Raw genomic sequence first — 84,081 nt, 5'->3', positions numbered from 1 at the left:
ACGTGGAACATCTATGGCTTAGCTGGACAAGCAGATGCTATTATTTATATCTTTGACCGTTATGGCAAGCTATTAAAACAACTAAGCCCTTCTGGAAGTGGATGGAATGGTACCTATAATGGCAACCCAATGCCTAATAGCACCTATTGGTTTACTGTACAATACAGAGAACCGAGCACTAATGAAGTGAAAACTTTTAAGGCCCATTTTGCGCTGAAACGATAAAACCGACTTTAACACTTTTTCTATAAAAAATACTGAATCCTTAATTATCTTTGCAGACTAATTGCAATTAATGAGGGGTTCAGTTTTCTTTTTTTTAGTATTCTTTTTTTCTATAGGTTATTCTCAGAATATTTCTGTGGATAGTCAGACGTATACACCTCAACAACTTATTGAAGATATTTTAATAGATAGTAACTGTATTACAAATGTACAGGTTACAAATACCGTTGGAGGAAATTTTAATGGAACAGACCAAAGTTATGGCTTTTTTGATGCTACAGGCACCAATTTTCCTTTTCAAAATGGTATTGTTTTAAGTACAGGTAGATTAACCAATGTACAAGGTCCTAATACTAGTTTAAGTGATGATGATGCTCCTAATTGGATAGGCGATGCTGATTTAGAATTAGCACTTCAAGAAACAAACACAACAAATGCCACCATTTTAGAATTCGATTTTACTTCTATTGCTAGTCAAATTAGTTTCAGGTATTTGTTTGCTTCAGAAGAATATCAAGAAGGAGACCCAAACACTTGTCAATTTTCAGATTTATTTGGTTTTCTCATTCGTCCTATTGGTAATACAGATTACGAAAATATAGCTTTAGTTCCAGGTACTAATACACCTGTAAAAGTAACGACTGTACATCCTGAAATCCCAAATGGATGTGAGGCAGAAAACGAAATCTATTTTGAGAGTTTTAATGGCGATGTTTCTCCAATAAACTTCAACGGTCAAACTAAAGTGCTTACAGCAACTGCTACCATTATACCAAATCAGCAATATCATGTTAAGTTAGTTATTGCAGACGAACAAAATTTTCGTTTCGACTCTGCTGTGTTTTTAGAAGCTGGTAGTTTTGAACTCACTACAGATTTAGGCCCAGATAGATTATTAGCAAACAACAATGCTGCTTGTGAAAATGAAACTATAACATTAGATGCCTCGCAAGCGGGGATGAATAGTTATAAATGGTTTAAAGATTCTGTAGAGTTAACAACAGAAACTAATGCCATGTTTTTAGTTACAGATGCTGGAACTTATAATGTAGAAGTAACATTAGATAATGGTTGTATTTCATACGGAGAAATCATTATCGAGTATGCCCAAAACCCAATAGTATCTAATACCACATTAATTGGTTGCGATACGGATATGGATGGTTTAACAACTTATAATTTATTAAATACTACAGAAGCAATTACAAATAATGATGATACTTTAATTGTTCTTGATTTTTATACATCGTTAAATAATGCAGAGCAAAACATTAATGCAATTACTGATCCTAATGCTTATAATAATACTAGTGCTATGGAAATTGTATATGCTACGGTTAGAAGCCAAGCAACAAACTGTAGTGCTATTGCAGAAATAACTTTAGATATTTCATCAAATACGTTAACATTAGATCCTGTTAATGTTTGCGACGATGGGGATATAGATGGTATTGGGCGTTTCTTTTTAGATACTATTCGTAATAGTATAATCCCTTTAGTTCCTAATAATGCAAACATTAGCTTTTTCACTAACCTAGATGATGCTTTTTCAGAGACTAACAGTATTGATGGAAACTACACTAATAGCACCCCAAATACAGAAATTATTTATGTAAAAGTAACCACAGATACTAATCAATGCTATGCTATTAGTCCTCTAACTCTTAATGTATTACCAAGCCCAGATTTAGAACCCGATGCTTCTGTTTTGTATTGTTTAAATACATTTCCACAAACATTAACTTTATCTGCTGGGGTAATAGATGGTGCTGCTTCAAGTTATTCTTATCAATGGCTTTATAATTCTAATGATTTAAATATAAACGCTAGTTTTATAGATATTAATGCAATAGGAACGTATCAAGTTACAGTAACGCATCCTAATGGTTGTTCTAACACAAGAACAATTACAGTAAACGCTTCTAACATTCCTACTATAGATTCTTTAGATTTTACAGAACTTACTGCTAACAATACCGCTACGATTACGGTTTCTGGCGTAGGAGATTATGAGTTTTCCATAGATAATGAATTTGGACCATATCAAGACCAAAATATTTTTGAAAACCTTGCTCCTGGTGTACATACCATATATGTTAGAGATAGAAATGGTTGTGGTAGCACTTCAATTACATTTTCTATTTTAGGATTCCCACAATATTTCACTCCAAATGGAGATGGTGTGCATGATACTTGGAAGCCTTATGGTACAAGCTCTCAATTTAATTCTAGATTAAAAATTAATATTTTTAATAGATACGGAAAATTAATTAGAAGTATTAACCCTGTTTTAGGATGGAATGGAACACTTAATGGAAAGCTCCTCCCTAGTGATGATTATTGGTTTGTTCTTACTAAAGCCAATGGTAAACAATACAGAGGTCATTTCGCTTTAATTCGTTAACTTTCTATTTTTAGAAATAGGTTCTTTTTTACTTAATTTTGTAAAACTTAGTTTAGAAGTGTTATCTTACTTCTGTTCATAACACAAAATCATATTTAATATACAGAAGACCATAATAATAGTCAATGAAATTCAAAATTGAATCAGAATTTAGTCCAACGGGAGATCAACCTAATGCTATAAAGCAACTTGTTGAAGGGATTAATAGTAATGAAAAATACCAAACACTATTGGGTGTAACTGGTTCGGGAAAAACGTTTACGGTGGCTAATACTATTGAAGCTGTACAACGCCCTACGTTAGTATTAGCTCATAATAAAACATTAGCAGCTCAATTATACTCAGAATTTAAACAGTTTTTTCCTAATAATGCTGTAGAATACTTTGTTTCTTATTATGATTATTACCAACCTGAGGCTTACATTCCTACTTCTGGAACTTATATAGAAAAAGATTTATCTATAAACGAAGAGATAGAAAAAATGCGTTTAAGCACGACCTCTTCTCTACTCTCTGGGCGTAGAGATGTTATTGTTGTTGCTTCTGTATCTTGCTTATATGGTATAGGAAATCCTGTAGAATTTCAAAAAAATGTAATTACACTAACACGAGACCAAGAAATTTCCAGAACAGATTTACTGCATAATTTGGTACAAAGTTTATACTCTCGTACCGAAGCCGACTTTAAGCATGGAAATTTTAGAATTAAAGGTGATACTGTAGATGTTTTTCCTAGTTATGCAGATGATGCTTTTAGAATTCACTTTTTTGGTGATGAAATTGAAGAGATTGAAGCCTTTAACATTCAAACAAATGAAGTTGTAGAAAAATATGATCGTTTAACAATTTATCCTGCAAACATGTTTGTAACATCACCAGATGTTTTACAAAATGCAATACGAAGTATTCAAGACGACTTAGTTACACAACATGATTATTTTAAAGAAATTGGTAAACACTTAGAAGCTAAACGCTTAAAGGAACGCACCGAATTCGATTTAGAAATGATTAGGGAATTAGGCTATTGTTCTGGTATTGAAAATTATTCTCGTTATCTTGATGGGAGGCTTCCTGGTACGAGACCATTCTGTTTATTAGATTATTTTCCAGACGATTTTTTAATGGTGGTAGACGAGAGTCACGTAACCATTTCGCAAGTTCATGCCATGTATGGAGGTGATAGAAGTAGAAAAGAAAATTTAGTGGAATATGGTTTTAGGTTACCTGCTGCTATGGATAACAGGCCTTTAAAGTTTGAAGAGTTCGAAATGCTTCAAAACCAAGTAATATATGTTAGCGCAACGCCTGCTGATTACGAATTGCAAAAAACGGGAGGGGTTTATGTTGAACAGATTATAAGACCTACTGGTTTATTAGACCCTATTATAGAAGTTCGCCCTAGTTTAAACCAAATAGATGATTTAATTGAAGAAATACAACAACGTACAGAAAAAGACGAACGTACTTTAGTTACTACTTTAACCAAACGTATGGCCGAAGAATTAACAAAATACTTAACGCGAATAAATATACGGGTTCGTTATATACACAGTGATGTGGATACGCTTGAACGTGTTGAGATTATGCAGGATTTACGTAAAGGTTTATTTGATGTTTTAGTGGGTGTAAACTTGCTTCGTGAAGGTTTAGATTTACCTGAAGTGTCCTTAGTTGCTATATTAGATGCCGATAAAGAAGGTTTTTTAAGGTCTACCCGCTCGTTAACACAAACTGTTGGTAGAGCTGCAAGAAACTTGAATGGTAAAGCTATTATGTATGCTGATAAGATTACTAAAAGTATGCAAAAAACTATAGATGAAACCGAATATAGGCGTAGTAAGCAAATTGCATACAATACAGCTAACAATATTACACCAAAGGCTCTAAACAAAAGTTTAGACAGTGTGCTTTCTAAAAACTCTGTTAGTACTTATAGTTATGAATTAGAGGCTGCAAAAGCTGCAGAACCTGAAAGTGAGTATTTAACAAAACCAGAGTTAGAGAAAAAAATTAGAGAAACACGTAAACTTATGGAGCAAGCTGCAAAAGCACTAGATTTTATAATTGCTGCTCAATTACGTGATGAAATAAAGGCTTATCAAGAAAAATTAGAAGCATTAAAAGTGTAATTTGTATAAAAGCTTTATAGAGCATTCAACACGAAGCTTATTTATAGTGTAAAATATATTCTATACTTAGTAACTTCTTCTATAGCTCTAAAATACTAGTTAATTATACTGTACTTTAAATATATCTATTAACAAATCGGTAGGCACAATATGTGCAGGAAACTCTTCCATTAAATGCAACACTCTAGTAATAGACTCATGGTTTAATCCCATTCTTAAACCAAAATTATAGAGTTTAACTAATTGTTTTTGTGTATTTTCCTTATCAACAGTCATTAACACAACTAACCTATGAAATTGTAATATGCGTTCGCTATGTGCATTTAAGTGTTTATAATTTATAGGATTTTCTACCAAATAATTAAAGTCTTTTAACGGCACCTCTAACTGTTCAGCAACTATTTTTAAAAAATTATATTCTGCTCGTTTTTCTTCAACATCATGTTTTGACAAGGCAATCATCTCCGACAACAAACTTAGTTTTTCAACTCTACTCATAATATTTACAACCTAGTTTTTAGCACGTTGTAAAATTACAAACAATCTCTACATAATAATCGCATAAAGATGTATCTTGTCGAAAAATGGGTTGTTTTATATCGTGTTTTTAAGACATTTTAACACAAAACCGATTTTATATTTCAACAAAACCAACAATAAAACACTGAATAACAAACAAATAAACATGACAAACAACGATATATTTAAAAAGCTGAGAGTTGCACACCAACTTCGTGATGATGATATTGTTAAGATTTTAGAACTCGTAGATTTTAGAATTTCTAAAAGCGAATTAGGTGCTTTTTTTAGACGAGAAGATCACCCTAAATATATGGAATGTGGCGACCAAATTTTACGTAATTTTTTAAACGGATTAATTATTCATTTACGTGGCCCAATGCCTCCAAAACAAAATAAACCAAAGCCTAAAAAAAAGAGTAACGATTAATGTTACTCTTTTTTTATAAGCTATAATTATTCTTCTATTTTAGTTTATTAATGTAAAAGCACGTAGATATACGTATAGGATATCTCTATAAAATATTAGATATTGTTGCAAATTAAATTTGTTAAATAACATTAAAACGATATGCTACACTGTAGCCTGTATGGTTTTACTCAAAAAAAAATAATTAAATCAATGAATGATACTGCTATTAACATTAAGGCTTTAGTTAAATCCCTACTTCAAAAAAACCTAAGCTCTACAAAGGCAGAAAGTATACTAAATGAAATTCATAAACATTTTCAAGACGCTACCGAAGTTTCTGGTTTCGATTCTAAAATAGAACACCTAGCTGCTGTATCTACAGCTAAAGGTAAAGCCTTAGGGCTTAATCATGCCGCGCAATGTTTACTAGATTATAAACGAACTGTAGCATTTTTAAAGGCTATGGTTTCTGCTATTAAAGACAAACAGGCTAAATATCCTAACGAATTAATAACCATATTCTATGCTGGTTGCGGCCCTTATGCGCCTTTTGTAAATTTAATAGCGCCTTTATTTGGTACAGACGAAGTACAATTTTCAATATTAGAAATTAACGAAAATTCATTGAATTCTGCTAAAAAACTAATAGAAGCTTTAGAGTTAACCCATTACGTAAATGAATATTACTTAGCAGATGCCGTAACATTTAAAGTTCCTAAAGCAGAAACATATCATATTCTTTTTAGCGAAACTTTAGATGCCTTATTATATCGCGAATGTTATGTGCCTATTCTATTTAACATGTTACCTCAATTTAGAGAAGATGTTACACTTATTCCAGAAAATGTTATTGTTAATGTAAGTTTATTAACAGATTCAACAAAAACCTCTAGTTATACTGAGCATAAACTATGTGATGTTGTTGATGCTCGCAAAGCAGTAAAGTCGCATATAGGTGAGGACATTCCTTCTCAATTAGAGGATATAAAAATAGATTTAGAACCTTTAGGAATGGAACAGTATTTATTTATGCTGTTAGACACTAAAGTTCATGTTTATAATGATATTTGGTTAAATAGAAACGAGTCGTCATTAACACTACCTCTAGAAATGCAATTATCTCAGCCCTTTCATAAAAAAGAAATAACATTTACTTACCACATGGAGCCTGAAATAGAGTTAAAATGTGTTTTAAAATAATTATAATCCCTTTTAGTATTTACCTTTTATTGGGTATTTTAAGACACTATGTACTAAGTATATTTGTACTATAAGAACTACATATTAATAAATAATAACTAAACAAATTATGAAAACTATACTTAGCTCCATTTTCTTTTTATGCACTTTATTTTCTTTTTCTCAAGTTAGTATTACAGGCAACTGGACAACCAACCCTAATTTTCCTAATGCAAAAATTATTGTAGGTAATTTAGACGGTAGTTACTTATTTAATGTAAACAGCACATCTGTTAACAATCCAGATAAGGAGGTTCTTGTATATCGTGAAGGTAAGAGTACCGTTAAATTAACTGAAGGTTCTAATGCTATTATGAGTTGTAATACTACAACAAGAATTAATTATAATAATAACGATACGCTTCCTGTTAGTGGAAAATGGATGGTTTTTGATTTAGAAAAAAATGTAAAAGGCATCCCAGCACAATGGAACATTGGCTCTATAGGAAACAAAACATCTACTACTGTTTTAGATGCAGATGTAGAGTTCTTTTTCACTTTAAATATAGGGCAAAATACTGGTTGTAATAATGCTGTTTTAAATGTGAAAATTGACAATACTTTAATTACCATTGATGGTACAACAAATGCTTTTCCTTTTATTCAAGGCAATACTTTTGTAGGTTACGGAAAAAAGGTTGAAGTTAGCCTTGTAAGTGGAACTTGCCCAAACTTAAAAATGGTTAATGGGAGTATTACTATTTATGAATAAATGATTATAGAAAAGACTATCGTATTTTTATTAATAAGGAAACAAAAAGATATAATAACACTCTCAAGATTAAAACAAATAAAAAAGAGCAACAGTTAATGTTGCTCTTTTGGTGTCTATATAAATTTACCGAATTGTTTTGCTTATCAAAACATGTAACGTCGCTACTACTTATACAGACAAAACCAAATCTACTTTTAAAACTTCACTCATTACAGAGTGTTTAAGTATGTACTAGTTTTCTACTATAAGTCTTACAGCTACTTTATACTTTTTATTAGTACTCAGTTTAATTGCTAACTCATTATAGTTTAATCTCGTTTTTATGTAGTTCTCTAATTGTGTACTTTCTGTATCTACTGTTAGTACTACAATTTCATTTTCGGCATTAAGCATAAAGGTTACCTCTGCCAATAAATCTTTTTTAATTTCAAATCCTGGCTTGCTTAATAACACTCCTATTGCTTTGCTAATAGATGTTGTTCCTTCTTTCTCTGCTGGGTTAGTGTTTGCCATACTTAAATTTGTAAATGTAATGGCTAATACAAACATTAATACTTTTACTGTTTTCATTTTTTTTGTGTTTTATCTTTTTCTTTTTATTATTAATTAGCGTAATTATTTTTATGTTTTGCTGCTAATTATTTACATGACAAAATTAGGCACAAAAAAAGAGTAGCGTGTTACACTACTCTTACCAAAACTGTATGTAATCGTTACTTTAAAGTAAACTAAATGTGAAGCTATTTAAGCTAATGTAATAGGGCTGTTTTATGTTATTTTTTTAACGGATTTATTGTTATATTCTTTAGTAAACTAAAATCTAATTACTAAAATAACATCGATTAATTATGAGCATAAAAGCGAAGATTTTAATAATTAATCTTCACTTTTATATTAATAATTTATTTTCCTGCAATAAAAACCGATTTCGGTGCTTCTCTTCCAATAAAAATATATTCCTCTTTTTTTAAATCCTGATGATCTTTACCATATAATTCTTGAGCACGTACTTTATATACAGTCTCAAAACCTTGAAATACTTCAGCTAAATTCGTTAAATAATTTTTAAAATTATCTTCATCATTATACTCTACTCGTATTAAATAGGCTGTAGATTGTCTTGTTATATGACTTTTTACAAAATTATAAACAGCTTCTCTAATATTTTTATCTTCGCTTACATTTACCTTAAGGTATTCAATACCATCAAGTGTAGCAACTGTTCCATTATGCGTTGCATTACTTAAATCTGGTTTTACGGGGATAGAATCGTCATGAGAAGGTTTAGCCCAATGCATTGGAGGCACTATAAATGGTTGAATCATTTGTTTTCCAGAGTCTGTCTCTCCATTATATAACACTTTCCTTCTATCTATTCTTCTCAACTCAGCTTGTACTTCACTTAGCTTTCTCATGTTCTGATTTCCATCTATTTTAAATCTTACTGTAAAATGTCGTCCCATACCAGCTTCTGTAAGAATAGGTTCAATATCTTTAATATCAATAGTTTTTCCATCTACCGATATTATATTATTTGATATGGAAAACACAAGTTCTGCTTGCCTTCTCATTTGTTCTTTTAATTCTTTAGGTATATTCTTATTATTATTGGCCATTAATTTTTTTAGCTCCTCAGGAATATTATCTGTTTTTTCAGAATTACATTGAAATAGTATTAGACTAAATAATACTGTACATATTACTGTTAACCCCATTTTTATTTTACTACTAAATCCAGATTTATTGTTTGTCATCATGATTATTCTTTTTTTTATAAATGATAAATTAAAATTGTGTACCAACCCGTATGAGTTGTTGCTGACTAACTCTCTTAAAAGTAAGGTCTGGTACGCTACTAAGGAATAACCCGTATTAATTATTTTTTGATCTACTATATATTCATGTGTTGTTTTTAAAGATTTAATAAGCTTCCAAATTAGTGGGTTAAACCACAGAAATGTAGCAATAAGTTGTACAAAAATTAAGTCTATAGAATGGCGTTGTTCTATGTGTACTTTCTCATGGGCGATAATTTGATTTATTTCGGCAGTCTTCATTTTTTCTCTATAAATGAAAGCATAACCAAAAAACGAAAATGAAGCAGACGGATCTGGTATATTTACCACCATTACACCATTAATTTTAGTTTTAGGGTATATAGAAATCATCCGTTTTAATCGGCTTAACGTCCATAATAACTTAGACAAACAAACTAAAACACCTAAAATATATACTCCCAGTAAAATCATTATTACAATAGTTTCCCAGTCTACAGGGCTATTTTCCTTTTTATTAGAAACAACTGGTGCTTCCACAGGTGTTGAATTATTAAAAGCCTGAGATTCCCAGGTTTCCATAGCCTCGTAATAAGACATTCTAAAATCGTTAAACTCTTCAATAGAATTATCCACTGCCGCTATTTTACCTTTATTAAAATCGAAACTCATAAAAGGTAATAACAATGAAAACAAGACCACACTTAGAAGGTAAAAACGATTAAAATTAAAGAACGTTTCTTTTTTTAAGAAGACTTCATACAGTAAATAGAATGCAATAAGCACAGCACTAGACTCTAGTAAATAAATTGCAAACTTTATCATTCTTTTTTGTCTTTTAATGCTTCTAACATACGCATAGCTTCGTCCAATTCGCTCTTTTTCAACTGTTTGCTTTCTGTAAAAAAGCTAACCACTTGAGATAGCGAGTTATTATAATAATCGGTAACTAAACGCTTCATTTGCCCTTTACTGTAGTCTTCTTTACTAATTAATGGATAATATTGGTGAGACTTACCATACGCTTTATAGCCTATAATTTCTTTTTGTACCAATACCCTCACAATTGTTGAGACTGAATTATAAGGAGGCTTTGGATTAGGATATTCTTCAATTATATCTTTAATGAATCCTTTTTCTATATCCCAAAGAATCTTCATAATCTTCTCTTCTACCTTAGTTAGTGTTACCATTACTTTATGAGTTTTATTAATCAGCAATACAAACATATAACTTAATCTTAAGTTATACAACTTATTTATAAGTTAATAAACTTAAAACTAAGTTGAATGTAATTATTTAGAAGTAAACGAAATTAAAATTCAGCACAAAAAAAGAGCAGTATAAAAATACTGCTCTCTTGTCTATTATGGTAAAGTAAGTTAGCTTACGCTAAAACTTCTTGTACTTTATCTGCTGCTTCTTGGAATTCTGTAGCACTCATAACATCTAGTCCAGAACTGTCTATTAATTCTTTAGCAATGTCTGCGTTAGTCCCTTGTAAACGTACAATAATTGGCACTTTAATTGCATCTCCCATATTTTTATATGCATCTACTACACCTTGTGCCACACGGTCACAACGTACAATACCACCAAATATGTTAATTAAGATTGCTTTTACTGCTGGATCTTTTAATATAATTCTAAATGCCGCTTCTACACGTGCTGCATCTGCAGTACCACCAACATCTAAAAAGTTAGCTGGCTCTCCACCAGCTTGCTTAATTAAATCCATAGTTGCCATTGCTAAACCAGCACCGTTAACCATACACCCAACGTTTCCGTCTAAGTCTACATAGTTTAAGCCTAAAGCTCCTGCTTCTACTTCAATTGGGCTTTCTTCACGTAAATCACGTAATTCAGCTAAATCTTTGTGTCTGTATAATGCGTTATCGTCTATAGTTACTTTAGCATCTACAGCCATTATTTTGTTATCACTTGTTTTTAAAACTGGGTTAATTTCAAATAATGAAGAATCTGATTCTACGTAAGCTTTATATAAAGACGTTACAAACTTTGTCATTTCTTTAAAAGCTAAACCAGATAATCCTAAGTTAAAGGCTACTTTTCTAGCTTGGAAAGGTAAAATTCCTGTTGCTGGGTCTATTTCTTCTGTAAATATTAAATGTGGTGTTTCTTCAGCAACTGTTTCAATATCCATTCCACCTTCTGTAGAATACATAATCATGTTACGTCCGTTAGCACGATTTAATAATACAGACATGTAAAATTCACTCGTTTCAGTTTCTCCTGGATAGTATACATCTTCTGCTACTAATACTTGGTGTACACGTTTACCTTCTGCAGAAGTTTGAGGTGTTACTAAATCCATCCCGATGATTTGTCCAGCTATAGACTTTACTTCGTCTAAATTTTTAGCTAGTTTTACTCCACCACCTTTTCCACGACCACCAGCGTGAACTTGTGCTTTTATAACGTGCCAACCTGTACCAGTATCTTCAGTTAATTTTTTTGCTGCTTCTACTGCTTCGTCAGCATTTTGTGCAACAATACCACGTTGAATACGTACGCCAAAGCTGCTTAATAATTCTTTTCCTTGATATTCGTGTAAATTCATCTTATTAAAAGTAAAATTTTAGAGTGACAAAAGTAAATAATCACAATTACTTACCCTAATATTTAATTATGAAAATTAGTTATAGAATTTTACATTGTTAAATAATTAACAACTTGTTTAAAATATGTAATAATATGTTTAAAAAATTTTTATAAGCGGCTAATAAAATACCTTTGAAAAAAAATTAAAGTTATGCAACAGCATCATTTACTAAAAATTGCAAAAGACTACGGGAGCCCTCTTTATGTTTATAATACAGAAACTATAGCTGCGCAATACAAACGCTTAACTGCTGCTTTTAGTAAAGTAAAAAAGGTAAAAATACATTATGCTGTTAAAGCGCTATCTAACCTTTCTGTTTTAAAGTACATACATTCACTTGGTGCGGGTTTAGATACCGTTTCTATACAGGAGGTTCAATTAGGCCTAGCTGCTGGTGTTTCGGCTAAACATATAATGTTTACGCCTAATGGCGTCTCTTTAGAGGAAATAGAAACTGTTGCCAAATTAGGTGTACAGGTTAACATTGATAACCTGTCTATACTAGAACAGTTTGGTACTCGAAATCCAGATATACCGGTCTGTATTCGTATTAACCCGCATGTAATGGCCGGCGGAAATACTAATATTTCGGTAGGACATATAGATAGTAAATTTGGAATCTCTATTCATCAAATCCCACATATTTTACGTATTGTAGAAAATACTAATATGACTATTAATGGCATACATATGCATACGGGTAGTGATATTTTAGATATTGATGTGTTTTTATATGCTAGTGAAATCCTTTTTGATACTGCCAAGCATTTTGAAAACTTAGAGTTTATAGATTTTGGGTCTGGTTTTAAAGTGCCATACAAAACAGGAGATATTGAAACTAATATTGAAGAGTTTGGCACCAAACTCACTCAACGTTTTAATACGTTTTGTAAAAATTACGGAAAGCAATTAACACTAGCTTTCGAACCTGGTAAATTTTTGGTTAGTGAGGCTGGGCTGTTTTTAGCAAAAGTGAATGTTGTAAAACAAACAACCTCAACTGTTTTTGCACAAATAGATTCTGGTTTTAATCATTTAATTCGCCCAATGTTATATGGTTCTCAGCATGAAATAGAAAATATTTCTAATCCTAATGGCCGTGAACGGTTTTACTCGGTAGTTGGCTACATCTGCGAGACAGATACTTTTGCTAATAATAGACGAATACCAGAAATTACCGAGGGAGATATTTTAGCTTTTAAAAATGCTGGCGCCTATTGTTATTCTATGGCCAGTAATTATAATTCTCGTTATCGTCCTGCAGAGGTATTGTGGCATAATAACAAGGCACATTTAATTAGACAACGAGAAACCTTTGATGATATTTTAAAAAACCAAATTGAAGTAGATTTAACGCCAAAAATTCTTGAAGCAAGTATATAAACTAACTGTACCTTATCTTGTTTATCACTTGCATTGACCAAAAATAAACGAACCCCTTACGCACATTAAAAACGTGTCTTTGCAAGTGGTTTTTATAAAGAAGACGATTTTAAACTTAGTTTAAAATCGTTTTTTTACTTATAGTTCTTGATAAAAAGTAAGGCCATTACTATACAAATCGTAAAATGCAAATTCTCTGGTTCCCCAATCTGTATCTCGTACTTTTGTGTTTTCATGGTAGACGTTTTTATCTTTATACTCTTCATATAAAACGTCTATATTTTGGGTTACTATACGAAGCATAGGTGTATTAAAACCTGCCTGCCACTCTTTAGCATCGTGCCATTGTAAATGTATTTCTATATGGTCTCGACGTATTCCAGCATAGGTTGGTTTTTTAGAATCGTTAGCAAAAGCAATTTTAAATCCTAGTCTGTTTACATAAAACGACAAAGCTTCTACAACATCTTTTACTGGTAGTATGGGATGGATTTGAAAGAGGTGTGTTTGTTTCATGTTTTCTATTTTATATGTCGTTTATTTTTCTTCCATACCAGAATAAGTGGCAAATGTAAGTGGCATTTTTTTTACACAATCTGGTATTTTTATATGTTTGTAATTCAATAGTGTACGGTCTTTAAAGGCTTTCATTTGTTTTAACAATGCTTCTCTTTTTTTATGTTCTTCTATAGCATAGCGCTCAAGCTCTTTATCTTCAGTTGCTCTAATACTTTCTAATGTAGTATTAAAACTGGTTACTTCTGCTTCAATAGTATAGTTGAACTTTTTTCTTTCTGGATCTAAAACAAATATGGTGTCCAGCGTTTTAAGTTCGCAAAAACAGTTTGGAATTTGTTTTACCTCCATTATATTTTTAATTTCTAAATATTGTAGTCCTTTTATTTTAGAAACGTTTTCTATACCTTCTTGTCCATTTGCAACTGCTTTTCGTAAATGCTTTAGTTTCCCGTAATCGAAAGTGCCTTTACTTATATTATGTTCTAAAAACTCATATCCTGTGTAGGTGTTATGGTAGCTTTGTAATGTGTCTACATTTGTAAATTCTTCTATTGGAAAATAGCTTTTGTAGGTTACCGCTCTAGTATCGTATTGTATTATTTTAAAAAAGTTTAATGGGTCTATATTGTACGTTTCTATAACGTTTAGATAGTATTCTAGAGTATTAATGTCTTTATTGGAAAATGCGCGGTACTTCTCTGCGTAATTATTAGAGTTTTTAAAAGAGACCGTTCTATAAGTTCCTCTATTTTTAATAGCTTTAAATACGCCTTCTTTTTTTAAAGCTTTCCTATCTAAACTAACGTATTTTTTTAACCTATATATTTTATTAATTACTGTTGCTTGATCTTTTCGTTTTTTAGGATTAAACGGAATGCTTCTTATTTTAAACAGAGTATCTAATTCTATTTTCTCCTCTGGTGTTTCTGCGAGTTGCCCGTTAGGGTAAATTAGTGTGTTGTATTGTGTTCTTTTTTGGTATGGAATATTATTAATATCGTAAGAGAAAGAGCTTGCTGCTTTTGCCATATCTAAAACTGCATCAATTTCTTCTAACTTATTATTGTCTAAATTAACGACCTTGGGTCTTGTTTTATTTAATTTTTCGGGGACTTTTTTTATATTACTATAACGCCAAACTAATGTTTTTAAATGCGATTGATTCCCTATAAAATTAGGCATTGTATCTACATCTTTTTTACCTATATAAACTAGTTCTTCCAAACTTTTATTTTTTAATAAGTTAGGAAATCCATTGGACAGTTTTACATCTATTAAAAATAGCTTTTTCAACTTATTAAAGCCTTTAATATTCTTTTTAAAGTGAATAGCAGATGGTGTTTTTGCTATTTTTAGCATTTCTAATTCTGGTACTTTACCTATACTTTCTGGTACGTATGTTAGGTAACTTTTAAGTATAGATAGTTTTTTTAGGTTTTTATTATGCTTTATTGCTTCTGGAATACTATCTATAAAAGCATTTTTAAGTGTTATTTCTTCGGCTGTTTGTACTTGTAATAGTTTTTTTATAAAGTTACTGTGTTGGTCAACGGCTTCGCCTACTCTTTTATTTAGGTATAATGTAGCGACTGTATCGAATATTTTTAATGTTCTTTTCTCGCTTAAATAGTAGCCATCACTATTAATAATTTCTAGTTTTTTCTTATTGTTTAGCTTATTGTAGTTTTTATGTAATATAAATTGCTCGAAATTTGGCTTGAAGTTATTATACTTTTTCCTTGATTTTTGGTGTTCTTTTTTAAAGACTTCGTTTTGTTCGTATACTATTTTTGAAGCTTTTAACGATTTTACACACTCTGGTAAATTAATGCTTCCGTAATACGGTATTTTACGACTAAATTGGTTTGTATGTATACGTCCATATTTTCCATGAAATTTTAATGTTTCTATATTTAATTCACAAAAATTATCTGGTATTTGATACAGTTCATCTAGGCTTTTTGCTTCATCCCATTTTAATCGCGTGTGCTGCTCTAATTTTATAGTTAATAATTGCAATTTGGGCAATTGGGCTATTTTATTTATAAGCGCTTGAAGTGTTTTATAATTATAACCTTGTATTGTTATTGCTTTTAATTTTTTAAATTTTAATAGGTCTAGTTTTTTAACATTTTCTACTACTAAAGCTTCTTCTAGAATTGGGTTAAACGTAATTAAATTATGATTGTTTAAATTAAATTTTAAGTGTAATACATTGGGAAACATTTTATACGAGTTAATAAACTCTAATGTGTGTTTTCCATTAAAGTTACCTTGCAATAAAAAAATAGAGTCTGTTTTTATCTTTGTTTTATCGTATAATTCGCCTTTGTTGTATGTAAAATTAACTGATTGTGAATTTGGTATGTTTTCTAATCTTTCTATACTTATGGTATCATTAAGTATAGAGTTATCAGCTTTACAGCTCATAAAGCTTATAAGTATAAGAAAGTAATACAGTGGTTTCACAACTACTCTAATATAAAAAATTAGTCTTTTACGGTTCCTGAAAAATGATTAACCTTAGCATTTATAGGGTTTCCAGTAGTTCGCCTAAAGGATGCTATTTGTCCAGAATGCCATATTGCGTCTGCTATGGGCCCGTTAATGTTATTCCAAAACGGAATTTCATTGGTTCCAAAAATAATTTTGAATTTAGAGAGGTCTTCACTAGTTCTTAAAATATCTGCTGCTTGTTTCAGGTTTCTTAGTGTTTGGTCTCGCATGTCTTTAAAAGATAGTTTTTCTTTTTCTTCTCTTTTATTGGCTTTATTTAATGTAGAGTTAACTACTATTACAGATAAATCGTAAATATGTTTTATTGTTTCTTCTGTTGTACGTACATCTTCTCCTGGCTTATATGCTAAATCTTTTTCTGTTAAGCCTTCTGTAGCCCAATAAAAACGGAAGCCTAATCCATCAACTTGTCTTGCGGCTACTGTTCCTGCGGTGTAGGTTTCTGAGTTTTCTGGTATTTCGTAATATGGTAATGGGGTTTCTTCTGTTTGTGCTATTACTGTTATTGAAACTAAAAGAGCGATACTTAAAATGTATTGTTTCATTGTTTTCTTTTTAATTAAATTGTTTATTCTCAAAGGTAGTATATTGATTTTTTGTAAAAATCCTGAGACTGTTAAATTTTAACTTTGCTTGTACTTATGTATAACTACTAAAGTTTTTGATACCATATCTCCTATTCTTCTATTTTTCTTATCTATTATTGCAATAATTAACCCTAATGCAAAAATATAATCTATAAAACCAAAAAAGAAACGCCCAAAAGCTTGCCCTATTCCTATAGGTTTATAAGTGTCTGAGACTACTTTTAAATCTAAAAACCGTTTCCCTATGGTTTGACCAAATAGTCCTTCACTTACAGGCCAAAGCAAGAAACCAGAAAGAAATAATACTAAAGCTGGAATGCCTTTTAAATGAAAGCTTAAATCTTCTTCTGTATATTCTCCCCAAAATATAGCCATAATAACCCCAATTAACCAAAATATAAATAGGTCTATAAAAAAGGCTAATATTCTATATCTATTTTTAGCAATCTTTAATTTGTTTTCTGTAAATTTTTCAAAAGGGGATTCTGTGTTTTCTCCTATCATTTTTATATTATAACTTATTTTTATATGTATTCTTTGTACTGCATAACCCTAAAATCGAACGTATTAAATTTGGAGTTTTTCGCTTTTAATTGTTTGTACAATGGCATACTGCCTATAGCTCTATTTGCTGCTCCCGATGACGATGTTAATGATACCGTTTTAATTATTCTTTCTTTAGAATCTTTAAAATCCTGTATTTTAAATTGGTGAATTCTTGGTATTTCGTTTGATACTAATTGTAACTTTAAGTTGTGTTTTTTTATATGTTTTCTGAAAAAATATTCTGGCCCATTTTTACTATTTCCGCCTATAAACAATAGGGTTTCTATTGTTGGGTATTGTTTTAAGTACCCTAAGAGGTTTCTTAGTATAATATTCTGCATTCCTAAATCGGAAGCATCAATTTTATCACGTTCGCAGCTTTCTACAATATCGCAGACTCCTATTTTATGCTTTATTAAAAATTGTTTACGTTGGTTTATTGCTTCTTGAGAGTTGTCGTATCGTAAATTTAAATTATGTATTTTTTCTATATACAACCATAAACTGTTATAATTGCTTCCGTAGCAAAAGTCTACATCTTTTTCGAGTAAGTTTCCTGTAGAAAAGCGTGGTGGTGGTAAGGTTCCTACTATTAATTTTTTAGTATCGTGTTTTATAAAAGGAGAATATGGGTGTTTGTGTAAAAACATATTTAGGTTCCTTTTTTAAATAATTCTAAATTATTAAAGTGTTTGTATTAATTTTTGAACGTCTTGTATGGTCTCTCTATAGCGTTTTCTATTAGGTTTAGTCATGTTTTGAGATTCTATTAGAATTTCGTTTAAAATAGATTTTGCTTCTTCTTGTTTATTGTGTTTTACTAAAAACTTTGCTAATATTAATCGCTCTTGGTAATTAGAATAGCGTAAGTCTATTTTTTTTAATGTCGTTTCTGCTATTTCTGTAGCGCCTTCTTCTTCTAATGCCAACCCATATATAAATTGCGCTTTAGAGTTTTCAAATTCTGTTTCTCCTTTTATTTGCTCTGCGTATTTAATGACTTTTTTATAGTCTTTTAATCCATAATATGCTCTTACTAGCTGTTTTATAACATATAGCCCTTTTTGGCTTTTATCTTTTAATGCAAATTCATAATGGGTTATAGCATTATTGTAATCTTTCATTTCTAAGTAAGCATCTGCTAGATTCACTCTGTTTTGGTAGGTTTCAGAAAATGCTAGTTGTTTTTCTAAGTCCTTTACTTTTTTTGTGGGTATTAGTATTGATGTTATTTCTTCTTGTATTTTATTTGCATCATTTTTATTATATACTTGGGTTACTAAGTATATAACTGCTCCTATTGCTGGTAAAAATAAAATAAGGAAAATCCAATAGTAATTGTTTCTATTTTTTATAGCATGATAAATACAAAAGCCTTGAAGTATAAGGATAAGGTAGTAATACATAATGTTATTTAGTTAGTAAACATTACACACTGTTGTTTTTTATATAGTCGTGTTGTAATGGGTTATCTTCAAATCTAAACAAAATGCTTTAATCTAGCCTTAATTAGGTTATATAAAACGTAATTAAGGCTTGGTTCTATTTTATAAGGTATTTATCTTGTAAATACTAATTCTGTCTCTGTAGATAACTCATCGCTTAGGCCATAATTATCGTAATTAAAGCCTTTAATATCGTCTAAAGTTTTTGCTTTAGTGTCTACTATATAACGTGCCATTAAGCCTCTTGCATGTTTGGCAAAAATGGCAATATTTTTATACTCGCCATTTTTAAACTGCTTAAAGTTTGCTGTAATTACTGGAACTTTTAATGCTTTTGTATCTATTGCTTTAAAATATTCTACACTTGCTAGGTTTAAAAATAACTCGCCCTCTTCCAACTCTTCATTTAATGCTTTTGTTATTTCTTTTTTCCAAAATTCGTACAGGTTTTTATTTTTCCCTACAGGAAACTTTGTTCCCATTTCTAAACGGTAGGCTTGTATTAAATCTAATGGTTTTAATATGCCATATAACCCAGATAGTATGCGTACTGTATTTTGTAATGTCTCTATATTTTCTTCAGGAATGGTATAGGCATCCAAGCCTCTGTATACATCTCCATTAAATGCATAAACTGCTTGTCTTGCATTGTCTGTTGAAAAGGGCAACTCCCAGGATTGGCTACGTTCGTAATTTAACTGCCCTAATGCATCGCTTATATGCATTAGTTTAGATAGGCTTTTGGCCGATTTCTTTTTTAATAGTTTATTTAAACGCTCTGATTGTTTTAAAAATTGGGCTTCTGTTGCTTTATGTATTGGTAATTCACTTTCAAAATTAAGTGACTTAGCTGGTGATATTACTAGTTTCATTTGTTTCTTTTATTGCTTTACTCGATAATCGAGATTTAATACTCTAAGGTTTCCCTCTAAACTCTAATATTTTTTTCACTTTACAAATGTCTCGTGCACTTGCCAAAGTAATTGACTAAAACTAATTTTTCAAGTTTCTAAATTACGATATTTCTTTTATTTCTCCATTTACAAAAGCAAAGTTATAGTCGCCTTTTATTATAAAGTCTGCTGTGTATGCTTTGTCCATTGTTGGATACCATTTCTTTTTGGTTTTATCTATTATTATAAATAGTCCTTGATCATTTCCTAATGCGCAAAACCTGTCGAAACTTCCATCGAATATTGAAATTGGTTTTATAGCATTAATTGTATTATATATTGTTTCAATAGATGTTGTTGCTATTGCTATTTCACTTATTCCTATTATTATTCTTGGCGTAAATACAATATCGCTTTCTATATCTATTCGCTCTCTAGCTATAAATTCTATAATGTTATGGTCTGCATCATAAAAATAAACTGCTTTTGCTTTCCATTTTATAAAGTCTGTTACTGGTTCATTTTTATAGTGTATTACTTCTGTTCTGTCTCTTAGCCACCTTAAAGCATCATATATAGCATTGTAAGGAATATTAAATGCTAAATGAGATGGTTTTGTTTCTTTTTTATATTGAAAAGCTAAAATACTAGCTCCTACCTTAAAGGCTATTTTACTGGGTGTGTCTTTTACAATTTCAAATCCAAGTTTTGTTTTATAAAATTGCCTCTGTTTCTCTATGTTAGAGGTAAACAATGTAATTTCTTCTATAATCATATCCTTGTGATTTGAAGTAAAATTAATGCATAAATAAGATGTAAACTATATATTGAAACAGTTATGCTTTATATAAAAATAAATAATAATTATATTATTTTTATTTTCAATAAATTAATCTGATGCTTTTTTTTAGATAGTTATTTAAAAAAAAAAGGAAATAGAAATAATTTTTTTAATGTTCCATATGTTTTGAATAGCCTTTCCATTTTTCTATACAATCTTGCATATCGTCTGGAATTGGCGTGTTAAAACTCATAAATTTTCCTGTAACAGGATGTTCAAATCCTAATGTTTTTGCATGTAGCGCTTGTCTTGGTAGTGCTTTAAAACAGTTTTCTACAAATTGCTTGTATTTTGTAAACGTTGTCCCTTTTAATATGCGTTCTCCTCCATAACGTTCGTCGTTAAAAAGGGTGTGACCTATATGCTTCATGTGTACACGTATTTGGTGCGTACGTCCGGTTTCTAATTTACAGGACACTAAGGTTACATAGGTAAGGCGTTCTAATACCTTGTAATGTGTTACTGCTGGTTTTCCTTTATCGGCTTCATCACCAAAGTAAACTGTATTTTGTAATCTGTTTTTAGGGTGGCGACCTATATTTCCTTCTATTGTTCCTTCATCTTCTTCTACATTCCCCCATACAATGGCTACATATTCTCGCTCACTAGTTTTATCTTTAAACTGTTTAGATAAATGTGCCATGGCTTGTTCTGTTTTTGCAACAACTAACAGTCCACTTGTGTCTTTATCTATTCTATGTACTAGTCCTGGTCTATCGCTAGAGTTTTTTGGTAAGTTATCGAAGTGGTATATTAAACCATTTATTAGGGTTCCAGAATAGTTTCCATGTCCTGGATGCACTACAATTCCTGCGGGTTTGTTTACTACTAACAGCACATCGTCTTCGTAAACAATATCTAGAGGCATATTTTCTCCAACCAATAAGTTCTCGAAAGGTGGATGCTCGAAAAGTACTTTTATTTTATCTAAAGGTTTAACCTTATAATTAGATTTTACTATTGCTCCATTTACATAGATATTGCCCTCTTTTGCAGCTGCCTGCACTTTATTTCTAGTGGCATTTTCTATAAAATTCATTAAGTATTTATCTATACGCAATGGTGTTTGTCCTTTATCTACTTCAAAAGCATAATGCTCGTAAAGTCCATCTTCATTTTGCTGTTTTGGCGTATAATCGTCCATATAAAGTCTGCTATATTACTGTTGTTATTTAGTTACGAACGATTTCCGTTCCCCAATACAACATCTATTGTTGCCGTTTTTGGCAACTCATCTCCTCTTTTAATTGCTTTTCCTTTGTAAGTCATTTTTACAACTTCATCTTCCCCTAAATAATCTACATACGTTTTTTTACCTATTTTAAAGCCTAACGACTCTAATGTAGGTTTGGCTTGTCTGTACGTTCTTCCTACTAAATAAGGCACTTTTATTTTTCTATAACCAGAAGGGTTTAATGTAATGTATATTTTACGGTTCTCTTTAACTTCTTTACCTGCAATAGGGTCTTGGTCTATTACAGAAAATTTAGGGTAATTAGGGTTGTAATTAGCCGAGTCTTGTATTTCCATAACTAGATTGTTATCTTCTAACTCCACTTTAACGACTTCTATGGATTTTCCTTTTAAGTTTGGTACGGTTTCAAAATCGCCATGATTGGTTGTTACATTTAACCATTTTAGAATGATAAAACATAATACAACAATAGCAACTAATGCTAGTGCTATTTGTTTAAAAAAAACTTTACTGGTAAGAAATTTAATAATACTCATTCAACAAATTGGAGTTAATGTTTGCAAGGCAAATATATAAAAACAAAAAGGTTTTTCTTTTAGTATAAATAAATGATATTTTAGCTAAACTAATTATACGAATAGATATTGTGTATTAGATTTTATTTACAGAAGTTTAATTAAAATAAAGGTCCGTTTACACGGAAGTTGTAATAATGAAAAACATTGCTATTATAATGGGTGGGTATTCTAGCGAATATCAAATTTCTTTAAAAAGTGGAAATGTAGTGTATGAGGTTTTAGACAGAACTAAATATAAAGGGTATCGTGTTCATATTTTTAAAGACAAATGGGTTTATGTAGATGATAATAATGATGAATATTCTATAGATAAAAACGATTTTTCTGTTACTATAAACAACTCAAAAATTAATTTCGATTGCGTTTTTAATGCTATACATGGTTCACCTGGAGAAGATGGTTTTATGCAGGCTTATTTTAAGCTTATTAATTTACCACAAACAAGTTGTAATATGTACCAAGCGGCTTTAACGTTTAATAAGCGTGATTGCTTAAGCGCACTAAAGCCTTATAATATTTTAACTGCAGAAAGCTACTTCCTTAACTTAGAGGATACTATTAATGAAGCAGAAATTATAGATAAAGTTGGTTTACCTTGCTTTGTTAAAGCCAATAAAGCTGGAAGTAGTTTTGGTGTAACTAAAGTGCATAAAAAAGATGATTTAAAAAATGCTATCGCTGTAGCTTTTAAAGAAGATGATGAAATTATTATAGAATCTTTTTTAGATGGTACCGAAGTCTCTGTTGGAGTTATAACTTATAAAGGGAAAACAAAAGTTTTACCTATTACAGAAATTGTAAGCGATAATGATTTTTTTGACTATGAGGCTAAATACTTAGGTAAGTCTCAAGAAATAACTCCTGCTAGATTAACTAAAGCGCAAGAAGAGAAAGTAAACCTTGTTGCTAAAAAAGTATATGAGGTATTAAAAATGACTGGCTTTTCGCGTAGCGAATTTATTTTTAAAGATGGAGAGCCACATTTATTAGAAATGAATACCGTTCCTGGGCTTACTAAAGAAAGTATTTTACCTCAGCAAGCCACAGCTGCTGGTATTTCTATGACAGATTTATTTAGTAATGCTATAGAAGAGGCTCTTAAATAACACTTTAAAAATACCTACATTGGTTTTCTTTAAAAAATGATAACTTTGTAATCCATTATAAACCTTTATTATGAAGCGCGCCATATTCCCCGGATCTTTCGATCCTATTACTTTAGGACATTACGATATTATTGAACGTGGTGTAACCTTATTTGATGAAGTTATTGTTGCTATAGGTGTTAACGCTTCTAAAAAATACATGTTTTCTTTAGAGGAACGCATGGAGTTTATTAGAGAGGCTTTTAAGGATGAGCCTAGAATAAAAGTAGTTAGTTACAAAGGCTTAACTGTAGATTTCTGTAAAGATATTGGTGTCGATTTTATTTTAAGAGGTTTACGAAACCCTGCCGATTTTGAGTTTGAAAAAGCCATAGCGCATACTAATAGAGACCTTGCTCCTATTGAAACTGTATTTTTATTAACTGCAGCAAAAACATCTTACATAGCGTCTTCTATTGTTAGAGATGTTATTAGAAATAATGGAGATTACACTAAATTAGTCCCTAAAAGTGTACGTATAAAATAGTCTTATTTTTTAGCTACTAAATTAATGGTTAGGTATTAAAAGGTTTGTGCTGCTTTTTTAAGAATTAAGAATGAATTACTTTATTTAAAACTTCAACAAATTCTGTTGTTACAAAGGGTTTTAAGATATAATCATTAATATCGTATTTTTTAATTTTCATTTCTACCTCGTCTGTAGTAGCTGCTGTTAATGCTATTATAGGTATTTCTGTATTAAATTCTCGTATTAATTTCGTGGTTTCATATCCATCCAATTGTGGCATATGCAAATCCATTAAAATGCAATCAAATTTTTCTTTTTTTACAGCTTCTATAGCACGCTCGCCAGAATCGACTACTTTACTCTCTATTTCTAAAGATTCTAAAACTTTTTTAGTTACTAATTGATTTATTTTGTTATCGTCTACAACTAAAATATATTTTTTACCAATACGCTCTAATTGGTTAGTATACGATGCGGTTAACTCATTTGATTTATCACTTTTTTTAAAGGCTATATTAAAACTTAATGTTGTTCCTTTCCCTACTTCACTTTCAATGTCTATAGAACTGTCCATGACTGTTAAAATTCGTTTTACAATAGAAAGCCCTAGTCCCGTTCCATTATATACATTTTCGGTTTTTGTTTCATCTTGATAATAGTCTTCAAAAATTTTTATTTGTTTTTCTTTAGCGATACCTTGTCCTGTATCTGCTATACTAAAATCTATATTGATGGTATCTTCTGTTTCTTTTTCCTTTTTTATGTTAATATTAATATCTCCATTTTGAGTAAACTTAATAGCGTTAGATATTAAATTAATAAATACTTGTGATAGCTTTAAAGAATCCCCCACTAAAGTTATTGGTATAGTATCATCATAATCTAAGTGAATTCTATTATTACTATTTCTAAGGGCGTATTCTAAACTGTCTATTATATTATATACTAAGTTTTTTAATTGAAAATCTAATAATTGAATTTTCATTTTGCCAGACTCTGCTTTATTTATTTGTAAGACATTGTTTATTAAAGACATTAAATGGTTGCCTGAAAACTTTAAAGATTCTAAATACTCTTTATGTTTTGCACTTACATTTTCTTTTAATAATAAACCAGATAATTCTATTACAGCATACAGCGGTGTCCGTAGTTCGTGACTAATTTCTGAGTAGAAATCACTTTTTACTTTCGACAATTTTTCTGCTTTATCTCTAGCTTCCTTTAGTGCTCTATTTTTTTTATAGCCCCAATACAGTGTTACAAATAATAATCCACTTAAAACCCCTAATAGAATATTAAATCTATTCGATTTTTCTAACGATTGCTCTTGAATTAATTTTTCTTTTTCTATAAAACTTAGTTTCTCTTCGCTCTCTTTTACCTTGAATTTTGCTTCTATATTTCTAGCCAAAGCTATATTTTCTATTTTATAAATGGAATCCTTAACCTCAACATATTTTTCATACATTTTTGTTACTTCTTCGTGTTTTTTTTCCTCTTTTAAAAAGCCTATTTTATACTCATATATTGCTTCTAATAATTTTAAGTATCCCTTTTCTTTACAAAGCTCTATTGCTTTATTAAAATATATTTTGGAAGATTTGTAATCTTTCATTTTGTAATAAACAACACCTAAACACAACCAGATATCTCCATGAATACGCTTTTGACTCTTATTATTACTTTTATTTAAACATTTAAGGGCAGTCTTTAAGTATTGTAATGCTTTGGGATAATCCTTAGAGTATTCCATTAAGTTATACCCTAGATTATAATTAGGATACGCCATTGCATATTTTTCTTTATAGTCTTTAGCATATTCTTTTGCTTCCGTAAAGGCTTTATTAGATTCCTCTAGCATTTCGAAATCTCTATATGTAACACCTATATTATTATAGCCTATAATAATACTAGTTGTGTCTTGAAGTTTTAAGTATAAGTCTTTAGATTTAAAAGCATAATAAAACGCTTTTTCTTTGTTTTTTAATTCTGCGTAAGAATAGCTTAAAGAGTTATATGCTTCTGCTACTAAATAAATGTTCTTTTTAACTTTTAAAAGCTTTAAGAGGTTTTCTACAACATTAATAGACTCTCCATACTGACTTTTATCGTTTAACTCAAAAGCATTGTAAACTACATCATAGAGAGAATCCTCTTCTTTTAATGTTAAACCTTCTTGAGCAAAAACTGGAGTGTATGTACAGGTAAGAAACAACAGTCCATAAAAAAAATACTTCATCTGTAATACTTTACTATTGTAATCTAGTAAAAAAACTTCAGAAAACGACTGTTTATCGTTAAAAATTGACTTTTATCGGTTAATAGATATTAAAAATGAACAAAATATTATAAATTATATTCTGATAAAGGCTTAGTAAATTTTTCTGGATCTGCGGCTAAATGATAACGAGGGTCATCTATGGCTTCTACTATTACCTCTCTAAATTTAGGGCTAGACTTATATAATAATGCCTTACAATCTTCGCTTAAATGTTTTAATTTAATTGTTTTTCCTTCAGCTTCATATTTTTCAACTAAATTAAAAATAGCTTCTAAAGCCGAATGATCACTTATTCTAGATTCTACAAAATCTATTTCTACATGATCAGGATCGTTTTTTACATCAAATTTTTCATTGAATGCTATAATACTACCAAAAAATAAAGGTCCCCATATTTCATAAACCTTTGTTCCATCTTCTTTAATGCGCTTTCTAGCACGAATACGTTTTGCATTTTCCCAAGAAAACACCAAAGCACTAATAATAACACCTGCGATTACTGCTATTGCTAAATCGAAAATTACAGTTAATAAAGACACAGCTATTAATACAATAACATCACTTACTGGTATTTTATTTAAAATTCTAAAACTACTCCATGCAAATGTTCCTATAACAACCATAAACATAACCCCTACTAATGCGGCAATTGGCACTTGTTCTATTAATCCCGAAGCAAACAATATAAATACTAATAGCGCTAATGCAGCAACAATACCAGATAACCTTCCGCGTCCACCTCCTTTAATATTTATTAAAGATTGTCCAATCATGGCACAACCGCCCATACCTCCAAAAAGACCAGTAATAATATTTGCACCACCTTGTGCTAAACACTCTCTATTGGAGTTTCCTCTAGTTTCTGTTATTTCGTCAACTAAGTTTAAAGTCATTAAAGATTCTATTAAACCAATCGCTGCTAAAATTAAAGCGTAAGGCCCAATAAACTTTAAAGTCTCCCAATTAAAAGGCACTTTGCTAAATATATCCCATTGAAAACTTGGTAAACCACCTTTTAGACCTTCACCTCCACCATCTCTTATAAAACTTCCTACTGTAGCAACATCTAAGTTTCCAAAAATTACAATAGCAGAAACTACTAATATTGCGACTAATGCTTCTGGTAGTTTTTTAGTTAGTTTAGGTAGCCCAAACATAATTCCCATAGTTAATAGAACTAAACTAATCATAATAAATAACGGTGTCCCTTGCATCCAAACTTTCTCTCCTCCAACAGTTTCTTTAAACATACCAAGCTGAGACAAGAAAATAACAATAGCTAAACCATTTACAAAACCCATCATTACAGGGTGTGGTATTAAACGTACAAACTTACCCAACTTAAATACACCAGCTAACATTTGTATTATTCCCATTAAAATAACAGTAGCAAATAAATAATATAAACCTAACTGCTCTCCATCTGCTCCCATAGCATTACCCTTAGCGACCAAAGTAACCATTACAACTGCTAAAGCCCCAGTTGCTCCACTAATCATCCCTGGTCTACCACCAAAAACAGAGGTAATTATACCAATCATAAATGCAGCGTATAACCCCACTAAAGGGTCTACTCCCGCAACAAAAGCAAAAGCTACTGCTTCTGGAACTAAAGCTAAAGCTACAGTAAGTCCACTTAAAATATCATTCTTAGCATTTGCTGTCTGTTTTCTAAAAAATGCAGTCATAGGTTTGTTTTTTGAAGCTGCAAAAGTACATTTAATTAAGAGATACACAAAGCGGTAATTGTTATATTTGTTGCATACATACTAGCTAAACATCTTTACTAATGAAAAAAATATTCGTTCTATTCTTATTAATAAGTGCCTGTAATACAGAAAAAAAAGACTTAAGTTTCGATTTCACAACACCGTTTGAAACGTCACAAGGAACTGAGACTGCTACTTACGAAGAAACCATTAGCTTTTATGAAAATTTAGCTCAAGTATATCCAGAAATTACAATTAAAGCTATTGGAGAAACCGATTCTGGTAAACCATTACATATTGTTACTTTAAATCCCGATCCTAATTTTAATTTCTCAAGCCCTAGAGATAACAAACGTGTTATGCTTATTAATAATGGAATTCATCCAGGTGAAAGCGACGGGATAGATGCAACAATGTTACTTTACAGGTCTATTGTACAAGGTAAAATAGAAATGCCCAAAAGCACAGTATTGGTTACCATACCTATTTATAATGTTGGTGGAAGTTTAAATAGAAATACAGGTTCTAGAACTAACCAAAATGGCCCTAAAGCTTACGGTTTTAGAGGGAATGCGCGTAATTACGATTTAAATAGAGATTTTATAAAATCGGATACTAAAAACGCCAGAACCTTTGCAAAAATCTTCCACCTGGTAAAACCAGATGTTTTTATAGACAACCATGTAAGCAATGGTGCAGATTACCAATATACTCTAACCCATTTATTTACTCAGCATAATAAATTAGGAGGAGCACTTGGCAATTATTTGCACACTAAAATGATGCCTAATCTTGAAAAAAAGCTTTCGGAAGCATCTTGGGATATTACACCCTATGTAAACGTTTTCAATACTGTACCAGAAAAAGGGTTTTCTCAATTTATGGATTATCCAAGATACTCTACAGGTTACACCACGCTATTTAACACTTTAGGGATGATGGTAGAAACACACATGTTAAAACCATATAAACAACGCGTAGAAGGCACATACGAGCTAATGAAAAATATGATCGCCATTACAGAAAATGATGGCAAACTTATTTCTAAATTAAGAGCTAATAGTTACAACAATTATAAAACAGGCTCTAATTATTCATTAAATTGGACAGTAGATACTAGTAAAACCTCTACCTTAAATTTTAAAGGCTTTGAAGGACGCATGATTGCAAGCGAAATTACTAATGCACAACGCCTAAAATTTGATACCTCTAAACCTTTTACAAAAAAAGTACAGTACCGTAATTATTTTAAAGCAAAAGACTCAATAACAATACCCAAAGCCTATGTAATCCCTCAAGGTTGGCATAATATTATTACTTTATTAAAACTGAATAATATTAAACTAGAGCAGTTAAAAAACGATTCTACAATTACAGTAGAAAACTATAAAATAGACACTTACAAAAGTAGAACTACACCTTACGAGGGACATTACCTTCATTACAATACCAATGTAAAATCTAGTATAAAACCTATAACTTTTAAAGCAGGAGATTACATTGTAAACACCAATCAAAATGGTATACGTTACCTTATAGAAACGTTAGAGCCTCAAGCTCCAGACTCTTTTTTTAATTGGAATTTTTTCGACACGATATTACAACAAAAAGAAGGGTTTTCTCCTTATGTATGGGAAGACAAAGCAAAAACACTACTAGATAGTAACCAGCAGTTACAACAAGAATTTGAAGCTAAAAAACAATCTGATGATAGTTTTGCTAAAAACTGGTACGCTCAACTAGATTGGCTACATAAACAAAGTAATAATTACGAAAAAGCACACTTACAATACCCAATTTATAGGATTAAATAATTAAATTTGAAAAGATGTCACATCAATATCAAATACTATTATTGTTAATGATACTTCTTTTTACCTCTTGTAAACAAGAAAAAAAAGCTAATGCTACACCTTTAATAACTAAAAAAGAATGTATAAACAATATTCTAAAATTAGATGATTCATTAGGTAAATTAAGAAATATTGAGTGTAAACAAGTGCCATTAAGCCAAAGCATAACAAATTATACTACAGCCTTAAACAACTTAGATTACACATCCTGTCCCAAAGCATTTTCTAATGCTTTTAACCAACATACCAAAGCTTGGGATAAAATGATTGAAGTTACCAATAAATATGCAACACTAAGAGGAGAAATGCATGATTTATTTAACCAAATAGAAATTAGTAAAGACTCTACACAGTTTAAAATTTTATTAAAAGACATTTGGGACACATGGGAAAATATCGAGAAGACGACTAAGTAAACCACTCAATAAAACACACAGACTACATACTATCTATAGAATATGTAATATATTAGTTCCCTTAAAATTCATAATATGAAAAAGATAAGCTTTTTAACATCTTTAATACTAATATGTATAACCAGTTGTTCTGAAGAAAAAACAGAAAAAACAACCTTAACAAAATATGTTGAAGACTCACACTCCTATGCCAAGCCTAATGAAGCTAACACAAATCATTTAGACCTAAATATTGAAGTTGATTTTGAAACAAAACAAATTAAAGGAACTGCCACTTATAAAATTAATAACAATAATGCTTCTGAAATAATCTTAGACTCTAAATTTTTAGACATAAAAAAAGTATTAGTAGATAATAAAGAAGTAACGTTTTCTCTTGGTAAAAACGATAAACAGTTAGGGCAAGCTTTAAAAATACCATTACAAGCAGCCTCAAAACAAATTACAATATATTATAATACCACTAATAAAACAGAAGCATTACAATGGTTAAGCCCACAACAAACGGCCGATAAAAAAGAACCTTTTTTATTCACACAAGGACAAGCCATTTTAACACGTACTTGGATTCCAATTCAAGATAGTCCACAAATTAGAATAACCTATAATGCTACAGTAAAAGTGCCTTCTCAGCTTATGGCAGTAATGAGTGCAGAGAACCCTAAAGCCAAAACCGCAAATGGCATTTATACTTTTAAAATGCAACAAGCCATCTCACCATACTTAATTGCATTAGCGGTAGGAGACATAAACTATAAAGCCGTTAGTAATAGAACCGGAATTTATGCAGAACCTTCCATATTAGAAAAAGCACACTATGAGTTTTCAGACATGGAAAAAATGGTAGTCGCCGCAGAAAATTTATACGGAAAATACAACTGGGAACAATTTGATGTTATAGTACTACCACCTAGCTTTCCATTTGGAGGTATGGAAAACCCAAGACTTACTTTTGCAACACCAACAGTAATCGCTGGAGATAAAAGTTTAACATCCTTAATTGCTCACGAGTTAGCACACTCTTGGTCTGGTAACTTGGTTACAAATGCAACTTGGAATGATTTCTGGCTCAATGAAGGCTTTACAGTATATTTTGAAATGCGCATTATGGAAGCCTTATATGGTAAAAACAGAGCAAACATGCTAGCCTTAATAGGAAGACAAGATTTAGAAGAAGAACTAGAAGGCTTTAAAGACAGTCCAGAGGACACAAAGCTAAAACTAAACTTAAAAGGACGTAATCCAGATGATGGCATGAATAGTATAGCATACGACAAAGGTTATCTCTTTTTAAGAACCTTAGAAGAAAAAGTAGGCAGAGCAAAGTTTGATACTTTTTTAAAAAACTACTTTAAATCTCATGCATTCTCTACGATGACAACAGAACGTTTTATAGAGTATTTAAATACTAATTTATTAAAAAAACATAACATTACTTTTAACACTAAAGAATGGATTTATAACCCAGGACTTCCAGAAAACCAAGCTATTATAACGTCTAATAAATTTAAAAAAGTAGAAGAAACGCTCGCTACATTTTTAAGCACAAAAACAATAGACAAAACACTAACTCAAAACTGGACAACACAAGAATGGGTACATTTTGTTCGTAATTTCCCTAAAACAATCACGCCAAAACAAATGGAGCTTATAGATAATGCTTTCGATTTAACACACTCAAATAATTCATATATAGCAATGGTGTGGTTTGAGCAATCTGTAACGCATGACTATAGAGGTAATAATGTAGACGACATTATTAAACAATTTTTAAATAAAGTAGGACGCCGTTGGTATGTTTCCACCATTTTTAAAGCCTATAAAAATGCAAACAAAGTGGATGAAGCTATCGAAATCTATAAAAACTCTAGAGCAAATTACCATTCTGTAACTGTAAATACAATAGACAAAATGCTTGAGTATACAGAATAAATAAAGACTTTACAATGAATCGTTATAAAGACACCTTTAAGACATGGAATAAAGTAGCAAAACGCTATGAAGATAAATTCATGGATTTAACGCTTTATAACGATTCTTACGATTTATTTTGTCAATCGCTAAACTCGAAAACCCCAAAACTACTAGATATAGGCTGTGGACCAGGAAATATAACTAAATACCTATTATATAAACTACCCAATAGTGTTATTGAAGGTATAGACATTGCTCCAAATATGGTAAAGCTTGCTAAGCAAAACAACCCCAAAGCCAGTTTTTATGAAATGGACATAAGATCTATTAATACTTTAAAAACTAAATATGATGGTATTATCTGTGGTTTTGGACTCCCTTATTTATCTCAGGCAGATGCAAACTTACTCATAAAAAACAGTTATAACTTACTAAATACAAATGGCATACTATACATAAGTTTTATAGCTGGTAATTATGAAAACTCTGGCTATGTCTCTGGCAGTACAGGAGACAAACTCTTTTTTTATTACCACAATTTAGAAAACTTAAAACAAGCTTTAATAAATAATAAGTTTAAACTTACTACAACTACTTCTGTAGATTACACAAGCACTACTAAAAAAGAAACACATACTATTTTAATAGCGAATAAATAGTAACCTATTATTAACAACCCGTTGTGCTTTTTGGTTACAAACTCTTACTCCCCATACAAATGTTGTGTTTTTTCAATCATAAAACACACAACAGCTTATATTAAAATCTTAATATTAGCATACGAGTTTTTTAAGGCTTCTGTTACTTCATCCCCTTGTAACCATTCTACTTTTGTAATACCTTCTGCTTCTTGAGGCCACAAGTTTCCACTAAAATTAGTTTTCATTTCAAACCAATACGTAATTTTAATTTTCAGTTTCCCATTACGCTTAAATAAATGGTAAGTAGTTTCTAACGGTTTTGTAATACTTAACCCCTTAACTCCTGTTTCTTCTTCAACCTCCCTAATAGCAGTAACCTCTATAGTTTCTCCTTTTTCTATTTTACCTTTAGGCAAATCCCATTTATCATTTCTATATATAAATAAAATAGCACCAGCTTCATTATATACTTTACCACCTCCAGCTACAACATTAGGCAGCTTTTTAAGAAACTTCTTTAGCAGTGTTTTCTCATTATGATGAATTAATCTAACCGATTCTATTTTTTTACTAGATAGCGTTTTAATTACCGTATCTATACTAATATCCTTAAGTAAAAAGTTTTTAAAATTGGTCTCTTTTTCAACCTTAGTAGTTAAAATAATGGGTTTATCATTTACAAAAATGCGGTGCATAATATATAGGGCAATAGCTTAGTTGTGGTAAATCTAACAAAATTTACTTAACAGCAATAGCACAAAAAAATATTTTTTTCATTAATTAAGTACTACTCTAAAATTAAATTAATGTTTACTTTTGCATCATGATTTTCGACAAACACATCGCTAGACAAACTGCAAAAGTTTTATTGCAAATAAATGCTATAAAACTCCAACCAAGAGATCCTTTTACATGGGCTTCCGGATGGAAGTCTCCTATTTACTGTGATAATCGTATTGTATTATCCTTTCCTCCTGTTAGAAACTACATAAGAGAGGAAATGGCTAAATTTATAGAAAACGAGTATGGCAAACCAGATGTTATTGCTGGTGTGGCAACTGGAGCTATAGGTATAGGTATGTTAGTAGCAGAATATTTAGGCTTACCTTTTGTGTATGTTAGACCAGAAGCTAAAAAACATGGCCGCCAAAACCAAATAGAAGGTTTCATAGAAAAAGGCCAAAACGTTGTTGTGGTAGAAGATTTAATAAGTACAGGAAAAAGTAGCTTAAATGCTGTTAAGGCATTAAAAGAGGCTAAAGTAAATGTAAAAGGAATGATTGCAATATTCTCGTATGGTTTTGAAATTGCAGATGAAAATTTTAAAACAGAGAACATAACATTACATACATTAAGTAATTATGAAAACTTATTAAATGAAGCCTTAGCGAGTAATTATATTACTGAAGAGCAAGTGCAATCATTATCAGAATGGAATGCTAATCCAAGCGAATGGAACGCTAATTGATATATTCTTTATATTAAAGAACACTAATAAAATACAAATGAATTTAGAATCCCCAAAAGTAACACTACAAAAATCGGCTCAAGAAACCTTTAATTTTTTAAGCGACGTAAAAAACTTTGAAGCATTAATGCCCGAAAACATTAGCAAATTTGAAGTTTTAGGAGACGACAAGTTTTTATTCGCTTTAAAAGGTATGCCAGAAATTGTTCTAAAAAAGAAGGAAGCAATAGCGCCAAATAAAATAGTTTTAGGAGCTGCAGGAGGCAAATTAGACTTTTCGCTTACAGGACATATTACGGCAATAAACGATAATAGTAGTGAGGTACAATTAATATTTGCAGGAGACTTTAATGCTATGATGGCTATGATGATAAAAGGCCCAATCTCTAAATTTATAGAGACTTTAGCAAACAATATGAAAACGGCAATTTAATACAATAATGTCACTTCTTTAAGGGCATATTCCTTAATAATTTCATCCTCAAGTTCTATAATAAGGTTTCCCGTTTGGGTGACACCTTTTATAAAACCAGAAAACAAACAGCCTTCAGCATCTTTAAATGTTGAAGGTTTATTTTTTCTAAACAATAGCGTTTCATACTCTTCTTTTAAAAACTTAAAATCCTGTTGCTCTAATACAGAAAAGTAAGCTTTTAAATGTTTTAAAAACTGATGCAAAATTTCATCTAAATCGTATAATTTTCCTGTAATTAATTTAACCGAAGAGGCTTTAGGCAGTTTTTCAAAATTAGTTTGATTAACATTTAAACCAACTCCAATTATTGATGATGACAGTGCCGTTTGTTTTATGACATTTTCAATTAATACTCCGCAAATTTTTTTGTTTTCTGACAAAATGTCGTTTGGCCACTTTATCTGTATTTTATTTACACCTAAGGTTTTCAGCGTTTTAACCAGAGACAAAGCAGTAACTATACTTATATAAAACTGTTGTTCTAATTTTATATTAATATGTGTTTTATATACACTAAACGTTAGATTTTTAAAGGCTTCAGAGTTCCAAACAGTCCCCATTTGCCCTCGCCCGTTAGTTTGCTTTTTAGTAACCACAACAGTATAATCCTCTATAGTTCCTTCACTGCTTATACCTTTTAAAAAAGTATTTGTAGAATCGATGGCATCAAGTTTGATTATACGCATAATAATTGGTTATCTTCGTACTATAAATTAACAATAAAAAATCTTATGATTTTTTTAAAGCATAAAGAACCAAAAAATAATAACTTTGCACAAATTAAATCAAGTTAATGGTTAAAAAAGAAACAAATGCAGACGCACTTATAACCACAATTATAAGTGGCATTGAAGATGTAAAAGGACAGCATATAAATATTCTCGATTTAAGAGAAATAGACAATACAGTTTGCGATTATTTTATTATTTGTGAAGGTACTTCTAACACACAAGTAAATGCTATTGTAAGCGCTGTACAGAAAAAAGTAAGTAAAGAACTTAGAGATAAACCTTGGCATGTAGAAGGACTAGACAATGCAGAATGGGTTTTAATCGATTATGTAAACGTTGTAGTTCACGTATTCCAAAAACAAATTAGAGAATATTACGATATAGAAAGCCTTTGGGGAGATGCAAAGACCACTCTAATTGAATCAAAATTTTAAAAACTCTACATGTCAGACAATAAAAAAAATACACCCCCTAAAAAACCTAAATTTAATAGTTATTGGATTTATGGTTTAATCATTATAGCTTTAATTGCTGTTTCCGTTTTTAGTGGTGACACTATTAGTGATAAAAACAGTATAGCTCCATCTCAATTTTTCGATTTCGTAAAAAATGGAGATGTAAAAAAGATTGAGCTTATTAATAAGCGTCTTGCAAAAGTTTACCTAACAGAAGAGGCTGAAGCATTAACAATTCACGAAAAAAATAAATCAAAGCAATATCCTTTTTCGACTGAAAAATCACCAAATTACACCTTTGAAATAGGAGATTTAAGAACATTCGAACAAGATTTAGCAGCAGCTAAAGAAAACTTAAGTAAAGAAAAACAACCAATATATAAACCAAAAACGGAAGAAAACCCATGGGCTACTGTGATGAGTTTCCTTCCTTTTATATTAATTATAGCAGTTTGGATTTTTATAATGCGTCGTATGTCTGGCGGAGGTGCTGGAGGTGCTGGAGGTCAGATTTTCAATATAGGAAAATCTAAAGCCAAGCTTTTCGATCAAAATACAGAAGTAAAAACAACATTTAAAGATGTTGCTGGTTTAGAAGGAGCTAAAGAAGAAGTACAAGAAATTGTAGACTTCCTTAAAAGCCCTGAAAAATATACCTCTTTAGGAGGAAAAATACCAAAAGGAGCCCTTTTAGTAGGCCCTCCAGGAACAGGTAAAACTTTATTAGCAAAAGCCGTTGCAGGAGAAGCTAAAGTGCCTTTTTTCTCTTTATCTGGTTCAGATTTCGTAGAAATGTTTGTAGGTGTTGGAGCCTCTCGTGTAAGAGATTTATTTAAACAAGCTAAAGAGAAATCTCCTGCTATTATATTTATAGATGAAATTGATGCTATTGGTCGTGCAAGAGGTAAAAATGCCATGTCTGGAAGTAATGACGAGCGTGAAAACACGTTGAACCAATTATTAACAGAAATGGATGGTTTTGGTACAAATACAAATGTTATTGTATTAGCAGCAACCAATAGAGCAGATATTTTAGATAAAGCCTTAATGCGTGCTGGCCGTTTCGATAGACAAATTTATGTAGATTTACCTAACTTAACAGAAAGACGTGCTATTTTTGAAGTGCATTTAAGACCGCTTAAAAAAGTAGATGGTTTAGATGTAGACTTTTTAGCAAAACAAACACCAGGGTTCTCTGGAGCAGATATAGCTAACTTATGTAATGAAGCGGCTTTAATTGCTGCAAGGACCAATAAAAAAGCTGTAGAAAAACAAGATTTCTTAGATGCTGTTGATAGAATTGTTGGCGGATTAGAAAAAAGAAGCAATTTATTTTCTGTAGAAGAAAAGAAAACTATAGCCTACCACGAAGCTGGGCATGCTACAGTAAGTTGGTTTTTAGAACATGCAGATCCTTTAGTAAAAGTTACCATTGTACCAAGAGGACGTTCTTTAGGAGCCGCATGGTATTTACCACAAGAAGCCTATATTACTAGAACCAATAAATTTCTAGACGAAATATGTGTTACAATGGGTGGTCGTGCAGCAGAAAGAATTATTTTCGATCAAATCTCAACTGGTGCTTTAAGTGACTTAGAAAGTGTGACTAGAAAAGCCAAAGCCATGGTGATGATTTATGGTTTAAATGAAAAGGTAGGAAACATTACTTATTATGATCCTGCGGGAGAAAATGGTTTTGTAAAGCCTTACAGTGAAAAAACAGCAGAATTAATTGATGGTGAAATTAAAAACATTGTAGAAACACAGTTTCAACGTGCTTTAGATTTATTAGAATCTAAACGTGATGTTTTAGATAAACTAGCTGAAAGACTTATAGAAAGAGAAGTTATTTTTAAGGATGATTTAGAAGAAATTCTTGGAAAACGTCCTTTTGATACAGAACCTACATTAGAAGCAAAAAACGAAGAGGAATAAACCTTCTATATCATAAATAAAACTAAAAATCTTAAATTAGCGCCTTAGTTAATTTAAGATTTTTTATATTTGAAATAATCCTAAGATATAGTTATAATAGCAAAATATTTGAATGAGCCTTTTCAGGAATCTTTTTCGCTCTAAATCTAATAAAGAGAAAGAGGAAATAAAATCTAATGACCGAGGTAAATACATGCCTCAAGTTAAATTACCAATAGATGAAAGTTTTACAATAAACTTTAAAGCTAATGGTGGTAAATTCTTGTATTGTGAAAACTTAGATGAAATCTTCGAAAATATTTCTCAAATTTTAATAGAGAACAATTGGCAGGAAAAAACTGCTTTTTTTTATGACAAAAAATTAAAAAAACGCTTTGCTCCTTGTAATCTTAAAACCGGAAAGTTAAGCGATGCAACTTACTTTATTACTACTTGCGAAAACCTTATAGCAGATGATGGGTCTCTTTTAATATCATCAAACCAAATAGCAGAAAAAAAATTACCAGAATTTCCAAATCATGTTATTGTTTTTGCAACTACAAGTCAAATAGTTACGAATATAGGAGAAGGTTTGCGAGAAATTAAATCTAAAAATTCACAAATCCCTACTAATATAACTACCATAAAGCATTTTAAACAAGCTGACGAAAAAGATTTTTTAAGTTATGGTAGTCCTTCAAAAAACTTATATTTGTTACTTTTAGAAGACTTATAACAACTAAATGAAGGAAACACTAACCAGAGGACTTTCAGGTTTACTTTATATTGTATTACTTATTGGATCATTATTCAATGAGCATGCTTTTCTAATACTTTTTTTTCTTTTTGGATTGGTTTGTTTAAACGAATTCATGAAACTTATTGAATTAAAAAGCCCTTTGCCTTATATTATTTTTGCTGTATTATATTTTGTTTTTGGATATTGGCAAACGTTCATGAATTCTACTGTTGGATTAGATGAGGCCACAAGAATATTACAAATTGTAACTATATTTGTCCAATTGTTTTTAATAAAAGATTTATTTTCTGAGAAAACAATTCCATTATTTCAATCCAAGCGTTTTATATTAACTACATTTTACCTTTCTAGTGCTTTTGTTTTTTTAATACTTATAGCAAACTATAAAAATGTATTTAATCCTAAAATACTACTAGGTGCTTTTATTTTGGTGTGGATTAATGATACTTTTGCATACTTAGTAGGGAAATCTATAGGGAAACAGAAATTATTTCCTAGAATTTCTCCAAAAAAAACTGTAGAAGGTTTTCTTGGCGGATTATTATTTACCTGTATTTCAAGCTATTTCATTGCCAAATTTACAAACACACTAGACTTTAATAATTGGTTAATTTTAAGTGTTATTGTAAGCGTTATAGGTACTATTGGAGATTTAATAGAATCCAAATTTAAGCGTCAAGCTAAAGTAAAAGATAGCGGTTCTATTATGCCTGGGCATGGCGGTTTGCTAGACCGCTTTGATAGTATTATTTTTGCAGCACCGTTTATTTATTTATTCTTAAGAATTTTACAGTATGTTTCATAAAGAAGGTCATAAAATAATAACAATAACGTTTATAGTTATTATCGCTTTATTTTTAGTAGTCGACAAGTATGTAGGCATCGCATGGTTACAATATTTATTATTTACCACACTAGCTGTATTCTTATTTTTAATACTTCAATTCTTTAGAAATCCAAAACGCAATACAGAATTAAATGACGCAACTGTAGTTTCGCCTGTAGATGGTAAAGTTGTAGTTATAGAAGAAGTTTTCGAGCCAGAATTTTTTAAAGACAAACGTTTACAAGTTAGTGTTTTTATGTCTCCTATAAATGTGCACGTAACACGTTACCCTATTGGAGGAAAAGTGGCCTATAGCAAATACCATCCTGGTAAATATTTAGTAGCTTGGCACCCAAAAGCGAGTACAGAAAACGAACGCACTACTGTAGTTGTAGAAAATAATAATTACGGAAAAGTATTATTTAGGCAAATTGCTGGCGCACTTGCTAAGCGTATTGTAAACTATGCCAAAGTAGATCAAGATGTTGTACAAGGTAGCGACCAAGGCTTTATTAAATTTGGGTCGAGAGTAGATTTATATTTACCTTTAGACACTAATATTAAAGTAAAACTTAACGATAAAGTACGTGGGGGTGAAAGTATTATCGCTCAAAATTAAAAATGAATTCAGAAGAAGAAGCATTAGAATTAGCATTTAATGACGCTGTACAGCGTATAAATGACCATACAGAGCCTTTTCCTGCCGATTTTTTACTTCGCCTTTATGCCTACTACAAAAAGGCCACTAATAATTACGAAAGACCTAGTAGTAGAACTCCTATTATTAATGCTTTTAAAACAAATGCATTATTCCAGATACAACACATTAACGAAGAGGAAGCTAAGCGTACTTATATAGACTTGGTAAACAACTATTTCCTATACCGTAAGTAAGTTAATAATTTTAATTATCCACATTATTATCATTTCTTTATTTTACTTTTATAGTAAATTAAAACCATTCGCCATGTTAAAAAACAGAATTGTAGCTCTCTTCTTTTATATTGCTTTTACTAGTATTTGCTACTCACAGTCTAAAACAAACTTAAAAGAAATTAACCAAGTTTGGTTTAAGTTTTACCAAGCGTTTGAGACTTTAAATTATGAGCCTATGGCAGAAATACACTCTAAAAAACTAATACGTATTTCTGGAGGGCAACGTATCTATGACTATAATACTTATATAAATAATTATAAAACTAGATTTAAAAACTCTAAACAAAATAATACTACTAATAAAATTATACTTCGTTTCTTAGAACGCATTAACAATGATTCTACTGCAAGCGAAAGAGGTATTTATAAGTTAATAGTAAACCAAGGCAAACCCACCGAAAAAAGTTATTTTGGTAAATTCCATGTTCTTTTTCTTAAAGAAAATAATACTTGGAAAATACTAATGGATTATGATTCTACTGAAGGTAATACAATAGGCGAAGATGATTTTTTAAAGGCTTATACTATTGACAACTTTAATTATTTTATAAAAGAATAGAGAGTCGTTTATTTATTATAAACTCCAATTATTTTAAACTAATTTTCAATCCCATTTCTTTTTTCATCATTAGTAATACTTCTGCATTTCCCATAGCATCATCAACAGGATTATGTGTATGTACTGTTTTGCGTAAATGTTTCCATTTAGCAAATGTATCCTTTTCAAGTCCACAAAATAAGTCTGATAGTCGCCTAGATGAATACCCAAAAGGATTTTCGTTTATAAAATGGTGAAAGTACCAACAAATAAACATCCAATCGAACCCATTATTGTCGCTAATAAAAATTGGTCTCCCTTTAGAGTTTTCTTTAATCCAATCTTTAAAATCTAACATTACTTTTTTGGGGTCATTGAATTGTAATGTTTCTTCTCGTGTAAAACCAGAAACAGCTAAAGCATCTTCATTATAATTTTCAGATATAGGTTTTAACTCCCCATAAAATGTTCTATTTAAATGCTCATCTACCAAGACAGCACCAAAGCAGATCATGGAAAAATCTCCAGGAATTGGCCCATCGGATTCTATATCTACCATTATGTAACTCATAGTATACTTAATTGAACGTTAAAAAGATAATCTATTTATTTTTCTAATCTATAACAAATTTTAATGGTTGCCCTATTGCTCCATTAGGAAAACTAATACCTAATAATGCAGATAATGTTGGTGCAATATCTGTAATCTCAGTTTTTGTTACTGTACTTCCTTTTTTAATGCCTTTACCATAAAATAACAAAGGCACATGTGTATCGTAATTTAAAGCAGAACCATGTGTAGATCCTGTTTTTCCATAACTAATTACTGCTGGCGCTTTTACTATTATTACATCTCCAGATCGTTTTTGATTATAGCCGTTTTGTAATAGTTTTTCTATTCCTGTTGTAAAAGCTGCAGTTTGCATTGTTCCGGCAGAATAGACCTTTTCTATATCTTTATAAGTAATCAACTCATTAACTATAGCGTTTTGTACAGTATTTAAATTAACATCTAATAATTGAATAAGTGCTTTATCTAAAAATATTTGGTCATTGCTAATATTTTCTATGAGGTTAGAAGCTCCAAATTGTTTAAACAAAAAGGCGTCTAGTTTTTCTTTTAATCCTTTAGAATTGAAATATCCTGCTGGGATATTAACACTTTGTAAATACGCAGGAACTTCCACAGCACCATGATCTGATGTTAAAAATACGGTATATTCTCCTTTACCTACTTTAGCGTCTAATGCTGTAAAAATACGCTCTAAATCTTTATCTAATCTAATATAAGTATCTTCAAGCTCTTTAGAGTTTACTCCAAAATTATGGCCTACGTAGTCTGTGCTAGAAAAACTCACTGTTAAAACATCTGTAATATTATCTTTTCCTAATTGCTCTCCATCTAGAGCTGCAATCGCAAAATCTGCAACAATACTGTTTCCGTATGGTGTTGCTTTTATAATATCGAAGCCTCTATTTTTATCCTTTAATGTTGCTAAATCGTAAGGAAACGTTGCTGTGCTTTTGCCTTTAAAACCACCTTCGTATGTGTTTAAATCGCTCCCACTCTCTGTGTAAGTATTAATATCATAAAACGTATCCCATACTTTTAAATAGCTACTTGCTTTTCCTGAAGCGTTAAAGTTTTTTACCCAAGTTGGTAAACTATTCATGTAATATGTACTTGAAATAAAGTTTCCTTCATCTTTTCCATTAAACCAATATGCGGCATTTGCAGTATGTCCCGCTGGTAAAATAGCCCCTCTATCTTTAATAGAAATACCTATCGTTTTTCCTTTTAATTGTGTAAACAACCTATTTTCGTCTGCAAAGGTTGTTGTTTTCATTCTACGAGGAGACATTTGTCCTGCTGTAGATTGTGTTCCTACGGATTGTACGGTTTTATCTCCTGCACAATACACAGATTTTTTTATTGTTTTATCATACCAATTGTTAGCTATAATACCATGATACTTTGGTGTTGTTCCTGTATAAATCGATGCATGACCAGGCCCTGTATATGTTGGCACATAATTGTAATGATTATTTTTACAGTTAAATCCCGCATTCATCATGCGCTTAAATCCGTTATCTCCATACTTATTATAAAAACGTGTTAAGTAATCGTATCGCATTTGGTCTACTACAATTCCTACTACTAGTTTAGGTTTTACATAAATCTCTTTATTTGCTGGCTTTGCAACAGTGGCTGTCACTTCATTTTGTGCTTTACAACTTATAAGTAATAACATTACAACAGCACTCAGAAAAAATCTCATAATAAATTCATTTTAGTATAGGGTTCAAAAATACAGCTTTCATTTTAGTTATTATTTTAAATTCTAGTTAAGAAAAACAAAAAGAGACCTAATAATTACATTGTTTATAACTTAGAAACGGCTCTAACTTATCTTAATTTAAAATTAGTATTGAACTAAACTAGACTTTTTATACTTTAGCACCAATAAATTAACTTATGCAGTACCTACACAATATTGGTGTTTATTTTTTAATGATTTTCGAAATGTTTCGTAAACAAACCAAATGGTCTGTTATGAAGCAACTAATATTAAAAGATATCGATGATTTAATTATTGGATCATTAGGTATTGTTTCTTTTATTGCTTTTTTTGTTGGTGGTGTAGTCACTATACAAACGGCTTTAAATATAGACAATCCGCTTATTCCAAAATATCTAGTTGGTTTTGCTACTAGGCAATCTATTATTCTAGAATTCGCACCTACTTTTATGTCTATTATTATGGCTGGAAAAGTTGGTTCTTTTATTACATCTAGTATTGGTACCATGCGTGTTACGGAACAAATAGATGCTTTAGAGGTTATGGGTATTAACTCTTTAAACTACTTAGTATTTCCAAAATTTATTGCTTTAACATTATATCCTTTTATTATTTCTATTGCCATGTTTTTGGGTATCATGGGCGGTTTAGCTGCCTGTATTTTTGGAGGATATGCTTCTATAGATGATTATATTTTAGGTATACAAACAGAATTTATACCATTTCATATTACTTATGCTTTTATAAAAACATTATTATTTGCTTTTGTATTGGCTACAGTACCTTCTTACCATGGGTTTTATATGAAAGGGGGAGCTTTAGAAGTTGGTAAAGCCAGTACAACATCTTTTGTTTGGACTAGTGTTATTATTATCCTTTTAAATTATATATTAACCCAATTATTACTTAGTTAATGATAGAAGTTAAAGACTTACATAAATCGTTTGGAGAGGCACATATTTTAAAAGGTATTACAACTACTTTTGAAAAAGGTAAAACCAATCTTATTATTGGGCAAAGTGGTTCTGGTAAAACAGTTTTCCTAAAGTGTTTATTGGGTTTATTCGATTATGAAGAAGGTAGTATAGCCTATGATGGGGAAATCTTTTCAAAACTTACTGAAGCTAAAAAACGAGACATGCGCGCAAATATTGGCATGGTATTTCAAGGGAGTGCTTTATTTGATTCTATGACTATAGAAGAGAATGTAATGTTTCCTCTACAGATGTTTACTAAGCTTAGTAAAAGTGACATGAGAGAGCGTGCTAATATTGTTTTACAACGTGTTAACTTGCCAGATGCCCATAAAAAAATGCCTAGTGAGGCTTCTGGAGGAATGCAAAAGCGAGTTGCTATTGCTCGCGCCATAGTTAATAATCCTAAATATTTATTTTGTGATGAGCCTAATTCTGGTTTAGATCCAAAAACGGCTATTGTAATAGATAATTTAATTCAAGAAATTACTGAAGAATATAATATAACAACTGTTATTAATTCTCACGATATGAATTCTGTTATGGAAATTGGTGAGAAAATAGTATTCTTACGTAATGGTTTAAAAGCCTGGGAGGGTTCTAAACATACCATTTTTAAAACAGATAATGAGATTGTTACAGACTTTGTATATTCTTCTAATTTATTTCAAAAAGTGCGTGAGGCTTATTTAAAAGAGAACAAATAAATTATCCTCTTTAAATATTATTCGTTATTCTTTTTTACTACCAGTGTATCTAATTTAAGCCTTAATTTCAGCCATTCTTTTAGTCTTAGCTCTTGCTTTAATTGTGCTTCTTTAGTAATTAATGAGTCATTCCATTTTACTAAAAACACATCAACTGTGTCTAATGTTTTAAAATTAGAATTAATCACTTTAGAATAAGATAGCTTTTCTAAATTTTCATAATTTATTTTCACCTCTTCAGTAATGTTCTCAAATGGAATATAGTTTCGCTCCAATTTAGAGAGTTGTTTTACTTTACTTTCTAAAAATGTGATTTTTTGTTGCTGACTCATTAAGTCTAATGAATCACGTGTTCGCAACTCTTCCATATACTCTAAGTTGTTAATCTCCTTATTTTTTGTTTGATTAATAACTAAATCCGTATTCTTTAAATTACTATAAGCAACAAAACGTTGCTTAAGCACTGCTTTAGTCTCGTCAGAAATCTTATCAGAGCCAAATGTTGTTAATTCTATAACCGATGGTCCAGAAGGGTTATAATCTGGAGTTGCGCTCTTTTTTATATAACGTGCATTTGGTAATCCATTCAATTCATTGGCTATAAATCGCTTAGCATCTGCTTCAAACTGACTCTTTTTTAACACATTTAAAAATGTCATAACAGCTGGTATCATTACTACTATAGCTACTAAAGATGCAATTCTAGCAATACGTTTTCGTTTTGCCGAATTGGCATATTTAAGCATAGGAAACCTTAAAATTTTTAAGACTAAAAATGTTGCCAAAGCTATAAAAATGGTATTTATAGTAAATAAATACATGGCTTGTCCAAAATAAATGAAGTTTCCTTTTGCTAAACCGTAACCTGCCGTACATAAAGGCGGCATTAACGCTGTTGCTATGGCTACTCCAAAAATTACAGAGGCTATTGTTCCTTTTTTTGTTCGTGCTATTATTAAGGCTAGCCCTCCAAAAAAGGCTATTAATACATCTCTTATATCTGGCTGAACTCTACCTAATAACTCTGATGTATCTTCGCTTAACGGAAAAAATCTAAAAAACAGAAACGCTGTTATTAAACTTAAAACAATCATTACCGCTAAATTTATTAGCGATTTCTTTAAGGTGTCTATATCGTTAATGGCTATTGATAGTCCTATTCCTAAAATTGGCCCCATTAAAGGCGATATTAACATGGCTCCAATTACTACAGCGGTAGAGTCTGCATTTAAACCTATAGAGGCCACAAATATGGAACAAATTAAAATCCAAGCGGTAGCTCCCTTAAATGGAATATCTACTTTTATAGCTTCTATAGTTGCATCTCTGTCGGTATCATCTCTAAAATCTAATAACTCTACAAAAAAGGTTTTTATACTTTTAAAAAAACCTTGCGCATCTTTCCTTACAGCTTCTTTAGATTGTTTTACTGAATCTTCTTTATTTACTTCTTCATCAGTAAAATTGAATTTATTTTCTTCCATAATTGTGTTAATTCGTAGAATCTTTTATGTTTATCCTAAATGGTTTCCGAAGTTATTCTTCACTTTTTGCAGTACTTTTTTAATGTCCTGTTCTTTCTTTTTCGGGTATATTAATAGCACCTCATCTTTGTCTACTATAATATAGTCTTTTAAACCATCCACTACAACTACTTTATCCTTTTGTGTGCGTATCATATTTCCAGAAGTTCCTTCTGTTAATATTCTCGCATTTACTACAGCATTATTATTGTCATCTTTATCTAGTTTATCATACAAACTACCCCATGTTCCTAAATCGTTCCAATCGAATGTTGCAGGAAGTACATAAACGTTATTTGATTTCTCCATAATTGCATAGTCTACAGAGATATTTTCGGCTTTACCATAATTGTCTCTTATAAAATCGTCTTCGAACTCTGTATTGTAAACTGCGTTTCCTTTTTCAAATAAATTAAATAGTTCTGGTTGATTGGTTTTAAAGGTTTCTATAACTGTTTTTACACTCCACATGAAAATGCCTGCATTCCATAGAAAATTACCTTTAGCTATAAATCCTTTTGCTGTTTCGTAATCTGGCTTTTCTCTAAATTGATTTACTGGTTTGATGGTTTCGATAGAATGCGTATTATATTCTATGTAGCCGTATCCTGTATTTGGAAAGGTTGGCTGTATTCCTAATGTCATTAACGCATTATTGTTTTCACAAAACTCAAAAGCTTCTTGAACATTTTTTGCAAATGCTGCTTCATTTTCTATCCAATGATCGCTTGGTGCTACAATCATTACTGCTTCTGGGTTTTCTTTCTGAATTTTTAATGATGCATATAATATGCACGGTGCTGTATTACGCATTGCTGGCTCTAAAACGACTTGTCGCTTTGTTATTTCTGGTAATTGTTGAAATACTAAGTCGTTATAGCGCTCATTCGTTAAAATGAAAATATTTTCTTTAGGAATACTTTGCGATAATCGCTGAAACGTTTTTTGAATAAGTGTTTCTCCCGTTCCTAACATATCATGAAATTGTTTAGGAAATGCTTCTGTACTTACTGGCCAAAATCGAGATCCGACACCGCCTGCCATTAATATTGCGTAATAATTTTTATTCATAGTTTATTCCTATTCTTTCTATACGTTTACTTTATTTAAACTGCATTACATCGTTTATAAGCGTTACGTATTTAACCAGTTTTTTTATTCTTTAGGGAGTTTAATCATTCTAATAGCAGTACTTCTGCATTTGGGTTAAAAAGATACACTTTTCCTGTATTAATTTCAACACATTCATAACGTTTTGTACGTTTTTTTATTTTTTTAAAGCGTCTTCCGTTATACAATTCAAATATGCTTCCTATTGGTAATTGAGAGACATAATGATTATTGTTTGGGGCATCGTATTTTTTTAATGCTAGTGCTAATGTTATATCTGTATCACTAGAGGCTTTAGGATTTTTAAAATGATTTGCTAATAACGGCAACAAATGCGAAGGAAATACATTTGGGTTTATAAATGGCAGCATTAATTGTTGAAAAGTATGCTTCCACTCTACTCCATGTGGTTTTATTAAACGTCCATAGTTTTTAAACGCCTCAAAATGTGCTATTTCATGTATTAATGTAATTAAAAAGCGATAGCTATTTAAATTTCCATTTACTGTTATTTGATGCTTTCCATTTGGTAATTTTCTATAATCACCGTGTCTTGTTTTACGTTCTTTTTTTACTAATACGGTTAAGTTATCATGTTCTAAAAGTTGTAAAACGCGTGGTATTGCTTGTTCGGGAATATAATTTTGTAATGTAATCTGCATTATAGCAAAAGTAAGTTTTTTATTTAATACAAATCTTGTTTATTTTTTATGGTTATTACACAAACAAGATACTTCTATTTTATTATGATGTAAACTTGCTATTGCAATAAAAATAATGGGTATTTAAATATAGAAAACGGAGATACTAAAAAACGGTAAACACTCTCAAAGCTTTATTTTTTTTGAGTGTTTACCGTTTATACTTATTCTCTACACAGAAAGTATTACATACGTTCTGGAGCATTAATGCCTAATAGACTTAAGGCGTTCTTTATAGTATTAGAAACTAATTGCGATAATTGTACTCTGAATACTTTTTCTGTTTCATTACCTGTTCCTAATATTTGTACGTTTTGATAAAATGAATTAAAATCTTTTACTAAATCGTAAACATAATTAGCTACTAATGCAGGGCTATGTTGTTTGGCTGCATTTTGTATTATTTCTGGAAATAGCTGCACTTGTTTTAGCAATGCTTTTTCTTTTTCATGCAGGGTTAATGTTACTTCTGTTGCACTTAACGCCTCCTTATCACTTATACTTGCTTTTCTTAATATCGATTGAATTCTAGCATACGTATATTGTATAAAAGGCCCTGTATTTCCTTGAAAATCTATAGATTCTTTAGGGTCGAATAATATACGTTTTTTAGGGTCTACTTTTAATATGAAATATTTTAAAGCTCCTAATCCTATTGTTTCGTATAATTTATCTTTCTCTGCATCGGTATAACCGTCTAGTTTTCCTAGTTCTTCAGAAATCTCTTTTGCTGTATCTGCCATTTCAACAATTAACTCATCGGCATCTACAACTGTTCCTTCTCTACTCTTCATTTTACCTGATGGCAAATCTACCATTCCATAACTTAAATGGTGTAGATTTTTTGCCCAGTCGAATCCTAATTTTTTTATAATTAAAAACAGTACTTTAAAGTGATAGTCTTGCTCATTACCAACCGTGTAAACCATACCGCCTACATCTGGGTAATCTTTTATACGTTGTATTGCTGTACCAATATCTTGTGTCATGTATACTGCTGTACCATCACTACGTAATACTATTTTTTCGTCTAATCCATCACTTGTTAAATCGCACCAAACAGATCCATCTTCTTTTTTAATAAACACTCCTGTTTTTAGGCCTTGATCTATAAATTCTTTTCCTAATAGGTACGTTTTACTTTCGTAGTATAAGCAATCAAAATCTACTCCTAAATTTTTATAGGTTATATTAAATCCGTCATAAACCCATTGGTTCATCATTTCCCAAAGTGCTACAGTTTCTTCATCTCCTGCTTCCCATTTTAAAAGCATTTTTTGGGCTTCAACTAAAATTGGGGCTTGTTTTTTTGCTTCTTCTAGTGTTTTCCCTTCCGCTATTAACGCTTCTATTTCTTTTTTATACTCTTGGTCAAACTTTACATAGTAATTACCTACTAACTTGTCTCCTTTTAAACCTGTACTTTCTGGAGTTTCTCCATTTCCAAAACGTTTCCATGCCAACATGCTTTTGCATATATGGATACCTCTATCGTTTATAATTTGTGTTTTGTATACTGTTTTTCCAGATGCTTTTAAAATTTCTGCAACACTATACCCTAACAAGTTATTTCTAACATGCCCTAAATGCAATGGTTTGTTGGTGTTTGGAGAAGAGTACTCAACCATAACGGCTTTATCTTCTTCTTTAGGTTTTGCAAACCCATAAGTTGTATTGGTTTTTATGGTATTAAAAAAGTTAATATAGAAGGCATCACTTATTTCAATATTTAAAAAGCCTTTTACTACATTAAAGCCAACAACGTCTTCTAAATGATCTAATAAGTATTGTCCTATCTGGTTTCCTATTTGCACAGGGTTTCCTTTTACAACGCGCAACATTGGAAAAACAACAATTGTAATATCTCCTGCAAACTCTTTACGAGTAGCCTGAAATTCTACGGTTTGCAAATCTGCACTAAAAATTGTTTTTACTGCTTGTTGTACGTGATTCGATAAGATCGCTTGTAAGCTCATTTATAATATTTTTTAGACGGACAAAGATAATATTTTTATTATTTGATTATTACACTATTTGGTTTTAAAATACCTAAGTTCTTATGTGGGTTTGCTTTGTTCTTTTTTAGAATCCTATGGATAGAAACTTATGCTTAATTGTGTATTTTTTAATGCTCTCTTATAGAAAAATGTTAGATCAACCTTTTAGCTTTTAACGTGTTAATTTTTAATGCTGGTAAAAAAACCGAATAGTTTATCGTTTTAATTAACATTATATCGATATATTACATCATCAAACCGATAAAGGTTCATTTAATCTAATTTTTTGTCAGTAAATCCCATAAATTAGTTTTTTTATTTATTTTTTTCAATTTTTGTCGTGCTATTAACCTAAAATTAAGGCTTGTAAATGTCATTACAAATTTCAATTCTATTTTTTAACCCCTTTAAACAGCTCAAATAGCTTTATTCTATGCTCTTAAAAAATACATGAGAAATTCCCTTATTTTTTTGTACTTATTTATATCTCTACTAGGTTATTCTCAAACTAAAGATTTAGAGCAACTTACTATAGATTTAGCATTTAAACAAGTGGACTCTACAAAAGTAAATACTTGTTTAGAGATTATTAAATTATATCATGCTGCTAATGATTATGATTTAGCTTTAAAATATATTGAACAAAGCGAAAAACTATCTAAAGATTTAAATTACAATAAAGGGCTTGCTGAAACATTATATTTAAAAGCCTTAATTACTGCAAAAAAAGAAGAACATATTAAGGCAATTAATTACTATACTAAAGCTAAGCGTTTATATACTGATTTAAACGATTCTTTAATTATAGCTAAAATTAATAGCAAGTTAGGGGTTCTTAAAATTAAAACAGGGAACTATAGAGAGGGAATTGTAGACGCTCTATCTGGTATTCAGGAATTAGAACATAAAAAGTTATACAGAGATTTAGCTTATGCCTATAAAAATTTAGCCAAAGCCTATCAATACACTAATGCTTTAGATGATGCTATTATTTATTATTTAAAAAGTTTAGAGAAAGATAACCTCCTTAAAGATTCTATAAATATTATAGTTTCTAGTAAAAATCTAGCAGACCTTTACTTAAAAAAACAAGAGTTTAATGATGCTATAGGCTATTATACTGGAGCTTTAGAGTATATTAAAAGAACAGATACCGTTTTAAAGGCTCAAATTTTCCCCAAATTGGGTAAAGCTTATGTTAAAACAAAACGTTATGCTCTTGCAAAAAAAACACTTAATGAAGGGCTTAAATTAAATAGAATACTAAAAAACGACAATGGTATTCTTATGTCATTAAATAATTTAGGAGCATTGAGTTTTTTGACTAAAAATTATGTTGAAGCTGATGATTATTTACTGGAGGCAGGAAACATTGGAAGGGTTATAGATAACAGAGAGGAACTATTAAGTACGTATCTTTTACACAAGACATTAGATTCTACAACTAATAACTTTAAACGTGCTTTTGCCTGGCAAAGGGAGTACTATAAACTAAAAGATAAAATTGAAATTAGTAAAAAGGAGACCATTTCTAATACCATTGTTAAAGCTATTAACGATTCTATTAATGTTGCTGCATTAGCGCAAAAACCTATTGTCAACATCAAAACACCTCCTAAAACTGCTGTAATAGTAGATAATAAAGAAAACATTAGTAGGTTAAAGCTTGTATTTTATACTTTACTAGCTGCCTTTGCAATTGCGCTTATATTTTTTGTACCTGCATATTTAAAGCGTAACAACCAATTAAAGTATACTAGAGAGTTAGAAGAAAAAAACCAAAAGATAGAACAGCAAAACGAAGCCATTTTAGAGCAAAGTAAATACTTAGAGAGTATTAATCACGTTAAAGACAAACTGTTTTCTATAGTTTCACATGATTTAAAAGATTCTTTAACGTCTACTCAAGGTTTTATAGACTTGCTTAAGGAGGGTTCTCTTTCTGATGAAGAATTTAATAGTTTATTGCCTGAATTAAGTGATAATGCTAACAATGCATCCTTATTGCTTTTTAATTTACTAAACTGGTCTAAATCGCAAATGCAATCTCTAGAAGCAAAACCTTCTTTATTTGATATTCAGGAAGTTTTTGAAGATAAATTAAAACTCGTTGAGCAAAAAATTATAACTAAAGGTATTAATTTAATAAATAATACAACACGCGAATATGTATTTGCTGACAGAAGTATGGTAGAAATCATCATTCAGAATTTATTGGCTAACGCAGTAAAATTCTGTGAAAATGGCGACTCTATTACGATTAATAATAAAACTAGTGTAAATAGCAAAGCGATTATAAGTATTGCAGATTCTGGTATTGGTATTTCTAAAGAAAATCAGGATAAATTATTTAATGATAAAGCCTTCTCTACTGTTGGCACCAATAATGAAAAAGGTACTGGCTTAGGGTTAACTATTTGTAAAGAAATGGTAGAACTTAATCAAGGACGCATTTGGGTGGATAGTGAGCTTAAAAAAGGTAGCACGTTTTATATTGAGCTACCCAAAAGTAAAACTGGTTATTCGTTATTAAATTAATTTATGTACGATATAATTATCTACGTTTTATTAGGGTTATCTGTAGGTTATATTGGTGGTTATGCTGGTATTGGAGGCGGACCTTTTCTCGTTTCTTTTTTAGTTATTGTCATGGGTATGTCTCAGTTAATGGCACAGGGAAATATTTTAACGATGATGTTAGGCCCTATGAGTCTTCTGGGGGTGCTATCGCTTTATGGTTATGTAAAAAAACTATGGGGTAGTATAATTGTTGGTGTTTTTGCTTATTGTTTGTTTTCTTACTTTGGCGCTATTGGAGCATTCTATTTAGGAGAAATCCATTTATCTACTTATTTTGCAATTCTACTTATAGTTATTGCCGCAATCCAGATTAGCACACTTCTTTCTAAAAAAAACAATTCTAACTCTCAAGAAGTAGAGCGTGTTTCTTTACTATGGGTTTTTACTTTAGCTGCTGTTACAGGTGTTTTTGGTGGGCTTTTTGGCATTGGTGCGGGTGTATTAATGATACCTGTTCTTACTATTTTATTAAAGTTAAAAAAAGAATTTGCAAGGGCTTTAAGTTTATCTATACTAATTCCTCCTGTTAGCTATGGCGCTTTTATTAAGTACAATGCTGAGCTTTCTATAAATTGGCAGTTAGTGTCTATACTTTTTTTTAGTTATTTTATTGCTAATTATTTTGGTACAAAAAAAGGAAGTAAAGCTTCCAAAAAAGTCTTTACTTCCATCTATTCAATTATACTATTAAGTATTGCTTTTATTTATTTGATAAAATAATAGAGTTATGCTTTTGGCAAAAACACTTCTGCCATCATGCAACGGGCACTACCACCTCCACAAGCTTCAATTGTGTCTAAAGAGCTTGATAAAATTTTACAATGTTTTTCTATAATGCTTATTTGTGCTTTAGATAAAGAATCGTACGCTGCCTGGCTCATTATTAAAAACAACTCATCGTTAGCTCCTTTTACTTGAAGCATATTACCTGCAAAATTATTTACTTGATCTTCGGTAATTCTTATGACTTCTTTACCATCTTCGGTTAAATGCTTTACAACTTGTTTACGTTCTTTTTTATCGTCTATACAGTCTAAACAGATCACTGCAAAAGTTTCTGCTAAACACATCATAACATTAGTATGATATATTGCTTTACGTTCTCCATTTACAGTTTGATTGGCTGTAAAAACTACTGGAGTATATTCGAAATCTTCACAGAACTCTATAAATAAACCTTCATCTGCACGTGGTGATAAGGCACAATATGCTTTTCTATTTTTGCGATCTAATAGTAAGCTTCCTGTTCCTTCTAAAAATACATCTTCTGCTTCAGCAGATGTATAATCCACTATATTTTCTATTTTAAATCCTTGAGATTCTAATGCTTCTAAAACATCTTCTCGACGCTCCAACCTTCTATTTTCTGCAAACATAGGGTATAATCCAACTGTTCCATTTTCATGAAAAGACACCCAGTTGTTTGGGAAAATTGAGTCTGGAGTATCAAACTCTTTTGTATCATCTACAACAACAACATTTATACCTACGCCTCTTAATTTTTCAACATAAGCATCAAACTCTTGCTGCGCTTTAGCGTTTACAGTTTCTGGCAATAAATTATCTATTACTTTTTGGTAATAGTTATTTACTGCAGTTTGCTCATTCATCCTAAAGCCTATAGGACGAATCATTAAGATTGTATTTGTTGTTTGTTGCATGGTTTACAAATTTTAGATTGCAAAAATAGAAAATATGAATATCATTTTTTCTTTTTTTTAATCAATTTATATTAGCTATTTCTTTTTTTTAATAAATACAAATATTACTCCTCCTATAATTAATAATGGCCAAATATTAATTAACCCTAAAAGCACAATTTCTATAGCATACATTCCATTAGATAAACTTGATTTTGTTTTACTCCAAAACGTTTTATTATAGGCTATTGGTTCTTCTTTATAGTCCACAGTTTCGTATAAATCTATTTGTATAGTACTGTAAGACACTTTGTTTGTTAGGTATTTTAATCGCCCTTGGTTTGCTTCAATTTCTTCTTGTATTACTCTTAATTTATCTTCTGTTTTTAAAATATCTTCAACTGTTTTAGCGTTTTTTCTTAGTATGGTTTCATAACGCGCTTTTACTTCTAATTTTGTTTTTAGGCGTGTTTCTAAATCTACATATTCTTCTGTAACATCTTTTGTAGTTATATTTTCATAATCTACAAATTCTGCTACTGTGCTTATGGAATCCATGATAGCATCAAAATGTAGGTTAGGGACTTTTATTGTAAATCTATTTTCTTTTGAGTATAAATTATTCTGCAACCTTAAGTCTGAAATATAGGCATTGTATTTAGCCGCCATATTTTTTATTACTGTGGTTGCTAATTTTACATTTTTCACCTTATAACGTATTGATGCCGATTTTATAATTTTTAACTCTTTAGGTGTTTTAATTTTATGAGAAATTGATGCTACAGGATTTGTATATGCCTCTTTTACATCACTCAAATAACTTTCTCCTTGTATTGCATCGTAAGTTTCTGTTATAGATGTAGACGCTGCTTTTACTTCTTCTTTATAATTACTGTTATTACAAGATGAAATTGTAAATGCTGTAATTATTACTGTAAAAAAGATTAGGCTTTTTAATTGTTTTGCTTTCATAATGTTATATTTTTAATGTTACTAAAGCAAACCTATCTTAATTTTGTATTTTGCTTTTGAAAAACGCTTGCAAAGCTTTTGTAAATCGTTTTACAATTTTCAACAATCTAAAAATCAAATAATTACTTCTTTTTGAATTCTGAAAACACATATCTTTTTCAATGCTTAAAGGCACAACTATTTAGTACGTTTTCTAAAAACCATAGTGTTACTGAAGCTATTGAAGATTGGAAAGGAGAAACGATTACTGCTTTTCAAGAAGATTTATTTCTGCAGTTAAAAGCAAAGGTTAGCGAAAAATGGTTTTATACCTACATTAAGAAAACACCTGAAAAACTTCCCAGAATAGATATTTTAAATTTATTAAGTAAATATGTTGGTTACGACAATTGGGAGGCTTTTAAAGTTGCGAATAAAAGTGTTACAAAAACCACAGTAAAGAACTCCAAAAAATGGCTTTGGACTTTATTACTTATACCTATTACATTTTTAATTTACAGTTCTATTACTGCTAAAAACACTTTTGAATTTTGTTTTCTGGATGATATTAAAAATGAGGCTATAACTAAAACCGTTTTAGATATTAAAATATTACAGAAAAAAGAATCTCCTATTTATTTAAAAACCGATAGTTTAGGTTGCTTTACTTATAAAACAAAACAAGAATCCATTACGTTTGTAGTACAATCGCCTTACCATAAAACAGATACTATTATTAGACATATTGGTTCTAACAGTAATCAAATTATAAAGTTAAAACCTGATGATTACGCTTTAATGCTTCATTATTACACCAACGGAAATATTAAAGATTGGAAAAAACATAAAGAACAGCTTCATTTATTATTTGCTGATAATGCTACCATTTACCAATTGTATGAAAACAATATTGGTATTGAAATTTACTCTAAGCCTGAATTTATAAGAACATTAACCATACCAACTAAAAGCTTAAAACGTATAAAAATATTAGATAAGACTATGAAAAATGGTAAAATAGTAACTCTTAAATTTATGATGAAATGAAAAAGGTAATCTACATATTTATGAGTTTAATTATTATCTCGTGCGCAAAACATGAATCTAAAAGCAAGGCTACTGATGCTCTAGAGGTTGAAAACATTTACAGTAGTGAAGAAACAACTGATGGGCTTACACTAGATTTAAAATTTACCACAAATGAATCTACCATTAACGAATACCAACTGCTAGCGACCCAAAAATTAAACGATGTTTATGATTTAATAAATTTAAAACAACAACATCCCGATTTTAAAGAGGATATTCAGGCCCAATTAAACGCTTTAATATTAAATAGTGATGCTCTACCTTTTTTTAATGGCAAAGTTTCTATTGAAAACATTACGCAAAAGGGTAATATTGTAAAGGTTTCAGATTCTATTTATAAAATGCAGCTTAACTTTAATGTTGTTTCAAAGAATAAGACTATTAAAGATTCTATAAATGCCTCTATTACTACTAAAGTAGAAATTATTAATGGTGCGCCTGTAAAAACAAATAAAATTCATTTTTCTGTAATAGATTAAAGCTCTATTTACTTCCACTTGATGCCACACCCTACACTTGGTTTTTGAGGGGTTATAGGTTTTGCTTTATTTAATACCGCATCTATAGCATTACGTATATCGTTTCCTGTTAACGGTTTTCCGTTTCCTGGTCTAGAATCGTCTAGTTGTCCATGGTACGTTGTTTTTAAATCTGCATCAAACACATAAAAATCGGGCGTGCATGCAGCATCGTATGCTTTTGCTACTGCTTGGGTTTCATCATACAGATACGGAAATGGATACTGTAGCCGTACCGCTGTTTCTTTCATTAACTCTGGGCTATCTTGAGGATAACGCTCTACATCATTACTGCTTATGGCTATAAAGCCTATACCTTGCGCTTTGTAATCATTAGCCAGTTTTACTAATTCATCGTTTACATGTATTACAAAGGGACAGTGATTACATATAAACATAATAACAGTTCCTTTTGCTCCTTTTAAATCTTGTAATTGTAATAGTTTACCAGACACGGTGTCTTGCAAAATAAAGCTTGGAGCTTCTGTTCCTATTGGAAAAGGGTTAGAAGGTGTTAATGCCATCGTTTATATTTTTAATTATTAATCTTAAATTTTATAGTAATGCCTTTTTCTTAAAAACCGTTAGGTTTGTATAACCTTATAATGCATACTACAGCCATTTCTTTTTTCTGAAGTATATTAGTAGGCTTATAAATACTATTATCATGAACGCCCAAATTATTTGATATCCGTATGGGGATTTTAATTCGGGCATATTTTCAAAATTCATTCCATAGACACCAACTATAAAGGTTAACGGTATAAATATCGTAGCTATAATAGTTAGTACTTTCATAATACTATTCATTTTATTACTAACTGTAGTCATGTACATATCCATTAACCCCCAAATCATTTCTCTAACTACATCAATATTTTCACTAATTAAAACGATCTGATCTTGTAAGTCTCGATAATAGTTTAAGGTTTTTTCTTTTATTAGTGTGGAATCTGTTTTTACAATTCTTCCTATAACTTCTCTCGACGGAAAAATATTTCTTCTTACTCTTAAGATATCATTCTTTAAAAGTTGAATATCTTTAGTAATTCCTTCATGAGTACTCTCTACAAATAGTTCGTTCTCAAGTCCCTCTACTTTATCACTTATAGAATCAATAATAGAGAAATAATTATCGACAATGGCATCCATGAGTGCAAAACCAAGGTAATCTGCTTCAGAGTTTCTAACGCGAGACTTCTCGTTTTTAAGGCGTGTTCTAACACCATTAAAAACATCTTTTTCAGATTCTTGAAATGTAATTACGTAATCTTTACCTATAACTAAAGAGACATGTTCGCTTACAAAATCTGTATCTGCATCAAAGTATAGCATTTTAATGACAATAAATAAATAAGACTCATATTCATCAATTTTAGGGCGTTGTCCTGTATCTACAATATCTTCTAATATTAATGGATGCAACTTAAATAAGTCGCCAATTTTTATAATATTGTCTGTATGGCTCAAACCATTTACATTAATCCAAGTAATATTACCGTTATCTTTAAATCCTTGGATTTCTTCAATAAAATCAGTTTTTAATGTATTAATACTTTCACTAGAAAAATCATAAACCTCTAAACTGGTTTTTAAATTTTCCTTATCGCCAAGGTATATAACCTCACCTGGTGCTTTACCAATACTCTTTTTATGTTTTCTTCTTTTAACTTTACTCATTTTATTTAACTTATGTCTATCCATTACAAAAAATGTCTTGATAGGTATAAACAAATATATATAATAATCAACGGTTTTACTTTTAAACGTTATGCTGTATTAAGTCTATTTATTATAAACATCTGTTTTTACATGTATTTTATTGCCATTAGTAAATGAGTCAAGACTTTTAACATTTGAGCTAAGTTAAACCTCTCTTTCTCTATAGCTTTGCAGTGTACAAAAGAAGTTTAACCTTAAAATTCAAATTTTTATTATGAAAAATTACATAACAACAGCTTTAATTCTTGTAACTGGTTTAGCTGTTTCTCAAAATAAACCAACAGACAAAATTACAACGACACAAACTAAAATAGTAAAAGCTAAAGATGGTAATACTACATACGATAAAAAAGTAAAAGTAATTACTACTAAAGAGCAAGAAGTAAAATTAGACCCTAAAGATAAGGGGAAGATTGATGGCGATAGAGTATTCCCACCTACTAAAGTCACTAAAACAATATTAGTTGATAACGATAAAGATCCATTTTATGATGAGCTTACTAAAGTTAAATATTATAAGCACAATGGAAACAAATATGCTTTTGAAAAAACTAGCGAAGGGTTTGTAATGAACTATTTTAAAAACAATAAAAAATTAAAATCTGGTAAAGCAATTAAATCTAGTTCTAACCCTTATTACTTGGTTGTAAACGGAGATAAGCAAGGTGTTGGTTATTTTGACAACAACAACAAATTTATTGTTGAATACATTAGTATTGATGAAGATAAAATAGAAAGAAGTGAATTTGAAAATTCAGACTTTTAATCTAATAAATTATTAATTATAGAAAAACGGTTACTACACAGTAACCGTTTTTTTTATGCCTTTAAAGCATATGAGTTAAAGTCAAACTTATTTGAGTAAACAAACTTTAAACGTCTCCATTATCTTTGCAGTGTAAGACTTCAATAGAGCTATAAACACTTGAAACTCTTATTCCAAATTTAGTAGTAATTCTATTATTCTCTATTCCATTTATGGATAAATACAGAACACTTTTATAGAAGATTAAGAGCAAAAACAAAGCATTAATAAACTAAAAATGTCTTACAAAGGTATTAACATACCATTCTAAATTACCCCTTTTCAATTTACTAATAAATTGAATATTAAGATGCTAATGATAGCCTTATAAGTTGTGGCTTTTATTGACATCTTCAAAACAGAAAATTATTTTTTTAACCTTTAAAACATATAAATTATGACAACATCTGATAAAAAACCAAAATTGAAATCTTTTAAAAAATTAGGCTTTACATTCTTAGAAACCACAGAAATAGTTGTAAATATGAGACAGTTACTTGCTGACTATCATGTTTATTACTTTAAAATGAGAACTTTTCATTGGGATGTTTATGGACAAGATTTTTTTGAGTTACACCAAGAGTTTGAGAATGAGTACAACACTGTAAAAGAACATATAGATATTATTGCAGAACGTATACGCTCATTTGGATTAAAGCCATCTATGTCTATGGAAACCATTATGAAAAAATCTAAAATTAAAGAGAATACTAACGACTTAACTTCTATACAAATGGTAGAAGAGTTGCTTATGGACTACAATATTTTACACGATACTATGCTAGATGTCGTTAATGCATCACTAGATATTGGCGATAATGTTACAGAACAAATTATTACAGATTTTATGAAGCATCTAGAAAAGAGAAATTGGATGTTTACCGCTTGGATGAAATCATAAAAAATTAGCTTACGTAGCTTATAATTTATTAATAACTTTTAATACTAAAATAAAATGACTAGTTTTAAATTAATATTAACGACTATACTATTAGGGTTTTGCCAACTTGCCACATCTCAAAATATAGCAAAAAATGCTTTAGGTTTAAGGCTCGGAGATAATGATGGTTTTGGTGGTGAAATATCGTATCAAAGATATCTTAATGACAATAACCGTTTAGAGTTCGATTTAGGATGGAGAGATTCTAAAAATGTTGAAGCTTTTAAGTTAGTTGGCTTATACCAATGGGTACATACTATAGATGGTAACTTTAATTGGTATGTAGGAGCTGGAGCTGGAATAGGATCATTTGATGCAGGAGTAAACGATGGTACTTTTGCACTTGTTGCTGGAGACTTAGGTATAGAATATAACTTTGACATTCCTTTACTTCTATCTTTAGATATGCGCCCAGAATTTGGGTTTGATGATAATTATAGTGATGGTTTAGATTTAGATATTGCCCTTGGTATTAGATACCAATTTTAAATATAACTCATTACTAACTCTTAAAAATATTAATTATGAATAAATCCTTACCAAAAATTTTCGTTATCGTAGCAGTAATATTAATAGGTTACGGTATTTTTACACTTATACAACCAGAAGCTTCTTTTAGTTTTGGTCCAATAGATATCGAAGAACAAGATAATACAAATGCTTATATTACTATAGGACTTGGTATGCTAGCTTTAGTATTATCCTTTATTACAAAGAAAAAATAATTAGCACTATATTGTAAATAGGTTTAATTTTAAAGCAAATTAAATATTGTTTTTACTCTGAAAATTTTATTAAAAATATTACATATAACAATAGATCTTAAAATTAAAAATGTCATGAAATTAAAATATTTGTTTTTATTTTTTCTACTTTCTAGTTGCATAGAGCCTAAGAATCCTAATGTGGATTCTTCTGGACAAGATGAACTTGAGTCTCGTGAGGTTTATAAGCCTGTAAATGAGAAAGAGCTAGAGTTTCATGATTTAATATACGTCCCTATTTATTCTGATATTTATATTGATTCTCAAAATCAAAACCACTTATTGTCTGCTACATTAAGTATACGTAACACTAGTACAACAGATTCTCTTTTTATTTCTAAAATTAACTATTATAATACCGATGGTAATATGGTAAAGCGTTTTATTAATGGAACTATTAGTCTACGCCCAATGGCTACTGTAAACTATGTTATTGAAAAAGAAGACAATTCTGGGGGTTCTGGAGCAAACTTTATAGTAGAATTAAAGTCTAAAAACAGTAGTACTAAGCCCGTAATTCAAGCGGTAATGATGGGGCAATACAGTAACAAAGCATTTTCATTTATAACTGATGGTTACTCTTTAAAATAAACTGTATATAAATTATTAATCTAGATATTAAAAAGTCTATTTTGTAAGGTATTTATTTATTACTAAGGCGTTTATTATATTTTTGAATAATCGTTTTAAATATTTTTTAAAGCCAGTTCGTTAATGTATAACGTTATACATTAACGAACTGGCTTTAAACTATAGATCGCTATGGTTATGGTGTAGAGTTAGAAACTTGCAATAATTTACCATTATAATATTTGTTCCCGTTTACAGCAAAATTAGCTATATATTCTGCCATTTCTAATGCTGTTGTTGGAGCTTCGTAACCTGGAAATGCTTCTGCTAACATTTCGGTTTGTACAGCTCCTAAAGCAAGCACATTAAAAGCTATACCATGTTCTTTATATTCTTCTGCTAATAATTCTGTTAGAGTTATAACAGCTCCTTTACTAGAACTGTAAGCAGATAAACCTGCAAACTTCATGCTTCCTTGAACCCCGCCCATAGAACTTATAGTTATAACGTGACTTCCTTTAGTCATAAAGGGCAATATTACGCGCGTCATTTCTGCTACTCCAAAAACATTAGTTTTATAAACCTGCTCAAAATCTTCTAAAGAGGTTTCTAAGAATGGTTTATTTAGTAATGTTCCTGCATTATTAATTAAGATATCAACATGTTTCCATTCTTCTTTTACGTATGTTTCAACTTTTCTATAATCTTCTGGCTTAGATAAATCGAAAGCAAACGAATGAATATTATCGAAATTAAGGTTACTAACCTTTTGTTCGTTTCTTGATAATGCTAAAACATTATGGCCTTGGTTAGCTAGTAAATGGACTAATTCGAAACCAATACCTCTACTTGTTCCAGTTATTATTATATTTTTAGTTTTCATTAACAACAATGTCTTGATTTGGTGTATTACTCATTTTTTCAATAGCTGGGATCATTTTATTAATGAGGCTTGCCATATGATTATAGTCTAATTTATCTACTTCATCATCCACATGGTGGTAAAAGTCGTAATTAGAAAGATCGCATGAGGAAATTGTTTGACATGGTTTTTTAAATTCATTATAAAAAGGATAGTTATCTGAATGTGCAAATAGGTTATACTTTTTTGCTACTTCTGAAAAACCTATTAAGTTACTTCCTACATATTCGTTTATTTTTTCTGCCATGTTAGATTTGCTGTACCCTGTTACAAAAGCCTCATAGTCTCTATCTTTAAATGGAACACCAATCATTTCTATATTTACCATTGTATATAGGTTTAGGTTTTCAGACTTTAATCGTTTCGCTAAATGCTTTGAGCCTAGTAATCCCATTTCTTCTGCAGAAAATAATACAAATATAATACTACGTTTATTATTTTTATTTGCAGCAAAATATCTTGCCATTGCCAGTACTGCACTTGTTCCTGCTGCATTATCATTGGCTCCATTTGCTATAGAATCGTTTTCTACTATTCTACTCTTTCCTATATGATCGTAATGTGCTCCTAATATTACTACTTCATCTTTTAATTTACTATCATTCCCTTCTAAATAAGCGACTACATTAAAAGCATCTAATCCATTGGCTTTAAATGAGTCTCTATAGGTTTCATAATATGGTTTTAAACCATACGATTTTAATTGTTTTTCTACATAAGAGGCAGAGGTCTCTATTCCTTCTGTTCCTGTGTTTCTCCCTTTTAATTCATCGGAAGCTAAAAATGCTACGGTTTTTTGTACTTCGTCAGCGGTAATTGTTACCGCTTTTGAGTTTTTATGTTCTGATGATGTTTTACATCCTAAAAAAGCCAGCGCAATACCTAATAGTAATAGTTTTTTCATAATATTTAATATTTGTTTCTTTAAAGAAAACCTTTTTATTTAATAAGTTTTAAAGATAAAAAAATCCCAACTCAAACGTATTGAATTGGGATTTTCATTTTTATTATTTGGTGTTTTATACTAACATTGTTACAGGATTTTCAATATATCCTTTTAACGTTTGTAAAAACTGTGCTCCTGTAGCTCCGTCCACCGTTCTGTGATCGCAGGCTAAGGTTAATTTCATAGTATTACCTGCTACTACTTGACCATTTTTAACCACTGGTTTAGCTACTATAGCTCCTACGGATAAAATTGCCGAGTTTGGTTGGTTTATAATAGATGTAAAGCTTTCTATTCCAAACATTCCTAAGTTAGAGATAGTAAATGTACTCCCTTCCATTTCCTGAGGTGTTAGTTTCTTTTTTCTTGCTCTACCTGCAAAATCTTTTACTGCGGCACCTATTTGTGGTAATGATTGCTCGTTTGCAAATTTTACAACTGGTACAACTAAACCATCTTCTACTGCTACTGCTACCCCAATATGTACATGGTTATTTAATTGCATTTTATCTGCAAACCATTGCGAATTTACTTGTGGGTGTTGGCGTAATGCTAAAGCACAAGCTTTAACAATCATGTCGTTATATGATATTTTAATATCTGGAATAGAGTTGTATTGTGCACGGAACGCCATAGCATTTTCCATATCGAACTCTACATTTAAGTAGTAATGTGGTGCTGTAAATTTAGATTCTGCTAAACGTTTAGCTATTACTTTACGCATTTGAGAATGCTTCACTTCGTCTGTATCTTCTTGTCCCGATGCTACAAATTTTGCAACTGGTGCAGATGATTGTGTCGCTGCTACTGGTACAAAATTTTCGATATCTCTTTTTACAATACGTCCGTTTTCTCCAGTTCCTTGTACTAGAGATAAGTTAATCCCTTTTTCTTCAGCCATTTTCTTGGCTAAAGGGGATACAAAAATTCTTCCGTTTGAGGTATTATTTTGAACAGCATCAGATTTTACTTCAGATTTAGCTTCTGCTTTTGGAGTTTCGGTTTTAGCCTCTTGTTTTGGTGTTTCTGCTTTAACTTCTTTTGAAGCGCTATCGCCTTCTATTTTAAAGTTTTTTGCTACACTTGAAACATCTGTTCCTTTTGGACCAATGATAGCTAAAAGTGCATCAACTTTTGCTGAGTCTCCTTCTTTTAGTCCAATATGCAATAATGTTCCTGCATTGAAAGACTCAAACTCCATTGTAGCTTTGTCTGTTTCAATTTCTGCAAGAATATCGCCTTCTTCTACTTCTTCTCCTACTTTCTTTAACCATGTTGCAACAGTTCCTTCTTCCATGGTATCACTTAACCTTGGCATAGTTACCACTACTACGCCTTCTGGTAATTCGGCAGTTTCAGTTGTTTCTTCTTCCTTGGCTGTTGATGTTGTATATTCTGTTTTTTCTGGAGTCTCATCTGTTTCTGTTGTATCTCCTTTAAGTAAGCCCGAAATATCTTCGCCTTCTTCTCCAATAATAGCTAAAAGTGTATCTACAGCTGCGGTATCTCCTTCTTCTACTCCAATGTGTAATAAAGTCCCTTCGTTAAAAGACTCAAATTCCATTGTTACTTTATCTGTTTCTATTTCAGCTAATATATCTCCTTCTTCAACTTTATCTCCTACTTTTTTTAACCATGTAGCAACGGTTCCTTCTTCCATTGTGTCGCTTAATCGCGGCATGTTAATTACTGTAGCCATAATTTATAATTTATGCTGAATAAATGGATAATCTTCTTGCTCATAAACGGCATCGTACATTACATTTTTATCTGGGTACGGTGATTCTTCAGCAAACTTTTCACATTCTGCTACTAAAGCTTTAACACGTTTATCTATTACTTTAATATCTTCTTCTGAAGCGTATTTTTCTTCTAAGATAATATCTTTTACTTGTTTTATTGGGTCTATTTTCTTGTACTCCTCTACTTCTTCTTTTGTTCTGTAATGTTGCGCATCACTCATAGAGTGCCCTCTATATCTATATGTTTTTACTTCTAAAAATGTTGGCCCATCTCCTCGACGTGCTCTAGAAATAGCTTCGTCAAATGCTTCGGCAACTTTTATAGGATTCATACCATCTACTGGTCCAGAAGGCATTTCGTATCCTCTTCCTAGTTTCCAAATATCTGTATGGTTTGCTGTACGTTCTACAGATGTACCCATAGCATATCCGTTGTTTTCACAAACAAATACTACTGGTAACTTCCATAACATTGCTAAATTAAAAGTTTCGTGAAGTGATCCTTGTCTTGCAGCTCCATCACCAAAACAACAAATGGTTACTGCATCGCTATTATGGTACTTGTCTCCAAAAGCAATTCCTGCTCCTAAAGGTATTTGTCCACCAACAATACCATGTCCTCCATAAAAACGATGTTCTTTAGAGAAAATGTGCATAGATCCACCAAGTCCCATAGAGGTTCCTGTTGCCTTACCATACAATTCTGCCATTACACGTTTAGGATCTACTCCCATACCTATTGGCTGTACGTGATTTCTATAAGCGGTAATCATTTTATCTTTAGTCAAATCCATAGCATGTAAAGCTCCTGCTAAAACTGCTTCTTGACCATTATATAAGTGAAGAAATCCTCTTACTTTTTGTTGAATATATACTGCTGCAAGCTTGTCTTCAAACTTTCTCCAGAACAACATATCTTCATACCACTTTAGGTATGTTTCTTTTGTGATTTTTTGCATTAGTAACGCTTTTTAAAAATAAACGAATAACAAAAGTAACACTTTAGTTAATAATGAAAAAACTGTTATTCGTAAAATTTCATTAAGATTAACCCTTCCTTTATTTCGAAATCGTTATAGTTTCGATTTATCGAAAACAAGGGGTAATAAATTTGCTAAGGAATTGGATTTTGCTACCGCTCCAGTTTCTCCCATAAAGTATATTTCTATATCTTGTTTTTGCTTCACTTCATATTCTGCAATAGCTTGTCTGCAAGCTCCGCAAGGCGGTATTGGTACTATTGTTTTTTGATTTTGGGACGCTGCAGTAATTGCCATTTTTATAATTCTAGACTCTGGATATTTAGCTCCTGAATAGTATATTGCTGTGCGTTCTGCGCATAACCCTGAGGGGTATGAAGCATTTTCTTGATTACTTCCTGTAATAATTTCTCCGTTATCTAATATTAAGGCTGCTCCTACATTAAATTTGGAATAGGGTGCGTATGCTTTTTCTCTAGCTTCTACAGCTTTCTCCATTAATTGTTTTACATCTACTGATAGTTCGTCTATAGCGTCATAAACGTATAGTGTAGATTCTATTTTTACTTCTTTCATATACTGTTTTGAACGTAATATGTTCGGCAGACTAATTTAAACAAAAAAACTATTGCGATGGGCAATAGTTTTTGTTATTCTTAAATAATATAAAATTATTAGTATTCTGTATACGTTCCTGCTCCTAAGTTAAACGTTAAAGAGAAACGCAATGTGCTTTCTAAAGGGCTTTGCACTTTTGATGCTGAAAATAAATATGATAAATCTACATTGATTACGTTGTATTTAAATCCTGCTCCCAAAGCAAAAAACTTACGTGCTCCTTTACTTTCATTTTCATTAAAGTATCCTGCTCTAAATGCAAATGACTCTTGGTATAAATATTCTGCTCCTAATGCGTAAGTGAACTCCTTTAACTCTTCGCTAAAACCTCCTGGCGCATCTCCAAAAGATTGGAATACTCCTGAAATAAAACTTACATCTGGGTCTTGCCCTTCTATAATATAATTTTCCTCTTCAGCTATAAAAGTATCATCATCTTCATTATACTCGCCATCTCCGTTATCATCAATATACTCTATTCTTTTTCCAAAAACTGGTGGTGTTGGTACTAAAAGTTTAGAGACTTCTGCTGTAACGCCTAATTTATTGTATTGATCGAAAATAAAATCGAAACCTAATCCTAATCTTAAATTTGTAGGCTGAAAATTATCTTGTCCTCCTTCATCATACTTAAATTTAGGTCCTAAATTTTGTATTGCAAATCCAGCTCTCCAGCGTCCATTAAAGCTGTTATATGCTTCTTCTTCACTTTGGTAGTATCCATTAATATCTACACCAAATGTACTTGCTACTGTATTATCGTTGCTTCCCGTATTTACTTTTAAATCTGATCTTACGTACCTCATTGCTACAGACATACCAAATTGGTCACTTAATCGCAATGCATAAGATACATCTAACGCCAGTTCGTTTGGTTTTTGGATTAAAGCTTCAGATTCTGCATTATCTCTAAACTCAATTTCTCCTAAACCGAAATAAGTTAAACTTGCACCAAAAGCACTTTGTTCATTTAATCTATTGTAATATGATAAATAGCCTATTCCTATATCATTGACTAATTTACTTAGGTACGGTGTGTAACTTAAAGAGATACCCGATTTAGCTGTAGCGAAAACATTTTTAGACGAATTCCATTTTTGTGAAAAAGCATCTGGAGAAGTTGCCACTCCCATATCTCCCATACCAGCAGCACGTGCATCTGGTGCTATCAATAAAAAGGGTAATCCAGTTGTTATAACTCTTGTATCTGCATTTGGCGTTATTTGAAATGAGCTTTCCTGCGCGACTATTTTAATAGCAAAAAACAACGTTATTGCTATTATGATTTTATTCTTCATAGATTATTTTTATTTTACAAATATAATTTTTTATTAGAGTATTACAAGTTTCTCTATTTTTTCTACTGTTTTATTTGTTGCACTAGAGTGCACTGTTAATTTATATACATAGGTTCCTTTTCCTATTTTGTCTCCAAAATCATCACGTCCATCCCATACAATATCTCTAGATATCGAGTTACTAGATTTTACTCCACTTCCTTGGGTTTGTCCATTTAATGTTCTTACTAATTTACCAGATACAGTAAATATTTGTATTGAGACATCTAATACTTCTGAACTGTTGTGATTAAACCAAAACTCTGTATAGTTTACAAATGGATTAGGATAATTTAATACGTTTTCTACTATTAAATGGTCATTTTCATTAAATACTACAAACTGTAACTCCGCTGTAGAAGAATTATTGTATACATCCCATGCTTTTAATTTTAAGGTATGTAATCCTGGTGTTAAATCTCTAAAAGGAAAACTTAAACTTCCTCTTGTATAATCGTCTACTTCTGTTGAGTAATAATTGTTTAATATAAATGGGTTAACCTCATCTCCATCTAAGATGGCTACAATATCATGCCCTATTCCACTAGCCGTATTTATTCCATTCTCATCTTGAAGTTTCACTAGCAAGTTTGGAGATTCGTTGGTTACTCCTCCAGATGCAAATGCTTCATCATTCATAAACATATTAATAACTGGCCCTGTATTATCTTCTGGTGCATTCTCATTTAAGCCTCCTATTTGCAATGTCGTTGTTGTTGCTCCGGCTTGATCGTCTAATGTCATTTCTCTTGAAGCATAAAAACTAACCTTCCCATAGCCTACTGGTATACCAATATCTCTAGGGACTATAAAATCGAATTCAAATTGTCCATTTACTACCGAGGCTTGCCCTCTAAATATTACTGCTCCTAATGCTTCGTAATCTAGCTTTGCTACTTGTCCTCCAACTACTGTTCCATCATTTCCTAAAGTTTGGCGCTGTATTGGTTTATCGTATATAGTTGTTGTTACTATTCCTGTATAATCCGACAATATATTACCGCCTACATCGGTAACTTCTCCTGCTATTTTCGCATAACTTAAAGCTTCTAACACTTCTGTTGTTTGCGCTTCTGCTACTGGTACATCATTAATTGCTGTTAACCTTACATTTGGTTTTGGAAAGGCTAATTTAAGTGCTGGATCTCCAATATAAAAGACTAAGTTTTTCTGACTTATTCCAGATATAGAAGGGTCTATTTTAGTTAGTCGTAGAGCTTCTGCCATAGATGGGTATTCAAAATCACTGAAAGTATCATTATCACTATATGAAAATAAATATTCTTCTAATACAGAGTTAAAGGTTACACCTACGCTAACAAATATCTGCCTTGTGGTTGTTATTAAAGCTATTGCTCCGCCATCTTTATTCCAATAAATTAACTCCCCTGCGGTCTCTCTTAACGGATTATCGAACTTAGTGTATTCGCAGGTAACTGTTACAAAACAGTTTAATTGACATTCATTTCGTAAATTCTCAACATCTGTTTTCTGAAAAATTCTTTCTAATGCAAAACCATCTTCTCCTCCATGCCCAAAATAATTTACAACTAAGGCTCCGCTTTCAATAGCATTAGAAATTGCTGTTGCTACTTCTGGATAACGATCTCCTCCTGCTGAAGATTCTTGTTGAAATGAATCTGAATGAATTTTAATTGTATTTATAAAAGGCTTTTCTGCTGCAACTTCGTCTCCAATAAAATCTGTTGTTTCCTGCAATACAACTTCCCAAGGCTCGTCTACATCATCAGATATTACAATAAAGTTATTTCTCCAACTACCTAATGCTTCTTTAGAATAGTATGTTAATACTTTATCTACCATTTGTTTGGCTTTTAAAGGTGTATCTGCGAGGATTCTCCCTACTGCAATGTCTGGCTTATCTGTTGTTTCTATATTCCCTTCATTGTCATCCATCATTGTAAAAAAATCGTCTGACACAAATGAATTTGTTAAATTTAAACTATCATAAGCATTCCAAGTAGGCATGTTGTATGTATTGGACGATATTCTTCCTTTATAATCGAAAGAACTGTCTCCAAATAAGCATAAGTATTTTACTCTATTTTCTGGTGTACTCGCATTGTCGTATACATATTTAACAAAATTACGTATTGCCGAAATATCTCGCATACTTGTACTAAACTCTTCATATATGGCTTCTATAGTAACAACTTTTACATTAAGGTTATTCTTTACTCTATTTACTTGTGCTAACCGTTCTGCTTGTGCTAAATGACTTGATGGGGTTATCATTAAATAGTCTATATCCTGAAACGTGCCTTGGTTATTATTAAAAATAGTTCCTTTTAAGTTTCTATTAGCAACTGTTGGGTTTGATGTTTCTAAGGGTTCGTAAAAATCGGAACTACTTACTGTAACAAATGTCTTTAATGTACCTAGTGGTGCTTTATAACTAATGGTTCCAGATCCATTAGTATTCTCTACAGTTGTAACATTATTTAAATCTGTTACATCCCATATTTCTGATACATTACTTGCGTTACTTACTGTATACAAGCCTATACCCGCAGCTGTGCTTGTTTCTCTATTAAAGAACTTAAATTGTGATCCGGAAAAGGATAAATTTCTAGTTGCTTCTAAAGCAATATAATCTAAGTAACCTTTAGCGCTGGGGTTTCCTTGCTTATCGTAATCTATTTTTACTGCTATATTGTCTGAATTCGCATTTACGTTTCCAACAAACATACCTTCTGACACAAAATTTGGATCATCGATACCTGGTATAATAAAAGTACCTACTTCGTTATTATTGAAACTAATAGTCATATTAGTATCATTAACAACGGTTGATGCGCCTATAACTTTTAGCGCTATTGGCTCAGTTTCTACTAAATCTGGAAAACTAAATTCGAATGTTTTACTTGTTTCTACATCAAACTCATCTCCAAACCAACGTCTACCCACAAAAGCTAAACTAAATTCATCTACTTCATGAAATTGATAATCTTGAAAAGTGGTAATTGTCATGTCTGTAGCACCTGTTGGTTGTACCATAGGTAAAATACGTTTCCCCGCTCCTGAACTAATAGTTATGTAATAATAAGCTATATCCATGTATGGGTTTATGTTTGTGTTTATAGAAACATCTTGAACATCTCCAAATGGCCCTTCTCCATAAAATAAAATATAATCATCATCATTAAAGACGCCATCGTCTTCACCGACTACTTTGATTGCATTTTCTACTGGATCGAAAGGATAGTTTTCACTATTCTTATATGGTAGCATTTTGCCTCCATTTCCATAAATTTTTATGTTTTTAGGATTTATTCCATTAGTATTAATCCCCAAACTATTTAAGTACGACTTATTTAATCTATATACTCCAGATTTATTAATAGCAAATTTATACCATGTTCCTGAACTTAGTTTAGATTCTACTATTGCTTGTGCATTTTGGCTTGTGAGCGTATTTTTATTAGAATTACTATAGTTAACTGTTAAGGACTTTACTTTTTTATACCCTCCATTTCCATCTTTTACAATAGCTGAAACTCTTAACATAAGAAATCTATCATTTCTTGCTATTGAGTTTTTAAGACTATATTTTATACTAGATGGTATTGTTTTAACATTTAGCCCTTTTAATTCTGTTTTACTTATTGGTGCATATACAACATTAGAAACAGATACATTGTTTTCGTTAACAGCTGTATTTACTTTCCATTGCTCTACATACTCTATACCATTTTTTAAGCTATAGTTATAGTTTTTTTGGGGTTCAAATTTTGGAATTTCAATAGAATAGTCCTCAATGGAGATTCTAGCAGTTTCTTTCCAAATTAAATTAATTTTTTTTTGTTGAGAAAAGGCAAGCCCACAGGTAAAAATTACTAATACTAGTATTATCTTTTTCATTAACATAAATAACGTAATTATTTAAGTGTTATTATAGGTTTTTCTTTTTTTTTTAAAACGTCACAAAATTACGACATTAATTCTAAACTAGACGAAGAGATTAATAATACCTATAGTTTGCGTTACTATCTTTTATTTATTTCTACTTTTTTAAAGTTTTACAAGTTTCTCTATCTTTTCTACGGTTTTATTTGTTGCACTTGAGTGTACTGTTAATTTATAAACATAGGTTCCTTTCCCTATTTTATCTCCAAAATCATCACGTCCATCCCAAACAATGTCTCTAGATATTGAATTGGCAGATTTAACTCCACTTCCTTGACTTTGCCCGTTTAAAGTTCTCACTAGTTTTCCCGACACTGTAAATATTTGTACTGAAATGTCTAAAAGTTCTGAGCTATTATGATTAAACCAGAACTCTGTATAATTTACAAATGGATTTGGATAGTTTAAAACATTATCTATAATTAAATGGTCTTTTTCGTTAAAAACAACAAATTGAAGTTCTGCTGTAGATGAATTGTTGTAGACATCCCATGCTTTTAGTTTTAAAGTATGTAAACCTGGCTCTAGATTTCTAAAAGGGAAACTTATGTTTCCTTTTGTATAATCGTCTATTTCTGTTGTATAATAATTATTTAGCACAAATGGATTTGCTTCATCTCCATCTAATATTGCTACAATATCATGGCCTATTCCGCTGGCAGTATTTATACCATTTTCGTCTTCAAGCTTCACTAATAAATTTGGAGATTCATTTGTAATACCACCGGAACTGAAAGCTTCATCATTTATATACAGGTTAATTAACGGCCCTGTATTATCTTCAGGTGCGTTCTCATTTAGCCCTCCTATTTGTAATGTATTTATGGTTGCCCCAGACTGGTCTTGCAAAGTATTTTCTTTAGAGGCGTAAAAACTTACTTTACCATAACCTACAGGTAATGCAATGTCTTTTGGCACAACAAAATCTAATTCAAATTGCCCATTTATTACTGATGATTTCCCTCTAAAAATAACAGGACCCAAAGTTTCATAATCTAATTTTGCTATTTGCCCACCTATTACAACATTATCATTTCCTAGCGTTTGTCTTTGTATAGGTTTATCAAAAATAGTAGTAGTAACTTCTCCTTTATAATTAGTTAGTACGTTACCGGCTAGATCTGTTACCTCTCCTCCTATTTTTACATAACTTAATGCTTCAATGACTTCATTCTGTGCTTGCCCAACTGGTATCTCATTAATTGTTTTTAATTTAATATTAGGTTTTGGGAAAGCTAGTTTCATCGCAGGATCTCCTATAAAGAACACCATACGTCTTTGTAATTCGTTACCTAAACTATTTTTAGTTAGCCTTAAAGATTCTGCCATTGTTGGATATTCGTAATCACTGTAAGTATCATTATCGCTATATGAAAATAGATATTCTTCTAATTTTAAATTAAAACTTACTCCTACTAAAAGAGATATTTGACGCGTAGTTGTTATTAAAGCAACAGCTCCTCCTTTTGTATTCCAGTAAATTAGCTCTCCAGCTGTTTCTCGTAATGGATTATCAAATTTTGTATACTCACAGGTTACTGTTACAAAACAATTTAATTGACATTCGTTACGCAAACTTGAAACATCTGTTTTCTGAAAAATCCTCTCGGAAGCCAAACCATCTTCTCCTCCATGTCCAAAATAATTTACAACTAACGCTCCGTTTTCTATTGCATTAGAAATCGCTGTTGCTACTTTTGGATAACGATCTCCTCCTGCTGAAGATTCTTGTTCAAAACTATCTGTATGAATTTTCACTACATTTATAAATGGTTTTTCTGCTGTTACTAAATCTCCAATTAAATCGGTAGTTTCCTGTAAACTAAATTCTTCTACAACATCAACATCATCTGAAATAACAACAAAATTATTTCTCCAACTACCTAATGCTTCCTGAGAATAGTATGTTTCTATTTTATCTACCATTTGTTTCGCTTTTAACGGTGTGTCTGCTAAAATTCTACCAATATTTATATCTAGCAAATCTGTATTTTCCATACGTCCTTCATTAGCATCCATCATACCATAGAAATCGTCGGAAACAAACGATGTTGTTAAGTTAAAACTACTATAAGCGTTCCAAGTTGGTACGTAATAGGTATTTGAGGCCACACGTTCTTTATAATCGAAAGAACTATCTCCAAAAAAACAGACATATTTCAACCTGTTTTCTGGAGCACTAGCATTATCGTAAACATATTTTAGCATATTTCTTATAGCCGAAATATCCTTATTACCTGTACTAAACTCTGTATAAATAGAGTTTAAGGTTACTATTTTTACATTTAAATCATGCTTATTCTTATTAATCTCAGCCAAACGTTTTGCTTGGTTAAAAAAAACAGAAGGTGTTACTATTATATAGTCTACATCTTTAAAATTACCATTTTCATCTTTAAAAATAGTTCCCTTTATGTTTTGGTTTGCTACTTGCGAGTTATAACCATCTAATGGAGTAAAAAAGTCAAGAGCACTAACAGTTACAAATGTTTTAAGGCTACCTAGTGTTGATTTAAAGCTAATACTAGACGAATTATTACTATTTTCTACTGCCGTAATATTATTTTTATCTGTAATATCCCATACTTCTAATACGCTACTTGCGTTACTTAGTGTGTACAAACCTACACCGTTGGTTGTAACTGTTTCTTTATTAAAAAAAACGAATTGATTTCCCGAAAAAGATAAATCTCTTATGGCTTCTAAAGCAATATAATCTATGTAGCCTTTAGTGCTTGGGTTTCCTAAATTATCAAAATCTACCCTTATAGAGATATCATCTGCTAAGCCTGTATTTATGTCACTAACAAACAGACCTTCTGCAGCAAGATTATTGCTTGTTGTAGGGATGTTAGGAATAATTAATGAACCAACTTCTATATTATTAAAATTAATAGCCATAGTAGATCCCCCTTGAGATGGAGAAGCCCCTATAACTTTTAGCTTTACAGGCTCTGTTGTTACTAGGTTTGGAAAACTAAAATCGAACGTTTTTGTAGTTTCTATATCAAATTCATCTCCAAACCAACGCCTACCAACATAAGCTAAACTATACTCATCTAATTCATGAAATTGATAATCATGAAATGTATTAATAGTAGTATTAGGAATTCCTACTGGTTGAACCATTGGCTCTATACGTTTACCATTACTACCGCTTGTTGTTATATAATAATAAGTTATATCTGTATATGGATTAAGGTTAGTATTAATTTTTACATCATCAACATTTCCTTTAGGGCCTTCACCATAAAATAAGACATAATCATTATCATTAAAAACACCATCGTCTTCTCCTATAACTTTTATTGCATTTTCTATAGGGTCTAAGGGGTAGTTTTCACTATTAGCATAAGGCAACATCTCCCCTCCATTTCCAAAAATTTTAATTGTTTTAGGGTTTATCGTGTTTGTATTTATCCCTAAAGCGTTTAGGAATGTTTTATCCAATTTAAAAACCCCTGTTTTGTTTATTGCAAACTTATGCCATGTTCCTGTATTTAAAACTGAATTAGTTATTGTATTTAATAAACTTGTTTTAGAACTAAACTTATTACTATACTTATAGTTAATTGTAAAAGAGACTATTTTTTTATACGTATTATTTCCTTCTTTTACTATTGGAAAAATATTAAATAGTACATATTGTTTATTTCTTGCGAATGTATTTTTTAGTTTAAAGTTAATTGTACTTGGGATGCTTTTAATATTAACATCCTTTAATTCCTCTATAGTAATTGTAGCATAATTAATATTACTAATTTCTACAGATTCTATGTTTACTGGCATTTCAACCTCCCACTGTTTAATAAATTCAACACCCTCTTTTTCTGTGTATCTAAAATTATCTCTTGGTGTAAAACTTGGAATTTTAACTTGTGATTTACCTATAGTAATTATTTTTTCTTCTCCCCAATTTAAATCTATTGTTTTCTGCTGTGGATAAACTAAAATTACTGTTAATAGCGCTATTATTGATGTTAGATTTTTCATTACACCACATAACGCCTTTATTTTATTATTTAGTATTTATAAGTAGGGTAATTTCATTTAAAACTGTTACTACCTAATATTAGGAACATAAATTAATCTTATCAAGTATATTTATTTCTTAATTATTTCGTAAAATAATTTGAAATTGTGATACTAAATTGACAAATCGCACGTTAACTAGATACAATAACGATGAAACACACAAAACATCGTTATACAGTAAATAAAATAGGATGAAATGCGATTTTTTTATTCAAATTTCACAATTTAAACTTGTAGAGTTAGGTATAATTGTTATATTGCGACTCCAAAAAAACATAATTAGCTTACTTAAACGTATGAATATGAAAAAACTAATTGTATCAAGGCTTATTTTAATAATAGCTGTGTCGCTAACCTTGGTAGGATGTAAAAGATCTGGAGGTGGCTCTAATACTTCAAGAGCAACAGGATGGAAAATTAACGCTAAAGAAGGTGGTTTTCAATACAATACTAAATTTAAAGAGCAAGAAACTGCTCCAGGATTGGTATTTGTTGAAGGTGGTACTTTCACAATGGGTAGAGTTCAAGATGATGTAATGCATGATTGGAACAATAGTCCAAATCAACAGCATGTTCAATCGTTTTATATGGATGAAACAGAAGTAACTAATAAAATGTATACTGAATATTTACATTGGATTAGAACTGTATATCCACCAGATGATGAAAACTTTAGAAAAATATATGATGGTGTTGTACCAGATACTCTAGTTTGGAGAAACAGATTAGGTTACAACGAAGTAATGACAAACAACTATTTACGTCACCCAGGATATGGAGAATACCCTGTTGTTGGTGTTAGTTGGATTCAAGCTGTTGAATTTGCTAATTGGAGAACAGATCGTTATAATGAATTAAGTCTACAAAAAGAAGGCTACTTAAAACAAGATAGCCAATATGAAGCGACTGCTGATGCTAACTTTAATACAGACACTTACATTAATGCACCAACGCAAACATACGGTGGTAATGAAGAGATCTTAAAAGGAGGAAAATTAAAGCCTCAAGTAGATGCAGAAGGAAACGAGATTAATGTATATGCTACAAGACAAACAGGAATTATTTCTCCTAAGTACAGACTACCAACTGAAGCTGAATGGGAATATGCTGCCTTAGGTTTATCTGAAATAAGAAGTTATAACTCTTACAGAGGTAGAAAAAAATACCCATGGGAAGGACAATATACACGTTCAGGAAAACGTAAAGTTCGTGGAGATCAATTAGCTAACTTCAAGCAAGGAAAAGGTGATTACGGTGGTATTGCAGGATGGTCTGATGACGGTGCTGATATTACTGCTCAAGTAAAATCTTTCGAGCCTAATGATTTTGGTTTATACGACATGGCTGGTAATGTTGCTGAATGGGTAGCAGATGTTTACAGACCAATAGTTGATGATGAATTTAATGACTTTAACTACTACCGTGGAAACGTTTATACCAAGAATAAAATTGGAGAAGATGGTACAGTAGAAATTGTTACAACAGAAACTATTGTTTACGATACATTAGCAAATGGAAAAATAATTGCTAGAGATTTACCAGGAGAAATTGCTCAAGTACCAGTTGATTTAGACGAAACATACTTAAGAACAAATTTCGATACTAGTGATAACAGAAACTTTAGAGATGGTGACAAGCGTTCTTCTCGTTACTATGCTGATGGTTTTGATGATGAAACAGAAGGAGAAGACACTAACACTACACGTAAAATGTATAACTCTCCAGATCATTCTGTTGAAGTAGATTCTACAGGAGCCCTTATTAGAGAATATGACAAATCTGACAAGCGTACATCTCTAATTAACGATGAAGTACGTGTTTACAAAGGAGGTTCTTGGAAAGACAGAGAATACTGGTTAGATCCTGCACAAAGACGTTATTACCCACAAAATATAGCTACCGATTATATTGGTTTTAGATGTGCTATGTCTAGAGTTGGTTCTAAATCTAAAAAAGGAAACAAATCTAAAAACTAGATTTTAGTTCTATATATTATAAAAGTCCTAACAATTAGTTAGGACTTTTTTTATACATTTATTTTCACAAAGAAAATCTATTACAGAACATGACAATACCTCAAATACACAAACTTTTTTTAGAAAACAATTCCATCTCTACAGATACAAGAAAAGTTCGTAAAGGAGATTTATTTTTTGCTTTAAAAGGAGAACATTTTAATGGTAATACATTTGCTAATCAAGCATTAGATAAAGGAGCTAAATACGTTATAATAGACGAAAAAGAATATCACAGTAATACAGAAAAAACTATACTTGTTGAAGATGTTTTAAAAACGCTACAAGCATTAGCAACCTACCATCGTAATTATTTAAAACTACCGATTATAGCACTTACTGGTAGTAATGGAAAAACAACAACTAAAGAGCTCATTAATGCTGTTTTATCTAAAAAGTATAATACAACAGCAACTACAGGTAATTTAAACAACCATATAGGAGTACCACTTACCCTGCTTTCTATGACTAAAGCCACAGAGATTGGAATAGTAGAAATGGGGGCTAACCATCAAAAAGAAATTGATTTTTTATGCTCTATAGCGCAACCAGATTATGGTTACATTACAAATTTTGGAAAAGCACATTTAGAAGGTTTTGGTGGTATTGAAGGTGTTATAAAAGGAAAAACAGAACTCTACAATTACCTCAAAGCAAACACAAAATTAATTTTTGTTAATGCCAACGATAGTAAGCAAGTAGAACACTCTAAAAATGCACAAATAATAACTTTTGGGGATAAGGACACAGCTAACTTAACAGTTACACTAGAGCAAGCACAACCATTTGTTTATGCAAGTTATAATAAGCAAACAATACGAACACAATTAATAGGTATTTATAATTTTAATAACATAGCGGCCGCAATTTGTATTGGTAATTATTTTAAGGTTGAAGACGCTTCTATAAAAGAAGCTTTAGAGCAATATACACCAACAAATAATCGTTCTCAAATATTAGAAAAAGAGACGACTAAAATCATTCTAGATGCATATAATGCAAACCCTTCTAGCATGAAAGCCGCGTTGTCTAATTTTTCAGACTTAAAAGTAACCTCTAATAAAATTGCTATTTTAGGTGATATGTTCGAATTAGGAGACGAAGCTAAACAAGAACATCAAAACATTGCAGATTTAGCCAGCCAGCTTAATATAGACACCATTATTCTTGTTGGCGAAAATTTTTATAATACTAAAAATACGAATCCTAAAATAAAACAGTACCACTCGTTCGAAGCTTTAAAAAGCAACTTTAACAGTTTATCAGTTACAGACGTTACGTTACTAATAAAAGGATCTAGAGGAATGGCTTTAGAGCGTATTTTAGAATTATTATAAATCTAAAAATGCTTTAAATGCTATCCAATAACCTTCACTACCATCGGTAGTGTCCCATAAAGCTCTAGAACCATGGATTCCCTTTTCTTTTGGTTTGTAATGGTAAAGGTATTTACCATTGATTTTACTTACTAAAGTTGTTAATGCTTGAGTCTCGCTATTAGATGCTGTAACAAAAACAGGTTTATTATAATCTTTTATTGCACCTTGAATATCTACTCCTTTAAAGTATTCTCCTGGGCTAAATGCTGCTACTTTTTTCACTTTATTATTATTGTTAGCGATTAACAAAGACAAAGAAGCCGAGTAGGAACTTCCCAGCAATAAAATAGGCTTACCACCATTATTAGTATAAATATAGTCTATAGCCGCCTCTATATCCTGCCTTGCATCTAAATATCCTGTTGGAAGATTCTTAGACTTAGCGAGTTTAGCCGTTTCATTAATAATATTATTAGCACTATCGCCAGAACGTTGATCTATAGCCATTACTGAGTAGCCCAAAGCATTTAGTTTTAACGCCGTGTCTTTATATTCACCTCTACTAAATCTAGCTTGATGACATAATAGTATCGAAACCGGTTTATCTCCCACTTTATAAACATCAGCGGTTATAAGCAAACCATCTTTAGAAGGAAACTCAATTGTTACCTTTTCATCAACACTGCCATTTAAGTTATTCGCTTTATCAATTTGTTTAATCGCTTGAGAAGTATCGACCTCACGACTTACCTCTTTACATGACCACAAACCACTAATAATTAAAACAGTTAAAATTGTTTTATACATCATAATATTTTATTTAGAAAGGTATAAAATTATCAAGATAAAAAATGTTAAATATTCTTCGTTTTCTTTAATTAGTACATCAAATAGACGATTATTCTCTTCCAGATAAGTAAATAGTACTACAAAAAGGCATATTTTACATAGCAAAAACAGCTTTTAATTATTGTATAATAAAAAAATGTTAACTTTTTGACAATTAACAACCTACAAAACACAAGGGTTTCAAGCATTTTTTTAATCAGTTCATAACAAGAATATTAATACGGTTAAAAAAATGTTAAAAAAATATTATATATTAGCAAAATTACCAACTAAATCTAAATATACTATGTCCCATTTCTACAATTACCTTTTTTATCATAAAAAAGAAGTCTCTTCAATTTTTTTATTCCATATAAAAAACACTGAAAGTTAATTTTCACTTTAAAAATTCGATTTATCTCTAGGTTATAAACTATATAGCCTAAAAGCGCTTATACACATATTTTTTTATGAGTAAAAGCTGTTTTCCCTACATATTTTTGTAAGAAAAAACATATTAAAATATCATTTATTAAGTTATGAAAAACATACTTATAGGGCTTTGCCTTTTACTAAATCTATCTCTAAACTCAAATCAAACATCCGAGAACACCTCTTCACAAGACACTCAAAATAAGAGTTTTAACCACACAACAAGCTCTTTTCAAAACTATTCTATTGAAGAGATAAATACTTTTATAAAAGAGGCATACGCAGATAATTTTAACTTTTTCCTTAACGATGATAGTCGTTATAATTTATTAGTAGATTTTTTTCAAAACCGTTTAAGTTTTGCAACCAACACTAAATACGAAGGAAAAGTCTTTAAAAATATTTCGGATGTTGAGCTACACACCAAATATAACGCTAATCAAGAAAGAGATTCTTCGTATGATATCCAGACATTCAACCCTTTAAAATATAAAATTGAATTATTCCCTCAAAAAACGATTGTTTACAAGCTAGGCAATACCCAATACTACATGTTAATCCAACCAAGAAGATAATTATGAAGAGAGTACTACTTTTATTAGCACTTATTTGTGTATCTGTTCTTAATGCACAATACAATATAGCAACCGAAAATGGAAATACTGTATATACATGCTCTAATACTTTTGTTGACTCTGGAGGAGCTTCAGGTAATTATGCAAATAGCGAAAATTATACTATAACCATTTGCCCAGATCCTGCAAATCCAGGTACATTTACGCAATTAGACTTTTCTAGTTTTAGTGTAGAAGGAAGTACATTAGATTTTATGACTGTATATAATGGCCCTAACACAGGGTCGCCTTTAATGGGGACTTATACAACTAATCCTGGTACATTGGTATCTAGTGACGCCAGCGGCTGTCTTACTATATCTTTTCAATCAGATTCAAGTCTTACATATTCAGGTTGGGAAGCAGATATTTCTTGTTTTGCTCCTTGCAATCAAACAGTTACAGCTAACTTACTTTCAACAACACCAGCAGTAAACGGAAATGGAGTTATAGGCATCTGTCAAGGTGACTCTGTTAATTTTGTAGGTAGTGGAACATTCTCTAACTCTGGAGCAGGTGCTACATACACTTGGGATTTTGGAGACGGAACTACTGGTACAGGAACTAATGTTTCTCATACTTATGCTACTGGAGGTGTTTATTTAGTTAATTTAAATATTGCAGCAGGAAGCTGTACGAATACAAATAAAATAAATCAAATTATTCATGTAGCTCCAACACCAGATTTTACAGGAACAGCAGCGGTTTCAGATCCTATATGTCAAGGAGATACCTCAGTTATAAATGGAGTGGTTACCCCACAATCTATTTCGGTAAACTGTGCTCCGCCTAACTACACTACAACATTTTTACCAGATAGTAGCACAGGAGTTTACCAAACTTGTTTTACAGTAGACTGCTACCCAAATACTACAAATATTACTAGTGTTACTGATATTGTGAATGTTTTTATGAATATAGAACACACTTACTTAGGCGATTTAGGCATGACTCTAACTGCTCCTAATGGAGCATCTGTAGTACTATTAGATAGTGGAAGTATAGCCAATTCAGGAGCCAATTTAGGAGACCCAATTCAAACAGATGGAACTGGACCTGGAACTGGTTGGGATTATTACTTTTTAGATGCTGGTTCAACTGGAACAACTTTAGATAATGGGCCTACTACGGTAAACTCTACTGCAGGTAATTCTATATCAGCTGGATCTTATGATTCAGATAATTCTTTCGCTGCTTTTATAGGCTCCCCAATAAATGGAGATTGGTGTGTTACTATTACAGATAATATTAGTTCTGATGATGGTTATATTTTTGGTTTAGGCTTAACTTTCGATTCTAGCATTGCGCCTTCAGATCCAAATTTCACATTCAATCAAACTATTGCTTCTAGCTCATGGAGTGCTAATTCTGGAACGGGGAATATAATTAATACAAGTGGAAATGATATTACTGTACAACCAACAGCAACGGGCATGCACTGTTATACTTTCACCGCTACAGATGGTTTTGGATGTTCTTACAATGAAATTATATGTGTAGATGTTACAGCTGGTGCTACGGCTGATGCTTCTGCAAGCGCAGATTTATGTGACACTGGAGATGCCATATTTACTATAACTGGAACTCCAAATGCAACAGTAACTTATAATATTGATGGAGGCTCAAATCAAACTATAACTTTAAACGGGTCTGGAACTGCAACTATAAATATCACTGGTATTACTGCTTCTACTACAATTAATCTAATCAGTGCTTCCTCAGTAGGAGTTCCTGTATTAAGAAATGGATTAAGTGCCGTAAATGCCGAGAACTCAAACAATGCAACAGGCGCAATATTAACCGCTGGAACTACCGCAGATAATACAAATTCAGCAAGAATTAGAGGTGCCAATCCTAGTTTAGAACTAACTTTAATGGACACAGTTCCCGCTGGTACAGTTATTACAATTAGTCATGCAAGAGATAATAATGGAGGTGTTTTTGAAGTAACAGATGGCACTAACACTATTACTGGAATAGCTAGCACTACCGAAGACATCTTAGAACAAACAACATTTACAACTGGAGCATCCACAAACACACTTACGTTTAATAGAACTGGAGGAGCAATTTGGATAGACGGTATTGAATATACGTTAGCAGCTACAGGTTGTGTTGTTCCTTTAACAGATTCTGAAACTGTAAATGTAATAACTGCCGTTAACGCTGGTACAGATGGCAATACAACCATTTGCGATAGTAGTACAACAACTATAGATTTATTTAGTTTAATCGCTGGTGAAGATACTGGCGGTACCTGGTCGCAAACTTCTGGATCTGGTGGTACTTTTAATGCTGCCGCGGGTACTTTTACACCAGCTGTTGGTGCAACTACTAGTACCTTCGATTATACTGTTACAGGAACAAACCCTTGTCCTAATGATATTAGTACTGCCACT

Annotated in this window: 75 protein-coding genes; 37 read left to right on the top strand and 38 right to left on the bottom strand. The window is 31.1% G+C overall.

Annotation, left to right across the window (positions count from 1 at the left end; translation table 11 throughout):
- The 3 genes from ACVC08_RS09985 to uvrB all read left to right on the top strand — a co-directional run.
- The coding region (locus ACVC08_RS09985; protein ID WP_452601929.1) for a T9SS type B sorting domain-containing protein at positions 1-225 on the top strand (225 nt) is incomplete at its 5' end.
- A 136-nt stretch (positions 226-361) separates the two neighbouring features.
- On the top strand, positions 362-2,629 hold the full coding sequence (locus ACVC08_RS09980) for a choice-of-anchor L domain-containing protein (RefSeq protein WP_452599981.1): 2,268 nt from the start codon (positions 362-364) through the stop codon (positions 2,627-2,629).
- 125 nt (positions 2,630-2,754) lie between these two features.
- Positions 2,755-4,758 carry an excinuclease ABC subunit UvrB gene (uvrB, locus tag ACVC08_RS09975; protein WP_452601928.1) on the top strand — a complete coding sequence of 668 codons (2,004 nt, stop codon included), beginning with the start codon at positions 2,755-2,757 and terminating at the stop codon, positions 4,756-4,758.
- Positions 4,759-4,857: 99 nt separating this feature from the next.
- Here the strand turns inward: uvrB and ACVC08_RS09970 are convergent, their stop codons facing one another.
- On the bottom strand, positions 4,858-5,256 hold the full coding sequence (locus ACVC08_RS09970) for a TerB family tellurite resistance protein (RefSeq protein WP_452599983.1): 399 nt from the start codon (positions 5,254-5,256) through the stop codon (positions 4,858-4,860).
- Positions 5,257-5,443: 187 nt separating this feature from the next.
- On the opposite strand from ACVC08_RS09970, the gene ACVC08_RS09965 reads away from it, so the two are divergent.
- From ACVC08_RS09965 to ACVC08_RS09955, 3 genes are all read left to right on the top strand, one after another.
- Positions 5,444-5,707, top strand: coding sequence for a DUF1456 family protein (locus ACVC08_RS09965; RefSeq protein ID WP_452599984.1), 264 nt, complete (start codon positions 5,444-5,446; stop codon positions 5,705-5,707).
- A 192-nt stretch (positions 5,708-5,899) separates the two neighbouring features.
- Positions 5,900-6,889, top strand: a complete 990-nt coding sequence (locus tag ACVC08_RS09960) for a phytanoyl-CoA dioxygenase (RefSeq protein WP_452601927.1) — start codon at positions 5,900-5,902, stop codon at positions 6,887-6,889.
- A gap of 109 nt (positions 6,890-6,998) precedes the next feature.
- Positions 6,999-7,640 (top strand): hypothetical protein, encoded by a 642-nt coding sequence (locus tag ACVC08_RS09955; protein ID WP_452601926.1) that lies wholly within the window; start codon positions 6,999-7,001, stop codon positions 7,638-7,640.
- A 234-nt stretch (positions 7,641-7,874) separates the two neighbouring features.
- On the opposite strand, the gene ACVC08_RS09950 is transcribed toward ACVC08_RS09955, so the two are convergent.
- The 4 genes from ACVC08_RS09950 to sucC all read right to left on the bottom strand — a co-directional run bounded on the left by ACVC08_RS09950 (position 7,875) and on the right by sucC (position 11,999).
- Positions 7,875-8,213 (bottom strand): hypothetical protein, encoded by a 339-nt coding sequence (locus ACVC08_RS09950; protein ID WP_452599987.1) that lies wholly within the window; start codon positions 8,211-8,213, stop codon positions 7,875-7,877.
- A gap of 332 nt (positions 8,214-8,545) precedes the next feature.
- Entirely contained in the window at positions 8,546-10,243 is a 1,698-nt protein-coding gene (locus ACVC08_RS09945; protein ID WP_452601925.1) for a M56 family metallopeptidase, read from the bottom strand.
- Complete coding sequence (locus ACVC08_RS09940; RefSeq protein ID WP_452601924.1) at positions 10,240-10,611, bottom strand: BlaI/MecI/CopY family transcriptional regulator; 372 nt, start codon at positions 10,609-10,611, stop codon at positions 10,240-10,242. The genes ACVC08_RS09945 and ACVC08_RS09940 overlap by 4 nt, the downstream gene beginning before the upstream one ends.
- A 194-nt stretch (positions 10,612-10,805) precedes the next feature.
- Positions 10,806-11,999: an ADP-forming succinate--CoA ligase subunit beta gene (gene sucC, locus ACVC08_RS09935; protein WP_452599990.1), complete on the bottom strand. Its 1,194-nt coding sequence runs from the start codon at positions 11,997-11,999 to the stop codon at positions 10,806-10,808.
- Positions 12,000-12,191: 192 nt separating this feature from the next.
- Between sucC and lysA the strand changes: the two genes are divergently transcribed.
- Entirely contained in the window at positions 12,192-13,424 is a 1,233-nt protein-coding gene (gene lysA / locus ACVC08_RS09930) for a diaminopimelate decarboxylase (protein ID WP_452601923.1), read from the top strand.
- 138 nt (positions 13,425-13,562) lie between these two features.
- On the opposite strand, the gene ACVC08_RS09925 is transcribed toward lysA, so the two are convergent.
- From ACVC08_RS09925 to ACVC08_RS09880, 10 genes are all read right to left on the bottom strand, one after another.
- Entirely contained in the window at positions 13,563-13,940 is a 378-nt protein-coding gene (locus ACVC08_RS09925) for a glyoxalase superfamily protein (protein WP_452599992.1), read from the bottom strand.
- Between the two features lie 21 nt (positions 13,941-13,961).
- Positions 13,962-16,373: a leucine-rich repeat domain-containing protein gene (locus tag ACVC08_RS09920; RefSeq protein WP_452601922.1), complete on the bottom strand. Its 2,412-nt coding sequence runs from the start codon at positions 16,371-16,373 to the stop codon at positions 13,962-13,964.
- Positions 16,374-16,432: 59 nt separating this feature from the next.
- On the bottom strand, positions 16,433-17,005 hold the full coding sequence (locus tag ACVC08_RS09915; protein WP_452600039.1) for a hypothetical protein: 573 nt from the start codon (positions 17,003-17,005) through the stop codon (positions 16,433-16,435).
- Positions 17,006-17,083: 78 nt separating this feature from the next.
- Positions 17,084-17,551 carry an RDD family protein gene (locus tag ACVC08_RS09910; RefSeq protein WP_452601921.1) on the bottom strand — a complete coding sequence of 156 codons (468 nt, stop codon included), beginning with the start codon at positions 17,549-17,551 and terminating at the stop codon, positions 17,084-17,086.
- Positions 17,552-17,571: 20 nt separating this feature from the next.
- Positions 17,572-18,243, bottom strand: a complete 672-nt coding sequence (locus ACVC08_RS09905) for a uracil-DNA glycosylase family protein (RefSeq protein ID WP_452601920.1) — start codon at positions 18,241-18,243, stop codon at positions 17,572-17,574.
- A gap of 33 nt (positions 18,244-18,276) precedes the next feature.
- Positions 18,277-18,999: a hypothetical protein gene (locus ACVC08_RS09900; RefSeq protein ID WP_452601919.1), complete on the bottom strand. Its 723-nt coding sequence runs from the start codon at positions 18,997-18,999 to the stop codon at positions 18,277-18,279.
- 152 nt (positions 19,000-19,151) lie between these two features.
- Complete coding sequence (yaaA, locus tag ACVC08_RS09895) at positions 19,152-19,910, bottom strand: peroxide stress protein YaaA (RefSeq protein ID WP_452601918.1); 759 nt, start codon at positions 19,908-19,910, stop codon at positions 19,152-19,154.
- A 142-nt stretch (positions 19,911-20,052) separates the two neighbouring features.
- A complete protein-coding gene (locus ACVC08_RS09890; protein ID WP_452601917.1) occupies positions 20,053-20,706 on the bottom strand; it encodes a VOC family protein in 654 nt (217 codons plus the stop codon).
- A gap of 175 nt (positions 20,707-20,881) precedes the next feature.
- Positions 20,882-21,916, bottom strand: coding sequence for an RluA family pseudouridine synthase (locus tag ACVC08_RS09885; RefSeq protein WP_452601916.1), 1,035 nt, complete (start codon positions 21,914-21,916; stop codon positions 20,882-20,884).
- Positions 21,917-21,948: 32 nt separating this feature from the next.
- Positions 21,949-22,503, bottom strand: coding sequence for a PASTA domain-containing protein (locus ACVC08_RS09880; RefSeq protein ID WP_452597443.1), 555 nt, complete (start codon positions 22,501-22,503; stop codon positions 21,949-21,951).
- A gap of 176 nt (positions 22,504-22,679) precedes the next feature.
- On the opposite strand from ACVC08_RS09880, the gene ACVC08_RS09875 reads away from it, so the two are divergent.
- Positions 22,680-23,651, top strand: a complete 972-nt coding sequence (locus tag ACVC08_RS09875) for a D-alanine--D-alanine ligase (RefSeq protein ID WP_452601915.1) — start codon at positions 22,680-22,682, stop codon at positions 23,649-23,651.
- Between the two features lie 70 nt (positions 23,652-23,721).
- Entirely contained in the window at positions 23,722-24,177 is a 456-nt protein-coding gene (coaD, locus tag ACVC08_RS09870) for a pantetheine-phosphate adenylyltransferase (RefSeq protein WP_452597445.1), read from the top strand.
- Between the two features lie 64 nt (positions 24,178-24,241).
- Here the strand turns inward: coaD and ACVC08_RS09865 are convergent, their stop codons facing one another.
- Together ACVC08_RS09865 and ACVC08_RS09860 are read right to left on the bottom strand one after the other, a co-directional pair.
- On the bottom strand, positions 24,242-26,398 hold the full coding sequence (locus tag ACVC08_RS09865) for a response regulator (protein WP_452601914.1): 2,157 nt from the start codon (positions 26,396-26,398) through the stop codon (positions 24,242-24,244).
- A 107-nt stretch (positions 26,399-26,505) separates the two neighbouring features.
- Positions 26,506-28,128, bottom strand: coding sequence for a SulP family inorganic anion transporter (locus tag ACVC08_RS09860; RefSeq protein WP_452601913.1), 1,623 nt, complete (start codon positions 28,126-28,128; stop codon positions 26,506-26,508).
- 101 nt (positions 28,129-28,229) lie between these two features.
- On the opposite strand from ACVC08_RS09860, the gene ACVC08_RS09855 reads away from it, so the two are divergent.
- The 4 genes from ACVC08_RS09855 to ACVC08_RS09840 all read left to right on the top strand — a co-directional run bounded on the left by ACVC08_RS09855 (position 28,230) and on the right by ACVC08_RS09840 (position 32,991).
- Entirely contained in the window at positions 28,230-29,963 is a 1,734-nt protein-coding gene (locus tag ACVC08_RS09855; RefSeq protein WP_452601912.1) for a M14 family metallopeptidase, read from the top strand.
- Positions 29,964-29,977: 14 nt separating this feature from the next.
- Positions 29,978-30,418, top strand: a complete 441-nt coding sequence (locus ACVC08_RS09850; RefSeq protein ID WP_452601911.1) for a hypothetical protein — start codon at positions 29,978-29,980, stop codon at positions 30,416-30,418.
- A gap of 75 nt (positions 30,419-30,493) precedes the next feature.
- The gene (locus tag ACVC08_RS09845; RefSeq protein ID WP_452601910.1) at positions 30,494-32,350 is read left to right on the top strand and encodes a leukotriene A4 hydrolase C-terminal domain-containing protein; all 1,857 of its coding nucleotides are present in this window, start codon (positions 30,494-30,496) and stop codon (positions 32,348-32,350) included.
- A 14-nt stretch (positions 32,351-32,364) separates the two neighbouring features.
- On the top strand, positions 32,365-32,991 hold the full coding sequence (locus ACVC08_RS09840; protein WP_452601909.1) for a class I SAM-dependent DNA methyltransferase: 627 nt from the start codon (positions 32,365-32,367) through the stop codon (positions 32,989-32,991).
- 95 nt (positions 32,992-33,086) lie between these two features.
- On the opposite strand, the gene ACVC08_RS09835 is transcribed toward ACVC08_RS09840, so the two are convergent.
- Complete coding sequence (locus tag ACVC08_RS09835; RefSeq protein ID WP_452601908.1) at positions 33,087-33,668, bottom strand: NUDIX hydrolase; 582 nt, start codon at positions 33,666-33,668, stop codon at positions 33,087-33,089.
- Positions 33,669-33,796: 128 nt separating this feature from the next.
- Between ACVC08_RS09835 and pyrE the strand changes: the two genes are divergently transcribed.
- Positions 33,797-34,441 carry an orotate phosphoribosyltransferase gene (pyrE, locus tag ACVC08_RS09830; protein ID WP_452599533.1) on the top strand — a complete coding sequence of 215 codons (645 nt, stop codon included), beginning with the start codon at positions 33,797-33,799 and terminating at the stop codon, positions 34,439-34,441.
- A gap of 37 nt (positions 34,442-34,478) precedes the next feature.
- Positions 34,479-34,874, top strand: a complete 396-nt coding sequence (locus ACVC08_RS09825) for an SRPBCC family protein (RefSeq protein WP_452599534.1) — start codon at positions 34,479-34,481, stop codon at positions 34,872-34,874.
- On the opposite strand, the gene ACVC08_RS09820 is transcribed toward ACVC08_RS09825, so the two are convergent.
- On the bottom strand, positions 34,871-35,602 hold the full coding sequence (locus ACVC08_RS09820) for a biotin--[acetyl-CoA-carboxylase] ligase (RefSeq protein ID WP_452601907.1): 732 nt from the start codon (positions 35,600-35,602) through the stop codon (positions 34,871-34,873). The two genes, ACVC08_RS09825 and ACVC08_RS09820, sit on opposite strands and share 4 nt — an antisense overlap.
- A 107-nt stretch (positions 35,603-35,709) precedes the next feature.
- Between ACVC08_RS09820 and rsfS the strand changes: the two genes are divergently transcribed.
- The 7 genes from rsfS (at position 35,710) to ACVC08_RS09785 (ending at position 41,097) form a co-directional block, all read left to right on the top strand.
- Complete coding sequence (rsfS, locus tag ACVC08_RS09815; protein WP_452598568.1) at positions 35,710-36,081, top strand: ribosome silencing factor; 372 nt, start codon at positions 35,710-35,712, stop codon at positions 36,079-36,081.
- A gap of 9 nt (positions 36,082-36,090) precedes the next feature.
- On the top strand, positions 36,091-38,037 hold the full coding sequence (ftsH, locus tag ACVC08_RS09810; protein ID WP_452601906.1) for an ATP-dependent zinc metalloprotease FtsH: 1,947 nt from the start codon (positions 36,091-36,093) through the stop codon (positions 38,035-38,037).
- A gap of 112 nt (positions 38,038-38,149) precedes the next feature.
- Entirely contained in the window at positions 38,150-38,752 is a 603-nt protein-coding gene (locus ACVC08_RS09805) for an LUD domain-containing protein (RefSeq protein ID WP_452598566.1), read from the top strand.
- 7 nt (positions 38,753-38,759) lie between these two features.
- Positions 38,760-39,581, top strand: a complete 822-nt coding sequence (locus ACVC08_RS09800; protein ID WP_452601905.1) for a phosphatidate cytidylyltransferase — start codon at positions 38,760-38,762, stop codon at positions 39,579-39,581.
- The gene (locus ACVC08_RS09795; protein ID WP_452601904.1) at positions 39,571-40,221 is read left to right on the top strand and encodes a phosphatidylserine decarboxylase family protein; all 651 of its coding nucleotides are present in this window, start codon (positions 39,571-39,573) and stop codon (positions 40,219-40,221) included. The genes ACVC08_RS09800 and ACVC08_RS09795 overlap by 11 nt, the downstream gene beginning before the upstream one ends.
- A 2-nt stretch (positions 40,222-40,223) precedes the next feature.
- Positions 40,224-40,496 carry an acyl-CoA-binding protein gene (locus tag ACVC08_RS09790; protein WP_452598563.1) on the top strand — a complete coding sequence of 91 codons (273 nt, stop codon included), beginning with the start codon at positions 40,224-40,226 and terminating at the stop codon, positions 40,494-40,496.
- Between the two features lie 73 nt (positions 40,497-40,569).
- The gene (locus ACVC08_RS09785) at positions 40,570-41,097 is read left to right on the top strand and encodes a hypothetical protein (RefSeq protein WP_452601903.1); all 528 of its coding nucleotides are present in this window, start codon (positions 40,570-40,572) and stop codon (positions 41,095-41,097) included.
- A gap of 28 nt (positions 41,098-41,125) precedes the next feature.
- Here the strand turns inward: ACVC08_RS09785 and ACVC08_RS09780 are convergent, their stop codons facing one another.
- Together ACVC08_RS09780 and pafA are read right to left on the bottom strand one after the other, a co-directional pair.
- Positions 41,126-41,647, bottom strand: a complete 522-nt coding sequence (locus ACVC08_RS09780) for a 3'-5' exoribonuclease domain-containing protein (protein ID WP_452601902.1) — start codon at positions 41,645-41,647, stop codon at positions 41,126-41,128.
- Between the two features lie 43 nt (positions 41,648-41,690).
- Positions 41,691-43,355: an alkaline phosphatase PafA gene (pafA, locus tag ACVC08_RS09775; protein ID WP_452601901.1), complete on the bottom strand. Its 1,665-nt coding sequence runs from the start codon at positions 43,353-43,355 to the stop codon at positions 41,691-41,693.
- Between the two features lie 197 nt (positions 43,356-43,552).
- Between pafA and ACVC08_RS09770 the strand changes: the two genes are divergently transcribed.
- A complete protein-coding gene (locus ACVC08_RS09770) occupies positions 43,553-44,290 on the top strand; it encodes an MlaE family ABC transporter permease (protein ID WP_452598166.1) in 738 nt (245 codons plus the stop codon).
- Positions 44,290-45,057 (top strand): ABC transporter ATP-binding protein, encoded by a 768-nt coding sequence (locus tag ACVC08_RS09765; protein WP_452598167.1) that lies wholly within the window; start codon positions 44,290-44,292, stop codon positions 45,055-45,057. The genes ACVC08_RS09770 and ACVC08_RS09765 overlap by 1 nt, the downstream gene beginning before the upstream one ends.
- A 17-nt stretch (positions 45,058-45,074) precedes the next feature.
- Here ACVC08_RS09765 and ACVC08_RS09760 read toward each other — a convergent pair whose 3' ends face one another.
- From ACVC08_RS09760 to argS, 4 genes are all read right to left on the bottom strand, one after another.
- On the bottom strand, positions 45,075-46,541 hold the full coding sequence (locus ACVC08_RS09760) for a DUF389 domain-containing protein (RefSeq protein ID WP_452601900.1): 1,467 nt from the start codon (positions 46,539-46,541) through the stop codon (positions 45,075-45,077).
- A gap of 30 nt (positions 46,542-46,571) precedes the next feature.
- Positions 46,572-47,651 carry a mannose-1-phosphate guanylyltransferase gene (locus ACVC08_RS09755; protein ID WP_452601899.1) on the bottom strand — a complete coding sequence of 360 codons (1,080 nt, stop codon included), beginning with the start codon at positions 47,649-47,651 and terminating at the stop codon, positions 46,572-46,574.
- A 104-nt stretch (positions 47,652-47,755) separates the two neighbouring features.
- The gene (locus ACVC08_RS09750; RefSeq protein ID WP_452598231.1) at positions 47,756-48,352 is read right to left on the bottom strand and encodes a SprT-like domain-containing protein; all 597 of its coding nucleotides are present in this window, start codon (positions 48,350-48,352) and stop codon (positions 47,756-47,758) included.
- A gap of 224 nt (positions 48,353-48,576) precedes the next feature.
- On the bottom strand, positions 48,577-50,367 hold the full coding sequence (gene argS / locus ACVC08_RS09745) for an arginine--tRNA ligase (protein WP_452601898.1): 1,791 nt from the start codon (positions 50,365-50,367) through the stop codon (positions 48,577-48,579).
- Between the two features lie 471 nt (positions 50,368-50,838).
- Here argS and ACVC08_RS09740 point away from each other — a divergent pair, with 471 nt between their 5' ends.
- Entirely contained in the window at positions 50,839-52,926 is a 2,088-nt protein-coding gene (locus ACVC08_RS09740; RefSeq protein WP_452601897.1) for a tetratricopeptide repeat-containing sensor histidine kinase, read from the top strand.
- A gap of 3 nt (positions 52,927-52,929) precedes the next feature.
- The gene (locus ACVC08_RS09735; protein ID WP_452601896.1) at positions 52,930-53,688 is read left to right on the top strand and encodes a sulfite exporter TauE/SafE family protein; all 759 of its coding nucleotides are present in this window, start codon (positions 52,930-52,932) and stop codon (positions 53,686-53,688) included.
- 5 nt (positions 53,689-53,693) lie between these two features.
- On the opposite strand, the gene ctlX is transcribed toward ACVC08_RS09735, so the two are convergent.
- Positions 53,694-54,629: a citrulline utilization hydrolase CtlX gene (gene ctlX, locus ACVC08_RS09730; protein ID WP_452596729.1), complete on the bottom strand. Its 936-nt coding sequence runs from the start codon at positions 54,627-54,629 to the stop codon at positions 53,694-53,696.
- A 75-nt stretch (positions 54,630-54,704) separates the two neighbouring features.
- Positions 54,705-55,580: a DUF4349 domain-containing protein gene (locus ACVC08_RS09725; protein WP_452601895.1), complete on the bottom strand. Its 876-nt coding sequence runs from the start codon at positions 55,578-55,580 to the stop codon at positions 54,705-54,707.
- A 132-nt stretch (positions 55,581-55,712) separates the two neighbouring features.
- Here ACVC08_RS09725 and ACVC08_RS09720 point away from each other — a divergent pair, with 132 nt between their 5' ends.
- Positions 55,713-56,606 carry a hypothetical protein gene (locus ACVC08_RS09720; protein ID WP_452601894.1) on the top strand — a complete coding sequence of 298 codons (894 nt, stop codon included), beginning with the start codon at positions 55,713-55,715 and terminating at the stop codon, positions 56,604-56,606.
- A complete protein-coding gene (locus ACVC08_RS09715) occupies positions 56,603-57,127 on the top strand; it encodes a hypothetical protein (RefSeq protein ID WP_452601893.1) in 525 nt (174 codons plus the stop codon). The genes ACVC08_RS09720 and ACVC08_RS09715 overlap by 4 nt, the downstream gene beginning before the upstream one ends.
- Positions 57,128-57,135: 8 nt before the next feature.
- Here ACVC08_RS09715 and ACVC08_RS09710 read toward each other — a convergent pair whose 3' ends face one another.
- A complete protein-coding gene (locus ACVC08_RS09710; protein ID WP_452601892.1) occupies positions 57,136-57,690 on the bottom strand; it encodes a thioredoxin family protein in 555 nt (184 codons plus the stop codon).
- Between the two features lie 88 nt (positions 57,691-57,778).
- Complete coding sequence (gene corA, locus ACVC08_RS09705; RefSeq protein ID WP_452601891.1) at positions 57,779-58,846, bottom strand: magnesium/cobalt transporter CorA; 1,068 nt, start codon at positions 58,844-58,846, stop codon at positions 57,779-57,781.
- A gap of 256 nt (positions 58,847-59,102) precedes the next feature.
- Between corA and ACVC08_RS09700 the strand changes: the two genes are divergently transcribed.
- The 5 genes from ACVC08_RS09700 to ACVC08_RS09680 all read left to right on the top strand — a co-directional run bounded on the left by ACVC08_RS09700 (position 59,103) and on the right by ACVC08_RS09680 (position 61,988).
- Positions 59,103-59,654 carry a hypothetical protein gene (locus ACVC08_RS09700; protein ID WP_452601890.1) on the top strand — a complete coding sequence of 184 codons (552 nt, stop codon included), beginning with the start codon at positions 59,103-59,105 and terminating at the stop codon, positions 59,652-59,654.
- A gap of 436 nt (positions 59,655-60,090) precedes the next feature.
- A complete protein-coding gene (locus ACVC08_RS09695) occupies positions 60,091-60,594 on the top strand; it encodes a Dps family protein (protein WP_452601889.1) in 504 nt (167 codons plus the stop codon).
- Between the two features lie 54 nt (positions 60,595-60,648).
- A complete protein-coding gene (locus ACVC08_RS09690) occupies positions 60,649-61,122 on the top strand; it encodes a hypothetical protein (RefSeq protein ID WP_452599329.1) in 474 nt (157 codons plus the stop codon).
- Positions 61,123-61,157: 35 nt separating this feature from the next.
- Positions 61,158-61,358, top strand: coding sequence for a hypothetical protein (locus ACVC08_RS09685; RefSeq protein ID WP_452599328.1), 201 nt, complete (start codon positions 61,158-61,160; stop codon positions 61,356-61,358).
- Between the two features lie 114 nt (positions 61,359-61,472).
- Complete coding sequence (locus ACVC08_RS09680; protein WP_452599327.1) at positions 61,473-61,988, top strand: DUF3124 domain-containing protein; 516 nt, start codon at positions 61,473-61,475, stop codon at positions 61,986-61,988.
- A 175-nt stretch (positions 61,989-62,163) separates the two neighbouring features.
- Here ACVC08_RS09680 and ACVC08_RS09675 read toward each other — a convergent pair whose 3' ends face one another.
- The 8 genes from ACVC08_RS09675 to porU (ACVC08_RS09640) form a co-directional block, all read right to left on the bottom strand.
- Complete coding sequence (locus tag ACVC08_RS09675; protein ID WP_452601888.1) at positions 62,164-62,850, bottom strand: SDR family NAD(P)-dependent oxidoreductase; 687 nt, start codon at positions 62,848-62,850, stop codon at positions 62,164-62,166.
- Complete coding sequence (locus ACVC08_RS09670; RefSeq protein WP_452601887.1) at positions 62,840-63,793, bottom strand: M20/M25/M40 family metallo-hydrolase; 954 nt, start codon at positions 63,791-63,793, stop codon at positions 62,840-62,842. Before ACVC08_RS09670 ends, ACVC08_RS09675 begins: the two co-directional genes overlap by 11 nt.
- A 115-nt stretch (positions 63,794-63,908) precedes the next feature.
- Complete coding sequence (locus ACVC08_RS09665) at positions 63,909-65,534, bottom strand: pyruvate dehydrogenase complex dihydrolipoamide acetyltransferase (protein ID WP_452601886.1); 1,626 nt, start codon at positions 65,532-65,534, stop codon at positions 63,909-63,911.
- Between the two features lie 3 nt (positions 65,535-65,537).
- Entirely contained in the window at positions 65,538-66,536 is a 999-nt protein-coding gene (pdhA, locus tag ACVC08_RS09660; protein ID WP_452598848.1) for a pyruvate dehydrogenase (acetyl-transferring) E1 component subunit alpha, read from the bottom strand.
- Between the two features lie 114 nt (positions 66,537-66,650).
- Positions 66,651-67,133 carry a cytidine deaminase gene (gene cdd / locus ACVC08_RS09655; protein ID WP_452601885.1) on the bottom strand — a complete coding sequence of 161 codons (483 nt, stop codon included), beginning with the start codon at positions 67,131-67,133 and terminating at the stop codon, positions 66,651-66,653.
- A 98-nt stretch (positions 67,134-67,231) separates the two neighbouring features.
- The gene (gene porV / locus ACVC08_RS09650; protein WP_452601884.1) at positions 67,232-68,473 is read right to left on the bottom strand and encodes a type IX secretion system outer membrane channel protein PorV; all 1,242 of its coding nucleotides are present in this window, start codon (positions 68,471-68,473) and stop codon (positions 67,232-67,234) included.
- A gap of 33 nt (positions 68,474-68,506) precedes the next feature.
- Positions 68,507-72,394, bottom strand: a complete 3,888-nt coding sequence (gene porU, locus ACVC08_RS09645; protein ID WP_452601883.1) for a type IX secretion system sortase PorU — start codon at positions 72,392-72,394, stop codon at positions 68,507-68,509.
- 150 nt (positions 72,395-72,544) lie between these two features.
- Positions 72,545-76,432: a type IX secretion system sortase PorU gene (gene porU / locus ACVC08_RS09640; protein ID WP_452601882.1), complete on the bottom strand. Its 3,888-nt coding sequence runs from the start codon at positions 76,430-76,432 to the stop codon at positions 72,545-72,547.
- A 338-nt stretch (positions 76,433-76,770) separates the two neighbouring features.
- Between porU (ACVC08_RS09640) and gldJ the strand changes: the two genes are divergently transcribed.
- Both gldJ and ACVC08_RS09630 read left to right on the top strand, forming a co-directional pair.
- Positions 76,771-78,450 carry a gliding motility lipoprotein GldJ gene (gldJ, locus tag ACVC08_RS09635; RefSeq protein ID WP_452597187.1) on the top strand — a complete coding sequence of 560 codons (1,680 nt, stop codon included), beginning with the start codon at positions 76,771-76,773 and terminating at the stop codon, positions 78,448-78,450.
- Between the two features lie 89 nt (positions 78,451-78,539).
- Positions 78,540-79,826, top strand: a complete 1,287-nt coding sequence (locus ACVC08_RS09630) for a UDP-N-acetylmuramoyl-tripeptide--D-alanyl-D-alanine ligase (RefSeq protein ID WP_452601881.1) — start codon at positions 78,540-78,542, stop codon at positions 79,824-79,826.
- On the opposite strand, the gene ACVC08_RS09625 is transcribed toward ACVC08_RS09630, so the two are convergent.
- Positions 79,821-80,618: a serine aminopeptidase domain-containing protein gene (locus ACVC08_RS09625; protein WP_452601880.1), complete on the bottom strand. Its 798-nt coding sequence runs from the start codon at positions 80,616-80,618 to the stop codon at positions 79,821-79,823. The genes ACVC08_RS09630 and ACVC08_RS09625 overlap by 6 nt on opposite strands.
- 557 nt (positions 80,619-81,175) lie before the next feature.
- Between ACVC08_RS09625 and ACVC08_RS09620 the strand changes: the two genes are divergently transcribed.
- Positions 81,176-81,643: a hypothetical protein gene (locus ACVC08_RS09620; RefSeq protein WP_452601879.1), complete on the top strand. Its 468-nt coding sequence runs from the start codon at positions 81,176-81,178 to the stop codon at positions 81,641-81,643.
- Positions 81,644-81,645: 2 nt separating this feature from the next.
- Positions 81,646-84,081 (top strand): PKD domain-containing protein (locus tag ACVC08_RS09615; RefSeq protein WP_452601878.1); only part of this gene is annotated, 2,436 nt, incomplete at its 3' end.

The sequence above is a fragment of the Pontimicrobium sp. MEBiC06410 genome (assembly GCF_053601615.1).
The sequence above is the reverse complement of the archived record's forward strand: the minus strand, read 5'-3'. Positions and strand labels throughout refer to the sequence as shown.

What these genes read in the sequence shown, in the direction of transcription:
- uvrB (WP_452601928.1), top strand. Translation starts at nt 2,755, where the DNA reads ATGAAATTCAAAATTGAATCAGAATTTAGTCCAACGGGAGATCAACCT.
- ACVC08_RS09970 (WP_452599983.1), bottom strand. Translation starts at nt 5,256, where the DNA reads ATGAGTAGAGTTGAAAAACTAAGTTTGTTGTCGGAGATGATTGCCTTG.
- ACVC08_RS09965 (WP_452599984.1), top strand. Translation starts at nt 5,444, where the DNA reads ATGACAAACAACGATATATTTAAAAAGCTGAGAGTTGCACACCAACTT.
- ACVC08_RS09960 (WP_452601927.1), top strand. Translation starts at nt 5,900, where the DNA reads ATGAATGATACTGCTATTAACATTAAGGCTTTAGTTAAATCCCTACTT.
- ACVC08_RS09955 (WP_452601926.1), top strand. Translation starts at nt 6,999, where the DNA reads ATGAAAACTATACTTAGCTCCATTTTCTTTTTATGCACTTTATTTTCT.
- ACVC08_RS09950 (WP_452599987.1), bottom strand. Translation starts at nt 8,213, where the DNA reads ATGAAAACAGTAAAAGTATTAATGTTTGTATTAGCCATTACATTTACA.
- ACVC08_RS09945 (WP_452601925.1), bottom strand. Translation starts at nt 10,243, where the DNA reads ATGATAAAGTTTGCAATTTATTTACTAGAGTCTAGTGCTGTGCTTATT.
- ACVC08_RS09940 (WP_452601924.1), bottom strand. Translation starts at nt 10,611, where the DNA reads ATGGTAACACTAACTAAGGTAGAAGAGAAGATTATGAAGATTCTTTGG.
- sucC (WP_452599990.1), bottom strand. Translation starts at nt 11,999, where the DNA reads ATGAATTTACACGAATATCAAGGAAAAGAATTATTAAGCAGCTTTGGC.
- lysA (WP_452601923.1), top strand. Translation starts at nt 12,192, where the DNA reads ATGCAACAGCATCATTTACTAAAAATTGCAAAAGACTACGGGAGCCCT.
- ACVC08_RS09925 (WP_452599992.1), bottom strand. Translation starts at nt 13,940, where the DNA reads ATGAAACAAACACACCTCTTTCAAATCCATCCCATACTACCAGTAAAA.
- ACVC08_RS09920 (WP_452601922.1), bottom strand. Translation starts at nt 16,373, where the DNA reads ATGAGCTGTAAAGCTGATAACTCTATACTTAATGATACCATAAGTATA.
- ACVC08_RS09915 (WP_452600039.1), bottom strand. Translation starts at nt 17,005, where the DNA reads ATGAAACAATACATTTTAAGTATCGCTCTTTTAGTTTCAATAACAGTA.
- ACVC08_RS09910 (WP_452601921.1), bottom strand. Translation starts at nt 17,551, where the DNA reads ATGATAGGAGAAAACACAGAATCCCCTTTTGAAAAATTTACAGAAAAC.
- ACVC08_RS09905 (WP_452601920.1), bottom strand. Translation starts at nt 18,243, where the DNA reads ATGTTTTTACACAAACACCCATATTCTCCTTTTATAAAACACGATACT.
- ACVC08_RS09900 (WP_452601919.1), bottom strand. Translation starts at nt 18,999, where the DNA reads ATGTATTACTACCTTATCCTTATACTTCAAGGCTTTTGTATTTATCAT.
- yaaA (WP_452601918.1), bottom strand. Translation starts at nt 19,910, where the DNA reads ATGAAACTAGTAATATCACCAGCTAAGTCACTTAATTTTGAAAGTGAA.
- ACVC08_RS09890 (WP_452601917.1), bottom strand. Translation starts at nt 20,706, where the DNA reads ATGATTATAGAAGAAATTACATTGTTTACCTCTAACATAGAGAAACAG.
- ACVC08_RS09885 (WP_452601916.1), bottom strand. Translation starts at nt 21,916, where the DNA reads ATGGACGATTATACGCCAAAACAGCAAAATGAAGATGGACTTTACGAG.
- ACVC08_RS09880 (WP_452597443.1), bottom strand. Translation starts at nt 22,503, where the DNA reads ATGAGTATTATTAAATTTCTTACCAGTAAAGTTTTTTTTAAACAAATA.
- ACVC08_RS09875 (WP_452601915.1), top strand. Translation starts at nt 22,680, where the DNA reads ATGAAAAACATTGCTATTATAATGGGTGGGTATTCTAGCGAATATCAA.
- coaD (WP_452597445.1), top strand. Translation starts at nt 23,722, where the DNA reads ATGAAGCGCGCCATATTCCCCGGATCTTTCGATCCTATTACTTTAGGA.
- ACVC08_RS09865 (WP_452601914.1), bottom strand. Translation starts at nt 26,398, where the DNA reads ATGAAGTATTTTTTTTATGGACTGTTGTTTCTTACCTGTACATACACT.
- ACVC08_RS09860 (WP_452601913.1), bottom strand. Translation starts at nt 28,128, where the DNA reads ATGACTGCATTTTTTAGAAAACAGACAGCAAATGCTAAGAATGATATT.
- ACVC08_RS09855 (WP_452601912.1), top strand. Translation starts at nt 28,230, where the DNA reads ATGAAAAAAATATTCGTTCTATTCTTATTAATAAGTGCCTGTAATACA.
- ACVC08_RS09850 (WP_452601911.1), top strand. Translation starts at nt 29,978, where the DNA reads ATGTCACATCAATATCAAATACTATTATTGTTAATGATACTTCTTTTT.
- ACVC08_RS09845 (WP_452601910.1), top strand. Translation starts at nt 30,494, where the DNA reads ATGAAAAAGATAAGCTTTTTAACATCTTTAATACTAATATGTATAACC.
- ACVC08_RS09840 (WP_452601909.1), top strand. Translation starts at nt 32,365, where the DNA reads ATGAATCGTTATAAAGACACCTTTAAGACATGGAATAAAGTAGCAAAA.
- ACVC08_RS09835 (WP_452601908.1), bottom strand. Translation starts at nt 33,668, where the DNA reads ATGCACCGCATTTTTGTAAATGATAAACCCATTATTTTAACTACTAAG.
- pyrE (WP_452599533.1), top strand. Translation starts at nt 33,797, where the DNA reads ATGATTTTCGACAAACACATCGCTAGACAAACTGCAAAAGTTTTATTG.
- ACVC08_RS09825 (WP_452599534.1), top strand. Translation starts at nt 34,479, where the DNA reads ATGAATTTAGAATCCCCAAAAGTAACACTACAAAAATCGGCTCAAGAA.
- ACVC08_RS09820 (WP_452601907.1), bottom strand. Translation starts at nt 35,602, where the DNA reads ATGCGTATAATCAAACTTGATGCCATCGATTCTACAAATACTTTTTTA.
- rsfS (WP_452598568.1), top strand. Translation starts at nt 35,710, where the DNA reads ATGGTTAAAAAAGAAACAAATGCAGACGCACTTATAACCACAATTATA.
- ftsH (WP_452601906.1), top strand. Translation starts at nt 36,091, where the DNA reads ATGTCAGACAATAAAAAAAATACACCCCCTAAAAAACCTAAATTTAAT.
- ACVC08_RS09805 (WP_452598566.1), top strand. Translation starts at nt 38,150, where the DNA reads ATGAGCCTTTTCAGGAATCTTTTTCGCTCTAAATCTAATAAAGAGAAA.
- ACVC08_RS09800 (WP_452601905.1), top strand. Translation starts at nt 38,760, where the DNA reads ATGAAGGAAACACTAACCAGAGGACTTTCAGGTTTACTTTATATTGTA.
- ACVC08_RS09795 (WP_452601904.1), top strand. Translation starts at nt 39,571, where the DNA reads ATGTTTCATAAAGAAGGTCATAAAATAATAACAATAACGTTTATAGTT.
- ACVC08_RS09790 (WP_452598563.1), top strand. Translation starts at nt 40,224, where the DNA reads ATGAATTCAGAAGAAGAAGCATTAGAATTAGCATTTAATGACGCTGTA.
- ACVC08_RS09785 (WP_452601903.1), top strand. Translation starts at nt 40,570, where the DNA reads ATGTTAAAAAACAGAATTGTAGCTCTCTTCTTTTATATTGCTTTTACT.
- ACVC08_RS09780 (WP_452601902.1), bottom strand. Translation starts at nt 41,647, where the DNA reads ATGAGTTACATAATGGTAGATATAGAATCCGATGGGCCAATTCCTGGA.
- pafA (WP_452601901.1), bottom strand. Translation starts at nt 43,355, where the DNA reads ATGAGATTTTTTCTGAGTGCTGTTGTAATGTTATTACTTATAAGTTGT.
- ACVC08_RS09770 (WP_452598166.1), top strand. Translation starts at nt 43,553, where the DNA reads ATGCAGTACCTACACAATATTGGTGTTTATTTTTTAATGATTTTCGAA.
- ACVC08_RS09765 (WP_452598167.1), top strand. Translation starts at nt 44,290, where the DNA reads ATGATAGAAGTTAAAGACTTACATAAATCGTTTGGAGAGGCACATATT.
- ACVC08_RS09760 (WP_452601900.1), bottom strand. Translation starts at nt 46,541, where the DNA reads ATGGAAGAAAATAAATTCAATTTTACTGATGAAGAAGTAAATAAAGAA.
- ACVC08_RS09755 (WP_452601899.1), bottom strand. Translation starts at nt 47,651, where the DNA reads ATGAATAAAAATTATTACGCAATATTAATGGCAGGCGGTGTCGGATCT.
- ACVC08_RS09750 (WP_452598231.1), bottom strand. Translation starts at nt 48,352, where the DNA reads ATGCAGATTACATTACAAAATTATATTCCCGAACAAGCAATACCACGC.
- argS (WP_452601898.1), bottom strand. Translation starts at nt 50,367, where the DNA reads ATGAGCTTACAAGCGATCTTATCGAATCACGTACAACAAGCAGTAAAA.
- ACVC08_RS09740 (WP_452601897.1), top strand. Translation starts at nt 50,839, where the DNA reads ATGAGAAATTCCCTTATTTTTTTGTACTTATTTATATCTCTACTAGGT.
- ACVC08_RS09735 (WP_452601896.1), top strand. Translation starts at nt 52,930, where the DNA reads ATGTACGATATAATTATCTACGTTTTATTAGGGTTATCTGTAGGTTAT.
- ctlX (WP_452596729.1), bottom strand. Translation starts at nt 54,629, where the DNA reads ATGCAACAAACAACAAATACAATCTTAATGATTCGTCCTATAGGCTTT.
- ACVC08_RS09725 (WP_452601895.1), bottom strand. Translation starts at nt 55,580, where the DNA reads ATGAAAGCAAAACAATTAAAAAGCCTAATCTTTTTTACAGTAATAATT.
- ACVC08_RS09715 (WP_452601893.1), top strand. Translation starts at nt 56,603, where the DNA reads ATGAAAAAGGTAATCTACATATTTATGAGTTTAATTATTATCTCGTGC.
- ACVC08_RS09710 (WP_452601892.1), bottom strand. Translation starts at nt 57,690, where the DNA reads ATGGCATTAACACCTTCTAACCCTTTTCCAATAGGAACAGAAGCTCCA.
- corA (WP_452601891.1), bottom strand. Translation starts at nt 58,846, where the DNA reads ATGAGTAAAGTTAAAAGAAGAAAACATAAAAAGAGTATTGGTAAAGCA.
- ACVC08_RS09700 (WP_452601890.1), top strand. Translation starts at nt 59,103, where the DNA reads ATGAAAAATTACATAACAACAGCTTTAATTCTTGTAACTGGTTTAGCT.
- ACVC08_RS09695 (WP_452601889.1), top strand. Translation starts at nt 60,091, where the DNA reads ATGACAACATCTGATAAAAAACCAAAATTGAAATCTTTTAAAAAATTA.
- ACVC08_RS09690 (WP_452599329.1), top strand. Translation starts at nt 60,649, where the DNA reads ATGACTAGTTTTAAATTAATATTAACGACTATACTATTAGGGTTTTGC.
- ACVC08_RS09685 (WP_452599328.1), top strand. Translation starts at nt 61,158, where the DNA reads ATGAATAAATCCTTACCAAAAATTTTCGTTATCGTAGCAGTAATATTA.
- ACVC08_RS09680 (WP_452599327.1), top strand. Translation starts at nt 61,473, where the DNA reads ATGAAATTAAAATATTTGTTTTTATTTTTTCTACTTTCTAGTTGCATA.
- ACVC08_RS09675 (WP_452601888.1), bottom strand. Translation starts at nt 62,850, where the DNA reads ATGAAAACTAAAAATATAATAATAACTGGAACAAGTAGAGGTATTGGT.
- ACVC08_RS09670 (WP_452601887.1), bottom strand. Translation starts at nt 63,793, where the DNA reads ATGAAAAAACTATTACTATTAGGTATTGCGCTGGCTTTTTTAGGATGT.
- ACVC08_RS09665 (WP_452601886.1), bottom strand. Translation starts at nt 65,534, where the DNA reads ATGGCTACAGTAATTAACATGCCGCGATTAAGCGACACAATGGAAGAA.
- pdhA (WP_452598848.1), bottom strand. Translation starts at nt 66,536, where the DNA reads ATGCAAAAAATCACAAAAGAAACATACCTAAAGTGGTATGAAGATATG.
- cdd (WP_452601885.1), bottom strand. Translation starts at nt 67,133, where the DNA reads ATGAAAGAAGTAAAAATAGAATCTACACTATACGTTTATGACGCTATA.
- porV (WP_452601884.1), bottom strand. Translation starts at nt 68,473, where the DNA reads ATGAAGAATAAAATCATAATAGCAATAACGTTGTTTTTTGCTATTAAA.
- porU (WP_452601883.1), bottom strand. Translation starts at nt 72,394, where the DNA reads ATGAAAAAGATAATACTAGTATTAGTAATTTTTACCTGTGGGCTTGCC.
- porU (WP_452601882.1), bottom strand. Translation starts at nt 76,432, where the DNA reads ATGAAAAATCTAACATCAATAATAGCGCTATTAACAGTAATTTTAGTT.
- gldJ (WP_452597187.1), top strand. Translation starts at nt 76,771, where the DNA reads ATGAATATGAAAAAACTAATTGTATCAAGGCTTATTTTAATAATAGCT.
- ACVC08_RS09630 (WP_452601881.1), top strand. Translation starts at nt 78,540, where the DNA reads ATGACAATACCTCAAATACACAAACTTTTTTTAGAAAACAATTCCATC.
- ACVC08_RS09625 (WP_452601880.1), bottom strand. Translation starts at nt 80,618, where the DNA reads ATGATGTATAAAACAATTTTAACTGTTTTAATTATTAGTGGTTTGTGG.
- ACVC08_RS09620 (WP_452601879.1), top strand. Translation starts at nt 81,176, where the DNA reads ATGAAAAACATACTTATAGGGCTTTGCCTTTTACTAAATCTATCTCTA.